This window comes from Kitasatospora sp. NPDC101447, from assembly GCF_044767225.1.
Lineage (GTDB): Bacteria > Actinomycetota > Actinomycetes > Streptomycetales > Streptomycetaceae > Kitasatospora.
The window spans coordinates 112,896-223,427 of the sequence record NZ_JBIWNL010000008.1; the positions used below are offsets into that span (position 1 = coordinate 112,896).

Consider the following 110,532-nt stretch of genomic DNA (forward strand, 5'->3'; position numbering starts at 1 on the left):
ATCAGCCCTGTGAGGGCGGTGATCCGTACCTCGGCGTGACGGCTGCGGGCCAGACGGCGCAGCAGCTCGACCTGGTCGGTCCACACCGCCTGCCGGGCAGCGGCCTCGGCGGCCCGGGCCCTGACCTGCCGGTCGGGGTCGCTCTCGGCGAGGACGGCGAGGTCACGAAGCCCGAGGCGGTGCGTGGCAGTGTCGAGCACGAAGCGACGCACCATCGGCTCGGGGGCCGTGAGAAGCCGTCCGGACAGGGCCGTGCCCGACTCGGCCAGCAGCGACGCGCGGAGTTGACCGTGGGCGAAGGCGCCGCGCCGGCGCCGGTTGACCAGCAGAGCCGTACGCACGGTCGCCGCGGTGGCCGACAGGGGATTCTCATGGAGCAGCACGGCCAGACCCGCGCACGCCGACTCCCGAACCTGCCTGACCCAATCGCTGGTCCGCAGGACGAGGAACGGCATCATCTCGGGGTGCGGCCGGCTCAGCATCCGCCGTACCACGCGCTCACGAACGCGGCCGTCAGCGTGCGAGGCCGCCAGGGCGAGCGCGACCGGGTCGGTCTCGGTGAGCGAGGGGGCCGGGCGGCCCGTCGAATACCACGACTCTCGGCGTATGAAGGCATCCAGGCGCAGCAGCAGAGCCGGACGCTCCGTCAGCACGCGCAGCGCTTCGAGCGAATCCTCGGCATGTCCGGCCGAGCCGACCGCCAGCAGCGCAGCGGTCAACTCCTCAAGTGCACCTTGTTCCTGAGCCCGTGCCCCGGACACCGCCAGCCGCACACGCTCCAAGGAGTCCGTACCCGGTGAAGGCTGCGAGAGGGCCTGTTGACGGCGGAAGAAGAAGTTCACCCCCGTCATCCTGCCGGAGCCGACCGACTTGCCGCTTCCCATATACGACGCCATCGAGAGCCCCGCCCCGGGGCACCGCTTGGTGGTCCGGCCGGGGCAGCATCGAGGTGTTCCCTCCTCGCCCTTTCGAGGTGCCCGGGGTGGAAGGGATCTGGACGCCTCACGGCTGTCAGATCGCCTGGTCCTGGTACTGAGTTCGAGTCGAGGGCTGTTGCGTGGGCGTCGTGGCAGCGCAAGGATGTGCGGGCATGAGCGATCTCGACCCCGTAGCCCGGGTAACCCGCATTCGGCGGGTCGGGTCGGGTCCGCGGGCGCCGGGATCACGGTCGCTCGTGTGGCGTTCGATCCGGACCCCATGAACTCCCGTGAGCCTCTGGAGCTGCGAGGAACGCAACCGCCTCGCCTGAGCGTGGACGGCTGTGTCCGTGAGATCACCATCCTGGCCCTTCTCTCGATCCGGAGGACACCATGACACCCAGGAGGTGCCGGCGGTGACGGCCCCCGAGACGCCGCCGCGGCCGAGCGGCCGACGTCTGCTGCTCGGTGTCGCGTGGGACGTCGTCGTCCCGATCGCCTTGTACTACGGCCTGCGCGCCGCCGGCGTCAGTGTCTTCGTCGCGCTGCTGGCGGGCGCCTTCCTGCCCGCGCTCACCACCGCGGTGCAGTGGCTGCGCACCCGCAGCCTGGAGGGCATGGCGGGTTTCATCGCCGGAACCATGCTGCTCGGCGTTGCAGCCGCGCTGGTCAGCGGCAGCCCCCGGTTCCTGCTGGCCAAGGACGGGTGGCTGACCGCCGTGGCCGGGCTCTGGTTCCTGGTCTCGATCAGGGCCAGGCGCCCGCTGCTCTTCCACGGCGGCCGCCCCCTGCTGGAGGGGCGGTTCCGCTCCGACGGCACCTCCTGGGACGTGCTGTGGGACCGCGAGCCGGCGTTCCGCCGGATCTGGCGGGTCTCGACGGCGATCTGGGGTGTGGCGATGCTGCTCGACGCCGCCGTGCGGGTCGTGATGGCCTACACCCTGCCGGTGGACGTGGTGCCCGGCCTCGGCGCGCTGCTCTGGCCGGTCACGCTGGTGCTGTTGCAAGTGGTGAACGGCGTCTACTACGAGGTGGCCGGGCTCTGGCGGCTGACCGCCGGCACGGCCGGGCGCTCGCCGGCCGACCGAGACTGACGCCGATCATCGGGCCGGCCGCCACCGGCGTGCTCCTCACCGGAAGATGACGGCCTGCCTGCCGAGCGGACGGAACGCCGAGGTCCGGCTGTGGTGCCGGCCGGGCCATGGGGCAGGATGGCAGTCCGTTCGGAATGCGCACATCCGTTCCGACGTGGCTGCGCACAACACGACCCGACAGGCGACAAGGTGACCAAACAGCACATACAGCGGCCGGCGACGGCCCGTTCCATCGACCTCCACGCCGCGGGGGCGGGACGGTGACCCGGGACCTGGTCCTGCACGACTGGGTGGTGGCCGGCATCGCGCTGACCTCCGGCTGTGTCGCCGGCCTGGTGCTACGGGCCCTGATGAAGTGGCTGGGCAAGCACGCGAGCAGGACGAAGTGGAGCGGGGACGACATCATCGTCGACGCACTGCGCACCATCGTCCCCTGGGCGGCCGTGATCGCCGGGGTCGCGGTGGCCGCTTCGGCCCTGCCGCTCACCGCGCGGGTCGGGGGGCTGGTCGACCAGTCGCTGACGGCCGTGCTCATCGTCATCGCGACGTTCAGCGCGGCCCGGGTCGTGGCCGGGCTGGTGCAGTCGGTGGCCGCGTCCCGGACCGGTGTCGCGGCGTCCGCGTCGATCTTCGTCAACATCACCCGGATCGTGGTGCTGTCGATGGGCGTTCTCGTGGCCCTGGAGACCCTCGGGGTGTCCATCGCCCCGCTGGTCACCGCCCTCGGCGTGGGTGGTCTCGCCGTCGCGCTGGCGTTGCAGGACACCCTCGCCAACCTCTTCGCGGGTGTGCACATCCTCGCCTCGAAGACGGTCCAGCCGGGTGACTACATCCGGCTCACCAGCGGGGAGGAGGGGTACGTCGTCGACATCAACTGGCGCAACAGCGTGGTGCGCAACCTGTCGAACAATCTGGTGATCATCCCCAACGGCCGCCTGGCGCGGACGAACATGACGAACTACTCCCAGCCCGAGCAGAAGCTGTCGATCCTGGTCCAGGTCGGGGTCGGCTACGACAGCGACCTGGAGCACGTGGAGCGGGTCACCCTCGACGTGGTCGACAGCGTGATGGCCGACATCAGCGGCGGCGTGCCCGACCACGCGGCCGCCGTCCGCTTCCACACCTTCGCGGACTCCAGGATCAACTTCACGGTCATCCTGGGCGTCGGCGAGTTCAGCGACCAGTACCGGATCAAGCACGAGTTCATCAAGCGCCTGCACCGCCGGTACCGGACGGAGGGCATCTCGATCCCCGCGCCCACGCGCACGGTCTCGCTCCAGCAGGACGGGGCGGACGCACCGTCGTCCCTCCCACCGGTGCCGCATCAATGGGACGCGTCGTCCGAGGCGCTGACGGACCGACGGCGGTAGCCGGGCGCGGCGGCGCCACCCGGCGGACCGAGCCGAGGCGAGGCCTGCAGCCCGTACGCCGCGCACGCCATGAGCGGCGGCGCCGGCACGACAAGTGCCGACGCCGCCCGTCAGGCGTGCCTGGCCCGGGCTCAGGGCCGGTGCGGTCAGCTGGTCCAGAACGACGACAGGTTCTGGTAGGTGCCGTGGTCGGCGATGGCGCCCTGGTAGGACAGCGAGTTGCCGTTCTGGGTGTCGATGACCACGAGCTGGTCGCCGCGGAACAGGCGGTAGTCGCTGTAACCGAAGAACGTGGCGGCGTCGATGCCCCGCCTGAAGTCCGCCGGGATGTTGCGGTAGGTGCCGTGGTCGGCGATGGGGCCGTAGTAGGTGACCCGGTTGCCGTTCTCGGTGTCGATGACGACCAGCTGGTCGCCCTTGAAGAGCCGGTAGTCGTTCCGTCCGATCAGCGTGGTGGCGTCGATGCCCCGCTTGAAGTCCTCGGGGATGTTGCTGTACGTGCCGTGGCCCGCGATGGCGCCCTGGTAGCTGATCTGGTTGCCGTTCTCGGTGTTGATCACCACGAGCTGGTCGCCGCGGAACAGGCGGTAGTCGCTGTAGCCGAAGAACGTGGCGGCGTCGATGCCCAGCTTGAAGTCCTCCGGGATGTTGCGATAGGTGCCGTGGTCGGCGAGCTTCCCGTCGAAGGTGACGGCGTTGCTCTTCTGGGTGTCGATGACAGCCAGGCGTCCCTGCTTGAACAGCCGGTAGTCGTTCCGTGCGATGAGCGTGGTGGCGTCCATGGGATGGTCCTTTCGCTGACGTTCGGTCGGACAGGCCGTTTCCGTACGCTGCGGTTGTGCGCTGCGGTTGTGCGCTGCGGTTGTGCGGGACGGCCCGCTGCGTCGCCCTCTGGCCGATCGGATTCCGCATATGACAACGACAAGCAGCATCCACACAGTCACCCGCTGCTGTCGACAGCGCATCGCGCACTGAGAGCCGGAACCGGCCACAATCCCCAGGCGACTCCTGCACCTCAGATCGGTACGACCGTGTCGAAGCGCCGCCCACAGCCCACCCCCGGACAGCAGGCCGGGCCCGACGTTCCAGCCCGTCGGGACGCGTAGCGGGAGCAGGGTGGTCTTGAGGGAGTCGGGGCAGGCGGCACGCCGAAGCCGGCCGGGGGACGGGGCCCGCGCGGCCGGGAGAAGCGGGCGCAGCACCACGCGGCACCGCGCGGCAATCCCGGGAAAGCACGCGGGCCTTGGGCGAGGCGGCGGGTGGTTCTATCGGGGGTTCACGGTCACGGTGATGCTCTCGGGGTTGCCGCTGTTGCCCTGGTAGACGGTGTCGCCGCTGTAGACGGCGGTGATGGTGTGGGCGCCGGTGGTGCGGAAGGCGGTGACGAGGCCGGCGGCGGCGCAGTTGCCGAGGGAGAGGACGAGGCGGGAGCGGCCGAGGGTGGTCTGGGTGGTGGTGTCGGTGAAGGTGACGGTTCCGGTGGGCGTGGTGGTCGAGCCGCGACCGGGGCAGATCAGGTCGCTGAGGACGACGGGCAGGCCGGTTCGGGTGCGTTGGGGCATGGCGGTCAGGACCGTGGTCACCGGCTTGCCCGGGGCGAGGTAGCTGATGGTGATGCCCGCGGCGGCGCTGGTCGCCGTGGGGCCGGTGCCGCCGGCGGGCACGAGGGACGAGCCACCGCCTCCACCACCCGCGCTCCCGGCCGGGGTGACCAGGGGGTTGATGTTGCCGCCTCCGCCGCCGCCGTAGAAGCCCGCGCCGCCTCCGCCGCCGGTGTTCTGGCCGCCGTCGCCGCCGGTGCCCAGCATGCCGGGCGTGCCGGAGGCTGTCCCGCCGCCTCCGGCACCACCGGTACCGCCGTGCGTGGCCGCGCCCGCTCCGCCGCCGATGCCCCCACTGCAGGCCCCGTCCGTGCCCGGCTGGCCGGCGTCCCCGCCCGGGCTTCCCGCGCAGGGGCTCTGGGCGGCTTCACCGGCCCCACCGCCGCCCGCAGCCACGATGAGACGGGAGTCGGTGGTGGTGAGGGGGACGGTGCGGGGCTGGGTGCGGATGTCGGAGGCTCCGCCTCCGCCGCCGCCGAAGTGGGAACTGCCACCGCCGTTGAAGCCGCCGACGCACAGCGTGTTCGGGTAGCAGGATCCGCCGGTGGCGGTGCCCCCGACTTCGACGTAGAGCGTCTGTCCGCCGGACAGCCCGGTGAGCGTGCCCGACACCTGGGCGCCATGGCCGCCGCTCGCGCCACCGAGCCCTTCCGTGCCGCCGGCCGCGCCGATCGCCGACACGTCGACCTGTGTGACGCCGGCCGGGACGGTGAACGTCTGCTCGGCGCCGGTGAAGGCGAACGTGCAGGTGGTGGTGGGACCCGTGGTCGTGCAGGTGCCTTGCGCGTGCGCGGGCGCGGACAGGGCCACCGGGGCCACGGCCGCGCAGAACACCCCGGCGGTCACGGCCAGGACCTGGCCCCGGCGCCCTCGCGGACCGGTGCGGTGACTGCGTGTGGAGCCCGGCCGGTCGGCAGCAGGCGACAGTGCGAACGTCACGATCCACTCCAGGAGGGGCGAGGGCCGGTCGGCCCGGTGTCTTTCCGCCACTGTGGACCACGCAGTCCGAGCCCCGGCCTCGCTCCGATCTGACACACCGACGGTTCACGCCGCCGGTCCCCCGGGACCGGCCTTCGCCGGCAACCCCGGATCGGGGGCACAACTGCGGCTCGGAGCAAGCACCCAGGCGCCGACACCGCGCCGACGCTTCCTGCCGCCCCGGGCAGGCAGGTACCCCGGGGCGGAACGCGGCGGCGGTCCCGCCGAGCGGCGTTCAGCGGCACAGGGTGCGCAGGGTGGCGAGGCAGTCCGCGGCCCGGCGCTGCGGGTCGGTGTCGGTACTGGCCCAGGCGATCCGGGCGTCCGGCCGGATGAGCACGGCAGTGACGTCCCGCCAAATCACTTGTGCAGCACCGGTGTTGACGGTTCCCGCGCGCTGCTCCAGGCCGTCCGTCGGGCACGGCGTCCGAGTCCCGCCGAGGTCCAGCAGCAGTGGTCGGCCGTGGTGCATCAACGGGTGGGCGGTGGGCGCACCGGCCGGGATGTCCAGGGCGAGACCGGCCAGCCGGGTGCCGTTCAGCGGGTGCCCGCCGGGCTGGGTGTCGGCCGGTATCGGGTCGTCGAAGCCGGCGATCCGGCGGGCCCACCGGTGGTTGGTCCGTGGTTCGGTGAGTGCGGCGGACCAGACCTCGCGCAGGGCTATCTGCTCCGGGTTCGCCGCGGCGAACAGGGCGAGTTGCGCGCGGGTGTTGTCGATGACGGCGCGGGCGGCCGGCCGGCGCTCCGTCTCGTAGCTGTCGAGCAGTCCGTCGGGCGCCCGGCCCTGGAGGGTGGCGGCCAGCTTCCAGCCCAGGTTGGTGGCGTCCTGGATGCCGAGGTTCATGCCCTGCCCGCCGGCCGGGAAGAACATGTGCGCCGCGTCCCCGGCCACCAGCATCCGTCCGGCCCGGTACCGCGCGGCCTGGCGGGTGGCGTTGCCGTAGCGCGAGAGCCACCGGGGGTTGCGGATCCCCAGGTCCCGTCCCAGCAGTGCGCGGGTCTGCTCGCGCACCTCGTCCAGGGTCAGCGGTTCGCCGGTGCCGTGGTGCATGGTGGCCGTGGAGAGGCCCGCCAGGCGGTGGACGCCGTCGCCGATCGGGGCCGCCAGGAACGAGCCGGCCGGTCCGGTGGCGGAGAGCGGCCCGGTGGGCGGATCGTCGAGTTCGACGTCGGCGAGCCACCCGGTCATGGTGGTGTCCTGACCGGGGAAGTCGATGCCGGCGGCCTGGCGCACGGCGCTGCGGGTGCCGTCGCACCCCACGACCCAGCGGGCCTGCACGGTCCGGTGGGTGCCGCCGGCCCGGATCACCACCTCGACGGCGTCCGGCCCCTGCGTGAGCGAGACGACCTCCTCCCCGCGCAGCACGCGGGCGCCCACGGCGACCGCGTGCTCCTCCAGGAGCTGTTCGGTGACGGACTGGCCGAGCGCCAGCATGAAGGGGTGCACCGCCCCGGTCGTGGAGAAGTCCAGCCGGGTGGTCGCCGCGCCGAAGTGGCCGGTCGGCACCGGGGTGCCGCGTTCGATGAACCGCTCCGCGAGGCCGCGGGTGGCGAAGGTGTCCAGCGTGCCGGCCTGCATGCCGACCGCGCGCGACCGTCCGTCCGGTGCCGCCCGGCGTTCCACGACGGTCACCTCCACCCCGTGCAGGCGCAACTCCGCGGCGAGCCAGAGCCCCACCGGGCCGGCCCCGGCGATGAGCACGTCGAGCATGACAACCACTTCCTCTCACTTTTCGAGCGACTTTCCGAACCATGCGCCGGGACGACGGCGGGCCGGGCACCGGGCGTGGTGCCCGGCCGTGGTCGGGTGGTTCAGCGGGCGCTGCCGAGGTTTCGGTCGCCGTCGGTGCCTTCGAGCATGAGGGTGGTCTCCTCTATGCGGCGGAAGCGGCCGTCGGGGGCGAACTCGCCGAAGAGGTAGACCTCCATGCGGACGGTGGTTCCGTCGGTCTTGACGACGGTCATGGTGTGGCGGTCGGCGTAGCGGTTGCCGGCGGTGAGTTCGTCGTGGACCTCGACGGAGCCGTCGGCGACGACGGTGCGCAGGTGGGCGATGTGGTCGAGGAACTCGGCGCGGTCGGCCCATTCGCCGTCGGTGCGCTGGCGGTAGTCGGGGGCGAAGTGCCGGTCGGCGGCTTCGTCGAGGTCGAGGCCGGGGGCGAGGAGGAGGTCGGTGAGGGCGGCGCGGACGTCGGTGTGGGTCACGGGGATTCCTTCGGTTGGGTGCGGGGGCGTCCCACTGCGGATCGAACGAAGATGCGTGCCTGAAGCACGCTTATGACTGTAGCGGAAAAGCGTGCTCGACGCACGCAAAATCTGGAGCGGTCAGGGACCCGGCAGAACACGACACCCCACCCATGCCGCTCCTGGGGTGTCCGCAAGGAAGAGCCGGGGTCGGGCCAGTAGGTTGCGACCCCGGCCCTGACGGTCCGTGCCCCCGACAGGCGCGGAGCGGATGCCCTGGTGATCTCGGACGGGGTTGCCCAGGAGCTCGGATTCGATCTCACCCGCGACCTACGGGCGGTGTGCGGGTGGGCAGATCGCCGGGCATTGGAGGAACTGGCACGAACCGGCGGCGTCGAGACGGAACGGACTGCGGTGCGCGTCCTCGACGGAGGCTCCCCCGCCGCTTGAGACACAGCCGACGATGGACGCGATGATCCCGCCGACGGGCGTGATCACCGCATCCCGGCCAGGACTCGACCACGTCCGGCCTCGCCCGATCACCAGCCGGACGTACACCTCGGACAGTCCCCGCCGACCTCCCGGCAGCGCTACCGGCGTGTGGTCGCGGTCGCGGTGAAGCCGCAGCACTCGAAGGTCTGGACCGGCGCACCCGACGTCCGCCGGATGGACACCCGGTCGAGCGTCGCCGTGGTGTCCGCCGTGGCGGCGATCACGGCCACGCCGCCGACACCGCCCTCGATCCGGTGCTGCCGGACGGTGAACGTGCCGTCCTGGAGGGCCATCCCGAAGTAGTCGTTGTCCGTCAGCGAGTTCCGGGAGAGGTCCGCCGATCCGACGGCATAGATGCCGACCTGATTGCGGTTCACCGAGTTCCCGGTGATGACCGTGCCCGGCGCGCCGGCGACGATTCCGGCGTGCTGGGTCTGGCTGAAGAAGTCGGGGCCGCACTGGCTGTCCGACGGGCGACAGGCGTTGTCGGTGATCGTGCTCCGGGCCACCGTGCCGGTCGCACCCAGGACGAAACCGATCCCGTCGGTGGAAATCGTCGGGTGGCCGGTCACCTCGCTCTCCAGGACGCTGACGGAGGATCCGGTGTTGAGGACGGTGACGCCGGAGCCCTGGTAGTCGCTGATACGGGAGTTGCGGATCGTCGCCGAACCGGTGCCCGTCGGGAAGTCGCCGACGAAGATCCCGACGGCGCTGTGCGGGCAGGGCGCGGCGGGCGTGTCCGTGATGTGCGAGACCGCCGCGTTGTTCAGGTCCAGGTGGCCGCCGCTCAGGACCCGGATCCCCGAGCCGAGGGCGCCGCTCGCGCACGTACCCGAGCCCGGACCGCTGACCGCCAACCGGGACATCGCCACCCTCGCGCCCCCGTGGATCTCGACGATCGAGGTTCCACCGTCCTCACCCGGAGCAAGGACAGCAGGTGCAAGGATCCTCGTCGTGTCCGCCCCCGCACCGCTGATCCTCAGGTCCTTGCCGACGAACAGCTGCTCGCGGTACGTCCCCGGGCGGACACGGATCTCATCGCCCGGCTGCGCGGCGTCGACGGCGGCCTGGATCGTCGGATAGTCCGTGGGAACGGTCCTGACCCTGCTTGTCGCGTGGGCGGTGCCCGGCAGCAGCACGCCGGCAGCCAGGACCACCAGGAGTCCGCCCAGCAGGGCGGTGATCCTCGTACGCAGAGACTCCACAGGTGTTTCCCTTCGCGCGCGCCGTCGTCGGACGGGAGCGGTCCGCCGGCCCGTCCAACGGTCACAGTTAGCAGGCATTCGGCTGCGGACACGGCTCGGCACTCCGGTCCGAAGGCGCGCTGCCGGAAACGTCACCCGTCCTCCTTGCCCCGTGTCGTTCGGGGGAACCCGGCCGTGTCGGACCTGAGCACCGTTCGGGCTGTGCTGTTCCGGCCCGCAGCCACCCGGTCGGCGGCCGTGGTGCTCCGGATGCGGGCCGGAGCCGGTCGGAGTGACGGCTCGTCGGCAGGACACGTGATCCGGTGTCGCAGAGCGCGACACTTCGCCACCTGACGTACATATGTCATAACGATGAGTGACCGATCTGGCTGCGGCTCGCCCCGCTGTCCCGCGGCCGCCGACGGTCCCACCCCAAGCCATTCACGTCAGGAGACATCGGTGATCACAGACCACACCCCAGGACAACCGGCCGACCGCGTGACAGCCGGACGAAGCCGAGCCCGCGCAGGTACCCGCGCTCGTGAGCAGTGGCGGCGGGCAGGGGCGGTGGCGGGCCTGTGCCTGGCCCTGTCCGGGACGGGCCTGGTACCCGCGACCGCCGCACCGACGGGGGCCGCGGGTTCCACCACTCCGGCAGGGGCCCACGGGGCCGACCCGACGTACACCTTCACCTACACCGGCGCCGCGCAGACCCTCGCCGTCCCGGCGAACGCGGTGATCACGATCACCGCCGACGGCGCCGGCGGTGGCGACAACACCGGCACCGCCTGCACCACCACGGGAACGGGCGGGACGGGGGCACGGGTGGTCACCACCCTCCCCCAGACGACCGCCCCGACGACGCTCACCATCGACGTCGGAGGCGCCGGCGGCAAGGGCTGCAACGGCACCGGTACGGGAGGCGCCGGCGGGTTCAACGGCGGCGCCCCCGGCGGCAGTTACCCGGCCCCGAACTTCAAGTACGAGGGCCCGGGCGGGGGCGGAGCCTCCAGCGTCAGCGCGGGCGGCTCCCTGCTGGCCGTCGCCGGGGGCGGCGGTGCCGCCGGCGGCACCGGAGGAAGCTCGGCCGGGGGCAACGGCGGCAACGGCGGGACGCCGGACGCCACCGCCGGGACCGACGGAACCGCCACCGGCCCCGGGGCCTCAGCGGGGAAGGGCGGCGGCGGGGGCAGCACCAGCACGACCACCGGTGGCGCCGGCGGGGCCGCCGGCACCGCTCCGCTCTGTTCGACGACGGCGGGCGGTCCTGGCAGCGGGTTCAGCGGCACCACGGTCGGCACCGGTGGCACCGGTGGCAGCATCGGCAGCGGCTGCGCCCTCACCGTCATCGGTGCCGGCGGCGGCGGGGGCGGCGGGTACTTCGCCGGCGGGGGCGGGGGAAGCGCCACCGTCAACAACCTGGGCCTCACGGGCAGTGGCGGCGCAGGCGGCGGGGGCAGCAGCTTCACCGCCCCGGCCGGGACCGGCACCAGCTTCAGCACCTCCACCGTCGGAACGGCGAACCACAACGGCCAGGTGATCATCACCTACGTCGTGGGCAAGCCGGTCACCACCTTCCTGAGAGCGATGCCCCAGCGCACCCGCACCGGCGTGCCGGTCGTGCTCAGCGACCTGATCTGCCCCGGCGGCGGATCTACCACCCGGCCCACCGGCACCGTCACCTTCACCGACACCACCACCGGCACGACCCTGGGCACCTCACGCCTGGTCCTCTCCCTCGGCAACTGCGCCGCCGCCGGCCTCGTCACCGCCTTCCGCACCCCCGGCCCCCACACCGTCACCGCCGTCTACAGCGGCGACTCGGTCTACCAGGACAACAGCGGCAGCCCCGAAAGCATCATCGTGACCGTGAACCCCTGATCAGATCGCCACAGCTCAACCGACAGACCCACCACCCGCGAGGGCCCCGGCCCCTTCCCCGGCCGGGGCCCCCGCCCCCTGGCGATCCACTGCCGTCAAAGATGTCGGAGCAGAGCCTGGAGGGGGGCGGGGACGCGGTCCGGGTCGAGGGCCTCGGTCAGGAGGCGGCCGTAGCGGATCTTGCGGCCCTTCTTCGTGCCCAGGAAGCGGCGCATCTGCCGGTGCGGCGGCCGGTCCTGCTGGGCAGGCTGGCGGACGAAGATGCGCCAGGCCGGGAGGTCGCCCTCGGCCCGGACGATCTCCACGACCCGTGGCACGCCCAGCGCCCGGATGAGTTCGTCCTCCAGGTCCGCCGCACACACGAAGATGCCGTCCAGCGGCTCGCCGGCCCGTTCGAAGCCGCGTTGGTAGAAGCCCTGTTCGCCCTCGTCGCACAGCCCGACAAGGCGCAGGCCCAGCCCCGTCGGCCCCAGCAGGCCGGCGAACCGGCCCACGTTCATCGCCCCGCCCATCGAAACGACGCACACACCCCGGGACTCCGGGTCTCGACCGTGGCGCGCGGCCAGCACCTCGACGGCCGCGACATCACTCGGCCCCTCCAACAGCACCACCGTCCTTACCCGCAGTCGCCCGGCCAGCTCGCCCGCGGGCCCACCCGGCCCTCCCGCCGCCCAGCCGGTGATCGCATCCCGGAACGCCCGCATGTCCGTCATACGGCGATTCTGCTCGGCCCGACGCATGAGGGCACGGGGTTTTCGCTCCCGTTGTGAGCGGAGGAAGAGGACGGCCTACCGTCCGGGGCGGCGGGCGGCCTTGTTGTTGCAGGGCCGCCGGCACGACACAACGGTGCTGCCGATTCTCGGCGACGTTTCCTGCCGCGCAGGGCGACGACCGTTGCCCGAACTCACCGACAGATTCCAGGTATCAGGCTCTGGTCCACGTCCTGTGGCCCCTACCCTCGGTGATCCTCCTCGGAGGTACGCCTCCAGATCGGTTCCGCCGGCCAGTCGAGGAGGTCGTGAAGGTCCCTGTCCGCGCCGGAGAGTGCATGGAGGAGGAAGGCGACGAAGCGCATCTCGTACTTCCGCCACGGCGTTTTCGGGAACTGGCCGCGGAACCAGACGACGACGGGCCATTCCATGGGATCCGGGTCACTGGTCAGCCAGAAGAAGTGGTCTCCCTGCACCGTTGCGCCCCAGCAGAGCAGCCCGCCCGGCTCGGGTAGGAACGGATACGGGCAGAGCGCCGGATCGTCCTGCCGCATTCCCCGGAAGACAGGTCCCAGATCATCCGTCGTTGAACGCAGGAACTGACGGAAAGCCGGCCCAGCCTGGGGCGATCCGTGGAAAGTCCACGGAGCACCGACGTGGAGGTAGCCTCGCAGGTCGCCTGGGCCAAACGTGTCAATGAACTCTCGGTAGTCGGCGGGGAATTCGAACCCCACCTCCTCTCGTGAACGGGCCCACGGCAACACCGGCTCGCTTGGATCACAGCTCACGCCGGCCAGCTCGGCGAATCTCCCGACGTCCTTGCGCATGACGACCTCCGGGCCCAGGATCATGCCAGGTGCCGGCGACAAGGGCCGTGGTCACCAGGCGCCGATAGCTGCATGGGAGATGCCGCGCTTCCTGGCCGACAGGCCCCCGAGGAAGTGGCGGCAAATCCGGTGGACAGTGTCGGGATACTGCCGTCATGGCTGTCACCCAGCAACTTGCCCGAGTCACGGCGGAGTACCTCGCCGCCTGCCGCCGGTCAGCCGCGGAATCGCCCGACGGAAACCATCACTGGGATCCGCCGTCCGTGGACTGTCTGGATCTGGACTGGGCGCCCTCCATGCTGGAGCGTGCCTGCGAGCTGACGGGGCTCGACGCCGTCCGCCTGGGGGCGCTCAAGCGCGCGACCGATGGCGACGGCGGCATCGATCTGGACTTCCTCGACGCGGGCCCGCACGCGATCGCCTTCTTCAGCAACTCCGCTCCGACTGCCCTCGTTCCGGAGGCAGTTGCCGAGGTGTCGGCGCTGCTCGGAGGGATCGACATGCAGGCGATCCTCCGGTCGGTCCTGGACAGCGGCGCGGGGTCCACGCTCGGCTACGGGTTCATCGGCGATCCGACGGAGTACCTGCTGGGCCACTTCGGTGCGCTGTGCGACTTCTATGCGGAGGCAGCCCGGGGGGGTCTGCTCGTCGTGCTGTGGTGGGACTGAGTCGGTAGGCCTCGTCGATCAGCAGATCGACAGCCGGGGCCGGGCTGGCCGGTCCACGCCGGGCGGACAGGGCCTTGGGGCAGGCGTTCCCGCCCGCCGGGCAGTCCGAAAACGCCTTTCACGGACCCACGGGCTTGGCTACGGTGGGCAACCCGCGCACGAAGGCTGGTCCATGTCCCGAGAGATCATCACCGCCTGCCTGCCCCCGACCGACCCCGCCGACGTCATGGAGGCGCTCGCCGCCGCGATGGCGCCGTTCTGGAACGACGCCGAGATCCCGCCGGGCGGCGTCTGGCAGGGCGAATGGCAGTGGTGGCACATCTACGGCGGGTACAGAGCGGACGGCTTCGCGGTCCGCGCCGGACACGAGGCCGATCCGCGGCTGATCCGCAACCCGTTCGAGCTCGACGGCCGACCGCGCCCGCCGCAGCCGGCCGGGCGCTGCGACGGCGGGCCGCGCGGCCTGCTCGACCTGGATGTCGACCGCGCGCCCGTGGCGGACCAGGCCGGCGCCGACTGGGACCGCTGGGTCGCCTTCAGTGCCGGCTTCGAGCCCGCGCTGACCCTGAGTGCCATGAACGAGCGGGCCTGCGACGGTGCGACGGCCTGGGCCGCGTACCGCGAGCAGCCGGTCGTCCGGGCCGCGGTCGCCCTGTGGGCGAGCGACGAGCGAGCCCGCCGGTGGACCGGCATGTCCGATCCGGTCGGCCACTACGCCCACACCCGTGAGCAGTTCGTCCGCCGCACGGTCGCCCGCGCGGTGACGCCCGGCGTGCTGCTCACCCTGGACGGCGAGTGGATCGACGGCACCGGCTCGTCGTCCGACCCCGAAGTCCTCGTCGGTGCGCGGTACTTCGACTTCGCCGACCGCTATCTCGACGAACTCGCCGAGGATGCCCTCGCGATCCGCGTCCGCTTCCACACGTGACGAGCCCGCCCCCACCGCGGTCCCGACTCCCTTGCGAGCGCTCGCCGGAACCACCGCGTGCAGATCGGTGCTCGTCGGGCACGGCGCCCGGGCCGGGCACGATGGGGCGCGACCTGTTCGGATCCGTGGCCCTGTGGTGGCGGATGACGGCCGCGATGATGCTCCCCGTGGTCACGCCCGTCCGCTCGTCGTACCTGCGGACACAGCGTGCCCACCCGGTGCCCACGCGACGGGTTGGACGCGAGCAGCCGCAGCACCCTCGCGGGTCGCAGAGGGTCCTCGCCGCGTCCGCGGGGTCAGCCACCTCCTGCCGGTGCCTTGGCAGGACCGTCAGGGGGTCCGAGCTGCCGACGGTCGCGAATCACGGGCGGCGCCGTCGCGGGGTCCGGGCTCCCCGGGACGGCGCCGGTGCCGGGCGGGTGGGACCGCGGCCGGGGAAGGGCTACTTGACCGCGAGGATGTCGATCAGGCGGATGTCGGGGTCGGCGGCAAGGAGGTCCGGACCGACCTGGGCGAGGGCGGCGGGGATGCGGCCGGTCAGGTGGGCCTGGCGGCCGGCGTCGTCGGCGAAGGCGTCGAAGATGCCGAAGGTGGAGCTGTCGACCTGGAAGGCGTACCAGACCTGGGTCCGGCCCTCCTCGGCGGCGATGTCCCGCGCGGTGTCCAGCAGGGCGGCCACCTCGGCCTCCTTGCCGGGCTTGGCGGTGAGCAGGGCCAGTACACCCAGCTTGAGCGTCATCGGGGGTCTCCCTCGTGTCGTGACGGGCCCTGTGTGATGGGCCCGGTTCGGCCGGACGCATCCCGCGTTCCGGCTCGAATTACAAGCTATGGGGCCGAAAACCGACCCGCGAGTGGCGGAAACGACACGTCGGTTACCGTTTCCGACATGCATATCGCCATGGTGGCCGTCGACGGCATCTTCGACTCCGGGCTCTCCGCCGTCCTCGACGTCCTCAACACGGCGAACGCGGTACGCCTTCAGAGCGAGGAGGCGCCGCCGTTCACGATGACCGTCGTCGGGGCGGGCACCGAGGTGCGCACCGGCAACAACCTCACCCTGGCGACCGTGCCCGCCGGGGAACTGCCGCACCAGCCCGATCTGCTGCTGATGCCCGCGGTCGGCTTCAAGACGCCCGACGGGGTGCTGACGGCCGTCCGATCATCCGCCAACGCCTGGGCACTGGAGCTCGGCGGGCGGCTGGCCGAAGCCGGCACTCCGGTCGGCGCGGCCTGCACCGGTACGTTCTTCCTGGCCGAGACCGGGGCACTCGACCGCCTGCGGGCCACCACCAGCTGGTGGCTGGGGCCGTCCTTCCGCAGCCGCTACCCGGGCGTGCTGCTGGACGAGTCCCGAACCCTCGTCCAGGACGGCCGGGCCACCACCGCCGGCGCCGCCTTCGCCCACATCGACCTCGCGCTGTGGGTGGTACGCCGCCACAGCCCGGAGCTGGCCGACAGCGTCGCCCGCTACCTGCTGATCGGTGACCGGCCCTCCCAGGCCGCCTTCGCCGTGCCGACGCTGCTGGCCCAGGCCGACCCGATGATGACCGCCTTCGAGCGCTGGGTGCGCGCCCGACTGGCCGACCCCCCGCCGCTCGCCGTCGCCGCCCGGGAGCTGGGCGTCAGCGAACGCACCCTGCAGCGCACCGCCCAGGCCGTACTCGGCATGACACCGCTGGACTTCGTCCAGGAGGTCCGCCTCGACGAGGCGACGTTCCTGCTGCGCACCACCGCACTGAGCGCCGAGGCGATCGCCACCAGGGTCGGCTACCGCAACGTCGGCACCCTGCGCGCACTGGTGCGGCGCAAGCGCGGCACCACGCTGGACGCGCTGCGCCAGGGCGGCTCGGGGGCCCGCTGACGGCAGTCGCGACACGGGTTCCCGGGCCGGCACTCCCCCGGGCAGCCGGCCTGCGCCGTAGCCGGGTCGCCAGGGTCTCCGCATCGGGCGGGCACGGACCTTCTCCTCCCGGCGCCCTCGGGCCGGCGCTCTCGGGCCGGCGCCATCTGCAAGGCGGTCGCGCGGTCGTCGGCCTGGTTCAGGGACACCGACTGGATGCAGCAGGACGTTGCCGCCACTCGCCATGTGTGCGAAGCGGATGCGGCAGCTGAGCCGGCCGGGGCCGGAAGCGGGGTCGGTGGAGATCACGACGGCACCCTGGTGCTGCCGGCATGCGCCCGAAGTGACGTTCGAGGGTTCCGCGTTCAGCGCTCGCCGGTGTTCGGGGGAGGCCCGGCAAGGGAGCGGCGTCGGTGGTGGCGACCCCGTCATCCCCTGCTGCTCGCGGCGGGCAGCAGGGGCACTCCGGTCAGTACCGACGCGACCGCCTCGACCGTGAGCCGGTGCCACATCGACGCGTTCCGCAGCATGGCGTGCCGCCCGCGCGGCATCGGGACCAGCTCCACACGTGCCCCGGCCGCCGCCGCTCGGCGCGCCAACGCGAACGACTCGACGGCCGAGGTCACGCGGTCGCGCCTGTCGTGAAGAACCACCAGACTCCGTCCGGCCAGCTGGTCGACGGGATCGCCGGGCGGGCACCAGGGCGCCAACGCCACCACGCCCCGCACCTGCGGACGGCCCGCCGCGGCGATCGCGGCGCGGCCTCCCATGGAATGGCCGATCAGGACGACCGGCAGCCCGGGAGCGAAGGAGGCCAGCTCCTCCAGGGCGCGGCCCGCGTCCTGGACGGGGTGGGCGTCCTGGCCGTTCCATCCGCGATACCGGTAGCGGACACGAGCCGTCAGCACCACGTCGCCGGGCAGTCGACGGCGCAGCGCGCGGGCGAAGGGCGTCATCCGGCGCGCCGGGAGGTCGAGCCTGGTCGGTGCCGTGCGGTCCTCGCTGCGTCCCCCGGGCAGGAGCAGGACTGCCACCCGCATTCGGGCCGGCACATGCAGGACCTCCAACGCGACGGGTGGCAGGGCGGTATGGGGGCCCCTCATCGAGTCCGGGTTCTCCTCGTACGAATCGGGCCGATCGGTCTGTGGCGCGTTCGGGCCGCTGCTGATCGCACACTGCCGGGGCCGGCCGGGACGGCAGTGCGGACACCGGTCGGACCGCCGTGGCCGTCCGCCGGACGGCAGGTGTCCGGTGGACGGACCGGTGGGGCGGGGGCCGTTCAGTGCAGGGGTCCGCAGAGGGCCGGTGCGGTGGCTTCCTGGGGGAAGGCGGGGTTGAGTTCGCTCGGGCCGAGGACGTTGTCGTAACGGCCGTTGCCGTTGTAGTCGATGCCGTGCACGACGACGACCGCGTTGTCCTGCCGGACCTGCTGGGCGACGTCGGAGGTGAGTTGGACGGTGCGGCTGTAGTGGAACGTACCGGTGGACGGGAAGCGGTCGACGGCCAGGGCGCTGCCGGGACTGGTGTCACCGGTGGTGGTCAGCGAGGTGCCGATGGGGCCGTAGGAGGGCAGACCGTCGGTCGTGCTGATGGCGCGGTGGCCGTTGTGGAGGCCCGCGTCGTCGGCGTCGGGGCACTCGCCGTTGCCCTTCTCGTGGATGTGCATGGCGTGCGGCGCGCCGTTGAGCAGGCCGGTGGCGCTGACGGTGATGCGGGCCGTGTTGTCGCTGTTGAGCACGACGGTGGCCGTACCGATGCCGTGGACGTGGTTGGTGGGGACGGGCAGCAGGATGGCCAGGGTGTGGACCGAACCCCGCGGGGCGAGGAAGGCCGAGGCGTGGAAGGGGGCCGATGCTCGGCCCTCGTCGCTGCCGGGGCCCTCGTGTGCGAAAGCCGGTGCGCCGCCTGCACCCAGCAGGACGGCGGCCAGGACGGGTGCTGCGAGATGTCGTACTTTCATGACGAATGGGTTCCTCGAAGGAGGGGCTTTGCGCGGCACGGGCGGCCGGCCGGTCCGGCGTGACGGGATCGTCCGTAGCGCGACCGCGCGCTTCCTACCAGGTGTTCGGGGGCATCCGGCCGCCGGTTTGGTGGGCACTGGACCCGACCTGCCGGGACCCGCGTGCGGAGTGGAGAGGAGCGGGTGCGGCCCGGCCGCCGCTCCCGGGCGAGCGGCGGCCGGGGTGCGTTCGTGTCAGGAGGCGGGCATGAGAACGGTGTCGACGACGTAGACGGTGGCGTTGGCGGTCCGGACGTTGCCGCACAGGACCTTGGCATTGCCGTTCACCGTGAAGTCCTCACCCGAGCCGGAGACCATGAGGTCGCCGCCCTGCAGGGTCCTGTGGCTGCCCGGGAGGGCGGACGGCGCGAGACGGTTCGGGGTCACGTGGTAGGTGAGGATCTTGGTGAGCTTGTCCTTGTCGGCGAGGACCGCGTCCAGAGTCGCCTTCGGGAGCTTGGCGAAGGCGTCGTCGGTCGGCGCGAAGACGGTGATGTTCTGCGCGGAGTTGAGCGTGTCGACCAGGCCGGCCTGCTTGATCGCGTTCACCAGCGTCGACAGCATCGGATTGTTCGACGCCGCGGTCGCCACCGGATCCTGGGCCATGCCGGCGAACGAACCCGCACCGTCCTTCGGCACCGCAGCACACGCCGCGCCGAACGGCCCGCCCGCCGTCTGCTCGGTGGGAGCGGGAGCGGGAGCGGTCGCAGCTGCGGTCGCGGCTGCCCCTGCGGCGGCGGCTGCGGCCTGCGAGCCGACGGCGGACGCGGAGGCCTTGTCCGCCACCGTACGGCTGCCGGCGCTGCTGCAGGCGCTCAGGCTCAGGGCCAGTGCCCCGACCGTCAGGACGGCGGCCGTGGACGAGCGGCGGATGCGGGTCAGCGACATGGGGTGTCTCCTCGAAGGCATGGTGGGCGAAATGGGGCTGTGGTCATCCGGGCGGGAGCGCGTCCGGCCCGGAACTTCGGGGGGCCGCTCGGTGCGGCGGCCCTCGGGACGGCGCAGGTCAGGTGACGGTCACGACGGTGCTGTGCCAGCCGGTCGCGCCGGCCGGGTAGGGGGCGGCGCGTTGCTCGGTCTGGACGGCGCCGGACGCGTCGGCGGCGCGGACCTCGATGCGGTGGGTGCCGGGAGTCGCGCCGCTCCAGGTATGGGTCCACTGGCGCCACAGGTCGGGTCCGGCGTCGGCGGCCGGCTGCGCCGTCTGCCAGGGCCCGCCGTCGACGCGCAGCTCGACGGCGGCGATCCCGCGGTGGGTGGCCCAGGCCGTGCCCGCCACGGTCACGTCGCCGGCGGGGACCCGGGCGAACGGGGCTGGGACCTCGATCCGGGAGGCGGTGCGGACCTCGCCGCGGCGGTCCCAGCCGCGGCGCACCCAGTACGGGTCGTAGGCGGCGAAGGTCGTGACGTTCAGGTCGACCAGCCACTTCGTGGCGGAGGTGTAGCCGTAGAAGCCGGGCACGACGGTGCGGCACGGGAACCCGTGCGCGACCGGCAGGACCTCGCCGTTCATCGCGACCGCGAGAAGGGCCCGGCGGCCGTCGAGGACCGACTCCAGCGGGGTTCCGATCGTCATGCCGTCCTGGGAGCGGCCGACCAGCTGGTCCGCCCCGGGTTTGACTCCGGCGCGGCGCAGCAGGGCGGGTAGCGAGGCGCCGAGCCAGCGGGTGGTGCCGACGTAGTGGCCGCCGACCTCGTTCGAGACGCACGACAGGGTGTGGTCGAGTTCTTCGAGCGGGAGGTGCAGGAGGTCGTCGAAGGTGAGCAGGAGGGGGTGGTCGACCATTCCGTGGATGCGCAGCGCCCAGTGGCGGGGGTCGATGCGGGGCAGGGTGAGTGCGGTGTCGACGCGGTAGAAGTCGCTGTTGGGCGTGGTGAAGGAGGACAGCCCGGGGACGGCGGGGTGAACGGCGGCCGGCAGCGGAGGGAGCGGTGTGGTCGGCGGTGGGAGGCGCACGGCTGCCCGCACGGCGACGATGTCGTTGCGGCTGTCGGAGAGTGCGCGGCCGCCGAATCCGGTCGACGCGGCGAACGCGATGGTTCCGCTGGTGGCCACCAGCAGGGTGCGCCGGCCCGTCACTCCTGCCGGCTGGTGAGCGGGTTCGCCCCCGTGACTCGTCGTGGCCGGCGAGCCCGGATGGTCCGCAGCGTCCGTGCGGGTGTCGGCGGTGGGGGGTGCGGTGGCCGCGCGCAGGAGACGGGCCAGGAGGAACAGCGTGCAGGCTCCGGCGACCCCGGCGGCGACCGCGGGTGCCGCGTCGACGAGCGTGGCACCGGGCCGCGAGAGCGCGGCCCGGACACCGACGCCGCCGAACAGGACGGGCACCGCTGCCCCGAGGACCGGCCGGTGAAGGGCCAGGAGTCCGGCGAGGACCGCGAGCAGCGCCATGGTCAGGTGGATCCCGCCGAGCAGGACCGGCTTGTCGTCGGTGCCGAACGTCCTGATCGCGTATTCCTTCAGGGGCGTGGGCGTCAGGTCGATCGCCGCCGAGCCGACGGCGTACACGGGGGCGGTGCCCGGACCGGTGAAGGCGGCGACCGCCTCGCCGACGCCGATCGCCGCCGCGGCAGCGGCGAGCCCGGTCACGGCGGCCGAGGCCGACCGGAACGTCCGGTCGCGCACGGGGCGCCGGGAGGTGGAAGTCTTCCGTGTCACATCGGCCGTTCGGCGCACCGGGGGCGCCGGATGGGCGGCGTTTCCCTCGTCACCCGATCGAGCGAGTCCCCCTGCGGAAAGCGGGGCCGGGCGTCGGCCGCCCCGGCGGCTGCCCCGGCGGCTGCCCCGGCGGCCGGCGTCACCGGTGCGGACGGGACGCTCCGGGCGGTCCCGGTGCTCGTCCGGATCGGAGCCGCGCCGCAGTGGACGGTGAGGTCGCGCTTCGGACCAATCCGCCGCGAACCCGGCTTCGAACCGACAAGTGTCACGACCGTTCGTTCGCCTCGGCCGGGCCCTCGCCCCGCCGACCTGGGAGGACCCCTGATGTCGTTCGTCCCGCTGCCCGCCCGGCTTCCCGGCCATCGGGAAGAGGAGCTGTCCCGATGAGCGCGGTCGTGCACCTCGCGGGCCCCGGCAGGCCCCGGCCCGATCTCAAGGAGCTACTGGGCAGGGTCGCCAAGGGCGACCGCGACGCCTTCAGCGGCGTGTACGACGTCGTTTCCGGTCCGGTACTCGGGCTGGTCCGGCGTGTGCTGCGTGACCCCGCGCAGTCCGAGGAGGTCGCCCAGGAGGTACTGCTGGAGGTGTGGCGCAAGGCCGCGCAGTACCAGCCCGAACGGGGCGAGGTGATGGCCTGGGTCCTGACCATCGCCCACCGCCGCGCGGTCGACCGGGTACGCGCCGCGCAGGCGGCCAGCGATCGGGAGAAGCGGATCGCCGCCGCGTCGCACACGCCGGCCTTCGACGAGGTCTGCGAACAGGTCGAGGGGCGCCTGGAGCGCGAACAGGTGCGGCGCTGCCTCAAGAGCCTCACCGAGCTGCAGCGCGAATCGTTGACCATGGCGTACTTCCGGGGCCTCACCTACCCGCAGGTGGCGGAGTTGCTCGGTGTTCCGCTGGGAACCGTCAAGACACGGATGCGCGACGGGCTGATCCGGATGCGCGACTGCCTGGGGGTGGGCGCATGAGCACCGCCGATCTGCACACGCTCACCGGCGCCTACGCCGCTCACGCCCTCGACCCCGACGAACGCGAGGACTTCGAGCGGCACCTGGAGCACTGCCAGGCCTGCTCGCTGGAGGTGGCCGAATTCACGGCCACCTTGGCCCGGCTCGGGGCGGCGGAGGCCGTGCCGGTCCCGGGTGAACTCAAGCACCGCGTGATGGCCGCCCTGGAGACCGTTCGTCAACAGCCTCCTCACGGGGCACAACCGACCGTTGCCGGGCACCGGGCGCGGCTGCGCAGGGCGTGGCCCCGGTTCGCCCTGGCGGCCTGCCTCGCGGTGGCCGTCGGCGCCGGTGGGCTCGCGGTGCAACAGCACCGGCAGGCGGATGAATCCCGTGCCCGGGCAACAGCGCTTCAGCAGCAACAGGACCACATCACCGGTCTTCTCACGGCCCCGGACGCCCGCACCACGAGCAGCAGGATCCCCGGCGGTGACGGGGTGGCGACGGTGGTGTGGTCGAGCAGCCGAAGCGAGGCCGGATTCCTGGCGTCCGGGATGCCGCCGCTGCCGGAGGGCACCACCTACGAGCTGTGGTTCGACGACAGCGGGACGATGCGGCCCGCCGGTCTGATGCCCGCCACCAGCGGAGCACTTCTGCTGAGCGGCCCCGTGAACGGGGCGCGCGGGGTGGGAGTGACCGTGGAACCGGCCGGCGGATCGGCGCATCCGACACGAACCCCGCTGGTGGTCCTTCCCTTCAGCTGATCATGCCCCCGTGCCACCGGCACGTACACACCCACTCACACTCGTCCTCGTCATCCTCGTAGGACATCCGATCACTTCCCCGGAACCGGTGGGTGACGGGGAGCGCGGACCGGCCGCGTCGACGATCCCGGCGGGTCAACGGCGCGACCGGTTCCCGGCCCGCTCGCACCCGGTCGGTGAACCGGGTCGAGGCGGCGCTCACTCGCCCTGGGTGTCGGCGCCGGCTTCCCAGGCGGCCGTGACGCAGCCCTCCTCCCAGTGCCACCAGCCCTTCGCCTCGCCGTGTTCGAGCAGCTTGCGAATCTGCTGGATGTCCGCTTCCGGCGGCACCTTCAGTGCGACCATCCCGAACTGTTCGATGCCTTCGCCGGTGGTACCGAGCCGGTGGAAGGTCTCCAGCACGGTCTGCCGGGCCGCCGCGGATCCTCCGTCCTTCCGGACGATCAACCGGATGGTGCAGTTCTCCGAGGGGTGAACGGTCTCCCCGGCCCAGCGCAGGCCGTCTTCGTCGACGTCGACGCGAATGACATCGCCGCTCGCGATGCCACGGACGAACCACGGGGTGTTGTCGAGGCGCACCGTTCCGTCGCCGAGGTCCACGGCCCACAGGCTCTCGACGCTTGCGGGCGGCCAGCCGTCCTCGTCGATCTCCATCCGGAAGTGGACCTTCACGTGGGCGTCGCTGATGTTCGTCACCGCGTCATCATCCACGGGGACCGGCGGGCAGGGAGCAGTGGGGCTGCGGGAAGCGATCGACCGGCCGTGATCCGACGGCCGCCGTGGGGCGCAGCCGGACGGTGGGACGACGGCGGGCCACGGGGGCGGCCCGCCCGCCGCATGTCGCGCCACGGCGGTGGCGCGGGGTGCGGCGGGCACAAGCGGCGTCAGCGTGCGAACTTCTCCTTGGCCGCCGGGGTGACGGGGGTGAAGAAGTTGACGAGGTTGCCGTCGGGGTCGCGGAACAGCAGCGACCGGTTGCCCCAGGGCATCGTGGTGGGCCCGGCGACGACGTCGGTGACGAAGCCGGTCAGGTCCCGGTGGACGCGGTCGACGTCGTCGACGAGGAACTCGGTGATCACGCTGTGGTTGTCCGCCGGGCGGGCGGAGCCCGGGGCGAACAGCGGGACGGTGCGGGTGCCGGCGATCGCGAGGGTGGCGCCCGCGGTCTTGAGCTCGGCGAAGTCCTCGGTTGCCCACGTCGCCTGCGCCCCGGTGGCCCGTTCGTAGAACTCGACGAGGCGCGCTACGTCGCTGGTGATGATGCGGATCGAGACGAATTCCATGGGGATCTCCTTGGCTGTACTGGAGGCGTGCACGTCGCAGACTAGGAGAAATAGTGGACAGAATCGGTCCTCTTTCAGCCCGGCATTCGCGCTATGTTGTGCGCATGTCCCGACCCACCGGCCGCGTGCTGACACTCCTGGAGCTGCTGCAGTCCGGCGGCACCCGTACGGTCGCGGAACTCGCCGACCGGCTCGGCGTCGAAGGGCGCACCGTGCGGCGGTACGTGGACCAGCTGATCGATCTGGACGTGCCCGTGGAATCGGTGCGCGGCCGGTACGGCGGGTACCGGCTCGCCCCCGGGTACCGGCTGCCCCCGCTCATGCTCAGCGACGACGAGGCCCTGGCCGTACTGCTCGGCCTGGTCGCCGGCCGCCGGGCCGGGCTGATGACGGCGCACCGCACGGCGAACGAGACGGCATCGGCCAAGATCCGGCGGGTGCTGCCCAGGCACACCGCCCGCCGGCTCGACGCACTCCTGGATTCCCTCGCCTTCACGGACCAGCCGGGCGATTCGGACACCCCGGACGCCGACGTCCTGCTCACCCTCGCCGATGCGGTCAGCAAGCGCCGCCCGGTGTCGATCCGTTACACCGACCGCGACGGACGGCGCAGCGAGCGCACGCTGCACGCGTACGGGATCGTCAACCATGCGGGCCGGTGGTACGTCACGGGCACGGACGTCCGGATCGGCGAGGACCGGACCTTCCGGCTCGACCGCATCGCGGACGCGCGGACCCTGCCCGGCGCGTTCGAAGCACCGCCGGGTCCCGATCCGGCACAGCGGGTGTTGTCGGGGTTCGCCACGGCCGAGTACCGGCACGAGGTGACCTTGCGGATCCACGGGACGGTCGAGCAGATCCGCGCCCGTCTTCCCGCCAGCGTCGCGACCCTGGCGGAGTACGGGCCTGCGGCGGGCGAGGACCCGGCAACCGAGCGCTGGCTGCGCGTCGAGCTGCGGGCGGAGCGGCTCGACTGGCTGCCGCCGGCACTCGCCGCACTCGACCGGCCGTTCGTCATCGAGCGCCCCGATGAACTACGTGACCTCGTCGTCGAGTTCGCCGATCGCCTCGCGTCCCGTGCCCGCGCCGAGCACGAGGTCGGGCGGGCTCCCGCTCCCTGATCCCGCTCCCTGATCCGATTCAGGCAGGCCGGGTGCGCGGGCGGTCGGCTATGCGGAGCTGAAGGCCGAACTCGCCCGGATGCTCCCGGCACTGGCGGCGCTGCGGACCGCCTCCGGCGGCACCAGCGCCCAGCAGTGCGTCACGGAGGCGCGCAGCCACGGGGCGCGTGCGCAGGCAGCGGCCGTCCGGGCCGCGCTCGGTCTCGCCGCCGAGTAGCGCCGGGGAAGGCGGCCCCGGCCCTACCGCGGCGCAGGGACCGATTCCGGTGCCCCGTCGCAGAGTTCAGGAAGTCGTCCGCGCGTCGGGCTGTCCGGGGTTCCCCGCGTCCTGTCCGGCCGTCGGGGACTGGTCGGCGGGTTGCGTGCCCTGGCGCCGTGGCCGTCGGGGGCCGGCGAGGGTGCGGTTGTCCGCGTAGTGCCAGATGTCCGCCCGCCGGTACCGGCGGCGCATGAACCCACTGGGGAGTTGTTCCTCCTGGGCGGGCTGCGGCCAGTTCCGCGGGGGCTTCTTGGGGTAGTGGGTGATGCTGGTGGGCTCGACGCCGAGGATGCGGGCGGCCTGGGAGAGGGTGACGAGGTCGTCGGGGTTGCCGGAGCGGTCGACGTCGAGTTCCCTGCGCTGGGCGCGCCGGCGGTAGTCGGCGTACCACGCGTCCCATTCCTCGGCGTCCCAGTAGGTCGTCTTCCGTATGGTCTTGACCGGTTCGGGGTGGCCGTTCTCCTCGCGCAGGGACCACATCCGGTCGAGGGTCCCCCGGGCCAGACCGTGCCTGGCAGCCAGCTCGGCGCGTGATTCCAGGTCTCGGGTGTCGCCCCGCTCCCGGTACCAGCGGTCCCACTCCTCGCGGTCCCAGACCAGTTCGCGGCCGACCGTGCCGACGGCCTCGGGGTGACCGGTCAGGCTGCGGTTGCGGTGCCACTTCTCCAACGGGGACAGGGTCATCCCGTACCTGTCCATCAGATCGCGCCGTGTGTAGACCTCACGGCCGTCCAGCGTCGTCACACCGTGCTCCTGGTTGCTCCGGGCCGGGCGCACCTGATGGCTCGGGGCGCCCGCGATGGGCTGCGTCGTTCCTGGAAGGGCTGCAAGGGCCTTCGGTCGGGAGGCGCACCGTGCGGGTCGGTGGCCTGCCGGCGTACTCCCACCGGCGCCGCCCGCTTCCCTCCCCGACATGAAGCCATTCGCCGTATCGAATACTGCCTGATTCCGCGGCGGTTCTCCAGACCCGAGTGGACGGGCGACGACAACCAGGCCTTCCTGCCCCGCCCTACGGTGTTCGACATCTCTGACGGTGGGACAGGGCCTCACGTCCGGCGAGGAGTCGCCGCCCTGAGCAGCGGCGAGGACCGTGGGCGGGATGATCCGCCTCCGGCGGGGAAGGGACCGGCCATGGACACCACCGGCATCCCCGCACCGATCTCCCTCGTCACCGGCGCCAACCGCGGCATCGGCCGCGAAACCGCACGCCAACTCGCCGAACTCGGGCACACCGTGCTGCTCTGCGCCCGCGACCCGAAGGCCGCCGAGGACGCCGCCGCCGACCTCTCCCACAGCCCCGGCGGGCGCGGCACCGTCCTGCCCCGCACCCTCGACGTCACCGACGCAGCCGGCGTCCGCGAACTCGCCCGCTCCGTCGAGGCCGAGTTCGGCCGCCTCGACGTCCTGATCAACAACGCCGCGACCAACTACGACACCGGGCGCCGCGCCGTCTCCGTCGACCTCGACGAGGTCCGCCGCACGATGGAGACCAACCTGTACGGCGCGTGGCAGGTGGCCCAGGCGTTCGTTCCGCTGCTCCGTCGCTCCGCCCACCCGCGGATCGTCAACGTCTCCAGCGAGAGCGGCTCGCTCGCCGCGATGGGCGGCGGGACCCCGTCGTACAGCGTCTCCAAGGCCGCTCTCAACGCCCTCACCCGCACTCTCGCCGGAGAGCTCCGCACCGACGGCGTCCTGGTCAACGCGGTCTGCCCCGGCTGGGTCGCCACCGACATGGGCGGCGCGGGCGGCGCTCCTGTCGCCACCGGCGCCGCCAGTGTCCTCTGGGCCGCCACCCTCCCGGACAACGGCCCCACCGGCGGCTTCTTCCGGCACGGCCGCCCCCTCGCCTGGTGAACCCCGCCCGCCCGGCGCCCCACGATGCGGTCGCGCGGGCCCGAGGCCCGGAAGCCGTGGCAGCCGCGGCAGCTGTCACATCTGCGGCAGTTCCGGCAGCTCCGGAAGTTGCCGGACCTCGCCCGTGCCCAGCTCGACCGTGAACCGGGCCCGCATCGGGCCGTCGCCCCGGCGGGAGAGGAGGGTGAGTTCGCCGACCCGTGCCGAGGTGGTGCCCAGGAGGGCGGCCAGTCGGGGCGCGAGCCGGCGAGGGTCCCGGGTCCGCCCCAGGGACAGGTGGGGTGTGAAGTCGCCCGCCCGTCCCCGGCAGCGGGGGAAGCGCTCCACCAGCGAGCCGTGGAGCGCCTGCCACGGGCCGGGGCCGTCGCCCGCCGGGTCGAGCCAGACCGTGGCGTCGTGGCGGTGGCGGAAATGACGTACTCCGTGCAGGCGCGCGGTGAACGGTTCGTGCTCGGCCGAGGCGGCGCCCAGCAGCGGGAGCGCGGGCCCGAAGTCCGCCTCCGGGACGAAACCGAACAGCACGTTGACGTGCGGCGGCCACCGGCGGATCTGCGGATCGTGCTCCTCCCGGATCCGCTGGACGGCCTGCCACAGGTCCGTCGGCGGCAACCAGGCGAGCGCCGTCCGGGGAGTCGGTCCCACGTCCAGGACGCCCGGCACCTCGATCGGGTGTCCGTCCACCCCTCCATGGTCACCCCTCCATGGTCACCGCTCCTGCGGGCCCGCGATCACCGTCTCGACCCACGGACGGGATCCCGACAACCGGTCGGGGTCAGTTCTCGGCGAGGATGTGGGACAGCTTCCCTTCGAAGTCGACGTGACGGTCTTCGGTGCCGGGCGGCACCGCGGCCTCCGTCCGCTTGAGGAACGACCGGAGCGCCCGCGCCGGGGCCTCCAGCAGGGCTTCTCCTTCCGGCGGGCTCAGCGCGATGCAGACCACCCCCTGCCCGTGGCTGCGTGACGGCCACACCCGGACGGCGCCGGTACCGGCGGGTCGCTGCAGCCCCTCCGCGAGGAGATCCCGGGCGAACACCCACTCCACGGTCTCGTCGGCGCCCGTGTGGAACGTGGCGTGCACGGCGTAGGGGTCGGCGGTGTCGTAGCGCAGGCCCGCGGGGACGGGCAGTGAGGACTTGTCGGACACGATGAGGCGCAGGTGCAGCTCGCAGCTGACCGTGGTGTTCACGAGCGGCACGTCCCGTGGAGCTGCCGAAGGACGTCGTGGCGCGCGCTTCGCCCAGACCGGCTTTCCGATCCCCGCTCGGTCACCCGGAGGGGAGGACTCCTCGACGCGCCGGCTTCCGGAACCGGCCGCCGCTTCCCGGGCCGCCGCACGGACCCGCTCGACGGTCGACGGCGGCAAGGGCCTGGCGAGAGCGGCTCGGACCTCGGGAGCGCCCAGGCTGGAGGCCTCCAGGAGCGCCGTGAACTCGTCGTCGCCGTAGTCGTCCGACACGTTGTGGTCGGTTCCCCCGGAAACGCCGCCGCGTTCGGTCATCGGACTCCCCCTTCCCCGAGTTCGAGCGTGCGGACCATGTCCCGCCAGTGACGACGTGCGCGGCTCAGTCGGCGCTCGACGGCTTTGGCCGAAGGGAGACCGACTCGTTGGGCGACCTCTTCATGGGTGTAGCCCAGGGACAGCCAGGCGATGATCTCTCGCATCTGCGGATCCGTGACGGCGGGAAGAATGCGCTGCAGTTCGTCGCGGGTGGCGGCGGCCTGATGGGGGTCGACCGCCCGCTGATCGGGAATCCCGGCGATCTCCTCGTCCTGGTCGGCCGGTGCGAGGCTCGCCCGCAGGGCCTGGCCTTGGACCCACTCGCGGTGCCACCGGCCGTAGACCTGCGGAAAGACGCGGATGACGGCATTCATGTAGTAGGTCGTCAAGGATGCGCCACCGTCCGGCTTCCACGTGCCACGAACCAGGCCGCGCTCCTTGAACAGGACGAACCCGGCGACGGCCGACTCCTCGGAGACCTGCTGCCGTTCGTCCCTGCACCACCCGGTCACGATCTTGTTGGCCGGCACCGGCCTCCCGGAGGCCTTCGCCAGGCGGAAGATCTCGCCGGAGAAGGTCCAGGAACCCATGACCTGGACGCCGTACTGCATCAGCTTCTCGGCGTAGCTCTCGAAGCGGGGGCCGGCGAAGCCGTGCGCGCGGAAATAGCGGACGAGTCCGGCGTCGGCCTGTCGGCGCCGGGCCCGGGCCCGGTCGTCCTCCAGGAGGGCCGCATCGGGCAGAGCGCTCTCCAGGTCTGCCGCCTGTGCGGCGGTCATGCCGCCGAGGGTGTCCGGGGCGGGCCCCTCGGCGCCTTCGCCGTCCGGAAGTTCGGCGGCAGGGTCCTCACATGACACACCGACTCCCACGTGTTCTTGCCGTCGAGGCGAGACCGCGTTGCCTCGCAGGAGGGGTATTAGGTGCCGCCCCGGGGCTTCCCCCCTTGCCGACCGAGACTTTCCCCTTGTGATCCGGGTCACACATCGAGGTCGGGGGGTGATCGTGCGGCAGCCCCCTACAGCTCCTTCGAGGCCGCCCGAGGGGACGGCCGCACCGGACACCGCGAGGAGCGCCCGTGAACACCCCCAGCACCGAAGCCCGCCCCCGCCTCCAGCCCCGCCCTCGCCTCCGCCCTCGTCTCCGGACGCGGGACGCCTCCGCCGGCCGGCGGCTGCCGCGGCCCGACCTGCGGTGGGCGCCGGTCTCCCCCGTCGCAACCGCGGCACTGATCGGCTCCAGGGCCCCGCACGACCACTACCTGATCGCCGCCGTTGTCCTGCTCACCATCACCGCCCAGGTCTGCGACACACTCAGGGCCATCCACGCCGTCAGGCCCGGGGCCTGACCCCAACGGCCGCAGGACGCCGAGCAGTTGTACGGAGCGTTGCCCGCCAGCACGGCCGGGGCCGAGCCCGCGCCGACTCCCCGACAGCCGTCCCGCACTCCGGTCGGCGGGTGTCCACGCTTCGATCGGACCGGTCCGAGGACTTGATCATGACGGGTGGTCGGGGACAGGATCTCCCCCGGTTGGATCACAACGGGGGGAGCCGAGATGCCGGACCGGTCGGTCAGTCGTGGGCTGAGACAGCGCCACATCGCCATGATCGCGTTGGGCGGTGCGATCGGAGCCGGGCTGTTCGTCGGCTCCGGTGTCGGGATCGCCGCGGCGGGGCCCGGGATCGTGGTGTCGTACGCGGTGGCCGGGGTTCTCACGGTGCTGGTCATGCGGATGCTCGGGGAGATGTCCGCCGCCCACCCCGGCTCCGGGTCGTTCGCCGCGCACGCCACCCGCGCCTGGGGGCCGTGGGCCGGGCTGCTGGCCGGCTGGATGTACTGGGCGCTGCTGGTGGTGAGCGTGGCCGCGGAGGCGATCGGGGCGTCCCGGATCGTGGCGGGATGGCTGCCGCAGGTGCCGGCCTGGGTGTGGGTGGCGGCGTTCATGGCGCTGTTCACCGGGACGAACCTGGCGGGTGTGCGGCACTTCGGTGAGCTGGAGTTCTGGTTCGCCGGGGTGAAGGTCGCCTCGATCTGCGCGTTCATCCTGCTCGGCGCCGCTGCCGCGCTCACCGGCCGGACACCTGCCGCGGAGAACCTGACCGCGCACGGCGGCCTGCTGCCGCACGGCTGGCACGGGGTCGCGGTGGGCACCATCGCGGCGGTGTTCGCGTACGGCGGGCTGGAGACGGTGACCATCGCCGCCGCCGAGTGCGAGGACCCGGTGGGCGCGGTGCGCCGGGCGGTGCGCACGGTGCTGTGGCGGGTGGCGCTGTTCTACATCGGCTCGATGGCGGTGATCGTCGCCGTGGTGCCGTGGGACGACCCCGCGGTCGCCGACGGCCCGTACGCGGCGGCGATCGGCCGGATCGGGGTGCCGGGCGCGGCGCAGCTGATGAACGCCGTCGTGCTGGTGGCCCTGCTGTCGGCGATGAACGCCAACATCTACGGCTCCTCGCGGATGCTGCACGCCCTCGCCGCCCGCGGCGACGCCCCGCGCCTGCTCACCCGCGGCGGCCGGCCGGCCGAACGCGGCGGCGGCTCGGCCGACGCGCCCGGCGCCTCCACCGCCCCGACCGGCACCGGCCGCGCCGTGCTCGCCTCGGCCGCGTTCGGCTTCGCGTCGGTGGTGCTCAGCCTGGTGTGGCCGCGGACCGTCTTCCCGTTCCTGCTGAACTCGATCGGAGCGGCGATCCTGGTGGTCTGGATCCTGATCGCCGCCTCCCACCTACGGCTTCACGGCCGACAGCGGCACACGGACGCGCAAGATCGGCACGGGCCGGAGCAGGAGTGCGAGCCGCAGCAGGAGCACGGGCCGCAGCCGGTGGCCCCGATGCGGGGCTTCCCTTACCTGGGCGGCTGCCTGGCGCTCGCGGCGATGGCCGGGGTGCTGGTGTTCATGCTGGTCGACCCGGGCAGCCGCAGCCAGGTGCTCTGCACCGGCGCGTGGACGGCGGTGCTGCTGCTGGTGGCCGGGCTGCGGCGGTGCCGTCGCCGGCCGGACGCCGGTCCGGCCGCGGTACCGACGGCCGCTGCTCCGACCGTGACGGGCGCCCCGACCGTGACGGGCGCTCCGGCCGCCGGGCCCGCCGTCGCCGTGGTCACTGCTCCCGTGCGTACCGCGCCAGGAACAGGTCGACCCCGGAGATGATCATCCGGTGCATCTCGGCCTCGTCCAGTTCGGCTTCCGGGCTGAACGTCCGCACCAGCTGCGGCACGCCCACGGTGCAGGCGACCAGCTGCTGCACGGCCAGCGCCGGGTCCTCCACCGCGAGCACTCCGCGGCGGTCCAGTTCGGCGAAGGCCTCGATCAGCGGGCCGTTGTTCATGTCGTAGCTGACCCGGTACCAGAGCTGGCCGAGCTGCGGGAAGCGGTCGATCTCGCCGATCACCAGTCGGCGCAGCGACATGATGTCGGGGCGCAGCAGGATGCGGGTCCAGTCGAGGGTGAGCGTGATCAGCGCGGAGCGCAGGTCGTCGGCCTCGGCGATGGTGGAGTTCCACGGCTTGAGGTCTTCGTAGGTGGTGGGCAGTATGCCGCCGATCACCGCAAGGAAGAGCCGTTCCTTGTTCCCGAAGTGCTTGTAGATGGTTGCCTTCGAGACGCCGGACCGCGCGGTGATGGCGTCCATCGAGGCGGCGGAGTAGCCCTCCTTGAGGAACTCGGCCAGCGCGGCGTCGATGATCGCCTGCCGGCGCCGCTGGGCGGCGTCGACCGGGCTCGGGATGATCGGGATGCCGAACTCGTCGATCGGCTGGGGGCTGTCGGCGGCCATCGGGGCGCTCCTCGGGGTACTCGGGGGAGACGGTACGGGCCAGTATAGGAAACTGAACGGTTCGGTCCTACGCCTGACGCCTGACGCCTGACGCCTGACGCCTGACGCCTGACGCCCGGCGCCTGACGCCCGGCGCCCGGCGCCCGGCCCGGACGCGAGCCGGCCGGCGCTCCGGCCGACGCTCCGGCCGGCGTGCGGGAGAACCGGCAGCACCCGGCCGGCATCCGGCCGGCCCCGGCGGCCCGGCGGCGCGCCCGGTCAGTGCACCGGCGAGGCGGACTACGGGCCCAGCCCTGCGATCCGCTCGCCGAGCGCCGCCAGCTGCGGACCGAGCGCCGCGCCGAGCAGGAACACCAGGTTGAACAGCCCGATGGCCTCAGGCCGCCGCTGCGGCGCCACGGCGTCGGCGGCGACTCCGGTCAGGATTCCCTGGCCGCCGGCGTTGACGCAGGCGCTGGCCCCGGCGCCGAGCAGCACCAGCGGTGCCCAGGGGCCGAGCGCAGCGAGCGCGAGTGCGGCGAACGAGACGCCGAGCAGCAGGCCAGTGGTCCGCTGCAGGCCCAGCCGGGGCGCGGCGCGCACCAGTGACCAGGAGAGCAGTGCACCGGTCAGGGTGGCGAGCGAGCCGACGGCGCCGGTCTCGACGACGCTCCATCCGGTCAGCGCGGCAGCCCGCCGAGGTGCGGCGTACACCAGGCCGAAGTTGACGGTCGCCAGGACCAGCATCACCGCCGCGACGGCCCGGAACCGCCGCACCGCCAAGGCGTCCAGGCCCAGGAACGGGCGCCACGCCGCCCCCGCCCCCGGATCCGCATCCGCCTCCGCGCGCTGCGCCGGCCCCGGCTCCGGCTCCGGTCCGCCGCACCCGCGCAGGGCGGCCGGCAGCGCCGCCAGGGTCAGCACCGGCAGCACCAGGCAGACCCGCCAGCCCAGCCCGGCCGCCACCGCCGCGCCGATGAACAGCCCGGCGGTACCGCCCGCCGCGCTGCCGATCGCGACGACCCCGGAGGCTCGTCCGTCCGGTTGGCGCGCGGCCAGCTGGAAGGCGGCCACGTTGAACCCGGCCGCTCCGACCGCCATCACAGCGCGCCCGGCGACCAGCGGGCCGAGGGCCGCCCCCGCGGCGAGCGTGACCAGCACGCCGAGCAGCAGCGCCCCCGCGGAGGCGAGCAGCAGCGCCCGGGGGCCGCGTCGCCCGGCAGTGCCGGTGAGCAGGGGGGTGCCGAGCATCATGCCGAGCCCGTAGGCACTCATCAGCCAGGCGGCGGAGTCGAGGCCGACGTGCACCTCCCGCGCGATGGCGGGCAGGACGAGGCTCGGACCGGAGAGCCCGGCCGCCCCCGGGGCGGCGACCGCCGCGAGCAGCAGGCCGGTCCGGAGCGACCCCCGTACGCCCCGGCCGGCGCTGCCCGCCGACGGCTCCACCGGGAGCGTGCCCGCCCCGGCCGCCGTGTTCGGCTCTCCCGGACTCATTCCGGGATCCTCCCGAACTTTCCGTTCGAGAAGTCGAGTTGGGCCTGCCGCAGCTCGGCCGCGGTGTTCATCACGAACGGGCCGCCGCGGGCCACCGGCTCGCCGATCGGCTCGCCGGCCAGGACCAGCACCTCGGCCGGGCCGTCCGGCGCGGCGACGGCGATCCGCTCGCCGTCGTGCGCCAGCACCGCGAGTTGACCGTCCGCCAGCGGCGCGTCGGGCAGTTCGACGGCGCCGGAGAGCACGTAGACGGCGGCGTTGTGGCCGACCGGCGCGGTGAACTCGACCTGCCCGCCAGTGGGCAGCACGGCGTGCGCGAGCAGGACCGGCACGTGGGTCTCGAAGGGTCCGGCCACGCCGTGACTGCGGCCCGCGATCACCTTGACGCGGCTGCCGTCCTCGGTGTGCACCACCGGGATGGTGTCGGGCCCCTGGTTCTGGCTGCGGGCCGGGAGGTCCTTCAGCCGGGCGGGCAGGTTCACCCAGATCTGGAGCATGTGCTGGCGACCGCCGTGGGCGAGCAGTTCGGCGGTCGGCTCGTTGGAGTGGACGATGCCGGCGCCGGCAGTGAGCCACTCGACTTCGCCGGCGACGCTGGTGCCGCGCCGGCCGGTCGAGTCGGCCCAGTCCATCGAGCCCTCGATGAGGTAGGAGACCGCCTCGAAACCGCGGTGCGGGTGGGCGGGGGCACCCTTGGCCTCCCCGGGGGCGAGCAGCAGCGGACCGGTCTGGTCGACCATCAGGAACGGGTCGAGCATCGGGAGTTCGGCCACCGGGAACGGGCGGCGGACGGGGAAGCCGGCGCCCTCGAAGGTGTGCACGGGATCGATGACGGTGGCGGTCGAACGGACGGGGGCGGCCTGGGCCGCGGCGAGCTGAGTCGTCGTCATGCCGGAACTGAACTACACGATTCAGTTCATAGTCAAGACTGAACCGTATGGTTGACGCATTGAACTGAGCGGTTTAGATTCCTCGGCGTCGGAACGACCGCCGGCCCCGCAGCCGACCCGCACCGGGCAGGCCGCCACCCGCACCCCTGCGCACCCACCGCACCCACCAGCAAAGGAACACCGCCATGACCGCGTCCAAGGTCTTCGCCATCTCCGGCTCGCTGCGCGCCGACTCCCACAACACCGCACTGCTGCGCGCCGCCCGGAAGTTCAACCCGGCCGGCATGGAGATCGAGATCTACGACGGCCTGCGCGACATCCCGCCGTACGACTACGACCTCGACCACCCCGGCCTGCGCCCGGCCGTCGTCGAGGAGCTGCGCCGCAAGGTGCTCGACGCGGACGGACTGCTGATCGCCACCCCCGAGTTCAACTACTCGATCCCCGGCGTCCTGAAGAACGCCCTGGACTGGCTGAGCACCGACTGGAGCAAGACCGAGGGCCTGCCGCTGCACCGCAAGCCCACCGCGATCATGGGCGCCGCACCCACCAACTTCGGCTCGGTCCGCGCCCAGCTGGCGCTGCGCCAGGTCTTCGTCTGGACCGACAGCGACGTCGTGGTCAAGCCCGAGCTGGTCGCCTTCCGCTCGCACGAGCGCTTCGACGGCGAGGGCGAGCTGATCGACGAGGGCACCGTCGGCATCCTCAAGGACCTGCTCACCGCCCTCCAGGGCAAGATCGACTCCGCCCGCTCCTGACACCCGACGCCTGACGTCCGACGCCGTCGCCCCACCGACACCTGACGCGGTCCCCGGGCCACCCGCCCGACTGCCCGGCCCCGCCCGGCACCGCACCGCACCGCACCCCGATACCCGCCGCCCCCACGCGGCTCGAAGCCCCGCCGAACCCGGCGGGGCTTCGCCACACCTGCGGTGCCCGCCCCCACGAACACCCGACCGCCTCCGGCGATCCGCGCCCGCTCGTGGCGCCCGACGGTGTTGTTCGACAGGATGTTCCGGTGACGAACCTGACCCGGATCTGGACGACGACCCGCACCAACTTCCGCGCGGCCGACCGGGTCGAGCGGTGGACCGCACGCGCTGCCTGGGCGATGCTGACCGCCACGGCCTGGCTGGCCGTGATGTTCACGACGGTCTGGGGAGCCATGGTCGCCGGGGTCCCCACCGATGTCGTGGGATGGCTGGCGATCTTCCTGTCGCTCGCTGTCCCCCTCGTCTCCTGGATCGCCATCACCTCCGAGCCCGACGGACGTCCCGGTGCACCGGCGTTGACGGTCGTCCTCCTGCTGGCGGCGACCGTACTCGTCATCACCTTCATCTGAGTCGACGCGGGCCGGCCGTGCGGCCCGCGCGCCCCGGCACCGGTCGACTCACAGCGCGCGAAGGCCTCGTGGCGGGCCGCTGTACGGGATCATCCGGCCCGCCCCACACGCCGCGGCCCGGCCGATGCGGAGAACCGATCCTCCCGGCGGCCGCCCCGTCGGCGGCCACGCCGCCGGCGGGGTGATCACGAAGCCGGTCTCACAGTCCCTTGTAGGTGAACTCGGCCGCCGGGCCGGTCGGGGACGAGTAGCCGTTCGACAGCACGGTGACGTCGATGGTGCTGGGCTTGCCGATGCCGATGGTCGGGGCGGGCACGGTGGCGACGAGCTCGCTGGGCGCGCCGGTGCGCTTGACCTGGACGGACGGGGAGGGGTTCGTACCGAAGAAGACCTTCGCGTCGGAGCCGAAGTTGACGCCGGTGATGGTGACGGAGTCGCCCTTGCGGCCGCTGTCCGCGCTCAGGCCGGTGACGATCACCGGGGCGGGGCCGCCGTAGGCGAACCGGCCGAAGGGGACGGCCGGCGAGGTCCCGAGGTCGTTGGTGACCCGGACGTCGACCACGCCGACACCGGGGGGTGCGGGGACGCTGACCGCGGTGCCGTCGCCGCTGACGACCGGGTCCTGGCACGGGACCGTGCCGAAGTCGACCGCCGTGCCCGGGCCGAAGCCGGTACCGGCGACGACGACCGCGCTGCCGCCCTCGCCGACATTGGCGGAAATGGCCCGCACCACCGGGCCCGGCAGCACGTCGGGGGCACCGAGCAGGCCCAGGTAGGTGGAGTTGGCGTGCTGGAAGGCGACCTGGCCCATGAAGTCCTGGAGCGACTTCTTGACCATGACCGGGTCGTAGTCGCTCTGGTAGTCCGGGTGCAGCGGGTTGGCGTTGCCCGGCTGGGCGTAGCCGTGGGGGCCGGGCAGGGAGGCGATCGCCGTGATGACGGCGTCGACGTCGTCGTTCGCCGCCGGGCCGGGCGGATCCGGGTACCACTTCTTGGCGGCGTCGAGGTTCGTCCAGGCCTGCGGCACCAGGTCCCAGGTGTTGTAGTAGCGCTCGTTGGCGACCCAGCTCAGGGAGTCGACGTACGTCGCGAAGTCACTACCCCCGGCGGTCGGGGCGGCGAAGGTGTAGAGACCGAACCGCGGGGTGACGTTCTGCCAGGTCTGCGCCTGCAGGTAGGGCGCGACCATGGTGGCGATGCAGCCGCCCAGACTGTGGCCGATCACGTAGACGGAGGGGGTCTGTGCGGCCCCCGCGAGGGCCTCGGCGAGCGCCTCCACCAGGGTGTTGCCCGCCGCGGTCATGGTGACGACCTGGTTGAACGCCTCCATCGCGCCCTTGGAGACGGACACCGGGGAGTGTGGCGAGCCGACGGCGGTGAACGGCACCACCGTGCCCACGTCGAGGTCCTCCAGCAGGTCGGTGACGTTGGCGACCGTGCCGCGCAGCACCACGGCGAACGCGTTGGCGGAACGGCTCGCGGCCAGGTACGCCATGTTCGCGTTGTCCGGGCTCAGCGCCAGCCACTGAAGGCTCCAGTCGCCCCCCGTCGCGAGCGAAGGCGCGGCCAACTGCCGGCCGACGCCCTGGAAGGCCCTGCTCTGCTGCTGCGCCGGCGTCTCGCCCGACGGACGCGGGGTGGCCGCGGTCGCCGCGATCGCCGCCAGTGTCATGGCCACTTGGGGCATGGTTGCCGTGCTCTGTTCCGTCGGCATGCGTACTCCCTGGGAACGGAATGCCTCACCGGTCGGGGAGGCTCCATCTGGTTTCCGCCGCGAGCGCCTGACGATGTGCCCGGACACGGGACGTCATTCCATCGGGCGCGTACCGTCGCCCGGAACGAGGCGCGGGTGCGCACGCCGATCACCACCCGGTCACCACCTGATCACCGTCCGCGACATCCGGATGCCGCACCGCGCCCTCGGGCTCGCAGGCCGGGCACCGGGATCGGGTCAGTCCGTGGTCGGCCAGTCCCAGCCGAGCTGGATGAACATGCCGAGGCGGTCGCTCACGGCGCGGATCTCGACGATCCGGCCGGCGCGGACGGTGAAGATCCAGATCTGCTCGACGTCGCAGCGGCGGTTGGTCGGCTCGGGCATCCGGGCGTGGTAGCCCGTGTGCACACCGGCCACCCGCAGCCGGGCGACGACCTCGTCGTCCTCGGCGATGAGCTGCTCGATGTGGAAGCCGTCGCCCTCGGCCTCGGTGCTGAAGGCGGCCAGCTGGAGGCGGAAGCCCTCGATGGCGGCGCCGGGGGCGTCCTCCTCACCAAAGATGATCTTGTTGTGGTCGATGACCGACGGGGAGAGCAGCTGCACCCAGCCCTCACCGGAGCGGTCGTTGAGCGCGGCGACGAAGTCGCGGATGACCTGCTTGTTGGCGGTGGTCGTGGTGGTCGACATGGTGATTCCCCCTGTGGCGGCTTGTTTCTTACGCGGTAAGTTTCGCTGGGAACGAGTGTTCTCTTATGCTGTAAGAAAGTCAAGCCCGTACGGGGAGGTGGAGGAGCGGATGACGGAAACGGCGGAGACGGCGGAGCGTCAGACGCCCAGGCGCGGCCGGGGCGAGCGGGTCGGGCTGAGCAGGCAGCAGGTCCTCGACGCGGCGCTCGGCCTGGTCGACCGGGACGGGCTCAAGGGCCTGACGATGCGTTCGCTCGGCCAGGAGCTGGGCGTGGAGGCGATGACCCTCTACCACTACGTGCCCAACAAGGACGCCCTGCTGGACGGCCTGGTGGAGCAGGTGTTCACGGCGGCGACCCCCGCCCTGGACGGCTCGGCCGACTGGCGCACGGCCCTGCACGCGTACGCCACCGCCCTGCGCGAGGGCCTGCTACGGCACCCGGCCGTGCTCCCGCTCGCCACCTCCCGGCCCGCCGTCACCCCGGCCACCCTCGACGACCTCGAAGCCCTGCTGCACCTGCTCACGGCCGGCGGCTTCCCGCTCGGCCGCGCCCTGCACGCGCTCAACTCCCTTGCCGTGTTCGTGATCGGCCACGCGACGGCGGAGGCCCGGATCGTGGTCGGAGCCGAGGAGGCCGGTGGCGCCGACTGGCTGGCCGCGCTCGATGCGGAGCGGTACCCGCTGCTGATCCGCGCCGCGACCGAGGGGGCCGGCACGGACGACGCCGAACGGTTCGCCTTCGCACTCGACGCCCTGCTGCTCGGCTTCGACGCGCTGCGCTCGGGCTGAGGCGCGGGCAGAGGCACGACCGGCGCCCCCGGAGCGCCGTCCGGGCCGTCCATCCCTCCGGGCGGGTCGGGGACACCAGGGGCCGGCGCGGGTCATCGGCCGGGACGCAGCTCCCGTTCGGCGACCTGCCGGAAGCCGTGCGGCGGGCGGCCGGTGACGCGTCGGACGGTGTCGGTGGTCCGGTCCTCGGCCCCCTCCGCGATGGCCCGGTCCATGTCGGCGAGCATCCCGGCGAACTCCGCCGGCATCAGGGCGGCGAGGCGGTCGCGCAGTTCCTCGTGCGTCAGGCTGCGGTGGACCACCGGACGGCCGGTGACCTCCGCGGCGATCGCGGCGATGTCGTCGTGGGTGAGTGCGTCCGGGCCGGTGAGGATCAGGTCCGCGTTGGGCGCGGGGTCGTCGGTGAGGGCGTGCACGGCGACGGCGGCGATGTCGTCGGCATCGACGAAGCCGATCCGGCCGGCCCCGGCCGCGGTGAGGATCGTGCCGTCCTCGCGGATGCTGCGGGCGTGCACGTGCTCGCCGGTGAAGTTCTGCATGAACCAGGACGGGCGCAGCACCGCCCACTCGTCGAACAGCCCCGGCAGGGCCCGGTGGACGACGCCCACGATCGGCCCGCCCTCGGGCACGGCCGAGGAGCTGAGGAGCACTGCGCGCCGCACCCCGGCGGTGCGGGCACGGCGCAGGAAGGGCAGCATGACCGCGGCCGGGTCGGGCTCGCCGATGGGCGGGACGAGGTACACGCGCTCCGTTCCGGCCAGGGCCTCGTCGAAGGTGGCGGGGTCGTACCAGTCGAAGCGCACCGGCTCCGCACCGGCGGGTGCGGTCGCGGGCGCGGTGGTGGCCGCGGTGGCGGGTTCAGCGGCGCGCCGACTGGCGGCCCTGACGCGGTGTCCGGCGGCGAGCAGCAGCGCGGCCGTTCGGCTGCCGGTCGTGCCGGTGGCGCCGGTGACCAGGACGGTCCCGACGGCCGGGGCGGCGCCGGTGGTGCCGGGGGTGCCGGGGGTGCCGGCGGCCGGGGCGGTGGTGGTGTCCGTCATCAGGCGGCGCTCCCGGCGAAGTCCGTGCCCGGTTGCCGGACGGCGAGGGGGTTCCAGTAGTCGCGGTAGGAGGTGAACCGCCCGTCCCGGACGGTCACGACGGCGATGTAGGTCATGTCGAAGGGGTCTCCGGTCCGGACGAGCCGACCCACCCCGCGCATCTCCACCACGACGGTCGCAGGGTCGGTCGTCCGGTGGATCTGCACCTCCGGGAAGTCGTGCAGCTCGATGTGGTCGGGGTAGTCCCGCATGTAGGCGGCGACGGCCTCGCGTCCGTCCAGCCGCCGCGGCCACCCGGGCGGGGCGAACGGGAACTCCATGACGCCGTCCTCGGCCCACAGGCCGACCCAGCCGGGGACGTCCCCGGCCAGCAGCAGCCGCAGGCCGTGGCGGAAAAACTGCGCGGGCGAGGGGTTGTCGGGCATGCACGTCTCGGGCATGCGCGTCTCGGGCGAGGGGTTCTCGGGCGTGGGTGTCTCGGGCATACGTGTCTCCGTCCCGTACGATACGGACCAGCGGTCCGCTTAAATGAAAGATACGGACCGCCGGTCCGTATTGCAATCGGAGGTAGCCCGCCCATGCCCGAACCCGCGCCTGCACCTGCGTCTGCACCTGATCCCGCCGCGCCCGGACCCGCGGGTGCGCCCGGCGCTCCGGGCGAACGGAAGCCCCGGAAGGACGCGGTCCGCAACCGGGCAGCCGCCCTCGCGGCCGCCGACACGCTCTTCGCCGCCTCCCGCAGCCCCGAGGACGTCACCATGTCCGACATCGCCGCCGAGGCCGGCGTCGGAAAGGGCACGCTCTTCCGCGCCTTCGGCGACCGCACGGGCCTGATCCGGGCGCTCTACGGGACGCGCCTGGCGCCGCTCATGGAGGCCGTCGAGCACGGCCCGCCGCCGCTGGGGCCCGCCACCCCGCCCCTGGAGCGCGTCCCGGCCCTGCTCGACGCCCTCCTGTGCTTCAAGTTCGACAACCGCCACCTCGCACTGGCACTGGAGGGCACCGGAGCCGACAGCCCCTACCGGACGGAGCACTACGACCGGTGGCACGCCATGCTCCGGGACCTGCTGCTGCGGACCCCGGCCGCGGCCGGGAGCGACTTCACCGCCCACGCCCTCCTGGCGGCCACCCGCGCCGACCTGGTCGAGCACCTGGCCGGCGAGAAGCACACCTCCCGGGACGAACTCCGTTCCCAGCTCGCGGACTTCACCGGCCGCCTGCTCGGCACCGGCTCGCACCCGGGTACCGCGCCCAGGGAGTGACGACGCCCTGCCGCCCTCCCCCGGGCCTCCTTCCCGAACTCGACCGCCGGGACGGTGGAGCAGGTGAGGCGCGGACCGGCGGGCGGGTGAGCGAGCGAGAGGCTGTCGTCGTGATGGAACGGAAGGACTTCCGGACGCTCGTGCGTGGACATCGGCTTTCGGTGCACCGTCCGCTCGGCCCCGGGAGCTGTGCGGCCTCCCGGGGCCGACGGTCGCTCGCCGTCATCCGCGCCGAGGCGCGTGACAGCGAAACGAGTCGTTCAGGCGTCCGCGTCAGTGGTCCTGATCGCTCGTCGGCCCGATGCCCTTGGTCCTGGCCGGAGTTCCGTCCGGGGCGAACGGGTGGTGGAAGGTGAAGGCGTGCGGCGCGGGGCTGTGGTCGTGGAGGTGCTCCAGCCTGGAAACCCCGTCCCGCCAGGTGGGTATCGCGCCGTCGGAGACCCACCAGAAGACGTAGTTCGGGTGTCCCGACCGCTCGAACCAGTCGTAACGCCTGTTCAGCGCCTCGCGGTGCAGGCCGGTGTAGACGGCGTCGAGGGCGGAGCGCAGGTCGGTCCAGACCGAGAGGGTCGTGGCCAGGGCGGTGGTGTCCGCCGTGCGGCCCTTGTCGTACCAGGCCGGTACGGCGAACTCTCCCCAGGCACCCCAGTTCGCCTCGAAGAACTCTCCCGGGGCGCCGTCCGTCGCTTCGGCATGCCCGAGGTATCCGGGATGCTGGGCGATCTTCCGGTAGACGACCTCGCCGATGTCGTAGAACTCGCGCGTGAGAGGTGCGGGATCGGCAAGGGGTGACTTCAGGACGCCGAACGTGTACAGAGCAAGATGGGACATGCGTCTCTCCCTGGTTGGGGCTGCCTGGCGTGGACCCGGTTCGGTGACTTCTGCACGGAGCGAGGGTTCGTGGGGGCATGACGGACTCCGTTTGTGGCGGGCGACCCGGCCTGGAGGAACCCCCTGTGCACCATGGGCGGCCACCGACGGCGAGGTGAAGGTAGCCGCCCCGGTGGGGTCCTGTCGAAGTTGCGTTTTCCTTGCTCAAGTGGCTTCTTGCACAGGCCATGGCGGGAACCGGCGGGGTGGCGCCGTCCCCCGCTCCGGGGCCCCGGGAGCCGCCGTGAACAACCGTCAGGTGCCACCCGTCGCCGAGATCGACCATGACATGGATAATCGATTATTGATCTGATCATCTATCATGTAGCCATGGCTCAGACGACCCAGACGACACACACCTCGCCCTCGCCGGGCAAGCAGATGCTCTCCGAGCAGGTCTACGCACACCTGCGGGACGCGATCATGCGCGGGGACCACGCCCCCGGTGACGCCCTCAAACCCCAGGAGCTCGCCAAGGAGCAGGGCGTGAGCCTGGCCGTCGTACGTGAGGCGCTCGTGCGGGTGGTCGGCGAGGGCCTCGCCGACCGGCTGCCCAACCGCGGCTTCGCCGTCCCGGCCTTCTCCGACCGCCGCTGGCAGGAGATCACGGAGGCCCGCCGGGCCATCGAACCGGTCATGCTGCGCATGTCCGTCGAACGCGGCGACGTGGACTGGGAAGCCCGCGTACGGGCCGCCCACCACCGCCTGGCCCGCACCCCGACGTACGTGCCGGAGGAGGGCAAGCACTACAGCAGCGCCTGGGCCGAGGCCCACCGCCTCTTCCACCGCACCCTGCTGGAGGGGTGCGGCAACCTCGTCCTGCTGGAGACCTTCGACCGGCTGTGGACCGCGAGCGAGCTGGCCCGCCGCTGGTCGGCGCACCGCAACCCCGGCCGGGACGGCCTCCTGGAACATCGCCGCCTGGAGGAGGCAGCCCTCGCCCGAGACGCCGACACCGCAGCCGACGTCCTGACCCGACACCTCACCCGGACCGCGGCCGGACTGACCGACTGCCCCCACCACGAGCCCGCGGACGAAGCCTGATGCGCCTCGCCCACCGGCCGCACCACCACACCCGATCCACCGACACCGGAGCCACCGCATGACTTCCTTCGAGACGCCTTCCTTCGAGGCGAGCACGGGCCGCCGCTGCCACAACGCCGTCAACCCCCTGCACGCATCGGTCTACTTCGCACCCGAGCCGCAGGACGAACTCGCAGCACTCGGGCTGGAACGCGGACCCATGGTCTACCTCGCGAGCCGCGCGGCACCGCTCGGGGCCGTCGCCGCGGGCACCGTCACCGCGACGTTCTACAACTTCAACCACGAGCACGTACAGCGGTACATACCCGCCGCGTGGACGGTGACCACACCGGCGGAGGTGCTCGCGGCACGGCTGCGCGGCGCGGACCGGACGCTGCAGCGGTTACTCGGGAATGACGCCCTCACGTCCGCGGAGATGACCGAGACGGCCGAACTGGCGCTGCGCGCCACCGAAGCCTGCCGCCGGGAGGCCCGGCCGCTGTACGCCGCCAACGCCGACCTCCCCGTACCCGAGGAACCGCACCTGGCCCTGTGGCACGCCGCGACACTGCTGCGCGAGCACCGGGGCGACGGTCACCTCGCCGCCCTGGCGGTCGCCGGCCTGTCCGGCATCGAGGCGCTGGTTCTGCACAACGCCACCGGCACGGCGCCGACTTCGGCACTGTTCATGCGGACCCGCGGATGGTCCGCGCAGCAGTGGGACGCCGCCCGGGACCGGTTGCGCGAGCGCGGCCTGCTGGACGAGGAAGGCGACCTCACGCAGGCGGGTGCGACCCTGCGCGAGGAGACCGAGGCACTCACCGACCGCCTCGACGCCGCCCCGTACGACCACCTCGGCCCGGCCGCCACGGCACGCCTCACCGAACTGGCCGAGGGATTCTCCGGGGCCCTCAGGGCGGCGGGCGCCTTCCCCTCGGTGCACTTCGGCAGGGACTGAGAACGGGGGTCGGGGGCCGGGGGCCGGGTGTCCTCGCACCAGCCACGGCCCCCGGCCCCGGCCCCGGCCGCGTCGTGAGCGGCCAGGGCGTGAGCGGCCGGGGCAAGGTGGCAGTCCCGGCTACTCGCCCGGGCGCTTTCCGTAGTAGGCGCTCACGGTCCTGGCCAGTTTCCGCTGGATCGTCCTGAGAGCCCTGAGGGTGTCCTCGTCACCGAGCCCGGTGGTCGTTCGCCACTCGACTCCCGAACCGACGAGGTCGCTGACGAAGACGATCTCCGCTGCCAGAAGGATCCGTGCCCACTCGACCGGTTCGAGGGGAGCATCACCGCCCAGGGCGTCGCGCAGGACACCGCACTGGTCGAGCAGGTCCCGAGCGTCCGCGAAGCCCATGCCGAAGGCGAGTTGGTCGCTGCACCGCGCCGGGCCGCCCCATTCGACGAGCGCTCGTCGCAGCAGGCGGACCTCGCCCTCGGCCAGCAGCTCGCTCGGCCTCACGGCCTGCTCGGACTTCATCTCGTCTCCCGTCGTACCTTCGCTTCGAGCGCCCGGTCCACCGACCACGCGGCGCCGTGGCGGCGCGTGCCGAGGAACGGCTCAGGCGGGTGTGCGCTCCGCGAGCACGTTCCACAGTTCCTGCGTCGAGGCCCGGAGGACGTCCGGCAGGGCCGACTGGTCGGGCCCGTCGATCCAGCGCGCGAAGGCGACCTTGAACAGGGCGATCCCGGTCTCGGCGGCCAGGCGCGCGGCCGGCTCGGGGGTGCCGCGCTCGCGCAGTGCGTCGGTCATCGCGTCGGCGAGCCCGGCAAGCTTGATCAGTTCGCGTTCCCGCAGTTCCGCGTTGGCCGACACGATCGCGTCCCGCAGCCTGACCTGCTCGGAGTTCTCCTGGAGCCGGGCCGCCAGGGCTTCGACCGCCGCGCCCACCACATCCATCGCGGACGCCTCGGCGGGCGCGTCGGCGACGGACCGGGCCAGGAGCTCCTTCGCCATCTCCGTGCCGAAGAACAGCACTTCGCGCTTGTCCGCGTAGTGCCGGTAGAAGGTGCGCTCGGTCAGTCCGGCCCGTGCGGTGATCTCCCCGACGGTGGTCCGCTCGTACCCCTGCTCGGCGTAGAGCTCCAGTGCTGCCTGTGCCAGCCGGCCTCGCGCGTTCGGCTCCCATCGACCCATGCCGCGATCCTACGTGATGACAGGCCCTGTCATCACATGTAGTGTGATGACAGAACCTGTCATCACTCATCGGGAGGCACCACCATGCGGGTTTTCGTCACGGGCGCGTCAGGCTGGGTCGGCTCGGCCGTCGTCCCCGAACTCCTCGGCGCAGGCCATGAGGTCCTCGGGCTCGCCAGGTCCGACACGTCCGCCGCCGCCATCACCGCCGCCGGAGCCCAGGTGCTCCGCGGCGACCTGGACGACCTGGACGCCCTCAAGGCCGGGGCGACCGACTGCGACGCAGTCATCCACCTCGCGTTCATCCACGACTTCAGCCGGTTCGACGCCTCCGTGCAGACCGACGCCCGCGCCATCGAGACGCTGGCCGCCGCGCTGGAAGGCTCCGGCAAGCCCCTGGTCGTCACCGGCGGCACCACCGCGGTGCCCGGACGGGTCGCGACCGAGCACGACACCTCCGCCCCGGGCTCACCCGGCGCCGGCCGGGACGCGAACGCCAAGGCCGCCCTCGACTCGGCGACCCGCGGCGTCCGCCCGTCCGTCGTCCGACTGCCGCGGACCGTGCACGGCGAGGGGGACGGCGGTTTCATCGCCCAACTGGTCACGGCGGCCCGGGAGAAGGGCGTCTCCGGCTACGTCGGCGACGGGACCAGCCGCTGGCCCGCCGTGCACGTACGGGACGCCGCCCGCCTGTACCGGCTCGCGCTGGAGCAGGCCCCGGCCGGCTCGGTGCTGCACGCCGTCGGCGACGAGGGCGTGCCGGTCCGGGAGATCGCCGAGACGATCGGCCGGCACCTGGGCCTGCCGACGGCCTCCGTCCCCGCCGAGGACTTCGGCTTCCTGGGCCGGATCCTGGCCGTCGACCAGCCCGCCTCCAGCGCCCTCACCCGCGAACTGCTCGACTGGCGCCCGTCCGGGCCGGGCCTCGTCGAGGACCTCGACAAGGGCCACTACTTCCGCTGACCACGGCCGCCCCGCGCCGGGAACCCGCCGGCGCGGGGCACCGGTCGCCGGCGTGAGGCCCGAGGAGCCGGTGGCCGGCGCGGTGGCGCGGTGGCGCGGGGCACCGGAGCGCGGAGGGTGCGTGCGAGCCGAAGGTGAGTACGCGTACTCATGCGGTGACCGTCCGCACCGTCGGAGGATCATGGCGGGCCGTCCGACGCGGCCCGCCGCCAGGCTCGCCCGCACCGACGAACGACTTCCACCTCGGCCGAGGGCGACCACGATCCTCCCGGGGGACTCCCTTGCGCTCCGCATCCGCATCCGCACGCCGTTCCGTCGCCGTCCCGGCCACCGCCGCACTGGCCCTCCTCCTGACCGCCTGCGGCCCCGACAACAGCGACACCTCCGCCGGCGCGACGCCCACCGCGCCCACCACATCCACCGCCACCGTGAGCCCGAGCACCGCATCGCCGTCGACGGCGGCCCCCGCGCTGCCCACCATCACCGCCGCACCGCCCACCGCCACCCCGACGGCCCCGAGCCGCTTCGCCGACGCCCTCCCGCCGTCCGCGACCGCGACCGGCACCTTCACCGACAGCGCGAAGGGCGACATCTCCCTCACCATCGGCCCCACCAGCGTGGTCAAGGGCGACATCGCCGACCTCGCCGCCTTCCTCAAGCCGGAGGACATGGCCGGCAAGACCCCGTACTACGTGCGCGTCACGTACACCCACACCGGTGGCAACGGGATCTACGAGCCCTACTTCAACCTGCGGCTGCGCGCCCTGGTCAGCGACACCGCCCAAGCCCGCAAGGTCGACCTGCTCAGCGCCTTCCCCAAGTGCGAGAGCGACGTCCCCCACGGCGGCAAGGACTTCGTCAAGGGCCAGAGCAACCACGAGTGCGCCATCTACCTCGCCCCGGCCGACAAGCCGCTGCAGTACGTCGTGTGGCTCGACAAGGACAACAAGCCCCTCGCCTGGAAGGCCAGTTGACCCGGACCCGTCCGGGCAGGCGAGCCACAGGTCACGCCCGACAATTCGGAGGCGCACGGCGCCGTCCTGCTGACAGGATGGGCCGCATCGCCACCGGTGCGGTGAACGGGCGGAGAAGGCAGGAGAGACCTTGGCACGGCGCATCATCCGAACGGCATTGCTGTCACCGGCACTGATCGGCCTCACCGCGGCCTGCGCGGCGTCACCGCCGAGCCCGGCCGGCGTCCGCGGCAGCGCTCCCGCAGCCGACGCCGCAGCGCCACCGTCCGCGGCCGCCCCGGCCGGGCCCGCACCCGCCTGGCGTACCCTCGGGCCGCTGTCCGCCGGGCAGTTGACCGATGTCCTGCTGTCGGCCGCAGACCTGCCGCCGGGCAGCACCATCGAGCCCGCCGACGTCCCACCCGCCGCAGAGCCGGACCCCCTGGCTGCGGCGGCGCTGCGGTTTCCGGCCTGCGCACCGGTCCTCACTGCCGTCTCCGAGCAGCCTGCGACCGCTGCCCGGCGTTGGTACGTCACGGGGGACAACACCCTCGCCAACCGCACGCTGGTGGACGTCGGCAGCTTCACGGACGGCCGGTCGAAGGAGCGCTTCGACGCACTGGAAGCCGCCGCGTCCGGGGGCTGCACCGGTTTCCACCTGGACGGCGCCGGAGGCGGGATCGATCTGCGGGTCGAGCCGGTACCCGCCGGCACGTCGGAGGTGCCCGCGGTCGGCTTCCGTGTCGTCTCGCCCACCGGTGGGGTGACCTCGCGCGGCGGTTTCACCCGCGTCTACCTGTACGCAGCCGTCGGAGACAACCGGGTCCTGTTCCACACCGGCGACGACACCGCGCACCAACCTGCCTTGCGCACCGACCTGGTGACTGCCCAGATCCACCGACTCACCGCATCCGCAGCGACGGGCTGAATCCGTTCCGCACACGGCCACGCGTTCACTGACGCCCGGTCCGGGCAATGCGTGCGGATCCTGATCAGCAGTACTCAGCCGATTGTCGAGTACATCCGCCCATGAGTCCGTGCCGGCTGCTTCCTATCGTGACCTGCATGAACACGGACACGAACTCGACCGCCACGACTCCTCCGGCCACGGCAGAGCAGCGGTGGGCGACCGGCTGCGGGATCGCGGTGGTCGTCCTCACCGCCCTCGCCGTCCTGGGAGCCGTGGCAGTGGGCCAGTTGGAGAAGAGCCTGACCGGGTACGGGCACCTCGAAGGCACTTCCGGAAGCGCGGCCGAGCCCCTCCGCCCCGGTCAGACCGTCCGCTACGACGACGACCTGACGGTCACCGTGAGCCCGGCGCACCAGGAGCCCGACGACGCCTACAGCTTCATCATCACCTACGACAACGGCACGGACGGGGAGCTGCGCCCGGGCGGGACGCCCCCGGACACCGGCATCGGCACCGGGAAGAGCAGCTACGCCCCCGTCGTGGTCCACGGGGGGACGCCCCTCTCCCCCGACATCCCCGGCTGGGGCGTGACCGTGCTGGACCAGGCCGGCTCCGCGGCCGCTCTGATGCCTCCCATTCCCCCGGACGGCAAGCGCACCGTGCCGGTGCGGGTCAAGCCCGACAAGGCGGGGAGCTTCGTCACGGTGCAGGTCAACCCGGAACCCGGCGGGAACCGCGACACCGCGTACTGGCAGTTCACCCTGGGCTGACCGCAGGGGCAGAGGCGCCGGCACCGCCCCCGGCACTGGCACAGACGGGACGGGTGCGGGCGGCGTAGGAGCGGGCGGCCACGACGAGGCCGATGCCCAGACCACCGAAGGCCAGGCCGCCGAACTCGACGAACCAGGTGACCCCCGAGCTGGAGGTGAACGGCGGCGACGGCTTGATCGCGGGCAGTGCGCCGACGGCGATGAGCGGGGCCATGATCGTGAGGAAGACCCCGTACATCGCCAGTGGGACACCGGTCAGCCAGGCCGGAATCAGGGGCAGCAGGCGCGGCACCCGTCGTCCGGCCAGGAACAGCGTCCAGCGGGGGAACACCTGCCCCCACACGTACAGCAGCCCCAGCAGCAGGAAGATCCCGACCATCGCGGCCAGCACGGTCACGTCGATCCCCGCCGACGCGGTGGCCTTCGCCGGGCCCGAGGCGTCGGCGCTCGACATCCGCTGCCAGTCCTCGCCCGCGATGCCGAGCGCGTTGCCGCCCAGCGTCCAGACGGTCTTGGTTCCCGCCCACGGCAGGAGTCCGCACATGAGCAGGTACACCGTGACGCGGGTCCGCCTCGGGGCCAGGGAGGCGGCCGGATGGGCGAGCGGGCCGTCGGCTGCGCCGGCGTGCGGCTGCCCGCACCGCGGGCAGTCCCCGCGCAGCCGTCGGCGGTACGACAGGCCGACGAGGAGCAGGAGGGCGGCGCCGGCCGTGTTCAGCAGCACCTGGGCCAGCCCGGTCGCGCTCTCGACGCCCGAGAGCGTCACCAGCGTCACGAAGTAGATCGGCAGCCCGTTCGTCCCCACGACGAACACCGGGAGCGCGATGCCCAGCGCCGTCGCCACCACGACCCGGCCGGGCCTGGCGAGGGTTCGGGTGCCGGCCAGGCAGGCGGCGCCGGCCAGCAGCGCGAGGGCGGCCAGGAGGAGCTGGACCGCCGGCGCGTACGCGGAGTGCTCCTTCCACTGCACGGTGGTGCCCGCCGCCGCCCAGGCGACCTCGACGGCGGCGTACGACACGCCCCACACCGCAGCGGCCGCGGGCACCCACGCGGGCCACCGCCGCCACCACCTCCGCCCCGAGCCTGTGGTCGGCGGGGCGGGAACGCCGACCGCCTTCGAGTGCGCAGGAACAGCCACGGTGACCCCCGTACGTCCGGATTGCTGACACTCCGAGACTCGCCGTCGCCCGCGCAGGTCACATCCGCCCCACGGATCATCCGACTCCCCCGCGCGGGGGAAGGCTGCCGGGTCGCCGCCCGGTCGGGCCGGTCGGGCCGGTCGGGCCGGTCGACGATGTGACCCGGGTAACTTGTGTCGCGACACATGTGTCGTGTAACGTAATTGCTATGAACGCGAACGATGCAGAGAAGAATCCGACCCTCGTCTTCATCCCCTGCTTCTCCGGCGCTCCGTGGAGCGCCGAGCAGCTCGCCCCCTACGGCGAGGCGCCCACGCGCACGCTGCGCCTGCCCGAGGGCGTCAACGACATCGAGCGCTACGCCGACCACATCGAGAACGCGATCGCGGACCTGGACGACTACGTGCTCATCGGCGACTCGTTCGGCGCGAACATCGCGCTCGCACTCGCCACCCGCCGCCCGCGCCGCCTGCGCGCCCTGGTCGTGTCCGGCGGATTCGCGTCCAACCCGGTCGAGTCGAAGCCGTGGAAGGCCCTGATGCGGACGATCGGCAAGGCCCGCGGCCCGGTCTACCGGCAGCTGACGCTGCGGGCCCACGCCCACCGCCTCGCCTCCCCGTTCGACGGCGAAGGGCAGGTGCCCTGGAGCGAGGCGCGCAGCCGCGAACTGTTCGTCGCCAACACCCCGGCCGCCTCCTTCGACGCCCGCCTGCAGGCCGTGCTCACCGCCGACTACGTCGACGTGCTGGGCCGGGTCGAGGTCCCTACCCTGATCCTGACCCCCTCGCACGACGTGCTGATCGGCGAGAACGCCTCCAAGACCATGCTCGCGGGCATCCCCGACGCCCGGGAGGTCGTGCTGCCGGGCACCGGCCACATGTTCCGCTTCTCCCACCCGGCCACCTACGCCGCCGCGGTCAAGGACTTCCTCGCCACCCAGCCGACCACCCGACAGGACGCCGATGCGTAAGGCCGAACACCTGCGGTTCGCGATCCTGGCAGCCCAACGCGAAGGCAACCGGCTGCTGATCCAGGCCCTCAAGCCCCACGGCATCACCCCGTCGCAGGCCGAGGTGCTGGGCCTGCTCCAGCAGCACGGCACCCTGACCCTCAACGGGCTCGGGCAGCTCCTAGTGTGCGAGAGCGGCACCAACCCCAGCCGGCTGGTCGAACGCGTCGTCGCGGCCGGGCTGGTCGAGCGCCGCACCGACGCCGCGGACCGCCGTTACCTCCGGCTCAGCCTCACCCCCGAGGGCGAACGCCTGGCCACGGCGGTCGCCGAGATCGAGGACTACCTCTACAGCTCGATGGACGCCGCCTGCGAGGGCCTGGACACCGACGACATGCTCCGGTTCCTGCACACCTTCATCGACACCCTGCCCTCGGGCAAGGCCCTCAACAAGCGCCTCACCCTCGACTGACGCCACGCCCCGCACCGCTCGTGGTCCCGGAAAGGGTGCCGGAGCCCGCCGACGCGCCACTGTCATCGCACCGTCAGGCGACCGGCACCCGCGCCCGGTCACAGCCCGGTGGCCAGCCAGCCGGTCACGGCCGCGGTCACGGTGAGCACGGCGTTGAGTGCTATCCGGCGGTCCTCGCCCGTCAGGTGGACGGCGATCGCGCCGGCCTGCAGGAGGACGAAGCCGATGGCCGCGGCCGGCGCCAGCGGGACGGCGATGCCGGTCAGCGGAGGCAGGATCAGACCGGCCGCGCCGAGTATCTCGACCGTCCCGAGCGCCCTGACGGCGGGCAGGGGCATGCGGTCGACCCAGGCCATCATCGGTCGGAGGTCGTCGCGGCTGCGGATCACCTTCAGCGTGCCCGCGTACAGGTAGAAGAGCGCGAGCAGTCCCGCGACGATCCAATAGGCGAGGTTCATGGTTTCCGTTTCATGGGCTGCGTGGATGTCGTCGATGCCGTCGAGGACCGGGCCGTGCCGTGCCGTACCGCACCGTCGGCTTCAGGCGGGGGCGGTGGCGGGGGCGGTGGCGGGCTCGGTCGCGTAGCGGCTCATCGCGTCGACATTGGCCTGCGGCGTCAGCGGCCGGCCGGCGGCGAGCACGTCCTGGAGGTCCCGGAAGTACTGGACGTACAGGTCGGGGGTGAAGGTGCTGAGCATGACGGCGGGTCGGTCGGTCGGGTTGGCGAAGGTGTGCGGAGTGCCGGGCGGCACCATCACCAACGTGCCCGCGACGGCGTCGTGATCCTCGTCGCCGACGGTGAACCGCACGGTGCCGGAGAGGATGTAGAAGCCCTCGTCGTGCCGGGCGTGGCGGTGCTGCGGCGGCCCCTGGGTGTGCGGGGCGAGGACGGACTCGGCGATCGCGAGGCGGTGCCCGGTGTGGCTGCCGTCCTCCAGGACGCGCATGCGCGTGGTGCCCAGGACGATCGTCTCGCCGTCGCCGGGCCCCACCACCGACACGGCGGGGACGGTCTGCGCCTCGCCGGGCTTCAGCTCGCTGGTCTTCGGCTCGCCCGGCTTCGGTTCGCTGGACTTCGGCCCGCTGGTCTTCGGTTCTTCGGTCATGCGCACCAGTGCACCGCCGGGGTCCCGCCGGCGTCCAAGACCCGTTCCGGGGAGCCGATACCCCGTGGGTATCGTTGCAGCGTGGAGCTACGCACCTTGCGCTACTTCGTGGCGGTCGCCGAGGAACTCCACTTCGGCCGGGCCGCCACCCGACTGCACATGAGCCAACCGCCGCTGAGCCGGGCGATCAAGCAGTTGGAGGCCGATGTCGGGGCCCCGCTGTTCACCCGCTCGCCCACCGGGGTCACGCTCACCGCGGTGGGTTCGGTACTGCTCGACGAGGCGCGGGCCCTGCTCGACCACGCCGACCGCGTCCGGGTGCGCGTGAGCGCGGCGGCCGGCGTCGCGACCCTCACCGTCGGCATCCTGGGCGACGGCACCGACCCGGGAGTGGCCCGGCTGGCCGCCGCCTACCGTCGAAGCCACCCCGGCATCGACATCCGCGTCCGCGACACCGACCTGACCGACCCGACCTGCGGGCTGCGCGCCGGACTGGTCGACATCGCGCTGACCCGGGCGCCGTTCGACGAGACCGCCCTGACGGTGCGTCAACTGCGGTCCGACCCGGTCGGCGTGGTCCTGCGCGCCGACGACCCGCTGGCCCGCCGCGAACGGCTGCGCCTGGCCGAGCTGGACGACCGCCGCTGGTTCCAGTTCCCGCAGGGCACCGACCCCGCCTGGCAGTCGTACTGGAACGGCGGCAGGCCCCGCCGGGGCCCCGTGGTGCGCGCCGTCCAGGAATGCCTGCAGGCCGTGCTGTGGAACGGTACGGTCGGCCTGGCCCCGCTCGGACACGACCTGCCCGCGGAACTGGCCGTCGTGCCGCTGACCGACATGCCGCCGAGCCGAGTGGTGGCGGTGTGGAACGAGAGCGACACCAACCCGTTGATCCGGTCCTTCATCGAGACCGCGACCGCCGCGTACCGCCGCTGAGCGCCGCCGCTGAGCACCGTCGAGCGTCGGCGCCGAGCGTCGGCGCACCCCCGTGACGCGGCTCACACGGAACTCCGCACGGCCGGCGGACAGGGAAGGGCATGGAACTGTCACAACGGGCGCGCCTGCGCGCCGGGGACCAGGACGCGCTCGGCGAGGTCTTCGACGCGCACGCCCAGGCCGTGTACGCGTACGCGATGCGCTCCCTGGGGGACTGGGCGGCCGCCGAGGACGTGGTGTCGCTGACCTTCCTGGAGGCCTGGCGCCTGCGCGCCAAACTGCACGAGGGCGACGACGACCTGCGCCCCTGGGTCTTCGGGATCGCCACCAACGTGCTCCGCAACACCGCGCGGGCGGCCCGGCGTCACCGGGCGGCGATGTCGCGCCTGGCCGAGCGCGAGGCCGTACCGGACTTCGCCGACGAGCTGGTCTCCCGGATCGACGACAGCGCCCGACTGGCCGCCGCACGCCGCGCACTGACCGCGCTGCGCCGTTCCGAGCGCGAGGTGTTCCGGCTCTGCGTGTGGGTGGGGCTCGACTACGCGTCGGCGGCGGAGGCGCTCGGCGTCCCGGTGGGCACGGTGCGCTCGCGCCTGTCCCGGGCACGGGCCCGGCTGCGCACGCTCGCCGAGAACGAGCTGCACGAACCCGCGAAACGCCGGGAACCCGCTCCCACCACCGGACAGGTACGGGGTGGCGGCTTCGAAGCCGCCCGGTCGTTGCAGGAGGAGACCCGATGAACAACTCGCCCGAGATGCTCCCCGCCGGCCGCCAACGGTTCCTGAAGGAGCATCTGATGAGTGAGATCGCCGCCGAGACGAACGCAGCGCGCCCGCGGCGCAGGCGGGTGTGGCTGGTCGCCGCGCCGCTGGCGGTCGGTGCGCTGGCGGCCGTCACCGTGGTGGCCGTCCCGGGCCGCGACCACGGCGACGCCACCCCGGCGGCGCCGACCCTGTCGGCCTGGCCCGCCACCCCCACCCCGTCCGCGTCGACCACTCCGTCGTCCACCCCGTCGATGTCGTCGACCCCGTCGACCTCGTCCACCCCGTCGACCACGCCCGCGCCCGGGCCGACCGACGCCGCCGACCTGCTCGCCCGCGCCGCGAAGGCCGCCGCGAGCAGCCCCGACCCCCGGGCCGGGGCCGCCCAGTTCGTCTACCGGAAGGAGATCCAGGACGGCGCCCGCGAGACCAAGCACGAACGCAGGTCGTGGTTCCCGGTCGACGGCAAGTCCGGCGGCCTGATCCTGGACCCGACCATGGGCAACGGTCGCAGCCCGTGGCCCGCCAGGCTGTCGGACACCGTCCCCGGCGCCCCGCGGACGGCGAGCTTCGACGCCCCGACCTACGAGTTCGTCGCCTCCCTGCCCACCGAGCCGCAGCAACTCCTGCAGCAGCTGCTCTCCTTCGACCGCGCCAAGCGGGTGTCGGGGATGACGATGACGCCGAAGCTGTACAACCAGTTCGCGTTCGCGGACGTCCAGATGATCTTCCAGAACATCGCGGCGCCGCCCGCCGTCGCGGGAGCGCTCATGGAGGCGGCCGCGAAGATCCCGGGCACGGCCGTGGTCGCCGACGAGACGGACGCGGCAGGCCGGCACGGCGTCGCGGTGGTCGGCACCAACGGCACCATGCGCGTGGCCCTGATCTTCGACCGGACCACCGGCGCCTTCCTCGGCGTGCGCGAGGTCCTCCTCTCCGACCTCCCGGCCGCCAGCCCCGACGGCCTCCCGCCCGCGGGCAACCCGTCCCCGGGCGCCGGCGACGGCAAGGGCTACGAGTACGCCACGGCCATCCTCACCTCGACCGTCGTCGACAAACTGGAGGCGGAACCCGCCAACTGACCGACCACGGGCGGCAGGAGACCCGGGGCGCCGAAGCCCCCGACGAACTCCCGTACCGCCCGACAAGCCGGCGAAGCTCGGAGGCAGCCACGGGGGTGTTGCCTCCGAGCCTCGCCCAACCGGGGCCAACCACCAGCCCCTCCCCGCTGCCCACGCGTCCAGGGGCACTACATTGCCGGCATGTGCATCTCGACCAGTGAGGCCGCGTTCTCCGGCACGATCGTCTACTGCGGCCGGCAGCACCACCCCGTGCACGGCCTCATCCACGTCCTGGGCTACCAGAACACCGCCGTCAACCTCACGGACGGTCCGAACGCCATGCTGCTGCACGTGCCCACCAGCCGGCTCACCCCCGGGCAGTTCCTCCCCGTCGGACGCAGCGGCGACGTCCTTGAGCGCATGGTGTCCGCCGTTCGACCCGTCCCCGTGGCGACCGACCGGATCGACTGGATGTGCGGTGACCCGGAGGCCGTCCAGGTCTTCGAGCACGACGTCTACACGGTGCTCCTGGCCGACGACCCCACCGCGATCCCGGCCGCACTGCAGCAGGTGCCGTCACACCGGCGGCCGGACCTCGACCCGGACCTCCTGCGCTTCTACGCCGACCACTTCCCCGACCACACCATCGTCCTCTGCTGCTTCGACAACGCCGACGCGCAGCGCGCCAAGCCGCTGCTGCTGTGGTACCGGCCGCTCGACCCCGACCGGCTGACCGTGCCCGCGCTGGACAGCCACACCGGGGCGGCCCCGGACCTCGACTCCGTTGTCCCGGTGGACCATTGGGTCCTGCTGTCCACCGACCAGGCTCCCCCCGGCTGGGGCGAACCCGTCGACTATCCCAGGAGCATGCGCCACAGCCTGCGCTCCTTCCTCCCCGACGAGGTCGTGGGCCGGTACTACGGCGGAGGAGAAGCCCTGCCCAACGGAGACTTCACCATCAGCCACAGCGACCTCCTCACCGGCGACCTCGACCTCGTCGAACGCCGTCAGCCGACTCGCCGCTGATCCCGGCGCCCCGGTGCGCAACGCCCACTCAAGCTGCCCGACTCCGCCGTTGAGTCTCCACGACCATTGAGACTCCACGACCCGGGCGGTAGCGTGCCGCAAGCATCTCGGAGGGGGATCGGACCATGGACCCGGATCGCGAGTCCCGCGACTCTGTCGAGGCGGAATGGGACTTCCAGGCGCGTGCCGCGACGCACTGGGACGACCGGTCCCGGGGCTCCACCACGACATGGGTACCGCCGATCATGAGGGCCCTTGTCGACGCGGCACGGCACAGCGCGCTCGGCCGGTTCCATCCCTTCACCAGCCACGCCAGGCTCTGCTTCAGCACCGATGGTCGGCACTGGCCGGGAGAGGGCGACATTCTTCCCGTGTGCATCGCCCTTCTCCCCGGCGGCAGCTACTCGGTGGCGCTCAAGCACGACCCGGCCGAGGTGGTGCTCGAAACGACCAACGCCGACGAGGCCGTGGCGGCGGCCGTAGCGGCGCTGCAGGAGTACCTCAGGTCGTAGCGGCCGGAACACACCGCTGAGCCGGAGCCGGCTCCCGTGTCCCCCGGGCGCGGTCAGCCGAAGTCCTGGATCACCACGCTGCAGGCCAGGCCGCACATCACGCTCACGGCGGAGGCGACGAAGCGCCACGGGGCCCACCGGATCCGTGGCGGCAGGACCGAGGCAGCCACGACGAGCACCAGCTGTGCGCCCATCAGGCCGTGGGCGACGTCGTACTGCGGGCCCCAGTCCCGCCCGCAGGCGCCCCGGGGCGTGCACTGGTCGACCGCGACCGCGCGGACCAGTGCGAAGTACCAGTAGAGGATCTGGCAGAGCGGCAGCAGAAGGCCCGCGACGAGCGGGTACTTCCACGCGTGGCGGTCGTGCCGGTCCGATGCGGATCCGGCGGGGATGTCGTCCATGGACCCGATTCCACCGGGCCGCGCCGGACCGCACATGAGCTCCACTACCCGGTCGGGAACGGTCCGGGTACTCAGGCTCCCCTGGTCAGAAGGGGGGCTCGTCGTGCCAGGTGCCGGTCCGTAGGGCGGGCGGCCGGGGGTCGTGCTGCCGGAGGAGGGCCACGGCGTCGTCGATGCGGCCCAGGTCGATGAGGTGGCCGGCCAGGTCGCGGCGGTGGGCCGGCTCGTTCCGGTCGAGGACGGCGACGACCTCCTCGGTGCGCCCGGAGCGGGCCAGGAGCCAGGCGACGTGCGCGACCGCGTACCAGGTGCCGCCCTCGGGATGGGCCCGGGCATGCTCGACCGCTTCGTCGACCCCTGCGGCGGCGGCGATCAGCGGCAGCCGCATCCAGAACAGTTCCCACTCCTCCTCGCCGCCACGGCGGGCCTTGAGGTCGTCGAGGTGGGCCAGGCCGTCCTGGGCGCGGCCCTGGTCCAGGCACAGGTCGGCGAAGGTGTGGAGGATCCAGTCCTCGTAGGGGCGGGCGTCGGTCTGGGCACGCATCACCTCGATCGCCTCGTCGCCCCGGCCGTGCCGGACCAGGAACTGCGCGAGCGCGTACGCCGCGTTCGGGTCCCCGGCTGCCGGATCGGCGGCCTGCCGGTACGCCGCGACCGCGCCCTCGACGTCGCCGCGCTCCTCCAGCAGCTCCGCCAGCCGCTGTGTCGCGTGCCCGTGGTGGTCGGTCGCCGCGTACGCGCGCAGCTCCTCGATCCGGCCGTGCCGGGCCAGCAGGTCGGCCAGCTGGTCGCGGTTGTTGACCGAGGTGCTCTCCCGGGTACGGAGCAGGGCCACCGCGTCGTCGACCCGGCCCTGGCGTTCACGGATCGTCGCGAGCAGGCCGACGGCGTTGAACGGCTCGACCTTGCGTCGGCCGTCGCACGACGGGGAGTCACAGCAGCGCGGGGTGTCCTCGATCCGGCGGACCAGCAGCTCAGCGGCCTCCTCGTCACGGCCGATGGTCCCCGCGATGTCGACGAACGCCTCCGCGAGGCTCCAGTCCCCGATGTGCGGGCGCAGCAGGGTGAACGCCTCCTCTGCGCGGCCGTGCCGGGAGAGCAGACGCGCGAGGAATCCCAGGGCGGGCCGTTCGCCGTCCTGCGCGTGCGGCCGCACCAGCGCGATCGCCTCGTCGGACCGGCCGCTCGCTTCCAGCAGCTCGGCCCTGGCCTCGGCGGCCGGCCACCAGCCCGCCGCCGGGTACGGCGCGAGGACCTCCAGCGCCTCCGCGGGCCGGCCGTCGCCCGCGAGCAGCCGCGCCCACTCCCGCGCGCAGAACCACTCCCCACGCCCGGCCCAGGACTCCACCGCGTCGGAGCGCCCGAGTTCCAGGAGCCGGGCGACCAGCTGCGGGGGGATGCAGCCGGACTGGGCCCGGACCCGGTAGTCAAGATCGTCGATGTCCACGGCGCAGCACCGTAGCCCGCGCCTCTGACAAGCGGGTTCAGCGGTCCAGTCGTTCAGCAGCTCAGCAGCTCAGCAGCTTGGCGGTTCGGCAGCTCAGTGGTTCTGCAGCTCAGCGGTTCACCGCCCGCATCCCGTCCTCGTCGTAGCGCTCGCCCGCCACCTCGGGTAGCTCGGCCTCGATGCGGGCCAGGTCCTCGTCGGTCAGCTCGACGTCGACCGCGCCCGCGTTCTGCTCCAGGTAGGTGCGACGCTTGGTGCCCGGGATCGGCACGAGGTCCTCGCCGCGGGCCAGTACCCAGGCGATCGCCAGCTGGGCCGGAGTGACCTCCTTCTCCGCGGCGATCTGCTTGACCTTCTCCGCGAGCCGGAGGTTGGCCGCCAGATTGGCGTCGGTGAAGCGCGGGTTGGTGCGGCGGAAGTCGTCCCGGTCGAGCTCGTCCGGGGAGCTGAAGCGGCCCGCCAGGAAGCCGCGGCCGAGCGGGGAGTACGGCACGAAGCCGATCCCGAGCTCCCGGCACATCGGGAGCACCTCGGCTTCCACGTCCCGCGTCCAGAGCGAGTACTCGCTCTGGACGGCGGTGACCGGGTGGACGGCGTGGGCGCGACGGATGGTCTCCGCGCTCGCCTCGCTCAGCCCGATGTGCCGCACCTTGCCCTCGGCGACGAGTTCGCCGAGCGCGCCCACGGTCTCCTCGATGGGCACGGCCGGGTCGACCCGGTGCTGGTAGTACAGGTCGATGTGGTCGGTGCCGAGCCGCGCGAGCGAACCGTGGACGGAGCTGCGGACGTGCGCGGCGGAACCGTCCTGGGGGCCCACCGTGGACATGTCGCCCGGAACGGCGCCGTCCATCCGGTAGTTGAACTTCGTGGCGATCACGTACTCGTCACGGTGTCCCCGCACGGCCTCGCCGACCAGGGACTCGTTGGTGAGCGGTCCGTAGACCTGCGCGGTGTCGAGGAAGTTGACGCCGAGCTCCAGGGCGCGCCGGATGGTCGCGATGCCCTCGTCCTGGTCGGCCGTGCCGTAGAAGGCGGACATCCCCATGCAGCCGAGGCCGATGGCCGACACCCGGAGGTCCCGCAGACTGCGCTGTTTCATGTGACGTCCCAGCCCTTCTCTCGTCCTTCCCCGGCCGGCCGGGGCTTCTCCGACGACGCCTGCTCCGCGACACCTGGTCCGAGACGCCTGCGCCGCGATGTCTGCGCCGCGCGGACGGCCGGGCCTCGTGTCCTCGGTGAGGACCTTACGGTGCGGGTGTCCTCCGACGGCGGACCGGCACGTCCGGTGCGATGGCCGTATCGCCGTGTCCAATCCGCTTCACCACCCGGCTCCGAACTTCCCGTGACCGTACGGCGGCACGGGAGGTGGACCGATGACACACCACGCAGTGCAGGCTCCGGCCGGGGCAGCGGAGGTCATCGTGGTGGGGGCGGGCCTGGCAGGTCTGGCCTGCGCGCTCGACCTGACGGCGGCCGGTCGGGACGTCCTGGTTCTGGAAGCCGCCGACGACGTGGGCGGACGGATGCGCACCGACGTGGTCCGGGGCTTTCGGCTCGACCGCGGCTTCCAGGTGTTCAACACCGCCTACCCGCAGGTCAGGCGGCGTCTGGAGCTCGCCGCGCTGGGGCTGCGCCCGTTCACGCCCGGGTTCCTGCTGGCCGACGGGCGGGGCTCGCGCCGCGTGGTCGATCCGACCAGGCGCCCGGGCGCGGCCGGTGACCTGCTGCCCACCGGGCGGTTGCGCGGCGGGCGGTTGCGCGGCGGACTGCTGCCGCTGCGCGACCTGGCCGCGCTGGGGCTGCTGTGCGCGGGGGACGCGGTGCTGCCCGCCGCCCTGCTCAAGCGCCTGCCGGAGACGAGCACCGCGCGTGCGCTGCGGCGGGCCGGGGTGTCGCGGCGCACCGTCGACGGGGTGCTCCGCCCGTTCCTGGCCGGGGTGTTCCTGGAGGAGGGGCTGGAGACCTCCAGCCGGCTGTTCCATCTGGTGTGGCGCAGCATGCTGCGCGGCAGCCTGTGCCTGCCGCGGGACGGCATCGGGGCCGTGCCGCGGCAGTTGGCGGCCCGGTTGCCGACGGACCGGCTGGTGCGCGGCACCCGGGTGGGGCGGGTGACGGCGGACGGCGTGGTGCTCGCGGACGGCTCGGTGCTGCGGGCCCGCGCGGTCGTGGTGGCGACCGGGACGGCGCAGGCCGCCCTGCTGCTGCCGGGCCTGGAGGTCCCGGCGGTGCGGGCGGTGACGACCTTCTACCACGCGGCACCGGTCAGCCCGCTGCGCGAGCCGACGCTGGTCGTGGACGCGGGCCGGCAGGTGCTGAACACCGTGGTGCTGTCGGAGGTCGTCCCCGGCTGCTCACCGGACAGGCGGGCGCTGGTGTCGACCTCGGTCCTGGGGACGGGCACGGACGAGCGGGTGGCTCGGGCCCGGGCCGGCGTGCTGTACGGGGCGGACACCTCGGCCTGGGAGCCGCTGGCGGAGTACCGGATCGCCGAGGCGCTGCCGGCCGGGCCGGCGCCGCTCCCGCTCAGCCGCGGCACGCGGTTCGCGCTGGGGCGCTACGTGTGCGGGGACCACCGGGCCACGGGCTCGGTGCAGGGGGCGCTCGCCTCGGGTGCGCGGGCCGCCCGGGAGGTGCTGGCCGATCTGGCCGGTGGCGCGGTGGCCACCCGCTCACGGCGGTGACTGGCCGCGGTCCCGTTCGGCGGCCAGCAGTTCGGGCAGCCCGTCCAGTCGGCCGCCGGCGCAGCACCGAGCGGGCCTCGATCATGACCACCGGGGCGTCCGGGTCCGGGCCGCCGTCCCCCGGGGCGAGGAAGTGCGGCCCGAGCTGGTCGCCGAACAGCCAGTGCGGGCGCGGTCCGCTCATTCCGGTCCTCCGGCGCCCTCGTGCGTGGCCGCCGCCGGGCGCGGCCCGTCGTACGGCTCGTCGTGCCGCTTCATGGTCCGCTCCGTTCCCCTCCTCGACGGCCGGATGGGCGCGGGGTACGCCGCCTCCTCTGCAGGATCGGCCGTCGACGGCGGCGGGCACAGGTGCAGCGGTGCCGCAGCGTCTGCGCTCCCGGTCCCCCGCCGAAACGATGCACAAACGGTCCGACTCCGCTCGCGGTGCCGAATCGCTGCAGCGTGGGGGCGTGACCTCGCTCGTACTGACCCGTACCGACCCGGATCCCAGCGGCAGGCAAGTGCCGGCGGCTGCCGATCTGCGGCATCTCCTGGAGCTGTCGGCGCACGGCGACGACCGCGCGTTCGAGGTGCTGTACCGCGCGGTCGCCGCACCGGTGTACGGCGTCGCCCTGCGGACGCTGCGCAGCCCCGCGCACGCCGAGGAGGTCGCCCAGGAGGTCCTGCTGGAAGTCTGGCGCACCGCGGCGGCCTACCGGCCCGAACGCGGGTCGGTGCTGGCCTGGGTGCTGACGATCGCGCACCACCGCGCGGTGGACCGTGTGCGCTCCGCCCGCGCCGCTGCCGAGCGCGACCACCGGGTCGCGGCCCGGGAGCCCGTGCGGAGCGATCCGCCGGAGGAGGAGGCGGTCCGCTCGCTGGACCGGCTGCGGGTCAGGTCCGCTCTGGCGGATCTGAGCTCGGTGCAGCGCGAGGCCGTGGTGCTGGCCTACTTCGGCGGGTACTCGCACCGGGAGATCGCGCACCGGATCGGCGTGCCGTTGGGCACCGTCAAGACCCGGATCCGCGACGGCCTCATCCGGCTCCGGGCCGCCTTCGCCGTCGAGTGCGATCGCCCGTGCGCGCAGGAAGGTCCGGCCGGACGGTCGCCCCGGCCCGGCCGTGTCGTGGGGGCGGGGCGATGACGGCGGCGGCTCCCGGCACGGAGTCGGTGCGGGACCGCCGGAGAAAGCGCGCAGCCCGGCCCGCCGCGTCCGGGAGCGGTGCGGAAACGCTGCGACTGGGAGCGGGGAGCCGCCGGATGCAGCATGGAGATGTCGGGATCCACCGAGGACCGGATCCACCGCCGACCGCGGGAGGACGTCATGACCGTCGACCAGCAGCTCCCCACTCAGGAGCGTCCCGCTCCCGCGAGCCCCCCTACCGAGACGCCGGAGTGCGAGGCGTCGACGTGCGCGGGCATCTCCACCCCGGAGTCGGTCGAACTGCACACGGCCTGGCCGGGCTGGATTCCCCTGCTGGTCATCGCCGTCATGGTGGTGTGCTGTGTGGGTTTCGCCGTCGGGAGGATCGCAGGATGGTGACCTCCTCGGCCGCCCTCGATGCCGGACGGCGGACCGGGGAGCGGTCCGGAGGGCCGGACCCGCTGTCCGGCCCGCTTTCCGGCCCTCCGACCGGCCCGCCGGCCGGCCCGGCGGAGGACGTGGGGCTCCCGACGGGCGGCGTGGCCCGGCGTCTGGGCGTGTCCCCCACCACCGTCCGTTCCTGGGAACGCCGCTACGGCATCGGCCCCGCCCACCGGGAGGCCGGGCATCACCGCCGCTGGAGGCGTCAGGACATCGCCGTCCTGGAGACGATGTGCCGTCTGACGGCACGCGGGGTCCCTCCGGGCGAGGCCGCCCGAGCGGCCCTGGCCGAGCGCAACGTCCCCGCCCCCGAGGACGGCCTGCGGCCCGCGCTCCCCGTACTCCCCGCACTCGCCGCGCCGCCCGCGCCGCAGGCGGGCTCCCGGGGCGGCGAACGCACCGGTCCCGGCCCGGGCGGAAGCCGCGCCCTGCACGTCGGGACGGTGCGCCCCGAATGCCGGGGCCTGGCCCGGGCGGCGGTACGGCTCGACGCGCCGGAGGTCGCCAGGATCCTGCGGGAGGCGCTGGAAGCGCTCGGCGTGGTCGACGCGTGGACGGACGTCATGATGCCGGCCCTCCGTGCCGCGGGCCGCAAGTGGGCGGCGGACGGCGAGCAGTACGTCGAGGTCGAGCACCTGCTGTCCTGGCACGTCTCCACCGCCCTGCGGGGCGTGGCCGTCGGTGCCTTCACGGCCCGGCCGGCGCGGCCCGTCCTGCTGACCGCGACGCCCCTCGAACTGCACACCCTCCCGCTCGACGCCACGGCCGCGGCGCTGACCGAACGTGCCGTTCCCTTCCGGATGTTGGGCGCGGCCGTCCCGTCCCGGGCCCTGCTGGACGCCGTCCACCGGATCGGTCCGGGGGCCGTGATGATCTGGTCCCAGGACCGGCACACCGCGGACCGCGAGCTGGTGCGCAGGGTCGGCGACAGCGTGTGGGGTCCACGCGGCTCCCGCGGCGGGGCCGTGGTGGTCGCCGCCGGTCCCGGGTGGGCCCGCAGCCGGCCGCCGGCCGGCGCCGTCCGCCCCTTCACCCTCGCGGACGCCGTCGACCTCATCGAGCAGGCCGTCACGGACTGAGGCCCCGTCCCGGCGGCCGCCTGCCGGTGACGTCCCGTCCCCCTGCCCCTGCCCCTGCTCTGCCGTCCGTGCGCGCGAAGTCGGGCCAATCCGGGCCGGGCTCCGCTTCCGAAGATCCGGTGCAACGTCCATGCGGGCCGCGTCGCGGCCCCCTCGGGAGGGGCTCTCGTGACCATGTTCGACACCGTCTCCACCACGCGGTCCACCGCCGCGCTCCCCGGCGGGCGTCCACGCACGGTGGCGGTGGTGGGATCCGGCGTCGCCGGGCTCACCGCGGCCCACGAGCTCTGCCGGGCCGGGGTGGAGGTCGAGTTGTTCGAGGCCGAGGGCCGCCTCGGAGGCCACGCCCACACGCAGCGGGCCACGGACCGGGACGGCCGGACGGTGGCGCTGGACACCGGGTTCCTGGTGCACAACGAGCGCACCTACCCGTACCTGGTGCGCCTCTTCGCCGAACTCGGCATCCGCACCCAGGACAGCGTGATGAGCATGTCCGTGCGCTGCGACGGGTGCGGCCTGGAGTACGCGGGCGCCAAGGGGCCGGCCGGGCTGTTCGCCCGTCCCGACGTCGTGCTGCGCGGCCGGTACCTGCGCATGCTCGCCGAAGTGCCCCGTTTCCACCGGCTCGCCCGCCGCCTGCTCGCCGACCCGGGGGCGGGCGATCCGAGCCTGCGGGACTTCCTCGCCGCCGAGGGCTTCTCGCCCTACTTCGTGAGCCACTTCATGACCCCGGTGGTGTCCGCCGTGTGGTCCTGCGCCCCCGACCTCGCGGGCGACTACCCGGCCCGCTACCTCTTCGCGTTCCTCCGCAACCACGGCATGCTCTCCGTGACCGGATCGCCGACCTGGCGCACCGTCGTCGGCGGCTCGCGCACCTACGTCGACCGGATCGCGGCGCGGCTCACCGCCGTCCACCGGTCCGCCCCCGTTCGTGCGGTCCGCCGACACCCGGACGGTGTCACCGTGGTCTGCGCGGACGGGCGGCGCACCGAAGCCGACGCGGTGGTGGTCGCCACCCATGCCGACCAGGCGCTGCGGCTGCTCGCCGACCCGAGCGACGCCGAGCGAGCGGTCCTCGGTGCCTTCACCTACTCGGTCAACCCGACGGTGCTGCACCGCGACCGGACGGTCCTCCCCTCCGCGCGCCCGGCGCGCGGTTCGTGGAACTACCGGATGCCCCACTGCAGCGCGTCCTCCGACCGGGTGCGGGTCAGCTACCACCTCAACCGGCTGCTGCGGCTGGACACCGACACCGACTACCTGGTCACGCTCAACGAGGACCGGCAGCAGCCGATCCCCGAGGAACTGGTGGTCTCCCGCACCGTCTACGAGCACCCGGTCCACACCGCGCGTACGGTCGCCGCCCAGCGCCGGCTGCCCGAACTCGCCCGCGCCCGAACCGTGTTCGCCGGTGCCTACCACGGCTGGGGCTTCCACGAGGACGGCTGCCGTTCCGGCGTCGAGGCCGCCCACGCACTGCTCGGGGTGAGCGTGCCGTGACCACCGCCCTGCCCGGACCGTGGGGGGCGATCCTCTACGACACCGTCACGACGCACGTGCGCACCGCGCCCCGCAGGCGCTCGTTCCGGCACCGCGGCTACCTGTGGCTGGTGGACCTCGACCGCCTGCCCGCCCTGCCGCGGCCGCTGCGGCCGCTGGCCCGGTTCCTGCCGCGCGACCACGCCCTCGACCCGGCCGCCAGGCCGCCGACGCTCCGCCAGGACCTGGAGCGCTTCCTCGCCGCCCGCGGCATCCGGCTGGGCGACGGGACGGTGCTGATGCTCACGCAGGCCCGTTCGCTGGGGCACGTGTTCAACCCGCTGACCGTCTACTGGTGCCGCGACCGGTCCGGCCGTCCGCTCTGCACGGTCGCCGAGGTCCACAACACCTACGGCGGCCGGCACCGCTACCTGCTGGCGCCCGACCCCGACGGCCGCGGCGAGAGCGACAAGGACTTCCACGTCTCACCGTTCTTCCCCGTCGACGGCCGCTACACGATGGTGCTGCCCGAACCGGCGGAGCGGCTCCACCTGACGGTCCACCTGGAGCGCCGGGGCCGCCGGGCCTTCACCGCCACCGTCCGCGGCACCGCACGGCCGGCGGGCCCCGCGGCCCTGCTGCGCGCCGTCCTCACCCACCCGTTCGCCACCTGGGCCGTCAGCCTGCACATCCGCTACCAGGGCGTCCGCCTGTGGCTCAGCGGCCTGCCCGTCCACCCCCGCCCGCCCGCCGGCCCGCCCCGGACCGCCGACGGGCCCACCGCTCCCACCACGGAAGAGGCGCCCACCCCATGACGACCACGCTTCCCCCGACAGCAACGCCGACGACCCCCGTCGACCCCGCGCGCTGGCCGGACGTCGCCCGGGTCCCGCACGCGCCGCTGCGCGCGGCCGTCGCCGCCTGCCTGCTGCGCCGGGTGGCCTCGCGTCGCGGCCTGCGCGTCGAGCTCCCCGGCGGCCGCACCCCGCGGCCGGCCCCGCCCGGGGCTCCGGTCCTGCGCCTGCACCGCCCGCGGGCCTTCCTCCACCGGGTCGGCGCGGGCGGCCTGATCGGCTTCGGGGAGTCCTACCAGGCCGGCGACTGGGACAGCCCCGACCTGGTCGCGCTGCTCACCGGACTCGCCGCCGCGCCCCAGACCCTCGTGCCGGCCGGCACACAGTGGCTGCGCCGCCTCTACGTCCAGAAGCCTCCGGACGACGAACTGTCCACCCCGGGGAACGCGCGGCGCAACATCCACCGGCACTACGACCTGTCCAACGACCTGTTCGCGCTGTTCCTCGACCCGACGATGACCTACTCCTCGGCCCTCTTCCCGACCGGCCGCGCCCACGAACCGCTCGCCACCCGGGACGGCCTGCCCGCGGCCCAGCACCGCAAGATCGACCGGCTGCTCGACCTGGCCCGCGTCGGCCCCGGCACCCGGCTGCTGGAGATCGGCACCGGATGGGGCGAACTCGCCCTGCGCGCAGCCGCCCGCGGCGCCCGCGTCGTCAGCCTGACCCTCTCCGGGGAACAACTCGCCCTCGCCCGGCGCCGGATCGCCGACGCCGGGCAGGCGGACCGGGCGCAGGTCCGGCTGTGCGACTACCGCGCCGCCGAAGGCCGGTACGACGCCGTCGTCAGCGTCGAGATGATCGAGGCCGTGGGCCGGCCGTTCTGGCCGGACTACTTCGCCACCCTCGACCGGGTCCTGGCGCCCGGCGGACGCGTCGCCCTCCAGGCGATCACCATGTCCCACGACCGGATGCTCGCCTCCAGCCGCACCTACACCTGGATCCTCAAGTACGTCTTCCCCGGCGGTCTCATCCCGTCCCTGCGGGCGATCGAGGAGGCCGCCACCCGGCACACCCGGCTGCGGACGGTACGGTCCGACGCGTACGGGCCGCACTACGCCGAGACCCTGCGGCTGTGGCGCGAACGCTTCACCGAACGGTCGCCGCAGGTCGCGGCCCTCGGCTTCGACGAGGTCTTCCGGCGCACGTGGGAGCTCTACCTCGCGTACTCCGAGGCCGGGTTCCGCACCGGCTACCTCGACGTCCACCAGATCCTCCTCACCCGCGACGGGGTGACGGCGTGAGAGCGGCGGCCCCCACCGGCACCGCCGCCGTCGTCCTCGTCCGGGCCGGCCGGCCCGGTGGCCGATCGTCCGCGCTCCAGCCGGCCGACCGGTACCGGAGCCTGTCGTGAACGCCGCCGCCTTCGCGCTCAACCTCGCCGTCAACGCCGCCGTCGCCCTCGCCGTCATGCTCACCGCGTTCGCGGCGGGGGTGCGCACCGGGCGTCACCGCGGGGTGGACGTCGCCTGGGGGCTCGCCTTCACCGCCGTGGCGCTGAGCGGCTTCGCGCTCTCGGACGGCCACGGGAACCCCGAGCGCCGCCTGCTGGCCACCGTCCTGGTCACCGTGTGGGGCCTGCGGCTGTCCGGGCACATCTGGTGGCGCGCCCGCGGTGCCACCGAGGACCCGCGCTACGCCCGGATGCTCGCCCGCGCCCCCGAGGGGCCGGCCCGCACCCGGTACGCCCTGCGGACGGTCTACCTGCTCCAGGCCGCCCTCGTCTGGTTCGTCTCCCTGCCCGTCCAGACCGCCCAGTACCTGCCCCACCCGCCCGGCGTGCTCGCCTGGGCGGGCACCGCACTGTGGGCGGTCGGCCTGTTCTTCGAGACGGTCGGGGACCGGCAACTCGCCCGCTTCAAGGCCGACCCGGCCAACCGCGGCCGGATCATGGACCGCGGTCTGTGGCGGTACACCCGCCACCCGAACTACTTCGGCGACGCCTGCGTGTGGTGGGGCCTGTTCCTGCTCGCCGCCGACGCGCCCGTCGGCTGGGCCTTCGTCCTCAGCCCGGTGCTCATGACCTGGCTGCTCGCCTTCGGCAGCGGCAAACCGCTGCTGGAACGGCAGATGGGCGCGCAGCGGCCCGGTTGGGCCGAATACACCGCCCGTACCAGCGGTTTCGTGCCCCTGCCCCCGCGTCGAACCCGGACGGCCCCGGCCGCACCCCCGGCGAGGCCCCGCCCGTGACCGTATCCAGCGCAGTGTCCGGGACTTCGGAGCGGTCGGACGCCCGGATCAGGCCGACGCCACGGTGGACCAGGCGTCCGCACCCGTTCCGCGTCAGCCCGGGGACGTAAACCCGTGGGCCCATGCGAGGTGACGGACGGTCAATCCCCGGGCTGATGTCGCCCATCGGCCCCGCGTGACAGCCTTCCGGGCATGGACACCACGCCGATGGACACCATTCCGACGGACACCGCGCCGAGGGACGCCGCGCCGGTACGCCGTACCGCACCGACCCGCCGCCGCATGCTGGGCGCTGCCCTCGCCCTGGGCGCCGTCGCACCGCTGGGCCTCGCCCGCGCCGCCTCGGCCGCTCCCGCATCCGCAGCCGCATCCGCAGCCACCGGCACCGTCCCCGCCGCCCCCGCACGGCTCACCCTGCCCGCTCCCACCGGCCCCTTCCCGGTGGGCATGGTGCCGCTGCACCTGCGCGACGAGTCCCGGCTCGACCCGAACGCCAGGCCCGGACGGTTCCGCGAGCTGATGGCCACCGTCTGGTACCCGGCCCGGGTAGCGGACGCCGACGCGTACCCGCTCGCCCCCTGGATGACCGCGGGCGCCCTGAAGGCCTTCCTCAACGACGTCGGCTTCCCGCTCGACCCCTCCCTCGCCCCGCTCACCAGCGGCCACCAGGGCGCGCCCGTCCACCGGACCGGCCGGCCGTTGCCCGTCGTGCTCTACTCGCACGGCGCGGGCAGCCACCGCGCCGACCACACCGTCATGGTCCAGGAGTTGGCCAGCCACGGCTTCGCCGTGGTCACCGTCGACCACACCCATGACGCCATCACCGAGTTCCCGGACGGGACCGTCGTCACCCGGGACGGCGTCGCCCCAGGGCTGTACCCGAAGGACTACGCCGCCGACCTGCTCTTCCTCCTCGAACGCGTCGTCGACCTGGCCAACGGACGCAACCCCGACGTCGACGGCCGTACCCTGCCGACCGGCCTGCTCGGCGGCCTGGACGCGCGGAACATCGGTGTCTCCGGCTGGTCCAAGGGCGGCACCGCCGCCGCCCTCGCCATGGTCGCCGACCCGCGCATCCGCGCCGGCCTCACCCTGGACGGCCGGATGGAGTCGAACCCCGCCGTCACCACCGACATCGACCGGCCGTTCATGCTGATGACCGCCACCTACACCCGGGCCGCCAGCCCGTACGTCGAGACCTTCTGGGGCCACCTGCGCGGCTGGCGCCTCGACGTCCAGGCCACCGGCGCCGTGCACACCTCGTACGGCGACGACATGACGCTGATCCCGCAGGCGGGCAGGCTCCTCGGCATGACCGAGCAGCAGATCCAGTCCGCGGTCGGCACCCTCGACCCCGACCGCGGCATCCTCATCCAACAGGCCTACCCGCGCGCCTTCTTCGACCTCCACCTGCGCAACCGGCACTGCGGCGACCTGCTCGACGGGCCGTCGAAGGCCTTCCCCGAGGTCGTCTACCACCCGTAGGTCCGGCACGACGGCGGGCGGCCGCGACGGGGGTGCGGCCGGCCGCCCTCGTCGCGGCCGCCCAACTCCGTCCTCGTCCACGGCCCGGGGCGGACCACCGGCAGAGGTCTGTCAGGGGGGTGGCACACTCTCCGGTTCCCGGTCCGGGAGAGTTGTCTCCGGCCGGCGTCATCGACCTTCCGCCGGAGACCCCATGAGCACCCCCGCGCCCGATCCGTCCCGCCGGGACTCCACCGACTTCAGCACCGCCCGTCTGGAGGCCTTCAGCGACGGCGTCTTCGCCATCGCCATCACCCTGCTCGTCCTGGACCTGAACGTTCCCGAACCCGACGGCCTGCACGGCCAGAGCCTCGCCGGGGCCCTGGCCCACCAGTGGCCCTCCTACTTCGCCTACCTCGTCAGTTTCCTCGTCATCGGCATCATCTGGATCAACCACCACGCCATGTGCGCACTCGCGCGCCGCGTCGACCGGCGGACCCTCTTCGCCAACCTCTTCCTCCTCCTCACCGTCTCCGTCATCCCCTTCCCCACCCGCCTGCTCGCCACCTACCTCACGGCGGAGGACACCGACGCCCACACCGCGGCCGCCGTCTACGCGGCCACCATGGTCGCCATGGGCCTCGCCTTCACCCTGCTGTTCCTCTCCTTCACCCGCGACGCGCGCGCCCTGCGCACGCCCGTCCCCCGGGCCGACGTGAACGCCGCGATGCGCCGCTTCGGCCTCGGCGGCCTGGCCTACCTGGCCACGGTCGGGATCGCCTACCTCAGCCCCGTCGCCATGCTCGCCACCCATGCCGTCCTCGCCGTCTACTACTGCTTCGACCAGCTGGCACCCGTCCGACGGGCTCCCGCGACGCCGCACTGACACCGGTCGGGCGGCCCACCGTCCGCGACCGGACCGCCCGACGGAATGACCGATATGCTCCGACGCTCGTGCACCTCGTCCGTTCGTTCGAACTGACGACGGTCCCGCCTTCGTCACACGGTTTCAGGAGTTCCATGGTGATCGGTCGTCAACAGGAGCGGGCGGTCATCGCCGACGCGCTCTCCCCCCGGTCGGCGTCGCCCGCCGTCCTGCTGCTCGGGGAGGCGGGGGTGGGCAAGACCCTGCTGCTGGACACCGCGGTCGAGGAGGCCGAACGCGAACACGCCCGCGTCCTGCGGGTGCGGGGCAGCGTCGCCGAGAGCGAACTCGCCTTCGCCGGCCTCCACCAGCTCCTGCTGCCCGTCCTCGACGACGGGGTCGACGGCCTGCCGGCCCGCCAACGGGCCGCCCTGCTCGGTGCCTTCGGGCTCGGTGAGGACCTCACCCCACCGGACCCCATGATGGTGAGCCTGGCCGTGCTGACGCTCGCCTCCCGGATCGCGTCCACGGGCCGGCTGCTGCTCGCCGTCGACGACGCCCAGTGGCTCGACCCGGGAAGCTGCCAGGTCCTGGGCTTCCTCGCACGCCGGCTCGCGGGCGAGTCGATCGCGCTGCTGGTCGCGGCCCGCGGCACCCACCGGCCCGACTGGCTGGACTCGACGGTGCCGCAGGTGGTGGTCGCTCCGCTGTCCCCGGCCGAGGCGGAGGAGCTGCTCGGCGCGCAGCCCGAGCCGCCCGTCGGCCCGGCCCGGCGCCAGGTGCTGGCCACCGCCGCCGGCAACCCCCTCGCGCTCATCGAACTGGCCCGGCGGGCGGCGCGGGACGGTCGCCTCCCGCCCATGGGGCCGGTGCCGGTCACCGACCTGCTGGAGAGCACCTTCGCCGCCCAGGCCGACGGATTGCCGCAGGCCACCCGCGAGGCGCTGCTGATCGCGGCCGCGGCGGAGGGCGCGGCCCTGTCCGACGTCCTGGCCGCACTGCCGCCGGGCTCCGACATGGAGGTGTGGCTGCCGGCCGAGCAGGCAGGGCTGGTGCACGTGCGGGCGGACCGGATCGAGTTCCGCCACCCGCTGGTCCGTTCCGCCGTCTACGGCGCCGTCCCGTTCGCCGAACGGCGGCGCGCGCACCTGGCGCTGGCGGCCGCGCTCGCCGGCGACCCCGACCGGCGGGCCTGGCAGCTGTCGGCGGCGACGGTGGCCCCCGACGCCGCGGTCGCCGCGACCCTGGAGGCCACCGCCATGCGCACGTTCGGCCGGGGCGCCGTCGCCGAAGCGCTGGCCGGTCTGGAACGTGCCGCCCAGCTCCACCCGGACACGGGCGAGCGGACCAGGCTCCTGTCGACCGCCGCCTACACCGCCGTCCTGGTCGGGGACCTCGACCGGGCCGAGACCCTCGGCGCCCAGGCCTCGCACCTCACTCCCGATCCGGCCGCGACCAGCTGGATCAGCGCCATGAACGGGCTGGTCGCCATGCTGATGCTGCGTCTGGAACGGGCCTTCGCCCTCGTCGTCGGCGAGGAGGTGCCGGCCGCGGGGCCGCTCGCCGAGGACGTGTCCACCATCGCGACCGGGATCGTCTACCACTCGGGCATCGCCGCCCAGCGGGAGCGGATCCGGCCGATGCTGGCGGCCCGCGCGGCGGAGGGCGGCGAGGCGCTCGGCCGGCCGTTCCACCTGTGGGACATCGGCGTCACCGACCCCTTCACCCACGGGAACACCGTGCGCGCCCTGCTTCCCGCGGCCGCTGCCGCACCCGGCCTGATCCCGACCGAGACGCACACCCTCGGTGTCCTCGGCATGCTGCTGGACGAGACCGAGACGGCGGTGAGCCTGCTCGGCGACATGGTCAATCCGCAGTGGGAGGACGCGGCCGACTTCCACGCCGGAATGACCGCCGCGGACCTGGCCTGGGCCAACTTCGACTGCGGCCGGTGGGCCGACGCACGCCTCGGCGTCGAACGGCTCGCGGAACGCTTCCTGGCCGGGCACCGCAACCTCGGCTCGGCGCGGGCACTCACCGCCCTCGCCACCGTGTGCGCCGTGACCGGCGAGCCCGGGACGGCGCTGCGCCACGCCTCGGCGGCGCTGGCCGTCACCGAGCCGGCCCGGGCGCTCGCCACCGTCGTCCGGGCCCGCCGGGCGGCCGCGCTCGCCGCCACCGCCCTCGGTGACCACCACGCCGCCCACCTGCACCTGAGCTCCGTCTTCGACGGCTCGGGCGCACCGGTGCACTACCACCTGTCGTGCTACGCCGTCGCCGACCACGCGGCGGCCGCCGTCCTCACCGGGCACGCCGGGCAGGCCCGGGCCGCCCTGGAGCAGGTGAGCGCCGCGGTCGGCGCGGGAGCCTCGGCGCGGCTGCGGCAGATCCTGCTCCGGGCCACCGCGCTGCTGGCCGAACAGGCCGCCGCCGGGGCGCACTTCCGCGCGGCGCTGGAGGATCCGGCCGGTCAGCGCTGGCCGTTCGAACGGGGCCAGGTCTGGCTGGAGTACGGCGAGTGGCTGCGGCGGCAACGGCAGATCGCGGATGCCCGGACGGCCCTGACGAAGGCCCGTGAGATCTTCGACGGACTGGGCGCCGGCCACTGGGCGGCACGGGCCGAGGCGGAACTGCGGGCGGCGGGCATCACCGTCGGGACGGCCCGGCACAGCGCGCTGCGCTCCCTGACCCCGCAGCGGCAGCGGATCGTACGGCTCGCCGCGCAGGGCCTGACGAACCGGCAGATCGGCGAGCGGCTGTTCCTGTCGCCCCGGACCGTCGGGACCCACCTCTACCAGGTCTTCCCGGCCCTCGGCGTGACCTCGCGCAGCCAGCTGCGCGACGTCGTGGAGCGGGAGGCCGGCCCGGGGCCCGGCCTGTGACGACGCAAGTCATGTGACGGATGGCCGGGGCGCCGATCGGCCCGAGAGTGGGGGGAGAACCACCCGCACTGCGCCCGGAGCCCTCATGTCCGTCACCCTCGTCACCCTGCCCCCGCACACGTCACCCGCGACGCCACCCGCGACGCCACCCCGCGACCGCGCCGGACACTGGCACGCGCTGGTGTCCGGCACGTTCGTCCCGCTCGACCTCATCGCGCACGAGGACGTCTGCCCGGTCGGGACGATCACCAGCCGGCGCCTCGGCCCGCTCCGGATATCCGAGGTCGAGGCGGGCCCGCAGACCGCGTCCCGCAGCAGGCGCCGCATCTCCCAGGGCGGTGCGGAGTTCCTGACGGTCACCCTCCAGCAGCGGGGCACCGCCCGGCTCACCCAGGACGGCCGGCAGGCGCTGGTGGGACCGGGAGCCTTCACCTGCTCGGACGCGGGCCGTCCCTACCGGCGGGAGCATCCCGAACACTTCCGCTTCACCGCGTTCCGGCTGCCCAAGGCGGCCCTCGGGGTGACCGACGACGAGCTGCGGGCCGTCACGGGGACGGTGTTCAACGGCAGTTCGGGAACCTCCGGGCTGATCGCCGGCTACCTGAACCGGCTCGCGGCACAGGCGGCGGACTTCGACCCCGGCACCGGACACCGGCTCGCCCTGACCACCGCCGACCTGCTGGCGGTGCTGGTCCGCGAGCGTCAGGGCCGGGCGGTCCGACAGCACCCGGAGGCCGCGCGGGGCATGCTCGCCCGGATCGAGGACTACATCCTGCGTCACCTGGGCGAGCCCGACCTCTCGCCCGCCCGGATCGCCGAAGCGCACCACATCTCGGTGCGCTACCTGCACAAGCTGTTCCGCGCCGAGGGGACGACGGTCGGCCGCTGGGTGCAGCGCGAACGGCTGGACCGCTGCCGGCGCGAGCTGTCCCGTCCGGCCAGGACGATGCCGGCCATCTCGGCGGTGGCCCACCGCTGGGGCTTCGTGAGCCCCTCGCACTTCAGCCGGTCCTTCCGGACGACGTACGGCATGTCACCGCGGGAGTGGCAGGCCACCACCCGGCTCCGGCCCGCGGCCCCCGGCGCAGCAGCGCCCTCCGGGGCCGGCGCGTGATGCCGCGCGGAGCGACCACTGCGGCCGGCGGCAGGCCCGCGGTTCCGCCGTCCTGCGGCACTGCCGCCCCCGGCGCACGCTGGAGGTAGCGGCCGGCGGCGTACCGCAGGCGGGGCAACCGGGCGATGACCCGTCGGGACCGGCCACGGGCCCCGTCGCCCTCGTGACCGCTCGACCCCGTCGGCCGAACGGCGGACAGGCGGCGGACTCGCGGGAGGCAGCGATGAACACGGCGGGCGCCGTACCGGGGACGACCGAGGGCTGGGTGGTGGACCGCCCCGGGCCGATCGGCCCGGCACACCCGGCGCCGCTGGTGTGGGAACGGCGGCCGCTGGCCGCCCCCGGGCCGCACGAGATCCTGCTGGAGGTGGAGGCCTGCGGCGTGTGCCGCACCGACCTGCACCTCGCCGAGGGGGACCTCGCCCCTCGGACGGCCCGGTGCACGCCGGGGCACGAGGTGGTCGGGCGCGTCCGGGCGGCCGGCCCGGCGGTCGAGGGCTTCGCCGTCGGGGACCGGGCCGGGGTGCCCTGGCTGGCCGGGACCTGCGGCAGCTGCGCCTACTGCCGGAGCGGGCGGGAGAACCTCTGCCCCGGTTCGCGCTACACCGGCTGGGACCGGCACGGCGGCTACGCCGGACACCTCACCGCGGACGCCCGGTTCGCCTACCGGCTGCCCGAGGGCCCGCCGGCCGAGGAACTGGCTCCGCTGCTGTGCGCCGGGATCATCGGCTACCGGGCCCTGGAGCGGGCACAGCTGCCGGCGGGCGGACTCCTGGGCATCTACGGGTTCGGCGCCTCCGCGCACCTGACCGCCCAGGTCGCCCTGGCCCGGGGCGCCCGCGTGCACGTGTTCACCCGCGGCGCGAACGCGCGGCGCCTGGCCCTGGAGCTCGGCGCCGATTTCGCCGGTGACTCCTTCGACCCGCCACCGGAGCCGTTGGACGCCGCCATCCTCTTCGCGCCGGTCGGCGAACTCGTACCGGTCGCCCTCGCGGCCCTGGACCGCGGCGGCACGCTCTCCGTCGCCGGCATCCACCTCAGCGACATCCCGGCCCTGAACTACCAGCGGCACCTCTTCCAGGAGCGGACGCTGCGCAGCGTGACCGCCAACACCCGGGCCGACGGCCTGGCGTTCCTCGCGGAGGCGGCCCGCACCCGCCCGGCGGTCCACGTGACCCGCTACCCCCTGCGCCAGGCGGACACCGCACTCGCGGACCTCGCCGCCGACCGCGTGACCGGCGTCGCCGTGCTCGTCGCACCGTAGGCGTCGGCCGGCCTCCCCCGTGGGGAACTCGGCGAAACCGGGCGCCGTGTGCTCCTCCTGTGGGAGCATGCCGCCCAGCGGCGCCGACCAGATGGGGGAACGGGCGTGGTGGACCGCAAGGTGGACAACAGGTTTTCGGGGAACGCCGACGTCGTCGTCCAGGCGGGCGAGGTCGGTGACGTCCACATCACCCACGTCCACGTGGAACCAGACGACCACGTGACCCAGGCAGCCCGTCGACTGGCCCGCGCGGTCGACGCACAGTGGCGGGCGGAGGCGGCCATACGCGGTCTGTTCGGCGGCGAGCCGATACCCGTCGACTGGGACACCGAGAACGGCGGGGCCACCGGAACCGTCCGGCCTGAACCGGCCCGAGGAGCCGAACTCCCGGGCTACTTCCGCCGGTTGGAGGGCCCCGGCCGCCTGGTGATCCTCGGCCCGGCCGGTGCGGGCAAGACCAGTACGGCCGTGCTGCTGCTCCTCGGACTGCTCACCGACCGCCGGCCGGACCAGCCGGTCCCCGTCCTGTTGGCCCTGGACAGTTGGGACCCGGCCACCGAGCACGTGACCACCTGGATGCACCGTCGGCTCACCGAGGACTACCCCACGCTCGGGCGTGGGCGCCATGGCCTGAAGAGGGCCGCGCAGCTGCTCGACTCCCACCTGATCCTGCCGGTGCTCGACGGCCTGGACGAGTTGCCGGCCGCGCGGCGCGCCGCGGCTCTCCGCGGGATCAACCGGATCCTCGACGACCGCACCCCGCTGGTACTGACCTGCCGCACCGCCGAGTACCACGCGCTCGACCACGAGGGCTTCGCCGTTCCCGGCGCCGCGGTGATCCGGGCCCGCCCCGTCGGTCCCGAGGCGGTACGCCGCTACCTCACGGCGCCGGGCGGCTCCGAGCAGCAGGCACGCTGGCGGCACGTGCTCGACCTCCTGCAGGACGAGCCGCAGGGGCCCCTCGCGCGGACATTGGCCAACCCCGCGCTGCTCGCACTGGCCCGAACCGTGTACGGCGCCGGAAGCGGCCGCGAGCCCGCCGCTCTGGCCGCACTCGCCCGGACCGCGACGGCCGACCGGCTTGCCGACCACCTCCTCTCGAACCTGGTGCCCACCGTCTTCGACACCGGCCCCGTGGCTCGCAACGCCCCTGCCTGGTGGCGGCGGCAGTGGACCCCTGAACAGAGCCGGCGCTGGCTCGCCTTCCTGGCCCGCGAGTCGATCAGACTCGGCGGCAACGACCTCGCCTGGTGGCGCCTGGAGAGTTACCGGCCGCCGGGCGTCACCGGCGTGGACATCGGATTGACGGTCACCGCCGGGTTCGCGCTGGTCGTCACGGCCACCCGGCTGATCGGCGGCTCGGGCGTGCCCTGGGGCTTCCTGTGGGGATCGATCGGGACGGTCGGCCTGTCGTGCGGCGTGATCGCCAGACTGGGCGCTTCGAACCGGCAGCGGTTCGGCGGCATCGGGATGGACCCTCTGGGCGTGGTGCTCGGCTCGCTGTTGGGCGGCGTGGCCTTCCTTCTGCTGGGGTGGGCCGGTCACGGATTCGGCGGAGTGCCGCTGCTACTGCTGGCCCTGGGGGGCCTGGCGTACCTGACCATGCTGCCCCTCCAGGTCGTCCAGCTGGTCCAGAGCCGCCGCGAGGTGGACGCCGAGGCGATGGACCCGCACCGTCTGATGCGCCGGCAACGCCGGTCCTCACTCGCCCTGCTCGCGGCCACGTTCGCCGGGATCCTGGCCGTCAACCACCTCCTGGCCACCGCGGCCGTGCACCTCGGCGTCGGGTTCGCCGACACCGGCCTACCCGTCGCCTACTCCCAGGCCGCGCCCGTGGTGTCACTCCCGCTGGGCATCCTCTTCGCCTCCCGTTGGGGCGCGTACAGCGTCGTCCGTGTCCGCCACGCCCTCTGGGGCCGCCTTCCGTGGCGTCTGATGCGCTTCCTCCAGGACGCCCACCAGCGCGGCGTCCTGCAGCAGGTGGGGGCCGTGTACCAGTTCAGGCACGTACGGCTGCGGGACACGTTGGCCAAGGAATAGGCCGTACCGGCCGAGGCCCGGCCGGCCTCCCGCCTCCGTCCTGGGCCAGTGGCGTCGGCCCGGCAGCGGACGGTCTCCTGCGGTTCCCGCATGCCTCGGCGAGCGCGGGCCGGCGCCACCGGGTGGTTGCCGACCGTCACCGCGATGTGAGCTGGATCCCCTCCGGCCGGGTGTCGGCGCGGGCCGGCCCGTGACGGTTGTCACGCGCTCCGGGCACCTCCTACCCTTCCTAGTGGATCGCTCCCCCCGTCCCGCCGCCGGTGTCGAACTGGCCGGCCACGGCCCCTGCCACGCTGCCGTGCGTGTGGCCGGAGCCCCACTGTTTCCCGGCACAAACCGGCGAACACCGACCTAAATGTCCGAATAAAGCCAGGTTTGTCCGCCTGAATGGCGGGCAGCGAGCCGGCCGCCGCAGGGCACGTCCACCCGGCCCAGCTACGACGCCGCGTCGTAGCGGGCACCCCTTGGACCCGGCCCCCGAGCCCGCTAACAATGGCTGAGTCGCCAGCTGCGGCGGTGGTCCGATCCACTGCCACACCTTCCGCCGGCGGTCACCACCCGTGACCGCCCCGGTGTCGACTCCCGCCCGCCGGCCCTCCCGGGCCGGCCGAGCCGCGGGACGAGGCACCCCCATGATTGAGGTCGAACTCCCACATGCCCGTGATCGCCACCCGCATGCGCAAGTCCGCCGCCCTGCTCACCGCCGCCGCCGGCATCGCCGTCATCGGCGCCGCCGTCGTCCCGACCGCCGCCTCGGCCAGCACGCCGCAGGAGCTGGCCGCGAGCATCGTCCCCGCCGACCAGCTCGCCTCCTTCAGCCAGATCATCTCCCACGAGAGCGGCTGGAACGTCACCGCGACCAACGCCTCCTCGGGCGCCTACGGCCTCGGCCAGGCGCTGCCCGGCAACAAGATGGCCTCCGCCGGCGCCGACTGGAAGACCAGCGCCTCCACCCAGATCAAGTGGGCCTACGACTACATGAACGGCCGCTACGGCAGCCCGAACGCCGCCTGGGCCTACTGGCAGATCCACCACAACTACTGACCGGCCCCACACCCGCCGGTCACCCGCACGCCCCGCGACGGACGCCACAAGCCGAATCCGGGGCCGACCGGGACCACCTCCGAGGGGCCCGGTGCGCACACCACGCGCACCGGGCCCCTCGGCGTCGTCCACGGCGCCGCACCCACCCGGGCCCGGCCACGCGGTCGCGCGACCCGGCATCGATCAACGCACGGCGCGCGGCCGACGCGCGGCGCCGAACCCGGGGTTGCCCGGCCGGCCCGCCCGCAGGGGCAGCGGATCGCGCAGCCTGGCCACGTACCGCCGGTAGGCCCGCGCCTCGGCCGTGACGGCCTCGACGTCGGCGAGGCGGTCGGGGAACAGCACGCCGCCCGCGTGCAGTCGGGCATCCGCCCCGAACAGGTTGCCGTGCAGACGGCCCGTCGTCAGCCGGCCCCGGTTCCCCGGTACGACCGCGGACCGGCCGGCCACCACCGGGCCGCGGTTGACCTGGAACCAGACCTCGCGCCTGTTCCCGAACAGCACGACACTCTCGCGGAGATCACGCACGTCGGTGTACACCTCGAAGTCCCAGTCGCCCGGGGCTCCCCCCGAGCCGTGGTTCCCGCGGAGGTGGTGCATGAAGCGGGGCAGGCCGACGGGCGCACCGAACGGAATCACCGCGTCGGCATACGGCTCACCGGCGACGAAGTGGATCCTGAACTCCAGCCCGTACAGCCGCCCGTGGACCCTGTTCCTGATGCAGAGCGAGAACGTGTCCGCGTCGCCGTGGCCGGCGCGGCTCTCGGCAGGGACGTGCCGGCTCAGGTACTCGAACGACAGTGTCTCCGGATCGGCCAGGAGGCCGGGGATCCGTTCGACCGAGCCGTGCACCAGGTAGAGGCACATCAGGTCCACCGGATGCGTCTCGTGTGCCAGCCGCGTCAGGAATCCATCGGAAAAGCCGTCCCGCACAGGTGTCTCCCATTGTCACGTGCAGCCGCCCGCCCCTCAGGACCGTCGACCCGCAGGTCAGCCGGCCTCGGAGCCGACGGGCGGAATCGGGCTCTCATCCGGGAGGGCCCAGCCCGGCCTTCGGCCGGGCTGCGGACCGGCGAGGACCTGGACATCGAACGGGCTCAGGTCGTTGCCGTGGTTCCGGGCGGTGAATCCGGCCGCCGACAGGATCGCGATCACCGCGTCGGCCATGGCGGCCTCGACCTCTCCGCATTGCCGGATCGCCGCGGTGACCCCTCGTTGATGCATGGCGTCAGCGATGACATTGCTCCGCAGCTGCGGGCCGACCCTCCAGGTCACGACGACTTCCGGATCCCCCTCGCCGAAGAAGAGGAGGTCCGCCATGTCGACGATGACCTCCGCACCGACGGCCACCTCGACGGCCAGTCCGGGCGCGACCACCGGCAGCCCGGCCGCGGCGAGCTCGTTACGGACCCGCTGGGCCAGCCGCTCGTAGTCGGCCCGCACGCTCTCCACACCCGTCTCCATGCCCGCAACCTATCCGGCCGCTCTGACACGAAGGGCTGCGGCGGCGTCACGGCTGCTCGGCAGTGCGGTGGGGTGCGAGCGCGAGGTGGGTGAGGACCGCGCCGAGCGCGGACAGGGCCGCCAGGACGAGGCCGAGCGTGTGGAAGGCGCTGGTCAGACCTTCTGCCAGCGCTGCGTGATGCGCTCCGGCCACCTGTCCCTGGACGGCTCGCCCGGCGATCCGGGTTGCCGAGGCGGAGGGGAGGCCGCTGCCGTGGAGCCGGGTGGCGGTGAGCGTGGTGAGCAGGGCCGCGGCGCCCGCGACGGCGACGGACTCGCCGGTGATGCGCATCGTGTTGAAGATGCCTGCCGCGGCTCCGGCGTTCCGGACCGGGACGGTGCTCACGGCGGCGTTGTCCATGACCCCGAACGCCAGTCCCACGCCGGCGCCGAAGGGCAGCAGGGGAAGCGCCAGTTCCGCCCACGATCCGTTGCTGTGCAGGGTCACCAGGAGCAGGGATCCGACCGCGATCAGTGCGGAGGCACAGGTCAGCACCGTTCGCACGGAGGTGCGGGCGGCCAGGTGACCGGCGGCGAGCGGCAGGAGCAGGACCGGGGCGGTCATCGGCAGCAGGAGCAGGCCGCCGGCCACGGCGGTGCGGTCGGCGACGCCCTGGAGGTAGGCGGGCAGGTAGACCAGCAGGATGACGAAGCCCAGGGTGACCGTGAAGGGCTGGCAGACCACCGCGACGAATCCGGGCCTGCGGAACAGGCGGACGTCGAACATCGCGCGCTCCCCCAGCCGGGCCTCGACCGCACCGAACAGCGCGACCAGCGCCACGGCCGCCGCGAGCAGCAGCAGGGTGCTCGGCGCGCTCCAGCCGGCGGATCCGGCCCGGACGAAGGCGAAGGACAGGCAGGCCAGGCCGGCCGTGAAGGCGACCAGCCCGGCCACGTCGAGGGCGGGCCGGGCGGCGTTGCGGGATTCCGGGGCCCGGGTGGCGCACAGCCACGCGGGGACGGACATCGCCGCGACCAGGACGAACACCGACCGCCAGCCGGCCGCCTCGACCAGCGCTCCGGCGACCAGCGGCCCGATCGCCAGGCCCGTACCGAAGGAGGAGCCGAGGATGCCGAAGGCCAGCTGCCGGCGCCGCCCGGACGTGGAGTGGGCCAGCACCGCTGCTCCCGAGGCCAGCACGGCCGCGGCCCCGCACCCCTGGACGGCCCTGGCCGCGTCGGCCACGGCCATGGAGGGTGCCAGTGCGACCAGCAGGGACACCGCTCCGACCAGTGCGATGCCGGTCAGCAGGACGCGGCGCCTGCCGAGCCGGTCGGCGAGGCTGCCGGCCGCGAGCGGCAGCGCGGCGAAGGTGATGTTGAAGGCGTTCAGCATCCACTGTGCGGCACCGACCGAGGAGCCCAGGTCGGCGGCCATGCTCGGCAGGGCCACGGCGGCCCCGGTCACGGAGAACGGCAGCATCATGCTGGCGGACCCGACCGCGACCACCGTGGGCCAGTAGCCGCGCCCGTGATCATCGAGAGAGGAAGGTGTGGACATGCCCTCGATCGTCCGCAACCGGCACCGGCGGATGAAGAGAGCGCCGTTCCCTGGGACTGACAGGGCCACCTTCCGACCGGTGCACCCCAGCCGACGCCCCCCATACTGGGGCGCATGGCCGACCCGATCATGATCGCCGGCAGCCTCGGCGACTACCTCCGCGCCCGGCGAGCCCTGGTGTCACCCGCCGACGCGGGCCTGCCGGCGACCGGCCGGCGCCGGGTGCCCGGCCTGCGCCGCGAAGAGGTCGCGGAGCTCGTCGGGCTGAGCACCGACTACTACGTCCGCCTGGAACAGGGGCGCGCGGACCGGCCCTCCGACGCGGTCCTGGACGCGCTCGGCAGGGCGCTGCGGCTCGGGCCGGCCGAGCGCGCCCATCTGTACGACCTGGCCCGGCCGCCCCGCCGTGCCGCGGCGAGGGCAGCGGCCGGTGGACGGGCGGACGGGCTGCGGTCCACCCTGCGGCAGGTGGTCGAGGCCGTCCCGACCGCCCCCGCCATGATCATGAACGACCGCAACGACGTCCTGGCCTGGAACGGACCGGCTGCCGCGCTGATCGCCGACTTCCCCAACCTTCCGCCGCGCGAACGGAACATGGCCCGCCGGATCTTCCTGGACCCCGACGCGCGAGAGATCCACCTGGACTGGAACGAAGCCGCGCGCACCACGGTCGGCATCCTGCGCATGGCCGCCGGACGCCACCCGCACGACCCCGAACTCGTGCGCCTGGTCGGCGAACTGTCGCTGGGCAGCGAGACCTTCCGCAAGCTGTGGGCCACCCACCACGTCCACGAGAAGACCCACGGTCCCAAGCGCTTCCGGCACCCCGCGGTCGGAGAGCTGACGCTCGGTTACGAGTCCTTCCAGGTCCCCGGCGCCGCCCACCACCTCCTCGTGATCTACACGGCCCCGCCCGGAAGCCCGGCGGAGGAGGCGCTGAACCTCCTGGGCAGCCTCACCGCCTCCGGGGCCGCCTCCCGGACGGCTCCCGTCATCACTCCCCGGGCGGGGAGCACGGCGAGCTGACCGTCCGGGTCCTTGTGGCGGACCGTCGGCGGGCCCCTGGCGGACCGTCGGCGGGCCCGTGGCGGACCGTCGGCAGGTGCACGGCGGACGGCCGGCGGAAACCGGGTTGCCCGGGCGGCGGCCCGTCGACGATCATCCTGTGGTCCTGACACCCCCAACCCCGGAGACACATGGCCACCGAACTGTCCGAAGCCCGGAAGCTCTTCGAGTCCGGTGACTCGCAGGGATCGATGCGGGTGCTGCGCTCCGCCGCAGACCGGCTCCCGCCCGCCGAGACCGCAGCGCTGGTGGCCGAGTTGGCCAGGGGCGCCGGCTTCGAGGACCTGGCCGAGGCTTCGACAGCGCTGGCGGCCGGGCCCGGGCAGGCCGACCGGCTCTACGCCTACGGCTACGCCTGCGTCGAGCGCGGCATCGACGCGGTGGCCGTCCCCGCGCTGCGGGAGGCGCTGCGCCTGGTCCAGGCACCGCCCGCCCCCGCGCCGCCCACCCCCGCGGCGCGCACCGGCCTGTTCCGCCGCAAGCCCAAGGAGCAGAAGGAGCAGAGCGGCCGACAGCCCGGTCTGCGCAAGGTGCTGCTGGAGCTGGTGTCCGCCCTGGAGGGCTGCGAGCGGCACACCGAGGCACTGGCCGTGCTGCGCGAGCACGACGCCCGCCTCGGCGACTGGCCCGACCGGTACCTGACGGTCTACAACGCGCTGATGGCCGGCCGGATATCCCTGGCCCGCGAGGTGTACGAGGCGCTGTCGGTCCCCGAGGGGGTCTGGGTCGGCCCGGGGCAGCGGGTCGGGCGGATGCTGGAGCGGGCCGCGGCCCTGCCTCCCGCCGACGACCGGGACCTGCGCGGCTGGCACCACGTGCTCACCGGTGGCCTGCTCACCACCCTCTCCCCGCACGGGTACGACCAGGGCATGACCGGCCGCTGGGCGTACCTGCAGGACGACTTCGACCAGTGCCGCCACGGTCTGGAACGCCTGCGCACCGTGCTCGCCGCGACCGGCCGCAAGCCCGCGTCGGTCGCCCTGCTGACCGACCGGGGCAGCCGGGCCCTCGGACTGGCCGCCGCGCAGCTGCTCGGCGTGCCGGCGGCGCCGTTCCGGCCGGGGCAGCCGGACGTGCTGGTGGTCGCGTACGACCTGAACGAGTGCGATCCCGCCGAGGTGGCGCAGCTGCGCGAACGGGCGGAGGGCCAGCTGCTCTTCGAGCACGCCACCTGCTGGACCGACCCACCGGCGGTCACGGCCGACGTGTCCACCCTGCTGGGGCAGATCGTGAACGCCCCGTGGGAGCCCGGCCTGCAGTTCGGCGAGGACGGCGAACCGGAGGAGGCCGGGCCCGACCGGCGCTCGGCCGAGGAGCTCGCCGAGGAGATCCTGGCCGCCGCTCCGACCGCCCCGGAGGGGGACGGTCAGACCCCGCCCGACGGGGACGACGTCCTCACGGCCTTCGTCACCCGCGCCACCGGCTGGCCCGCCGCGGGCCCGCGTGACCGCATCGGCTCGGCCGGCCCGGTCCGGAGCTCGCGCTTCGCGTGACGGCCCGACCCGACCGGTCCGGTCCGCGGACAGGTCACGGCCCTGTCCGCGGACCGGACCGGTGGGTCCGGTGCCTCACCCCGCCCCGCCCTGCCGCCGCTGTCCGCCGGCCCGCGCTGCCACGGCTTCGGTGAGGCGGCCCAAACCTTCCACGCCGGCCTGGAGGAACAGGTTCGGTTCGATGAGTTCCAGTTCCAGGACGACCGGTTCCCCGGCGTTGTCCAGCACCAGGTCCACCCTGGCGAACAGCAGCGCGTCGGGTGACGGGACCGCGGCCAACGCCGCCGACGCGGTGCGGAGTTCGGCCTCGGTCGGCCGGTACGGTGCGACGCCGAGGTGCGGCACCCGGTCGTTGTCGATCACACCGGGCTCCGTCAGCAGGGGGTCCTTGCGGATCGCGTGGCTGAAGGCACCGCCGATGAAGATCAGCGCGCGTTCTCCCTCCGCCACCCGGGGCAGGTACGGCTGGACCATCACGCTGCGGCCCTGCTCCAGCAGCATCCGGGCATGACGGGCGGCTTCCGCGTGCCGGCCGGGCTCGTAGCGCGCGGTGTCCACGGCGCCCGCGGAGACCGCCGGCTTGACCACCACACCGTCCGCCCCGCCGAAGTCCGCCGGGGTGCAGGCGCTTCCGGGGTCGAGGAACCGGGTCGGCACGACGGCGACCCCGCTCCGGGCGAGCTCCCCCAGGTAGTGCTTGTCGCTGTTCCAGCGGACCACGGGCGCGGGGTTCCACAGCCGGGTGGCGCCCGCCGTGGTGTCCGCCCAGGCCAGGAACTCGTCGAGCCGTTCCACGTAGTCCCAGGTCGATCGGATGACCGCCAGGTCGAACCGGCCCCAGGCCCCGGGGTCCGCGTTCACGTCCGCGTCCCACACCACCGGCTCCGCCGACAGCCCGCCGGAGCGCAGCGCGTCCACGATCAGCGGGAGGTCCACGTCGTATTCGAGGCCGACCCCACTGGTGACGACAGCAACCCGCGCAGCACTCATGCAACTCTCCCGCCGAAGACCCCGGCCGCACCGGGAAGGGGCGGCGCCCGCACAACGGCTGCGATCATGCCATCACCACCCCGGGGCAGCCCCGTCCGCACCGCCCGCACCGCCCCGCTCCTCAAGGCGGCTCCACTTCAGGACGGCTCCACTTCAGGACGGCTCCGCTTCAGGACGGCTCCGCTTCAGGACAGCTTCGCCTCCGGGGCGAAGGCGGGCAGCTTGGCAAGACTGCTGCGCACGGCCTCGGCGCCGTACTCGAACATCTGCCGCTCGTAGTCGCCGACCGCGTCGAGCAGGTCCCGGCGGCCTTCGTCGGCCTCGATCAGGCGGCGGCGCAGCAGGTCGGCGTCGCGCAGCGCAGTGTTCGCGCCGTTGCCGCCGGTCGGGGAGGTGGCGTGGATCGCGTCGCCGAGCAGCGTGACCGGGCCGGACGCCCAGCGCTCACCGGGCTTGACCACCCGGATGGACAGCAGCGTGCTGTTGTCCGGGTCGGCCTGCTCGATCAGCGCGCGCAGCTGCGGGTGCCAGCCCTCCGTCCTGGCCAGCACGGCGTCCTGCGCGGTCAGGCCGCCGAGCGAGCCGTTCGGCGGCAGGATCATGGCCCAGCGCACGTAGTCGCCGATGTCGGGCAGCGTGACGTCGGGGGCCAGGTGCTCGGCGGCCTGCTTCGGCGGGGTGCGGAAGCGCATCGCGCCGAGCAGCAGGCTGACGCCGTCGCCCGTGATCTTCGAGCCGTAGGCCCTGGACAGGTCGGCGAACTCGTCGGTCAGCGGGGTGCGGCCGATGACGAACCGGACGCCGGTGTCGGTCGGGGTGGTCTGCGGCGACAGCACCCCGCGGACCGCGGAGGTGACGCCGTCGGCGCCGACGAGCAGGTCGGCGGTGGCCGGGTCGCGGCGGGCGAACCGGGCCCGGACCGTGCCGTCGGCCGCCAGGTCGTAGCCGGTCAGCGCGGCATCGGTGTGCACGGTGAGGCCGGTCAGCAACAGGTGCCGCAGCACCTGCCGGTCGACCACGATGCCGGTCCGGCCGGCGCCGATCCTGCCGATCTCGTTCAACTGCGGGTCCAGGACCAGCTGCTCGGCGGAGGCGTCCGTGACGATCTCGTCCAGCAGCGCGTGCCAGCGCGCCGGCAGGCAGTCGCGCACCGCCTGGAAGCCGATCGGGTCCAGCACGAGCCGGTAGCCCTGGAACCGCGCGACGATCCCTGGGTCGCGCTCGAACACCTCGGCCTCGATCCCGGCTCCGCGCAGACCCTGCGCGAGCGCCAGGCCTCCCAGACCGGCTCCGACAACGGAAACTCGCATCACACACCTCCGGGACATCGTGCACTTCCGGGACATCGTGTACCTCCGGGACATCGCGACGAACTTAGTTCGTCTTGACGTTCTAAGTTCTAATCAACGAACTTAGTTCGCGTCAAGGTATAGTGGTCGGCATGTCCCCCGATCCCCGCCAGAGCCGCGCGGCTCGCCACGCCCGACCCGCAGCGGAGCCCGCGTCGGCACCCCGCAGGAAGCCGATCACCGTCGAACGGATCACCGACGCCGCCCTGGAGGTCGTCGCCACCGAGGGGTACGACGCGCTGACCATCCGCCGGGTCGCCGCCGTGCTCGGCACCGGTCCGTCGTCGCTGTACGCGCACATCGTCAACAAGGACGACATCGACGACCTGCTGATCGGCAGGCTCTACTCCCGGGTCGTGCTCCCCGCACCCGACCCGGCCGCCTGGCGCGAGCAGCTGCTCGGGGTGTACGCACAGATCCGCGACCTGTACCTGGAGTACCCCGGGATCTCCCGCGCCGCGCTGGCCTCGGTGCCGACCAACCTGGAAACGCTGCGGGTCGGCGAAGGAATCCTGGCGATCCTGCTCACGGGCGGCATCGAACCGAGGACCGCCGGATGGGCCCGCGACGCACTGTCCCTCTACGTCAGCGCCTACGCGCTGGAGCAGTCGCTGGTGCGGCACCGGCGCCGGCAGCAGCACCAGGAATGGGTGCTCAGCCACGAGGAGTTGCTGGACCGCTTCACCGCCCTGCCCGCCGAGGAGTTCCCGCAGACCCGACGCCACGCCGCCGAGCTGATCTCCGGCACCGGACACGACCGCTTCGACTTCGCCCTCGGCCTGATCGTCGACAACCTGCGACCCACGTCCGGCTGACCCGCGGAGTAGCGGGCACGGCGATCCGCTTGGCCCAGCGGTCCGCTTGGCCCGGCGATCCGCTTGGCCCGGCGGTCCGCGGGTGCCCGGTCGAGGCCGCCCCGGGGGCCGTGGTGGGCAGGTGCGGAAATCGGATCCCGGAGCAGCGATGAGTTTCGCCGCCCGGGCCGGTCTACATCCCGACCGGAACGACCCACTCATCGGGAGTACAGACATGGGCCTGATCCACATCGAACTGTTCACCACCCTCGACCTCGTCGGGCAGGCACCCGGCGGCCCCGACGAGGACCCGGTGGGGTTCCCCTTCGGCGGCTGGCAGGTGCCCCTGCTGAACGAGGTCACCGGGGCGCAGATCCTCGCCGCGTACGAGGGCACGGACGCCCTGCTGCTCGGGCGGCGGACGTACGACATCTTCGCCGCGCACTGGCCGCACCAGAAGGACGGCGAGATCGCCGAACTGTTCAACCGCGTGCCGAAGTACGTGGCCTCCCGCGGCACGCCCGACCTCCCGTGGGCCGGCTCCACCCTCCTCGGTCCGGACCTGCCCGCCGCGGTGCGCGGGATCCGGGACCGGCACGAGCACGTGAAGGTCGTCGGAAGCCTCGACCTCGTCCAGACCCTCCTGCGCGAGAAGCTCTTCGACCGCATCGACCTCTGGGTACACCCGATCGTGCTCGGCGTCGGGAAGAAGGTGTTCGACGGCGGCGCGGTGCCCACCAACCTCACACTCGTTGAGCCCCCGACAGCCGGCCCCCAGGGCACCCTGTACCTGCGCTACGGACGCGCCGACGGCACCCCCCGCACCGGCGACATGAACGCACCCGACCGCGGCCTCGGGCACGACGGAAGCCGGTGATCCCGATGACCACCGTCAACACCCGCGGGGTCACCCTGGGCATCGAGTCGTTCGGTGACCGGGACGCACCACTGGTCCTGCTCGCGGGCGGGCCGACGATGCTCTCCTGGCCCGACGCGCTCTGCGAGCGCCTCGCCGCCGGCGGACACCGTGTGGTGCGCTACGACCTGCGTGACAGCGGGCAGTCCACGACGGAGGATCCGCAGTCGCCCGCCTACACCCTGCGCGATCTCGCCGCCGACGCCGCGGCCCTCGCCGACGCGCTCGGCGGGGCGCCCGCGCACCTCGCGGGGATCGGCGTCGGCGGCATGGTCGCCCAGGTGGCCGCGCTCGACCATCCGGACGCGTTCCGCGCACTGACCCTGGTCGGCACCCGCCCGGTCGCCCCCGGCCCGCCCGACGACGACCTCCCCGACCACGACCGGGCGGTGATGAGCCGGCTGTTCGCGCGTCCGATGCCGGACTGGACCGACCGCGAAGCGGTCGCCGCGTTCGCCGCGGCCGGCGCGGAGATCCTCGGCGACGATCCCGAGGCCGCTCGCGCCACCGCCGCGCGCATCTGGGACCGTACCCCCGGCACCACGCCCCCGGTCCAACTGGCCAACCAGCTGGGCCTGGTGTTCTCCGGCCTCGACTGCACACCCCGCTGGCGCGAACGCCTGCCCGGGATCGGCGTCCCCACGCTCGTCGTCCACGGCCGGCGCAACCGGTTCTTCCCGGTCGGCAACGGCGAGGCGATCGCCCGCGCGATCCCCGGGGCACGGCTGCTCGTCCTCGACGAGGCCGCCACCGCGCTCCCCGAGACCGCGGTCGGCGACGTCACCGCAGCCATGCTCGCACTCCGGTAGCGCGCGGAGGGCTCACGCCTGCGCCGCGCCGTCCGCCCCCCCGGGGCCGGGCGGCGCGGAGCAGCGGCCGGCGCCGCCCTGCGCGCGGTGCCGACTGTCGGGAGGCGGCACTACGGTGCCGCATGACACCCCGATTCCGCCGCCGCCTTCGTCCCCTCGGCCTCCGTGGACTCCCCTCGCGACGGTGCAGGGCTGGTCAGGCGATTCCGTCTCACTCCGTCGGCAGACCTGCCTCGGCTGCGAGGACGGCGAGGGCCTGCTGCAGGGCGGTGAGCTGGGCCGGTGTCAGGGCGGCGGTGAACTGCCGGTCGAGGGTCTGTGCGGTGGCGGTGCACCGGGCGAGGAGTTCGCGGCCCTCGTCGGTGAGGGTGAGGATCTGGCGGCGGCGGTCGGCGGGGTCGCGGACCCGTTCGACGGCGCCCAGGCGTTCGAGGTGGTCGGCCAGCGAGACGACCAGGCTGGGCACCACTCCGAGTCGGGCGGCCAGGTCCTGTTGCGACGCTGACGTCGCGTGAGCGAGGGCGACCATCAGGCCGACGTGCTTGGGTTTGAGGCCCAGTGGCTCGACCGCGGCGGCGAAGCGGTCGGCGGCGACCGTCCCGAGCGTGCCGAGCTTGAACACCACGGTGCCGGGGATGCCTGCGCCCTCGACGCCGGCCGGCCGACCACCCTTGACTTCATCCATGCCTCGAAGCATACAATCGCCATAATGATTCACGGCTCGAATGATTCGAGGAGAGAAGAACATGCAGATCGTGCTGGCGAGCCTCAACGCCGCCGTCGCCCTGCTGTCGGGGGTCTCGTCCCTGGTCGGCCTGGCCCGGCCGTCCCTCGCACTGGCCGAAGGCGAACAGCTCGGCCCCGGCGGGACGTTCTTCCTCGGCGCCTACGCCGCCCGGGCACTGCCGCTGAGCCTGGTCACCCTGGTCGCGCTGGCGGCAGGTCCCGCAACGGCGCTGCCCCCGGTGCTGGTGGTGTCGGGGCTGGCCCAGGTGGGCGACGCGGTGCTCGGCGCCCGACGGGGCAACCGGCCGATGGTCGCCACCTGCATCGTCCTGGCCCTGATCCACCTCGTCTCGGCCGGCTGGCTCCTCGCCCGCTGACGCCCCCCGACGCCCCGTCCGCCCGCCCGCTGATCCGCCATCACCCCGGCCGGGCCTGAGGAATCGGAAGGACCATCGAGTTCCGCTCGCTGCGGCCATCGGGCAGCTGCTCGGTCCGGATCCGTCAGGGGCCGGCCACGCGGCAGCTCGGCCACGGGAGGCCGGCCGCGGCGGCGGGAGGCGTGGTTGGACGGCGGCCCCGACTGCGGTGGGGGCCGCCGTGCCGGGAATGCTAGACCGGCGAACCCGTTGCGAACAAGGCTTTGACCTGGGATTTTACGGCCGCGGACATGCCATCCGGAGCATGGCGCTCCGCACTCCGCCCTGCCCCGCCGCCCGCCGGGGCGCCGGCGGACCCGGGCGGGGCGCGCCGAGGAGCCGGACCGGCGGGCGGCGGGACGGGCCGCCGACCGGTCCGACTCCTGGTCGCCGTGCTCGCCGTGCTTGCCGGGACACAGTCGACAAGGCGTCCGGACGGGCGGGCGAGGACCTCGTGGGAGGGGTCAGGGGTTGCAGGTGGCGGGGGTGGTCGAGGTGTTGGGCTCGGTGCACAGGGGGCCGAGGCCCGTGACGGCGTCGGGGCGGGTGATGAAGGCGAGCGGCCCGGCGTTGTGCTCGCCGTTGAACGGCGTGCTGCCGGTGAAGCCGCAGGGCGCCGCGTCGGCGGGGCTGTTGAACCAGAACCCGACGTGGAAGGTGTTGGTGGGCGGCAGGGCGACGTCCGGGTCGAAGCCGAAGATCTGGTCGAGCAGGATGGTGCGGATCCGGGCCCGGCCGTCCCCGTGGTGGTCGGTGTGGAGGTCGGACTGGTACCAGGCCAGGCCGAAGCTGCCGGTGAACGAGGGGTCCGGGCTCCCGTCCGCCAGCTGGTTGCTGCGCTGGACCGTGAACAGGTCGAAGTCGAGGTCGGGCTTGAAGCCGTGCAGCTGGATGTCCATGGTGTCGTTCAGTTCGCCGCGGCGGACCTCGGCCTCGACGCGCGGAGTGCCGCCGTTGCCGGCCAGGCACGGCAGGAACGTGGCGTTGGGGAACAGGCGGAACTTGGTCGTGTCGTTCGCACCGTTGTGCGGTGCGACAGCGCTGGCGGTGCCCGTGCCGGAGAGGGTGAGGGCGGCCAGTGCCAGCGCGAGCCCGAAGGCGCGGCCCGGGCGGAGCCGGTGCAGGGACATGAGTCTCCTTCCAGAGAAGATGACACTCTGAGTATCTGAAGGTCACATACTGTGACCCGGCCCCAACCTGTACCACCCCGTCGCACGGCAACCGCTCCGGCACGCCGTCCGGCCACGGCCGACGCGTCCCTGACAGGCCATCGGACCAATCCTCGCCGCGCGAGTGGCCGAAGTGCCGACGCTCAGCCCGGTTGCGCCGACCGGGTACGGCACGGGCCCGGGCCACCGTGTGGTGGCCCGGGCCCGGGTGGCGGCGCAGCACGCGCCTGGCCGGTCAGCCCTCCTGGGTCTCGTGCCAGGGCTCCGGGGAGTGCGGGTCGAGGTCGATCCGGAACTCCAGGCAGTTCACCTCTTCCACGTTCTGAGCGTGGTCGACCGAGCGGTACTCGACCTGGTGCCGGCCGTTGCCGCTCACCGTGAACGGCCCGGTGTAGGGCGTCCACGCGCCGCCGTCGACCCGGTAGTCGGTCATCGCGACACCGCTGATGTCGTCGGTGGCGTCGAGGGTCACGGTGACGTCCGAGTGGAAGACGCCGTGCCGGTCGGGGTGCGGGTGGGTGCGTGCCGTGGTGACCGGCGGGAGCGTGTCGAGGGGCAGCTCCATGACGGCGTCATCCATCGTCATCTCGTTCTCCTCGGTCGGCGCCGGGACGCCGTTCGCGCCGGAGTGGGCGATCGAGCCGCCGCGCAGCTGGATGCTGCCCCAGTCGTCGTGGCCGGGCAGCAGGGTCTGCACCGTGTCGTTGTTGGTGTCGAACGCGACGGTGTTCTGGCTGATCATGCCGTCGCAGTTCCAGTCGACCTGGCCGGCGCCGGACTGGACGGTGACGAACCGCGAGCCCTGCTTGGTGTTCGGGCACCAGTGCGCGACGTCGTAGCCCGAGGTGCTGGGCGGGAACTGGCGCTCGTTCAGCGTGGGCTCGTTCAGCGTGCCCACCTGCCGGGAGTAGTCCATGATCCCTGTGGTCGTGCCGATCGACAGGCCGCCGAGCTGGTAGGAGTAGTTCATCACGCTGAAGTACTGCGGCTGGTGGTTGGGCGTGTCGGCGTTCCCGGCGTGCTTCAGGCCCAGATTGTGCCCCAGCTCGTGCATCAGGGTGCCGGCCTGCTGGTCGAGGTCGCCGACCTGGTTGGCGAAGCTGCCCAGGGTGACGATGAAGTCGCTGCTCGGGGCCCCGGCGGCGATGCCGCTGTAGGTCACGCCGGGCTGCAGGTTGTGGGCCGAGATCGCGTAGTGGAAGATCGAGCTCCGGCCGGTGCTGATGAAGCCGCCCTTGGCCGTCTTGATCTTGTTGAAGTCGTCCCAGAGGTAGCGCCCGTTGGCGTCCACCGTCCCGAGGTTGGCCGCCTCGGTCTGCTTCTTCGCCTTGCTGAGCGTCCCCCAGGTGGTGTTCTTCGAGAAGTCGAGGATGCTGTCCGGGCCCTCGTCGACGTGCAGGTTGATCCCCGTGGTCGGGCTGTGCCGGTTGTACGGGGAGTTCTTGAAGGCGTCGACCACCTTCCTGATCGCGTCGCTGGTGAGCGCGTGGCTGTGGGTGTCGTCCGCCATCCAGTCGACCTGGACGAAGATGTCCGGCTTGTTGACGTCCGCGCCCATCGCCTTGAGGTCGATGAACTGCGCGGGGCTGCCGTCGCTGGGCTGGATCGTGACGCCGTTGCGCTTCCAGTCGTCCGGGATCCCGTCGCAGGTGGTGGAGTTGCAGTCGACGGTGAAGGTGACGGGGGTGAAGGGGTCGGTGCCCCCGGTGTGGCTCACCACGTAGCCGGTGGGCGCGGTCTCGGTGAAGGTGTTCGGCTCGTCGAGCGGGGCCGGGACGTTCCAGCCGAGCGTGACCACGGTGCCCTGGCTTTCGCCGGCCACCTGGTAGGTGACGGTCCCCGACGCGCCGGCGGAGCCCCTGCACACGCCCACGTTGAACTGTCCGGTGCCGCCGAGAGCGGCGAGCCGGGCCGGCGGGTTCGTGTTGGCGCACCCGTCGGTGATCTGGAGGTTGACGAAGGTCAGGTCGCGGTCGCTGCTGTTGACGAGGTTCACCCCGACCAGGCCGCCCGCCCGGCGCGCGGCCGCCGCGGGGGTGATGGTCGCGACGAGGGTGAGCAGGGCGAGGGCCAGCACGAACAGGGGTGCCGGGCTGGGGTGTCGGAGGAACCGTGGGAGCACGGCGGCGCCGGGAGGACGATCTGCAGTCATGGCATCACGCTAGGTGTCCGGCCGTCGCGAACCTGTCATGCCCCGTCGGACAGTCACCCCGACGGCGGCCAGCCGGGAGCGGGCGGCCGCGTCCGCTCCCGGTCGGCGGCACCGTCCGCTTCCGGTCGGCGGCGTCGGATCAGACGCCGGACGGGGCGTCGGATCCGGCGCTGGAGGGGCCTTCGGACGAGACGCCGGACGGAGCGACGGATCGGCTGTCGGACGTGACGCCGGCGGCCGTACGCACGGCCGGGACCGCGGGCGCGCTCGCCCGCCGACGCCGCCGTCGCACGGCGTGCCAGCCGCGGAGCGAGGCGGCGAGGGCGGCCGTGAGGATCATGGCGAGGCCACAGCCGACCAGCAGGACCGGCGCCGCCACACGGTTCAGGAGCAGCCCGCCGAGCGCGGCCCCCAGCGGCGAGGCCGTGATGAGCACCGCACTGCGGGCGGCGAGCACGGTGGTGAGCGATCCGCTCGGCGCCCTCTCCTGGAGCAGCGCCAGCGACAGCGCGGAGTACGGTCCGTAGACGACGCCGGCCGCGGCGAAGCCGATCAGTGACGGGACGGCGGTGTGGGCGACCGCGAACGGCAGCAGGCCGATGCCGTGGCCGGCGACGATGGCGAGCATGGTCGGCCACAGCGGCAGTCGCCCGGCGGCTCCGGCACCCAGCGCCCCGACGACGGCTCCGGCGCCGAACGCGGCCCAGTAGGCGCCGAGCAGGCCCGCGCCGTCGTCCAGGGAGTGCGCGACGAACAGCGGCAGGGCGACCTCGACCGGCCCGTAGGCGAGGTTGAACAGCCACGTCAGCACCAGCAGTCCGAGCAGTTCCGGGTGGCGCCGGAACACCCCCAGCCCCTGCCGCGCCCCACCGGTGCCGGGCGGCCCGGCCGGTGCCGCCGGCAGGGCGATCCGGCCGACCTGCACCGCGAGCACGGCGAAGGTGACCGCGTCCAGGCCGATGATCCACGCCGGCGACACCACGCCCGCCAACAGGCCTGCCAGCACCGGGCCGAGCACGGTCGCGCTCGACAGGCTGGTGCTCAGCACGCTGTTCGCGGCCAACCGCAGACCGTCGTCCAGCAACGGCGCGAACAGCGCGTACTTGCCGGCCTTGCCCCAGGCGTGGAGGAACGAGGACGCGCCCAGCAGGACGACGTAGCCGACCGGGCCGAGCACACCGGTCAGGTACCCGACCGGGACCGCGCCCAGCAGCAGGGCCCGCAGGACGGCGTCGGCGACGAGCAGCCGCTGCGCCGACAGCCGCCGCAGCCGGCGGCCCAGCACCAGCGCGCCGAGCGCGCCCGGCAGGGTGTACGCGGCCACACAGATCCCGACCAGCGCGCCCTGACCACCGCGCGGGGCCAGCGAGAGCGCCAGCCAGGCGACGGCGACGGTGCTCATGCCGTCCCCCAGGTCCGACAGGGCGAAGACCGGCAGCAGGCGGCGGAAGGGGCGGACGGCGAACAACGGGCGGTAGGCCCCGGGCAGCACGTGCCCCAGAGATGAGAACATGCACGTCACGGTCGTGCTTCAAGCGCGCGTGAAGTCAACCCGTCGGGGGCGTGGGCGTGCGGTACCTGGGAATTGGCGAGCTGTCACGGACCGTCGGGGTCCGGGCGTCCGCGCTGCGCTACTGGGAGGAGCGCGGACTGCTGCCGGGCGCCCGGCGCGAGGCAGGGCGCCGGGTCTGGCCGGCCGGTGCGGTCCGGCGGGTCGCGCTGATCCGGATGGCGCAGCGGGCCGGCTTCACCCTCGCCGAGATCGCCGCCCTCCTGAACGACGACACCTCACCCGGGGCCACCCGCCAGTGGCGCGAGCTGGCCGCCCGCAAACTCCCCGAACTCGACGAGCACATCGCCCAGACCCAGGCGCTGCGCCGGGCCGTCGCGGACTGCATGGCCTGCGGCTGCATGAACTTCGACCAGTGCGTGCTGCTGACGCCCTCCGGCGAGGCACCCTGACGCCTGCCCCCGGGGGGCAGGGACTGTGCCCGCAACAGGTTCGCTGATCTACCTCTGAGGCGCCGGTCCGTTGTCCGTCCTGTCAGTTGAGGCAGGACGGACCCATGAGCGTAGTCAAGATCAATATACCGACCGCTCCCGCCGAGCACCGCGAGGTGCTGGAGAAGCGCTTCGCCTCCGAGTCGGCCCACCAGCACGGCGGTGACGGCGAGGCCCCGAAGCGCCCGGCGGCCTCCGGCTCCACCCTCTGGTCCTTCGGGCCCTTCCCCTGTCGGGGCAGGGCCCGAAGTGCTTGCTCAGCTGCCCGCGATGAGAGAGAGGTGGGCAGCGGCTGACCGGGACAGGCTGTCGAGGAGGGCTTTGCCCTTCGCCGCTGTTCCGAGCGACGGCTGTCCGATGATGCCGTTTGTCGTGTAGCCGGCCATGCCGAGCGTGAGCAGGTGCGGGCGCTCCGGGGCGGAGTGGTCGGCTTGCGCGATGCCCTCGCGGATGAGCTCCGGGGTGCCGTGGAGGAGGAGCGACACCTCCAGTTCGCCGCCGTGCATGTCCTCGGCGCTGCTGCTGTCCAGCCCGGCTGCTTCACGGGCCTGGTGCCAGTCTTCGCGGGCGGGGAAGAGGGCGACGCGCGGGCCGGAGGTGTTCGCCTCCTGGACGACGTTCGAGAGGACGTAGTTGCCGCCGTGGCCGTTCACGATGAGCAGGCCGGGAACGCCGGACGCCTGGAGCGACTTCCGGATGTCGTTGACGACGGCGTAGAGGGTGGCGGCGCTGATGCTGACGGTGCCCGGCATGTGGGCGTGCTCGTGGGAACAGGACACCGTGATGGGCGGCAGGAGGAACAGGTTGTAGTCGGCGGCTATCCGCTGGGCGATGAGACTGGCGACGACGGTGTCCGTGGTGAGCGGCAGGTGGTCGCCGTGCTGCTCGAAGCTGCCGACCGGCAGCACAGCGACCTTGGCGCCGCGCCGGCGTTCGTCTGCGGAGGTGGCGGCCGTGATCAGTGCGTCCATGGCCCCACCCTCTCTCATCAGCTTGTTGCAGGTCGAGAGGCAGCGGTGCCGCTCATCAGCTTCAAGCGGCCGGTGAAGGTGGCGACTTCGGTCACGGTGCTCCACTGCTGAAGAGCCTTGTCGGCAGCGAACAGCTCCGCCATAGCCCGGGCGGACTCGGTGTCGATGGCGATCGACAGCGCACGGTCCGCCGCCGCGGCGGCCTGCTCCGGCTCGCCGGACACCGCATAGGCGCGTGCCAGCCGTGAGAGGTACACGCCCTGGTCGTTGCGGTAGATCGGCGGCAGGCTTTGAAGCTCGGCCTCGAACATGCCCACGGCCGTTCGCGGATCGCCGAGTTCGATCAGGCAGTTCGCGCGCTGCATCTCGATGTAGGTCGGGGTGCAGTACGCCAGATCAAGGGCGTCGTCCGCATGTGAGTCGTCGGATTCGGCTGCGAGTTCGTGGGCCTCGTCGAACTTCGCCTGGGCGAAGCGCAGGTTGCCGATGAGGGCGTGGCCCTGGGCTTCCTGCTGTGCGGCGAGCGCACGGATGCGAAGCGTCGCGCCGGCCGACCGCTGGGCAGCGCGGGCAAGACTGACGGCCTTCTGCGTGTTGCGTTGAGCGGTGGCCTGGTTGCTCTTCCGGAAGAGCACATAGGCGGCCATGACGTCGTCCCCGGTCTCCTGCGCCCACTCCATGGCGCGGTCCGACCAGTAGAGTGCCTGGCCGAAGTCCCCGAGATCCTGGTTCAACCAGCCGAGGAACTCCGCGGTACGGGCGCCGATGGTGAGGAGTTCATCGCGGGCGCGGCCGCCGACGTTCACCTGGAGGCGGTCGAGTAGCTGGACGTGTCGGGTCACCGCGTCGAGTGCGTGGCGGGAGCCGAGCAGATTCGCAGCCTTGTAGTGACCGGGCATCAGGCTGCGCAGATGGCTCACGAAGAAGTCGGGGTCGATCGGTGCGCTGAGCCCCTGCCCACCGATGGACGGCTCGATCGATCGCGGTCGGACCTGCGGGGCGGCTGGCGCTTCCTGCTCCCATTCCCGAGACGCCAATCCGAGCATGTGGCCAGGGATGTGCAGCCCGTCCGCGATGCGCTCGATGACGTCGATCTTCTCGATCCTCGGCTTACCCGCCATGACCTCGCCGACGCGGCTCGGCGTCATGTCACAGGCGCGGGCGATGCGCGAGGGATAGATCCCGGCCAGCTTGAGCAACCGGAAGATGGCGGCGAAGTCTCGTCTTCGACAGGCGGCGATCATCTCCGGGCTGGAGAGCAGACCAGGCGGAAGCCGGTCCGGAACGCGCGCCTCGGTCACCGCGGCCCCCGCTGTCGATGATCGATCACTGCACGGAAGTTGATTGCCTGTGAGTTTACCCACGGTGGGTATTCAGCTTGGGTACGAAGTCCACACTCCCTCTCGGCAACCTGGAGTCAAGGGCCGGAACGTCCAGGTTCCGTGCTCCCTTTGGGCGCTGGGAGGGTGGTGCACATGCTCAGCTTGGGAGAACCCCAAGTCACCGCTGAGTCGCCTGAGGCGGACGCCGGGATAGCTGCATTCGACGCAAGGCTCACCCGTCACCGGAAGTCCGCCGGAACGGCTCGAAGTCACCTCCGCGCCTTCCTCGCCGGCGTGCCCGGTGGGGACGCCCTCGTGGATGACGCCCAGGTCGTGCTCGACGAGTTGGTGACCAACGCCGTGACGCACGCCCGCGTGCCGCGGGGGCGGCGAATCGGCATCCGCTTCGAGATGGTGCGCGATCACCTCCGCCTGGAGGTGCACGACGCGAGCAGCGAGAAGCCCGCGATCCGGCCATCCACGGGCGCGGATTCCGAGTCGGGGCGGGGGCTGTGCCTGGTGGAGGCCCTGTCCGTGGAGTGGGGCTTCATGCCTCGTCCGGAAGGCATCGGGAAGATCGTTTGGGCGCTGGTGGGCCCGGGAGGTGGTGTGGCGTGAGCACGAGGGCGTCCGGGTCGGCGGCGACCCGGTGCTTCGACTGCGGCGCGGGGCCCGCGGGCGCGTCGGCGCTTGTCGGCGAGGTGGCCCGGTTCGGCCGGCCCTCGGTGCGGGTGCGCGTGGAACTGGAAGTCGTGGAGCGAAGGCCGGGCGGACCCACGGCCAAGCGCCGCAGCCCGAGGAAGGGGAAGTCGTGACCGACACCTTGCACACGGCCACGTCGAACGTGCCGTACCCGTTCCCGGTGATCGCGGAAGTCCGCGGTGTGACGACACCCGCGCGCTTCAGCAGACTGCCAGAGGCGATGGCCGCGCTCCTGAAGACCTTGAGCGCGCTGCCGCTCAGCCCGGACCAACAGGTCTACTTCGCCGAGCTGTTCGGGCCGCCGGCGGTACAGGCGATCGGGCACCGGCTTGCAACGCACGGAGAGGTGCGGGCCCTGGCCTTCCTCGACCTGACCCCGACCGTGGTCCGTCTGTACCCCGCCGACCCCGGGGCACCGCAGTGATCCGGCACCTGCGGGCCCGGTGGGACCGCGCCTCGACCTGGTGGCTCTTGGACGGCCAGTTCTCCTGGCCGGTGCGGGCCGTCTCACCGGGGCGCCGAGCCGCACACCGTGACGTGATGGCGTGGTGCGACGAACCTGGTTTCGCCGACGACCAGCGATCGCAGCTGATGCGGCGCATCTGGCGCGAGGAGACCGGAGTTGATGACCCCCTGATCGGCCTGAGCGAGCCGGAGCTGTTCCGCCGGATCTTCGGCTGTGAGGAGCCGACGCGGTAGCGCACCTGAGCTGATCAGGGACAACTGAAGACGTGCCGGACCACCCCAAGACCTTGACGGGAGAGGGGCGGTCCGCGCGGCTGCTCCTGCCACCGCCCCCGGGGAGAGGTGCGGTGGCCCGGGGCTGAGTTGACGGGGGTCAGCCGGCGGGGGTGCCGATCTGGTCGCGTTCGAGGGCGGTCCGCAGGGTGGAGAAGGCCTGTGCGACGGCTGTCAGCGCGGGGCCGTCCAGGGCGCCTCCGAGCAGTTCGGCCAGACCGTCCGTGAAGGTGCGGTCCGCCTCCTCGACGAGCCGTGCGCCGTCCTCGGTCAGGGCCAGCAGTGAGGAGCGGCGGTCAGCCGGGTTGGGCCGGCGGACCGCCCAACCCTGCTTCTCCAGGCGGTCGATGCCCTTGCTGGTCGCGCCGACGCCGATGGCGAACTCGGCGGCGAGGTCCGCCACCCGGCACCCGGGGTGGTCCCGCAGGTAGGCCAGGAACTCGTACTGCGAGGTGACGATCCCGTGCCGCGCGCGGAGGCGGTCGCTGAGGGCGTTGTAGAGGCGCGTCTCGCACCGGACCAGGTCGGCGAACAGCTCGGAGAAACCCGCTGCCGCGGCTGCTCCGCTCGATGTATATTCCACGGCATATAGTGTACAGGAAGCTACTTCTGGCAGGAGTGTGCCCATGAGCAGGGAACAACGCATCCGGGTCGACGAGATCCTGAGGCAGCCGGGCCCGGACGGCCCCCACTCGGTCGAGGAGCTCCGGGCCGGATTCCGGCAGCTGATGGCCCGGATGATCGTGCCCCACGACCGCATCCGCACCTCGCCGACGACGCTCGGCGACCGGCCGGCACTGCGCGTCGAGCCGACGGAGGGAACGGGCCCCGGGCCGGACGGTGGCTCCGGCTCCGGCTCCGGCTCCGGCTCCGGCTCCGGCTCCGGCTCCGGCTCCGGCTCCGGCTCCGGCTCCGGGACGATCCTCTACTTCCACGGTGGCGGCTGGGTCTTCGGCTCGCCCGAGACCGCGCTCTCGCTCACCGGGAACCTCGTGGCCAGGACGGGCCTCGGAGCGTACTCGCTGGACTACCGGCTCGCCCCCGAACACCCCTTCCCCGCCGCGATCGAGGACACCCTGAGCGCCTACCGCGCCCTCCTCGACCGCGGTGAGGACCCCGCCGCCATCGTCCTCGCGGGAGACTCCGCCGGCGGCGGCCTCGCCGTCACCACCTGCCTCGCCGCCCGGGACGCGGGGCTCCCTCAGCCCGCCGCCATCCTGGCGTTCTCCCCCGGCACGGACGCGACCCGGACCGGCGGGAGCATGGAGACCAAGGAGGGCGTCGACCCGATCTTCACCCGCGCGGCCCTCGGCCACACCGGGGCGATGTACCTCGCCGGAGCCGACCCGCGCCACCCCCTGCTGAGCCCGGCCGTCCACGCCGACCTCACCGGCCTGCCCCCGATGCTGATCCAGGTCGGCACCAACGAGGTGCTGCTGGACGACTCCACCCGCCTGGCCGCGCGGGCGAGTGCGGCGGGCGTGGACGTCATCCTCGACGTCACCGCCGACGCGCCGCACGTGTTCCAGGCCTTCGCCGGCGTCCTCGACGAGGCGGACGAGGCACTGGACCGTGCCGCCCTGTTCCTGCGTCAGCGGATCCGGGCCGGTGGCGCCACGCGCCGGACCACGCCGGACACCGCCGGTCCGACGGGCTGACCCGGGGCCGTTCGGGCACAGCGGACTGTCAGTGACGGTCGGTACGGTCGTACGGACCGCAACCCGCAACTCGTCTCCACCCGACCTGATCCAACCCGTCGTTCCGTTCGGAGGACACCCGTGCAGACGCTCCACGCCTTCACCACCTGGGAGCCGCTGCTGACGCTCCTGCGGGCCGAGCACGCCGACCGCCTGGCCGGCGGCACCGGCCACGTCGCGGGAAGCATCAGCCCGACGGGGTGGAGCCTGAGCCTGCCGCTGACCGACCGGCTCCCACCGCGAGGGGAGCCGATGGTGTTCCCCGACCGGCAGCCCGTCACCCGCGCCGTGGCGCCGCTGCAGCGCGCGCTGGCGGAGGCGGGCGTCCGCGAGGTGATGTTCGGAGCGGACATCTCGCCGGACGGGCGGACCGTGCTGCACCTGTTCGGGACCAGCCCGGCGGTGGCGTCGGCGTTCGGATCCCCGAGCCCCGGCACGCTCCTCCTGGTCGACGACGCCGTCGCCGAACCCTGGCGCCGCCCGCCCGCTCCGGCGTCCGGGGCGGTGCCGGCGCCGTCGGCCGACCCGGGCCTGCTGGAGCGGACGCTGCGCGAACGGCTGCCGGACGCCGTCGGTGCGACGGAGGAGGAGATCGCCGCCGCGGAGGTGCGGCTCGGCGTCACGCTGCCCGAGGAGCTCAAGGCGCTCTACCGGGCGACCCGGGTGCGCCCGGCCGGGCCGGACGGCTCCGGGGACTGGGAGGCCGACTTCGCGGAGCAGCAGGCCGCCGAGGCTGCCGTCGGCTGCGAACTCTCCCCGCTGGAATGGCTGTTCACAGCCGACGCGGACACACGGCCGTGCCCGTGGCAGTACGCGGCGACCGAAGCGGTCGCCACCCCGCCCGACGCAGCCGTCCAGGACCTGGTCGGCTCGCCCGGCTGGATCGGCTTCGGCAGCAACGGCGGTGACACCTTCGCCGTCGACCTGACGCCCGGACCGCGCGGCCACCTCGGGCAGGTCATCCTCATCGACCACGAGCAGCACATCGGCGCCGAACTGTACGGCGAATCGCTGACGGAGCTGGTCCTGAACGGCTTCGAACGCTGTGCCCCGCGCGGCCGTGACCGGCAGCGGCTGCCGGTCACGGCTCGGGTCGGCGACCACCACGAGCTGTCCGATCTCACGTCCGCCGCGCACCCCGCTCTGGAGGTCGTGGAGATCTTCCGCCACGGCGGTGCGCCGCTGAGCCTCGCCCCCGTCGCCGGGCTGCCGAGGCTGCGCACCCTCACCGCCCACCCCGGCACGCTCGCCGACCCGCTGGAGGTCACCGGCCTGGGTGAACTGGAGTACCTGGGGCTCGGGGTGGAGGAATGGCGCGCCCTGCTCGACGCCGGGGCCGTCCCGCCCACGCTGCTCGCCGCCTGCGTCGAGGTGCGCGGCGACGAACACCCGTCGACGGTCGTCGACATGGCCAACGAACTGCTCGCCCTCCGGGGCCGCCCGCTGATCCCCCGCACCACCGTCCACGGGCGGCTCCGGCTCGCGGACCCGTCCGGGAGGTGACCGGCGGGCGGCCCGGGGGATCAGAGCGGTCACGGGTGTCGAGAACCGGCCGCCTGCGCCGTCCCCGGTATACCGGTGGCCTCGGAGGGCCACGCAGCGCAGAGGGAGAACCGTCATGACGCTCCAGCGGATGGACAACGTCGGCATCGTCGTCGAGGACCTGGACGCCGCCGTCGCCTTCTTCACCGAACTCGGCATGGAGGTCGAGGGCAGGGCGCGGATCGAGGGCCTGTTCGCGGACCAGGCCGTCGGGCTCGACGGTGTCCGCAGCGACATCGCGATGATGCGGACCCCGGACGGCCACGGCAAGTTGGAGCTCGCGCAGTACCACGCGCCCGCGGCGGTCGGCGCCGGGTCGGACGACCCGCCGCCGAACACGCTGGGCCTGCACCGGGTCATGTTCGCCGTCGACGACATCGACGACACCATCGCCCGCCTGCGCCCCCACGGCGCCGAACTGCTCGGCGAGGTGGCACGGTACGAGGACCTCTATCGCCTCTGCTACCTCCGCGGCCCCTCGGGCATCATCGTCGCCCTGGCCGAACGGATCGGCTGACGGCCCCGTGCAGCCGGCCCGCAGGCACTCGGGACGGTCCGCCGGACGGACCAGGAGGACAGGCGACCGGCCGGGTGTGCCCCGGGTTTGCCCTCTGGTCCCTCGTCCCGTCGCTGCCGCCGTGGCTAGGTTGGGCGGCAGCGACCGGAACGGCAGGCAGGAAGGGCAGCCAGGACGTGCGCGAGACACGCAGGGCCACCGAGCAGCAGACGACGCCGACCGCCGCCGCCGGGCGCGCGGCCCGCCCCGCGGGCCTGTTCGCGCAGCAGCAGCGGGTGGGGAACGCGGCGGTGACGCGCCAGGTGCAGCGCCGGAAGGCCGGCCTGGACGAGCACTACGCCACGCGGCCCACCGAGCACCCCGAGTGGAAGCCGTACCAGGAACTGACGGAGGCCGCGGGCATTCCCCGGCCCCAGGCCGACGCCGCCTGGCAACTGCTGCTCGGCGGGGTCGACTCGCAGGGTGCGATCAACGACGAGGCTGCGGCGAGGACGAGCGACCGCCAGGAGCAGCGCGAACTCCGCGCGTCCAACTCCTGGTACCAGGAGTTCGTGCGGCTCATGGCCGAGCACCTGGAGATCGGGACGCCCACCATGGCCCTGTGGGCAGGCGGCATCGAGACCAGCGAATACGCGTACCGGAAGGGCCACACGCCGGTGGCGCGGACCCGGATCGGCAGCGTGCTCAACGTCCTGGAACTGCACCCGAACTGGAAGCTCACCGGGCCGATGTGGAGCCTGGTGTCCAAGGCCTTCGTGTCCCGGGCGACCGGCCCCGTGCACATCTTCGTACGGGCCTACGACCCGGACAGCATCCTCATCAGGCTGGAGGTCCCGCACCTGCGGCTGGTGCAGCAGCTGAACCCGGACGTGAAACTGATCTGGCACCCCGTGTACACCGCTCCCGACGGGCAGTTGAGGGAGATCTCGAAGGACTACCGACTCGTCGACAATGCGGAGTACGACGGGCGGGACACCTGTGTGCGTGTCCTGTTCCAGTACCTCAGGCTGTTCCACGAGGAGAGCAACACCAAGGCCGCCCCCGCCCGCACGAGCATGGAGAAGCTGATCGTTTCGAACGGCCACAAGGACGGCGTCTGACGCGGCGGCCTCCGGGCCCGGCCCAGGGCCCCTGCCGGTCGGCAGGGGCCCAACCCGCGGCCCGGGGGCCCGACCTCACTTCAGGAGGTGCCGGGCGAAGAACTGGGCGGCGGCGTCCCCCGCGAACTGCGGGACGCCGGTGTGCCCGCCGAGGTTGGCGTTCAGCGTCTTCTCCTGGGAGCCGAAGGCGTCGAACAGGTCCAGGGCCGCCTGCCGGTCGTTGCCCTCGTCGTCCCACTGCAGCAGGACGTGCAGCGGAATGCCGACCTGGCGGGCCTCCTCGAACATGACGGCGGGCACGAAACTCCCGGCGAACAGGACGGCGGCCTCGATGCGCGGCTCGACCCTCGCCAGCCTGGTCCCGATGGCGATCACTCCCCCCGAGTAGCCGACCGGGCCGCCGATCTCGGGCAGCGCGAGGAGGGCGTCCAGGGTGGCCTGCCATTCGGGGACGGCCTTGTCGACCAGCGGGAGGATGAGCCGGTCCACGATCTCGCCGCTGACGGGTTCGCCGGCTTCCAGCGCCCGGCGAAGGTCGGCGCGGGCCTGTTCGGCGGTGGCGGAACGGGGCCGGTCACCGCTTCCGGGGAGCTCGATGGTGGCGGTGGCGAAGCCGTCCGCCGCGCAGTGCCGGGCCCGGGCCAGCACTCGGGGGTACATCCGGGGCAGTTCGCCGGGGTGGCCCAGCAGGATCAGCGGCACCGGTGCGGACGGGGAGGCGGATGCGGGCGTCCACAGGACGCCGGGGATCTCGCCGAGGGTGAATTCGCGTTCGAGGACGCCGTCGTCGAGGCGCTGCTCGGAGGTGAAGTGCATCGTCGTGCCTTTCGGGAGTGCTCGTGGAACGGCGCTCCCGGGACGACCTATCGCCCGACCGTGACCCCGGAGGGGAGCACCCATGTCGATACTGCGTTCACGGGTACCACCTCCTTGTTCTCTCGCACGGCCTCCGGAAACGTAGCAGGCGGTCTCGGGGGGCCCCCCACCGGTTTTTTGGGGCGGCCGGGGGCCGGGGGGGGGGGGGGCCCCGCCCCCCGGGCCCCCCCGCCCCCCCCCCCCCCGGCGCCCCCCCGGCCGCCCCCCCCCCACCCCGGCCGCCGTAACCGTCGCGGGGGGTCGGGGGGCCCCCCAACGGGTTTTGGGGGGCCGCCGGCGTCCGTGGCACGGGCGGCCCGATGCCCTCGGGCCGCCCGTGCCGCACCCGGTCCGGCCGCACCCTGTCCGGCCACACCCCGGTCCCACCGCCGGGCTAGGACAGCAACTGTGCGGGGACGTCCGTGGCCCGGGTGAACACCGAGACCGGGTGCTGGGTGTCGCAGTACTTGTTGCCGGTGGAGACAACGCCGATCAGGACCCCGCCGACCACCAGCGGCCCGCCCGAGTCCCCCTTGCAGACGCTGTCCGTCGTACCGGCCTGCGGCAGGCCGCAGACCTTGAGCAGCGGCGAGTCATCGGACGAGGTGAAGGGGTCGCAGGAGGCCGGCGGAGCCAGCGTCAGCACCGCCTGCTTGAGGTGCGTGCCGGGGCCGTCCGCGCCGGTGCGCCCGAATCCCAGCAGGGTGGCCTGGTTCCCGTACCGGTACAGCGCCTCGTCGCCCTTGCGCGCCACCCGGACCGTCTTGGACGGCAGCGGACGGTCCAGGACGAGGACGGCGGAGTCGTGGTCCAGGCCGGAGGTGAAGCGGGGGTCCACCCGGTAGTCCTTCACCCGGCGGACCTGGCCACCGGAGCCGGTCAGGTCGGTGCGGCCCGCGATCACCCGCAGCGAGCGCGGGTCGTCCGCCTCGCTGACGCAGTGGCCCGCGGTCAGCACCTTGGTCGGCGCGATCAGCGCGCCGGTGCACCACTGCTCGCCCGCGGCGGTCTGCAGCGCCACGACGAACGGGTGGGAGGCGGTCGTGGTGTCCGATCCGCCGTGGACGGCGGCGGCCGGCGCGGCCGCGGCGGCCACCAGGGCGGCAGCGGCCAGCAGGACGGTGACCGAGCGTCGGTTCGAGGTACGCATTGAGGAGGGCTTCCTTCCGGTGTCGAGGCCCACAGACTGGCCGTCGGCCCGTCCCGCCCGCCACCCCTGCCCGGCGATCCGGGACGCCGGAACACCGCTACCCACTCTGACCTGCGGATTCGCCGCCGCCTGGAACGCCTCGACGGAACGTCAGGGGGCCTGGAACGGACCTCCGCCCCTCCTCACACCCGCCCCCGCCCGACCACGGTCGTGCAGCGCTGTTACCCGGCGGCGCGCCCGGTGCCGTCCCCGTCCGGGCCGGGGGTGTCCAGCCCCAGGCCCAGGCGGATCGTCGTCTCCACGGGCGAGTACGCGCCGTCGGCCCGCTCCAGTTCGTACGGCGCGGCCGGCATCAGCGGCGGCTGGGCCATGAAGCGCGGCCGCGCGCCGTGGTGCGGTTGCGCCGCGTGCACCAGGAACGGATGGCAGAGGTAGACGTCGCCCGGGGACCCGGTGGCGAGGGCGATCGGCCGGTGGTCGGACGCCGCCACCAGATCGGGCGCGATGACCAGCCCGCTCGCCCCGTCCTCCCCGTGCTGCTCCAGCACCTTCGGCACGTCGAGGTGCGAACCGACCCGGATCCTGGTCGGGGCGTCCCCCTCACCGACCTCGCTGAACAGGAACAGCATCAGCAGCGCCCGCCCCCGGGAGCGCAGGTTCGTGAAGTACCAGGTCTCGCCCTCCGGCAGGTAGCTCCCCTCGATGTGCCAGCCCGCGTCGTCCGGTTCCTGCTCGTGCGGGAAGCGCAGCGGGAACGTGCCCAGCGAGTACCGCGGCTCCCACCGTCCGGCGCCGACGAGCAGGTCGTACGCGCGGTGCAGGGACGGGGAGTTCGGGGCGGCGGCGAACGGCCCCTGCGCCATGCCGGCGACCCAGTGCACGGGCTGCGTCCACGTCGACGGGTCGTCCGGGTCGCAGCCCGTCTCCTGCCACAGCAGCCGCGCGCAGTCCTCCGCCACGCGCGGCGCGACGGCGCCCTCCATCTTCACGAAGCCGTCGCGCAGGAACCGGGATACCAAGGTCGTGTCATCCATGCCCCCATCGTGCGGCGGCACCGGTCCCGGCCGCCCGACATTTTCCGTACCGCCTTCGTCGGGTGGATCTCCCGATCCCGCTGACCCATGACGCTCCGACGGCCTTGACCTCAAGCGCGCATGAGCTTCTAGGGTCGGCGGCATGATCTTCACCGACAGGGAACGCACGTACCTCGCCGCCCAGCCGCTGGCCCGCCTGGCGACCACCGGTCCCGACGGCGGTCCGCAGGTCCGCCCGGTGGGCTTCCGGCTCAACGACGACGGCACCATCGACATCGGCGGGCCGGCGAACGCCCGCAGCCGGAAGTACCGCAACGCCCAGGCCCGCCCCGAGGTCTCGGTACTGGTCGACGACCTGGCCCCGGCCGACGACCCCGTCGCCGGGGGGTGGGGGCGCGGCATCGAGGTCAGGGGCCGGGCCGAGGTGCTGGCCGTCGACGTGCCGCCCGTGTCACCCGACCACTTCAGCACGGACATCATCCGCATCCACCCCCGCCGGGTCATCACCTGGAACCTGGAATCGCGGGGGACCACCGCCCGCGACCTCGGCTGACACCCCGTCCGGCGACGCCACGGTGACGTCCACCGCGATGCGAGCAACACCAGGACTTCGAAGGAGTACGCACATGGATCTGGCCGGCAGGACCGTGGTGGTCACCGGGGCCGGGCGCGGGTTCGGAAGGGCGTTCGCGCTGCAGGCGGGTCGGCTGGGTGCGCACCTGTTCCTCTCCGCCCGCACTTCGGCCGCCGCTCGGACGGTGGCCGAGGAGGTGGTGGCCGACAGCGGTGCGCGAGTGGACGCGTTCGCCTGTGATCTGGCAGACCCGGCCACCGTACGGGGCTTCGCCGAGCAGGTCGCCGCGCACACCGACCGGGTGGACGTGTTGGTCAACAACGGCGCCCGGTACCTGGCCGGCCCCGACCTGTGGGACGCCGACGACGAAGCGATCACCGACACCGTCGCCTCCGGGGCCACCGGCACCCTCCTGACGGTCAAGCACTTCCTGCCCCTGCTGCGCGCCTCCGAGGGCGCGGACGTGGTCAACCTGGTCTCCTCGGCCGCGGAGGCCCGGGACCACCGGTCCCCGGCGCACCCCGCGTTCTACGCGGCCAAGGCCGCCCAGGCGGGCTTCGCCGACGTCCTCTCCCACCGGCTGCGCCCCGAGGGCATCCGCGTCATCTCGCTCTACCCGCCGGACTTCACGGACGGCGACCCGCTCCACGCCGGCTGGGACGGTGCCTCCCGGACCGCACGCGACCCGCTGACCGCCCGGTCCGTCCTCGACTGCGTCCTCTTCGCGATCGGTCAGCCGCGCGACTGCTTCATCCGTTCCTTCCACTTCGAGCAGTTGTAGAGCGGTCGGTCGCCTCACCGCTGTGCGAGCAGTTCCGTCGTCCACGCCCGCTGCTCGGCGGTGTCCGGGACGGCGAGCCCACGGGCTCGTTCGATCAGGTTCCAGGCGGTGTCGGGATCGACGCCGTCCAGGACGAGGAGTGCGGCCGCGAGCAGGGACGAACGTCCGATGCCGGCCCGGCAGTGGGTGACGACGTGTGCCCCGTCGCGCAGCCGTCCGGCCAGCCCGTGCAGGGTGGGCAGGACCGCGGCGCGATCGGGGACGGTGCGGTCGGGGACGGGTATCGCGACGAACTGCAGCCCGGCCGCGGCGGCGGCGCGGGGTTCGTCCGCGAGGCCGAGTTCGTCGAGTTCGGGTCCGGTGAGCGCGCAGACCAGGACGTCGACGCCGTGGTTCCTCAGCGCGGCCATCTCGTCGTCGAGCCAGTCGTGGCCACGGGGTCTGGCCATGGTGCTCAGCCGTCCCGGGCCGGGGTGGTCGATGGTGAAGAGGGCGGGTCGCATGTCGGCAGCACTTTCGGTCGGTGGGGTCGGGTTCGGTGGGGTCGGGTGGTGGTCGGACGGTCGAGCGGGCAGCGGTCGACCGGGGCGCGGCAAGTCGGCTGCGGCTTCGACGGGTTCGACGGTTCGGCGGGTTCGACAGGCTCGACAGGCTCGACGGTTTGGACGTCGTCGATTCCCTGACGGCGCGGAACGCG

At 73.2% G+C, this 110,532-nt stretch carries 113 protein-coding genes (1 of these 113 cut by a window edge); 62 read left to right on the top strand and 51 right to left on the bottom strand.

All coding sequences use genetic code 11. The annotated features are described in order from the left end of the window. Window positions 1–719, bottom strand: the beginning of a protein-coding gene (locus ACIRST_RS14575) for a HEAT repeat domain-containing protein (protein WP_402802553.1). The gene continues 721 nt to the left of window position 1, outside the view; only the first 719 of its 1,440 coding nucleotides appear in the window; its start codon is at window positions 717–719; the stop codon falls past the left edge of the window. 614 nt (window positions 720–1,333) lie between these two features. Here ACIRST_RS14575 and ACIRST_RS14580 point away from each other — a divergent pair. Together ACIRST_RS14580 and ACIRST_RS14585 are read left to right on the top strand one after the other, a co-directional pair. Next, window positions 1,334–2,011: a VC0807 family protein gene (locus ACIRST_RS14580; RefSeq protein WP_350524168.1), complete on the top strand. Its 678-nt coding sequence runs from the start codon at window positions 1,334–1,336 to the stop codon at window positions 2,009–2,011. A gap of 260 nt (window positions 2,012–2,271) precedes the next feature. After that, the gene (locus ACIRST_RS14585; protein WP_402802555.1) at window positions 2,272–3,381 is read left to right on the top strand and encodes a mechanosensitive ion channel family protein; all 1,110 of its coding nucleotides are present in this window, start codon (window positions 2,272–2,274) and stop codon (window positions 3,379–3,381) included. Between the two features lie 146 nt (window positions 3,382–3,527). Here ACIRST_RS14585 and ACIRST_RS14590 read toward each other — a convergent pair whose 3' ends face one another. From ACIRST_RS14590 to ACIRST_RS14610, 5 genes are all read right to left on the bottom strand, one after another. Then, window positions 3,528–4,163: a hypothetical protein gene (locus ACIRST_RS14590; protein ID WP_402802556.1), complete on the bottom strand. Its 636-nt coding sequence runs from the start codon at window positions 4,161–4,163 to the stop codon at window positions 3,528–3,530. Window positions 4,164–4,646: 483 nt separating this feature from the next. Then, window positions 4,647–5,921, bottom strand: coding sequence for an Ig-like domain repeat protein (locus ACIRST_RS14595; protein WP_402802557.1), 1,275 nt, complete (start codon window positions 5,919–5,921; stop codon window positions 4,647–4,649). A 274-nt stretch (window positions 5,922–6,195) separates the two neighbouring features. Further along, entirely contained in the window at window positions 6,196–7,671 is a 1,476-nt protein-coding gene (locus tag ACIRST_RS14600) for an FAD-dependent monooxygenase (RefSeq protein WP_402802558.1), read from the bottom strand. Between the two features lie 101 nt (window positions 7,672–7,772). Further along, complete coding sequence (locus ACIRST_RS14605) at window positions 7,773–8,165, bottom strand: nuclear transport factor 2 family protein (RefSeq protein ID WP_402802559.1); 393 nt, start codon at window positions 8,163–8,165, stop codon at window positions 7,773–7,775. A gap of 569 nt (window positions 8,166–8,734) precedes the next feature. Continuing rightward, the gene (locus ACIRST_RS14610; protein WP_402802560.1) at window positions 8,735–9,841 is read right to left on the bottom strand and encodes a right-handed parallel beta-helix repeat-containing protein; all 1,107 of its coding nucleotides are present in this window, start codon (window positions 9,839–9,841) and stop codon (window positions 8,735–8,737) included. A gap of 546 nt (window positions 9,842–10,387) precedes the next feature. On the opposite strand from ACIRST_RS14610, the gene ACIRST_RS14615 reads away from it, so the two are divergent. After that, the gene (locus ACIRST_RS14615) at window positions 10,388–11,701 is read left to right on the top strand and encodes an Ig-like domain repeat protein (protein ID WP_402802561.1); all 1,314 of its coding nucleotides are present in this window, start codon (window positions 10,388–10,390) and stop codon (window positions 11,699–11,701) included. A 95-nt stretch (window positions 11,702–11,796) separates the two neighbouring features. On the opposite strand, the gene ACIRST_RS14620 is transcribed toward ACIRST_RS14615, so the two are convergent. Beyond that, entirely contained in the window at window positions 11,797–12,414 is a 618-nt protein-coding gene (locus ACIRST_RS14620) for a TOPRIM nucleotidyl transferase/hydrolase domain-containing protein (RefSeq protein ID WP_402802563.1), read from the bottom strand. Between the two features lie 239 nt (window positions 12,415–12,653). Further along, window positions 12,654–13,238, bottom strand: coding sequence for a hypothetical protein (locus tag ACIRST_RS14625; protein ID WP_402802564.1), 585 nt, complete (start codon window positions 13,236–13,238; stop codon window positions 12,654–12,656). Window positions 13,239–13,393: 155 nt separating this feature from the next. Between ACIRST_RS14625 and ACIRST_RS14630 the strand changes: the two genes are divergently transcribed. Both ACIRST_RS14630 and ACIRST_RS14635 read left to right on the top strand, forming a co-directional pair. Then, window positions 13,394–13,906 carry a DUF1877 domain-containing protein gene (locus ACIRST_RS14630; protein WP_350524157.1) on the top strand — a complete coding sequence of 171 codons (513 nt, stop codon included), beginning with the start codon at window positions 13,394–13,396 and terminating at the stop codon, window positions 13,904–13,906. 172 nt (window positions 13,907–14,078) lie between these two features. Then, entirely contained in the window at window positions 14,079–14,834 is a 756-nt protein-coding gene (locus ACIRST_RS14635; protein WP_350524156.1) for a hypothetical protein, read from the top strand. Window positions 14,835–15,276: 442 nt separating this feature from the next. Here the strand turns inward: ACIRST_RS14635 and ACIRST_RS14640 are convergent, their stop codons facing one another. Continuing rightward, window positions 15,277–15,573, bottom strand: a complete 297-nt coding sequence (locus ACIRST_RS14640; RefSeq protein ID WP_350524155.1) for an antibiotic biosynthesis monooxygenase — start codon at window positions 15,571–15,573, stop codon at window positions 15,277–15,279. Between the two features lie 147 nt (window positions 15,574–15,720). Here ACIRST_RS14640 and ACIRST_RS14645 point away from each other — a divergent pair, with 147 nt between their 5' ends. Next, the gene (locus tag ACIRST_RS14645) at window positions 15,721–16,695 is read left to right on the top strand and encodes a helix-turn-helix domain-containing protein (RefSeq protein WP_350524154.1); all 975 of its coding nucleotides are present in this window, start codon (window positions 15,721–15,723) and stop codon (window positions 16,693–16,695) included. A gap of 407 nt (window positions 16,696–17,102) precedes the next feature. On the opposite strand, the gene ACIRST_RS14650 is transcribed toward ACIRST_RS14645, so the two are convergent. From ACIRST_RS14650 to ACIRST_RS14665, 4 genes are all read right to left on the bottom strand, one after another. Beyond that, on the bottom strand, window positions 17,103–17,777 hold the full coding sequence (locus ACIRST_RS14650) for an alpha/beta fold hydrolase (protein WP_402802567.1): 675 nt from the start codon (window positions 17,775–17,777) through the stop codon (window positions 17,103–17,105). A 176-nt stretch (window positions 17,778–17,953) separates the two neighbouring features. Continuing rightward, a complete protein-coding gene (locus tag ACIRST_RS14655) occupies window positions 17,954–18,634 on the bottom strand; it encodes a hypothetical protein (RefSeq protein WP_402802568.1) in 681 nt (226 codons plus the stop codon). Between the two features lie 234 nt (window positions 18,635–18,868). Next, window positions 18,869–19,561 carry a fasciclin domain-containing protein gene (locus tag ACIRST_RS14660; protein ID WP_402802570.1) on the bottom strand — a complete coding sequence of 231 codons (693 nt, stop codon included), beginning with the start codon at window positions 19,559–19,561 and terminating at the stop codon, window positions 18,869–18,871. Window positions 19,562–19,679: 118 nt separating this feature from the next. Beyond that, window positions 19,680–21,296 carry a molybdopterin-dependent oxidoreductase gene (locus tag ACIRST_RS14665; RefSeq protein ID WP_402802571.1) on the bottom strand — a complete coding sequence of 539 codons (1,617 nt, stop codon included), beginning with the start codon at window positions 21,294–21,296 and terminating at the stop codon, window positions 19,680–19,682. Window positions 21,297–21,712: 416 nt separating this feature from the next. On the opposite strand from ACIRST_RS14665, the gene ACIRST_RS14670 reads away from it, so the two are divergent. Both ACIRST_RS14670 and ACIRST_RS14675 read left to right on the top strand, forming a co-directional pair. Next, window positions 21,713–22,297, top strand: coding sequence for a sigma-70 family RNA polymerase sigma factor (locus tag ACIRST_RS14670; protein ID WP_402802572.1), 585 nt, complete (start codon window positions 21,713–21,715; stop codon window positions 22,295–22,297). Further along, window positions 22,294–23,040 carry an anti-sigma factor domain-containing protein gene (locus ACIRST_RS14675; protein WP_402802573.1) on the top strand — a complete coding sequence of 249 codons (747 nt, stop codon included), beginning with the start codon at window positions 22,294–22,296 and terminating at the stop codon, window positions 23,038–23,040. Before ACIRST_RS14670 ends, ACIRST_RS14675 begins: the two co-directional genes overlap by 4 nt. A gap of 198 nt (window positions 23,041–23,238) precedes the next feature. On the opposite strand, the gene ACIRST_RS14680 is transcribed toward ACIRST_RS14675, so the two are convergent. Further along, a complete protein-coding gene (locus ACIRST_RS14680; RefSeq protein WP_402802575.1) occupies window positions 23,239–23,694 on the bottom strand; it encodes a DUF4265 domain-containing protein in 456 nt (151 codons plus the stop codon). Window positions 23,695–23,924: 230 nt separating this feature from the next. Next, the gene (locus ACIRST_RS14685) at window positions 23,925–24,323 is read right to left on the bottom strand and encodes a VOC family protein (protein WP_350524152.1); all 399 of its coding nucleotides are present in this window, start codon (window positions 24,321–24,323) and stop codon (window positions 23,925–23,927) included. A gap of 104 nt (window positions 24,324–24,427) precedes the next feature. Here ACIRST_RS14685 and ACIRST_RS14690 point away from each other — a divergent pair, with 104 nt between their 5' ends. Beyond that, window positions 24,428–25,444, top strand: coding sequence for a helix-turn-helix transcriptional regulator (locus ACIRST_RS14690; protein WP_402802576.1), 1,017 nt, complete (start codon window positions 24,428–24,430; stop codon window positions 25,442–25,444). A gap of 79 nt (window positions 25,445–25,523) precedes the next feature. Further along, entirely contained in the window at window positions 25,524–25,661 is a 138-nt protein-coding gene (locus ACIRST_RS14695) for a hypothetical protein (RefSeq protein ID WP_402802577.1), read from the top strand. 66 nt (window positions 25,662–25,727) lie between these two features. On the opposite strand, the gene ACIRST_RS14700 is transcribed toward ACIRST_RS14695, so the two are convergent. Continuing rightward, window positions 25,728–26,447 (bottom strand): hypothetical protein, encoded by a 720-nt coding sequence (locus ACIRST_RS14700; protein WP_402802578.1) that lies wholly within the window; start codon window positions 26,445–26,447, stop codon window positions 25,728–25,730. 387 nt (window positions 26,448–26,834) lie between these two features. Between ACIRST_RS14700 and ACIRST_RS14705 the strand changes: the two genes are divergently transcribed. After that, on the top strand, window positions 26,835–27,557 hold the full coding sequence (locus tag ACIRST_RS14705; protein WP_402802579.1) for an SDR family oxidoreductase: 723 nt from the start codon (window positions 26,835–26,837) through the stop codon (window positions 27,555–27,557). A 75-nt stretch (window positions 27,558–27,632) separates the two neighbouring features. Here ACIRST_RS14705 and ACIRST_RS14710 read toward each other — a convergent pair whose 3' ends face one another. The 3 genes from ACIRST_RS14710 to ACIRST_RS14720 all read right to left on the bottom strand — a co-directional run bounded on the left by ACIRST_RS14710 (window position 27,633) and on the right by ACIRST_RS14720 (window position 29,834). After that, entirely contained in the window at window positions 27,633–28,238 is a 606-nt protein-coding gene (locus ACIRST_RS14710; protein WP_402802580.1) for a 2'-5' RNA ligase family protein, read from the bottom strand. Between the two features lie 91 nt (window positions 28,239–28,329). Beyond that, on the bottom strand, window positions 28,330–28,743 hold the full coding sequence (locus ACIRST_RS14715) for an SsgA family sporulation/cell division regulator (protein ID WP_350524190.1): 414 nt from the start codon (window positions 28,741–28,743) through the stop codon (window positions 28,330–28,332). Between the two features lie 308 nt (window positions 28,744–29,051). After that, window positions 29,052–29,834, bottom strand: coding sequence for an RNA polymerase sigma factor (locus ACIRST_RS14720; RefSeq protein ID WP_402802581.1), 783 nt, complete (start codon window positions 29,832–29,834; stop codon window positions 29,052–29,054). A gap of 296 nt (window positions 29,835–30,130) precedes the next feature. Here ACIRST_RS14720 and ACIRST_RS14725 point away from each other — a divergent pair, with 296 nt between their 5' ends. Both ACIRST_RS14725 and ACIRST_RS14730 read left to right on the top strand, forming a co-directional pair. Further along, the gene (locus ACIRST_RS14725; RefSeq protein ID WP_402802583.1) at window positions 30,131–30,400 is read left to right on the top strand and encodes a hypothetical protein; all 270 of its coding nucleotides are present in this window, start codon (window positions 30,131–30,133) and stop codon (window positions 30,398–30,400) included. Between the two features lie 207 nt (window positions 30,401–30,607). After that, window positions 30,608–32,200, top strand: coding sequence for an amino acid permease (locus ACIRST_RS14730; protein WP_402802584.1), 1,593 nt, complete (start codon window positions 30,608–30,610; stop codon window positions 32,198–32,200). Here the strand turns inward: ACIRST_RS14730 and ACIRST_RS14735 are convergent. The 3 genes from ACIRST_RS14735 to ACIRST_RS14745 form a co-directional block, all read right to left on the bottom strand. Beyond that, window positions 32,151–32,825, bottom strand: a complete 675-nt coding sequence (locus ACIRST_RS14735) for a TetR/AcrR family transcriptional regulator (RefSeq protein WP_402802586.1) — start codon at window positions 32,823–32,825, stop codon at window positions 32,151–32,153. The genes ACIRST_RS14730 and ACIRST_RS14735 overlap by 50 nt on opposite strands. A 279-nt stretch (window positions 32,826–33,104) precedes the next feature. Continuing rightward, the gene (locus ACIRST_RS14740) at window positions 33,105–34,298 is read right to left on the bottom strand and encodes an MFS transporter (protein ID WP_402802587.1); all 1,194 of its coding nucleotides are present in this window, start codon (window positions 34,296–34,298) and stop codon (window positions 33,105–33,107) included. Next, on the bottom strand, window positions 34,295–35,188 hold the full coding sequence (locus ACIRST_RS14745) for a pirin family protein (protein ID WP_402802589.1): 894 nt from the start codon (window positions 35,186–35,188) through the stop codon (window positions 34,295–34,297). The genes ACIRST_RS14740 and ACIRST_RS14745 overlap by 4 nt, the downstream gene beginning before the upstream one ends. 185 nt (window positions 35,189–35,373) lie before the next feature. Here ACIRST_RS14745 and ACIRST_RS14750 point away from each other — a divergent pair, with 185 nt between their 5' ends. Together ACIRST_RS14750 and ACIRST_RS14755 are read left to right on the top strand one after the other, a co-directional pair. Then, window positions 35,374–35,946, top strand: coding sequence for an NADPH-dependent FMN reductase (locus tag ACIRST_RS14750; RefSeq protein ID WP_402802590.1), 573 nt, complete (start codon window positions 35,374–35,376; stop codon window positions 35,944–35,946). A 260-nt stretch (window positions 35,947–36,206) separates the two neighbouring features. Then, window positions 36,207–36,530: a hypothetical protein gene (locus ACIRST_RS14755; protein ID WP_350524140.1), complete on the top strand. Its 324-nt coding sequence runs from the start codon at window positions 36,207–36,209 to the stop codon at window positions 36,528–36,530. Window positions 36,531–36,729: 199 nt separating this feature from the next. Here the strand turns inward: ACIRST_RS14755 and ACIRST_RS14760 are convergent, their stop codons facing one another. Together ACIRST_RS14760 and ACIRST_RS14765 are read right to left on the bottom strand one after the other, a co-directional pair. Beyond that, a complete protein-coding gene (locus tag ACIRST_RS14760) occupies window positions 36,730–38,202 on the bottom strand; it encodes an IPT/TIG domain-containing protein (protein ID WP_402802751.1) in 1,473 nt (490 codons plus the stop codon). Window positions 38,203–38,481: 279 nt separating this feature from the next. After that, window positions 38,482–38,931, bottom strand: coding sequence for an ester cyclase (locus tag ACIRST_RS14765; RefSeq protein WP_402802591.1), 450 nt, complete (start codon window positions 38,929–38,931; stop codon window positions 38,482–38,484). 109 nt (window positions 38,932–39,040) lie between these two features. Between ACIRST_RS14765 and ACIRST_RS14770 the strand changes: the two genes are divergently transcribed. Further along, entirely contained in the window at window positions 39,041–39,721 is a 681-nt protein-coding gene (locus ACIRST_RS14770; protein WP_402802592.1) for a TetR/AcrR family transcriptional regulator C-terminal domain-containing protein, read from the top strand. Window positions 39,722–39,813: 92 nt separating this feature from the next. On the opposite strand, the gene ACIRST_RS14775 is transcribed toward ACIRST_RS14770, so the two are convergent. Continuing rightward, complete coding sequence (locus ACIRST_RS14775; RefSeq protein WP_402802593.1) at window positions 39,814–40,761, bottom strand: NmrA family NAD(P)-binding protein; 948 nt, start codon at window positions 40,759–40,761, stop codon at window positions 39,814–39,816. Next, window positions 40,761–41,186, bottom strand: coding sequence for a nuclear transport factor 2 family protein (locus tag ACIRST_RS14780; protein ID WP_402802752.1), 426 nt, complete (start codon window positions 41,184–41,186; stop codon window positions 40,761–40,763). The genes ACIRST_RS14775 and ACIRST_RS14780 overlap by 1 nt, the downstream gene beginning before the upstream one ends. Before the next feature lie 153 nt (window positions 41,187–41,339). On the opposite strand from ACIRST_RS14780, the gene ACIRST_RS14785 reads away from it, so the two are divergent. After that, window positions 41,340–42,023 (top strand): TetR/AcrR family transcriptional regulator, encoded by a 684-nt coding sequence (locus ACIRST_RS14785; RefSeq protein ID WP_402802595.1) that lies wholly within the window; start codon window positions 41,340–41,342, stop codon window positions 42,021–42,023. A gap of 273 nt (window positions 42,024–42,296) precedes the next feature. On the opposite strand, the gene ACIRST_RS14790 is transcribed toward ACIRST_RS14785, so the two are convergent. Continuing rightward, window positions 42,297–42,854, bottom strand: coding sequence for a DUF3291 domain-containing protein (locus tag ACIRST_RS14790; protein WP_402802597.1), 558 nt, complete (start codon window positions 42,852–42,854; stop codon window positions 42,297–42,299). Between the two features lie 369 nt (window positions 42,855–43,223). Between ACIRST_RS14790 and ACIRST_RS14795 the strand changes: the two genes are divergently transcribed. Together ACIRST_RS14795 and ACIRST_RS14800 are read left to right on the top strand one after the other, a co-directional pair. After that, a complete protein-coding gene (locus ACIRST_RS14795; RefSeq protein ID WP_402802599.1) occupies window positions 43,224–43,937 on the top strand; it encodes a GntR family transcriptional regulator in 714 nt (237 codons plus the stop codon). Between the two features lie 58 nt (window positions 43,938–43,995). Next, window positions 43,996–44,874, top strand: coding sequence for a hypothetical protein (locus tag ACIRST_RS14800; protein WP_402802600.1), 879 nt, complete (start codon window positions 43,996–43,998; stop codon window positions 44,872–44,874). A 120-nt stretch (window positions 44,875–44,994) separates the two neighbouring features. Here ACIRST_RS14800 and ACIRST_RS14805 read toward each other — a convergent pair whose 3' ends face one another. Continuing rightward, the gene (locus ACIRST_RS14805; RefSeq protein WP_402802601.1) at window positions 44,995–45,387 is read right to left on the bottom strand and encodes a hypothetical protein; all 393 of its coding nucleotides are present in this window, start codon (window positions 45,385–45,387) and stop codon (window positions 44,995–44,997) included. 81 nt (window positions 45,388–45,468) lie between these two features. After that, complete coding sequence (locus ACIRST_RS14810) at window positions 45,469–46,044, bottom strand: TetR/AcrR family transcriptional regulator (RefSeq protein WP_402802602.1); 576 nt, start codon at window positions 46,042–46,044, stop codon at window positions 45,469–45,471. 84 nt (window positions 46,045–46,128) lie between these two features. Between ACIRST_RS14810 and ACIRST_RS14815 the strand changes: the two genes are divergently transcribed. From ACIRST_RS14815 to ACIRST_RS14830, 4 genes are all read left to right on the top strand, one after another. After that, window positions 46,129–47,007: an SDR family oxidoreductase gene (locus tag ACIRST_RS14815; RefSeq protein ID WP_402802603.1), complete on the top strand. Its 879-nt coding sequence runs from the start codon at window positions 46,129–46,131 to the stop codon at window positions 47,005–47,007. Between the two features lie 281 nt (window positions 47,008–47,288). After that, on the top strand, window positions 47,289–47,981 hold the full coding sequence (locus ACIRST_RS14820; RefSeq protein WP_402802604.1) for a hypothetical protein: 693 nt from the start codon (window positions 47,289–47,291) through the stop codon (window positions 47,979–47,981). A 130-nt stretch (window positions 47,982–48,111) separates the two neighbouring features. Continuing rightward, the gene (locus tag ACIRST_RS14825; protein ID WP_402802605.1) at window positions 48,112–48,888 is read left to right on the top strand and encodes a hypothetical protein; all 777 of its coding nucleotides are present in this window, start codon (window positions 48,112–48,114) and stop codon (window positions 48,886–48,888) included. A gap of 137 nt (window positions 48,889–49,025) precedes the next feature. Continuing rightward, window positions 49,026–49,640 carry a hypothetical protein gene (locus tag ACIRST_RS14830; protein WP_402802606.1) on the top strand — a complete coding sequence of 205 codons (615 nt, stop codon included), beginning with the start codon at window positions 49,026–49,028 and terminating at the stop codon, window positions 49,638–49,640. Here the strand turns inward: ACIRST_RS14830 and ACIRST_RS14835 are convergent. Beyond that, the gene (locus ACIRST_RS14835; RefSeq protein WP_402802608.1) at window positions 49,627–50,658 is read right to left on the bottom strand and encodes a hypothetical protein; all 1,032 of its coding nucleotides are present in this window, start codon (window positions 50,656–50,658) and stop codon (window positions 49,627–49,629) included. The two genes, ACIRST_RS14830 and ACIRST_RS14835, sit on opposite strands and share 14 nt — an antisense overlap. Window positions 50,659–50,987: 329 nt before the next feature. Here ACIRST_RS14835 and ACIRST_RS14840 point away from each other — a divergent pair, with 329 nt between their 5' ends. Both ACIRST_RS14840 and ACIRST_RS14845 read left to right on the top strand, forming a co-directional pair. Next, window positions 50,988–51,749 (top strand): alpha/beta hydrolase, encoded by a 762-nt coding sequence (locus tag ACIRST_RS14840; protein ID WP_350524125.1) that lies wholly within the window; start codon window positions 50,988–50,990, stop codon window positions 51,747–51,749. Next, window positions 51,742–52,200, top strand: a complete 459-nt coding sequence (locus tag ACIRST_RS14845) for a MarR family winged helix-turn-helix transcriptional regulator (RefSeq protein WP_402802609.1) — start codon at window positions 51,742–51,744, stop codon at window positions 52,198–52,200. The genes ACIRST_RS14840 and ACIRST_RS14845 overlap by 8 nt, the downstream gene beginning before the upstream one ends. Window positions 52,201–52,298: 98 nt before the next feature. Here ACIRST_RS14845 and ACIRST_RS14850 read toward each other — a convergent pair whose 3' ends face one another. Together ACIRST_RS14850 and ACIRST_RS14855 are read right to left on the bottom strand one after the other, a co-directional pair. Continuing rightward, window positions 52,299–52,658 (bottom strand): DoxX family protein, encoded by a 360-nt coding sequence (locus tag ACIRST_RS14850; protein ID WP_350524123.1) that lies wholly within the window; start codon window positions 52,656–52,658, stop codon window positions 52,299–52,301. Window positions 52,659–52,739: 81 nt separating this feature from the next. Then, window positions 52,740–53,306, bottom strand: a complete 567-nt coding sequence (locus ACIRST_RS14855; protein ID WP_402802610.1) for a cupin domain-containing protein — start codon at window positions 53,304–53,306, stop codon at window positions 52,740–52,742. A gap of 81 nt (window positions 53,307–53,387) precedes the next feature. Between ACIRST_RS14855 and ACIRST_RS14860 the strand changes: the two genes are divergently transcribed. From ACIRST_RS14860 to ACIRST_RS14880, 5 genes are all read left to right on the top strand, one after another. Then, the gene (locus ACIRST_RS14860; RefSeq protein ID WP_402802611.1) at window positions 53,388–54,239 is read left to right on the top strand and encodes a LysR family transcriptional regulator; all 852 of its coding nucleotides are present in this window, start codon (window positions 53,388–53,390) and stop codon (window positions 54,237–54,239) included. Between the two features lie 101 nt (window positions 54,240–54,340). Next, entirely contained in the window at window positions 54,341–54,979 is a 639-nt protein-coding gene (locus tag ACIRST_RS14865; RefSeq protein ID WP_402802612.1) for an RNA polymerase sigma factor, read from the top strand. Window positions 54,980–55,035: 56 nt separating this feature from the next. Beyond that, window positions 55,036–56,082, top strand: a complete 1,047-nt coding sequence (locus tag ACIRST_RS14870; RefSeq protein ID WP_402802613.1) for a CU044_5270 family protein — start codon at window positions 55,036–55,038, stop codon at window positions 56,080–56,082. A gap of 180 nt (window positions 56,083–56,262) precedes the next feature. Continuing rightward, window positions 56,263–57,087, top strand: a complete 825-nt coding sequence (locus tag ACIRST_RS14875; protein WP_402802614.1) for a hypothetical protein — start codon at window positions 56,263–56,265, stop codon at window positions 57,085–57,087. A gap of 125 nt (window positions 57,088–57,212) precedes the next feature. Beyond that, window positions 57,213–57,599: a DUF6193 family natural product biosynthesis protein gene (locus tag ACIRST_RS14880; RefSeq protein WP_402802615.1), complete on the top strand. Its 387-nt coding sequence runs from the start codon at window positions 57,213–57,215 to the stop codon at window positions 57,597–57,599. Between the two features lie 53 nt (window positions 57,600–57,652). On the opposite strand, the gene ACIRST_RS14885 is transcribed toward ACIRST_RS14880, so the two are convergent. The 3 genes from ACIRST_RS14885 to ACIRST_RS14895 all read right to left on the bottom strand — a co-directional run bounded on the left by ACIRST_RS14885 (window position 57,653) and on the right by ACIRST_RS14895 (window position 60,546). Next, window positions 57,653–58,000: a hypothetical protein gene (locus ACIRST_RS14885; RefSeq protein WP_402802616.1), complete on the bottom strand. Its 348-nt coding sequence runs from the start codon at window positions 57,998–58,000 to the stop codon at window positions 57,653–57,655. A gap of 85 nt (window positions 58,001–58,085) precedes the next feature. Next, on the bottom strand, window positions 58,086–59,447 hold the full coding sequence (locus tag ACIRST_RS14890; protein ID WP_402802617.1) for a tetratricopeptide repeat protein: 1,362 nt from the start codon (window positions 59,445–59,447) through the stop codon (window positions 58,086–58,088). A 109-nt stretch (window positions 59,448–59,556) separates the two neighbouring features. After that, a complete protein-coding gene (locus ACIRST_RS14895) occupies window positions 59,557–60,546 on the bottom strand; it encodes an aldo/keto reductase (RefSeq protein ID WP_350524115.1) in 990 nt (329 codons plus the stop codon). A gap of 274 nt (window positions 60,547–60,820) precedes the next feature. On the opposite strand from ACIRST_RS14895, the gene ACIRST_RS14900 reads away from it, so the two are divergent. The 15 genes from ACIRST_RS14900 to ACIRST_RS14970 all read left to right on the top strand — a co-directional run bounded on the left by ACIRST_RS14900 (window position 60,821) and on the right by ACIRST_RS14970 (window position 79,968). Continuing rightward, window positions 60,821–62,128 carry an NAD(P)/FAD-dependent oxidoreductase gene (locus ACIRST_RS14900; RefSeq protein WP_402802618.1) on the top strand — a complete coding sequence of 436 codons (1,308 nt, stop codon included), beginning with the start codon at window positions 60,821–60,823 and terminating at the stop codon, window positions 62,126–62,128. A 500-nt stretch (window positions 62,129–62,628) separates the two neighbouring features. Further along, complete coding sequence (locus tag ACIRST_RS14905; protein WP_350524186.1) at window positions 62,629–63,252, top strand: sigma-70 family RNA polymerase sigma factor; 624 nt, start codon at window positions 62,629–62,631, stop codon at window positions 63,250–63,252. A gap of 123 nt (window positions 63,253–63,375) precedes the next feature. Continuing rightward, a complete protein-coding gene (locus ACIRST_RS14910; protein ID WP_402802619.1) occupies window positions 63,376–63,651 on the top strand; it encodes a DUF6480 family protein in 276 nt (91 codons plus the stop codon). Between the two features lie 158 nt (window positions 63,652–63,809). Beyond that, entirely contained in the window at window positions 63,810–64,772 is a 963-nt protein-coding gene (locus ACIRST_RS14915) for a B12-binding domain-containing protein (protein WP_402802620.1), read from the top strand. A gap of 174 nt (window positions 64,773–64,946) precedes the next feature. Then, window positions 64,947–66,272, top strand: coding sequence for an NAD(P)/FAD-dependent oxidoreductase (locus ACIRST_RS14920; protein WP_402802753.1), 1,326 nt, complete (start codon window positions 64,947–64,949; stop codon window positions 66,270–66,272). Further along, complete coding sequence (locus ACIRST_RS14925) at window positions 66,269–67,066, top strand: DUF1365 domain-containing protein (protein WP_402802621.1); 798 nt, start codon at window positions 66,269–66,271, stop codon at window positions 67,064–67,066. Before ACIRST_RS14920 ends, ACIRST_RS14925 begins: the two co-directional genes overlap by 4 nt. Beyond that, entirely contained in the window at window positions 67,063–68,349 is a 1,287-nt protein-coding gene (locus tag ACIRST_RS14930) for a class I SAM-dependent methyltransferase (protein WP_402802622.1), read from the top strand. The genes ACIRST_RS14925 and ACIRST_RS14930 overlap by 4 nt, the downstream gene beginning before the upstream one ends. Before the next feature lie 166 nt (window positions 68,350–68,515). Further along, a complete protein-coding gene (locus ACIRST_RS14935) occupies window positions 68,516–69,295 on the top strand; it encodes a DUF1295 domain-containing protein (RefSeq protein WP_402802755.1) in 780 nt (259 codons plus the stop codon). 192 nt (window positions 69,296–69,487) lie between these two features. Continuing rightward, a complete protein-coding gene (locus tag ACIRST_RS14940) occupies window positions 69,488–70,780 on the top strand; it encodes an alpha/beta hydrolase family protein (protein ID WP_402802624.1) in 1,293 nt (430 codons plus the stop codon). 193 nt (window positions 70,781–70,973) lie between these two features. Then, a complete protein-coding gene (locus ACIRST_RS14945; RefSeq protein WP_402802625.1) occupies window positions 70,974–71,645 on the top strand; it encodes a TMEM175 family protein in 672 nt (223 codons plus the stop codon). A gap of 134 nt (window positions 71,646–71,779) precedes the next feature. After that, window positions 71,780–74,506 carry an AAA family ATPase gene (locus ACIRST_RS14950; RefSeq protein WP_402802626.1) on the top strand — a complete coding sequence of 909 codons (2,727 nt, stop codon included), beginning with the start codon at window positions 71,780–71,782 and terminating at the stop codon, window positions 74,504–74,506. A gap of 85 nt (window positions 74,507–74,591) precedes the next feature. Beyond that, the gene (locus ACIRST_RS14955) at window positions 74,592–75,620 is read left to right on the top strand and encodes a helix-turn-helix domain-containing protein (RefSeq protein WP_402802627.1); all 1,029 of its coding nucleotides are present in this window, start codon (window positions 74,592–74,594) and stop codon (window positions 75,618–75,620) included. Between the two features lie 223 nt (window positions 75,621–75,843). Then, window positions 75,844–76,884: a zinc-dependent alcohol dehydrogenase family protein gene (locus ACIRST_RS14960; RefSeq protein ID WP_402802628.1), complete on the top strand. Its 1,041-nt coding sequence runs from the start codon at window positions 75,844–75,846 to the stop codon at window positions 76,882–76,884. Between the two features lie 105 nt (window positions 76,885–76,989). Then, a complete protein-coding gene (locus ACIRST_RS14965) occupies window positions 76,990–78,924 on the top strand; it encodes a hypothetical protein (RefSeq protein WP_402802629.1) in 1,935 nt (644 codons plus the stop codon). 654 nt (window positions 78,925–79,578) lie between these two features. Continuing rightward, entirely contained in the window at window positions 79,579–79,968 is a 390-nt protein-coding gene (locus tag ACIRST_RS14970) for a lytic transglycosylase domain-containing protein (RefSeq protein ID WP_350524103.1), read from the top strand. Between the two features lie 183 nt (window positions 79,969–80,151). Here ACIRST_RS14970 and ACIRST_RS14975 read toward each other — a convergent pair whose 3' ends face one another. The 3 genes from ACIRST_RS14975 to ACIRST_RS14985 all read right to left on the bottom strand — a co-directional run bounded on the left by ACIRST_RS14975 (window position 80,152) and on the right by ACIRST_RS14985 (window position 82,972). Continuing rightward, on the bottom strand, window positions 80,152–80,835 hold the full coding sequence (locus ACIRST_RS14975; RefSeq protein ID WP_350524183.1) for a hypothetical protein: 684 nt from the start codon (window positions 80,833–80,835) through the stop codon (window positions 80,152–80,154). A gap of 123 nt (window positions 80,836–80,958) precedes the next feature. Next, a complete protein-coding gene (locus tag ACIRST_RS14980) occupies window positions 80,959–81,432 on the bottom strand; it encodes a hypothetical protein (RefSeq protein WP_402802630.1) in 474 nt (157 codons plus the stop codon). A 46-nt stretch (window positions 81,433–81,478) separates the two neighbouring features. Next, the gene (locus ACIRST_RS14985) at window positions 81,479–82,972 is read right to left on the bottom strand and encodes an MFS transporter (RefSeq protein WP_402802631.1); all 1,494 of its coding nucleotides are present in this window, start codon (window positions 82,970–82,972) and stop codon (window positions 81,479–81,481) included. A 114-nt stretch (window positions 82,973–83,086) separates the two neighbouring features. On the opposite strand from ACIRST_RS14985, the gene ACIRST_RS14990 reads away from it, so the two are divergent. Both ACIRST_RS14990 and ACIRST_RS14995 read left to right on the top strand, forming a co-directional pair. Further along, a complete protein-coding gene (locus ACIRST_RS14990) occupies window positions 83,087–83,998 on the top strand; it encodes a helix-turn-helix transcriptional regulator (protein ID WP_402802632.1) in 912 nt (303 codons plus the stop codon). 170 nt (window positions 83,999–84,168) lie between these two features. Further along, the gene (locus tag ACIRST_RS14995) at window positions 84,169–85,530 is read left to right on the top strand and encodes a hypothetical protein (protein WP_402802633.1); all 1,362 of its coding nucleotides are present in this window, start codon (window positions 84,169–84,171) and stop codon (window positions 85,528–85,530) included. 75 nt (window positions 85,531–85,605) lie between these two features. Here the strand turns inward: ACIRST_RS14995 and ACIRST_RS15000 are convergent, their stop codons facing one another. Both ACIRST_RS15000 and ACIRST_RS15005 read right to left on the bottom strand, forming a co-directional pair. Next, the gene (locus ACIRST_RS15000; protein ID WP_402802634.1) at window positions 85,606–86,520 is read right to left on the bottom strand and encodes a RimK family alpha-L-glutamate ligase; all 915 of its coding nucleotides are present in this window, start codon (window positions 86,518–86,520) and stop codon (window positions 85,606–85,608) included. Between the two features lie 185 nt (window positions 86,521–86,705). Continuing rightward, window positions 86,706–87,830 (bottom strand): FAD-dependent oxidoreductase, encoded by a 1,125-nt coding sequence (locus tag ACIRST_RS15005; protein WP_402802636.1) that lies wholly within the window; start codon window positions 87,828–87,830, stop codon window positions 86,706–86,708. Window positions 87,831–87,961: 131 nt separating this feature from the next. Between ACIRST_RS15005 and ACIRST_RS15010 the strand changes: the two genes are divergently transcribed. The 3 genes from ACIRST_RS15010 to ACIRST_RS15020 all read left to right on the top strand — a co-directional run bounded on the left by ACIRST_RS15010 (window position 87,962) and on the right by ACIRST_RS15020 (window position 90,388). Then, window positions 87,962–88,684 carry a TetR/AcrR family transcriptional regulator gene (locus ACIRST_RS15010; protein ID WP_402802637.1) on the top strand — a complete coding sequence of 241 codons (723 nt, stop codon included), beginning with the start codon at window positions 87,962–87,964 and terminating at the stop codon, window positions 88,682–88,684. Window positions 88,685–88,898: 214 nt separating this feature from the next. Continuing rightward, on the top strand, window positions 88,899–89,540 hold the full coding sequence (locus tag ACIRST_RS15015) for a dihydrofolate reductase family protein (protein WP_402802638.1): 642 nt from the start codon (window positions 88,899–88,901) through the stop codon (window positions 89,538–89,540). A gap of 5 nt (window positions 89,541–89,545) precedes the next feature. Next, window positions 89,546–90,388, top strand: a complete 843-nt coding sequence (locus ACIRST_RS15020) for an alpha/beta fold hydrolase (RefSeq protein ID WP_402802640.1) — start codon at window positions 89,546–89,548, stop codon at window positions 90,386–90,388. 211 nt (window positions 90,389–90,599) lie between these two features. On the opposite strand, the gene ACIRST_RS15025 is transcribed toward ACIRST_RS15020, so the two are convergent. After that, window positions 90,600–91,073: a MarR family winged helix-turn-helix transcriptional regulator gene (locus ACIRST_RS15025; protein WP_402802641.1), complete on the bottom strand. Its 474-nt coding sequence runs from the start codon at window positions 91,071–91,073 to the stop codon at window positions 90,600–90,602. 61 nt (window positions 91,074–91,134) lie between these two features. On the opposite strand from ACIRST_RS15025, the gene ACIRST_RS15030 reads away from it, so the two are divergent. Beyond that, the gene (locus ACIRST_RS15030) at window positions 91,135–91,491 is read left to right on the top strand and encodes a hypothetical protein (RefSeq protein WP_402802642.1); all 357 of its coding nucleotides are present in this window, start codon (window positions 91,135–91,137) and stop codon (window positions 91,489–91,491) included. A 503-nt stretch (window positions 91,492–91,994) separates the two neighbouring features. On the opposite strand, the gene ACIRST_RS15035 is transcribed toward ACIRST_RS15030, so the two are convergent. From ACIRST_RS15035 to ACIRST_RS15045, 3 genes are all read right to left on the bottom strand, one after another. After that, complete coding sequence (locus ACIRST_RS15035) at window positions 91,995–92,660, bottom strand: hypothetical protein (protein WP_402802644.1); 666 nt, start codon at window positions 92,658–92,660, stop codon at window positions 91,995–91,997. Between the two features lie 274 nt (window positions 92,661–92,934). Further along, complete coding sequence (locus tag ACIRST_RS15040) at window positions 92,935–94,851, bottom strand: OmpL47-type beta-barrel domain-containing protein (RefSeq protein ID WP_402802645.1); 1,917 nt, start codon at window positions 94,849–94,851, stop codon at window positions 92,935–92,937. A gap of 139 nt (window positions 94,852–94,990) precedes the next feature. Next, window positions 94,991–96,364, bottom strand: coding sequence for an MFS transporter (locus ACIRST_RS15045; RefSeq protein WP_402802647.1), 1,374 nt, complete (start codon window positions 96,362–96,364; stop codon window positions 94,991–94,993). Window positions 96,365–96,420: 56 nt separating this feature from the next. On the opposite strand from ACIRST_RS15045, the gene ACIRST_RS15050 reads away from it, so the two are divergent. Both ACIRST_RS15050 and ACIRST_RS15055 read left to right on the top strand, forming a co-directional pair. Beyond that, window positions 96,421–96,813 carry a MerR family DNA-binding protein gene (locus tag ACIRST_RS15050; protein ID WP_350524088.1) on the top strand — a complete coding sequence of 131 codons (393 nt, stop codon included), beginning with the start codon at window positions 96,421–96,423 and terminating at the stop codon, window positions 96,811–96,813. A gap of 104 nt (window positions 96,814–96,917) precedes the next feature. After that, window positions 96,918–97,148 (top strand): hypothetical protein, encoded by a 231-nt coding sequence (locus ACIRST_RS15055; RefSeq protein ID WP_402802649.1) that lies wholly within the window; start codon window positions 96,918–96,920, stop codon window positions 97,146–97,148. Here ACIRST_RS15055 and ACIRST_RS15060 read toward each other — a convergent pair. After that, a complete protein-coding gene (locus tag ACIRST_RS15060) occupies window positions 97,110–97,823 on the bottom strand; it encodes a creatininase family protein (RefSeq protein ID WP_402802650.1) in 714 nt (237 codons plus the stop codon). The genes ACIRST_RS15055 and ACIRST_RS15060 overlap by 39 nt on opposite strands. 17 nt (window positions 97,824–97,840) lie before the next feature. Then, window positions 97,841–99,124, bottom strand: a complete 1,284-nt coding sequence (locus ACIRST_RS15065) for a tetratricopeptide repeat protein (protein WP_402802651.1) — start codon at window positions 99,122–99,124, stop codon at window positions 97,841–97,843. A gap of 174 nt (window positions 99,125–99,298) precedes the next feature. Here ACIRST_RS15065 and ACIRST_RS15070 point away from each other — a divergent pair, with 174 nt between their 5' ends. The 3 genes from ACIRST_RS15070 (at window position 99,299) to ACIRST_RS15080 (ending at window position 100,546) form a co-directional block, all read left to right on the top strand. Next, window positions 99,299–99,763, top strand: a complete 465-nt coding sequence (locus tag ACIRST_RS15070; protein ID WP_402802652.1) for an ATP-binding protein — start codon at window positions 99,299–99,301, stop codon at window positions 99,761–99,763. Between the two features lie 193 nt (window positions 99,764–99,956). Beyond that, the gene (locus ACIRST_RS15075) at window positions 99,957–100,271 is read left to right on the top strand and encodes a hypothetical protein (protein WP_402802653.1); all 315 of its coding nucleotides are present in this window, start codon (window positions 99,957–99,959) and stop codon (window positions 100,269–100,271) included. A 116-nt stretch (window positions 100,272–100,387) separates the two neighbouring features. Further along, window positions 100,388–100,546, top strand: coding sequence for a hypothetical protein (locus ACIRST_RS15080; protein WP_402802654.1), 159 nt, complete (start codon window positions 100,388–100,390; stop codon window positions 100,544–100,546). Window positions 100,547–100,685: 139 nt separating this feature from the next. On the opposite strand, the gene ACIRST_RS15085 is transcribed toward ACIRST_RS15080, so the two are convergent. Next, window positions 100,686–101,168 carry a MarR family winged helix-turn-helix transcriptional regulator gene (locus ACIRST_RS15085; protein WP_402802655.1) on the bottom strand — a complete coding sequence of 161 codons (483 nt, stop codon included), beginning with the start codon at window positions 101,166–101,168 and terminating at the stop codon, window positions 100,686–100,688. Window positions 101,169–101,211: 43 nt separating this feature from the next. Between ACIRST_RS15085 and ACIRST_RS15090 the strand changes: the two genes are divergently transcribed. The 4 genes from ACIRST_RS15090 to ACIRST_RS15105 all read left to right on the top strand — a co-directional run bounded on the left by ACIRST_RS15090 (window position 101,212) and on the right by ACIRST_RS15105 (window position 105,441). Continuing rightward, window positions 101,212–102,243 (top strand): alpha/beta hydrolase, encoded by a 1,032-nt coding sequence (locus ACIRST_RS15090; RefSeq protein WP_402802656.1) that lies wholly within the window; start codon window positions 101,212–101,214, stop codon window positions 102,241–102,243. Window positions 102,244–102,363: 120 nt separating this feature from the next. Then, window positions 102,364–103,785 (top strand): SMI1/KNR4 family protein, encoded by a 1,422-nt coding sequence (locus tag ACIRST_RS15095; RefSeq protein WP_350524082.1) that lies wholly within the window; start codon window positions 102,364–102,366, stop codon window positions 103,783–103,785. 115 nt (window positions 103,786–103,900) lie between these two features. After that, window positions 103,901–104,341, top strand: coding sequence for a VOC family protein (locus tag ACIRST_RS15100; RefSeq protein ID WP_402802658.1), 441 nt, complete (start codon window positions 103,901–103,903; stop codon window positions 104,339–104,341). A 176-nt stretch (window positions 104,342–104,517) separates the two neighbouring features. Beyond that, a complete protein-coding gene (locus ACIRST_RS15105; protein WP_402802660.1) occupies window positions 104,518–105,441 on the top strand; it encodes a hypothetical protein in 924 nt (307 codons plus the stop codon). Between the two features lie 75 nt (window positions 105,442–105,516). Here the strand turns inward: ACIRST_RS15105 and ACIRST_RS15110 are convergent, their stop codons facing one another. The 3 genes from ACIRST_RS15110 to ACIRST_RS15120 all read right to left on the bottom strand — a co-directional run bounded on the left by ACIRST_RS15110 (window position 105,517) and on the right by ACIRST_RS15120 (window position 108,480). Next, window positions 105,517–106,257, bottom strand: a complete 741-nt coding sequence (locus ACIRST_RS15110; protein WP_402802661.1) for a dienelactone hydrolase family protein — start codon at window positions 106,255–106,257, stop codon at window positions 105,517–105,519. Between the two features lie 433 nt (window positions 106,258–106,690). Then, on the bottom strand, window positions 106,691–107,446 hold the full coding sequence (locus ACIRST_RS15115; RefSeq protein ID WP_350526087.1) for a trypsin-like serine protease: 756 nt from the start codon (window positions 107,444–107,446) through the stop codon (window positions 106,691–106,693). Between the two features lie 221 nt (window positions 107,447–107,667). Then, a complete protein-coding gene (locus ACIRST_RS15120) occupies window positions 107,668–108,480 on the bottom strand; it encodes a phytanoyl-CoA dioxygenase family protein (RefSeq protein ID WP_402802662.1) in 813 nt (270 codons plus the stop codon). A 142-nt stretch (window positions 108,481–108,622) separates the two neighbouring features. On the opposite strand from ACIRST_RS15120, the gene ACIRST_RS15125 reads away from it, so the two are divergent. Both ACIRST_RS15125 and ACIRST_RS15130 read left to right on the top strand, forming a co-directional pair. Next, window positions 108,623–109,033 (top strand): PPOX class F420-dependent oxidoreductase, encoded by a 411-nt coding sequence (locus ACIRST_RS15125; RefSeq protein WP_402802663.1) that lies wholly within the window; start codon window positions 108,623–108,625, stop codon window positions 109,031–109,033. 73 nt (window positions 109,034–109,106) lie between these two features. Next, window positions 109,107–109,835 carry an SDR family oxidoreductase gene (locus ACIRST_RS15130; RefSeq protein ID WP_402802664.1) on the top strand — a complete coding sequence of 243 codons (729 nt, stop codon included), beginning with the start codon at window positions 109,107–109,109 and terminating at the stop codon, window positions 109,833–109,835. Between the two features lie 14 nt (window positions 109,836–109,849). On the opposite strand, the gene ACIRST_RS15135 is transcribed toward ACIRST_RS15130, so the two are convergent. Next, the gene (locus ACIRST_RS15135; protein WP_402802665.1) at window positions 109,850–110,338 is read right to left on the bottom strand and encodes a tyrosine protein phosphatase; all 489 of its coding nucleotides are present in this window, start codon (window positions 110,336–110,338) and stop codon (window positions 109,850–109,852) included. Window positions 110,339–110,532 lie beyond the last annotated feature (194 nt).

Coding starts and splice junctions, on each gene's coding strand:
- ACIRST_RS14590 (WP_402802556.1), bottom strand. CDS start 4,163: ATGGACGCCACCACGCTCATCGCACGGAACGACTACCGGCTGTTCAAG.
- ACIRST_RS14600 (WP_402802558.1), bottom strand. CDS start 7,671: ATGCTCGACGTGCTCATCGCCGGGGCCGGCCCGGTGGGGCTCTGGCTC.
- ACIRST_RS14620 (WP_402802563.1), bottom strand. CDS start 12,414: ATGACGGACATGCGGGCGTTCCGGGATGCGATCACCGGCTGGGCGGCG.
- ACIRST_RS14625 (WP_402802564.1), bottom strand. CDS start 13,238: ATGCGCAAGGACGTCGGGAGATTCGCCGAGCTGGCCGGCGTGAGCTGT.
- ACIRST_RS14630 (WP_350524157.1), top strand. CDS start 13,394: ATGGCTGTCACCCAGCAACTTGCCCGAGTCACGGCGGAGTACCTCGCC.
- ACIRST_RS14635 (WP_350524156.1), top strand. CDS start 14,079: ATGTCCCGAGAGATCATCACCGCCTGCCTGCCCCCGACCGACCCCGCC.
- ACIRST_RS14640 (WP_350524155.1), bottom strand. CDS start 15,573: ATGACGCTCAAGCTGGGTGTACTGGCCCTGCTCACCGCCAAGCCCGGC.
- ACIRST_RS14645 (WP_350524154.1), top strand. CDS start 15,721: ATGCATATCGCCATGGTGGCCGTCGACGGCATCTTCGACTCCGGGCTC.
- ACIRST_RS14650 (WP_402802567.1), bottom strand. CDS start 17,777: ATGAGGGGCCCCCATACCGCCCTGCCACCCGTCGCGTTGGAGGTCCTG.
- ACIRST_RS14655 (WP_402802568.1), bottom strand. CDS start 18,634: ATGAAAGTACGACATCTCGCAGCACCCGTCCTGGCCGCCGTCCTGCTG.
- ACIRST_RS14660 (WP_402802570.1), bottom strand. CDS start 19,561: ATGTCGCTGACCCGCATCCGCCGCTCGTCCACGGCCGCCGTCCTGACG.
- ACIRST_RS14670 (WP_402802572.1), top strand. CDS start 21,713: ATGAGCGCGGTCGTGCACCTCGCGGGCCCCGGCAGGCCCCGGCCCGAT.
- ACIRST_RS14675 (WP_402802573.1), top strand. CDS start 22,294: ATGAGCACCGCCGATCTGCACACGCTCACCGGCGCCTACGCCGCTCAC.
- ACIRST_RS14680 (WP_402802575.1), bottom strand. CDS start 23,694: ATGGAGATCGACGAGGACGGCTGGCCGCCCGCAAGCGTCGAGAGCCTG.
- ACIRST_RS14685 (WP_350524152.1), bottom strand. CDS start 24,323: ATGGAATTCGTCTCGATCCGCATCATCACCAGCGACGTAGCGCGCCTC.
- ACIRST_RS14690 (WP_402802576.1), top strand. CDS start 24,428: ATGTCCCGACCCACCGGCCGCGTGCTGACACTCCTGGAGCTGCTGCAG.
- ACIRST_RS14695 (WP_402802577.1), top strand. CDS start 25,524: ATGCTCCCGGCACTGGCGGCGCTGCGGACCGCCTCCGGCGGCACCAGC.
- ACIRST_RS14705 (WP_402802579.1), top strand. CDS start 26,835: ATGGACACCACCGGCATCCCCGCACCGATCTCCCTCGTCACCGGCGCC.
- ACIRST_RS14720 (WP_402802581.1), bottom strand. CDS start 29,834: ATGACCGCCGCACAGGCGGCAGACCTGGAGAGCGCTCTGCCCGATGCG.
- ACIRST_RS14730 (WP_402802584.1), top strand. CDS start 30,608: ATGCCGGACCGGTCGGTCAGTCGTGGGCTGAGACAGCGCCACATCGCC.
- ACIRST_RS14735 (WP_402802586.1), bottom strand. CDS start 32,825: ATGGCCGCCGACAGCCCCCAGCCGATCGACGAGTTCGGCATCCCGATC.
- ACIRST_RS14740 (WP_402802587.1), bottom strand. CDS start 34,298: ATGAGTCCGGGAGAGCCGAACACGGCGGCCGGGGCGGGCACGCTCCCG.
- ACIRST_RS14745 (WP_402802589.1), bottom strand. CDS start 35,188: ATGACGACGACTCAGCTCGCCGCGGCCCAGGCCGCCCCCGTCCGTTCG.
- ACIRST_RS14750 (WP_402802590.1), top strand. CDS start 35,374: ATGACCGCGTCCAAGGTCTTCGCCATCTCCGGCTCGCTGCGCGCCGAC.
- ACIRST_RS14760 (WP_402802751.1), bottom strand. CDS start 38,202: ATGACACTGGCGGCGATCGCGGCGACCGCGGCCACCCCGCGTCCGTCG.
- ACIRST_RS14765 (WP_402802591.1), bottom strand. CDS start 38,931: ATGTCGACCACCACGACCACCGCCAACAAGCAGGTCATCCGCGACTTC.
- ACIRST_RS14770 (WP_402802592.1), top strand. CDS start 39,041: ATGACGGAAACGGCGGAGACGGCGGAGCGTCAGACGCCCAGGCGCGGC.
- ACIRST_RS14775 (WP_402802593.1), bottom strand. CDS start 40,761: ATGACGGACACCACCACCGCCCCGGCCGCCGGCACCCCCGGCACCCCC.
- ACIRST_RS14780 (WP_402802752.1), bottom strand. CDS start 41,186: ATGCCCGACAACCCCTCGCCCGCGCAGTTTTTCCGCCACGGCCTGCGG.
- ACIRST_RS14785 (WP_402802595.1), top strand. CDS start 41,340: ATGCCCGAACCCGCGCCTGCACCTGCGTCTGCACCTGATCCCGCCGCG.
- ACIRST_RS14790 (WP_402802597.1), bottom strand. CDS start 42,854: ATGTCCCATCTTGCTCTGTACACGTTCGGCGTCCTGAAGTCACCCCTT.
- ACIRST_RS14795 (WP_402802599.1), top strand. CDS start 43,224: ATGGCTCAGACGACCCAGACGACACACACCTCGCCCTCGCCGGGCAAG.
- ACIRST_RS14800 (WP_402802600.1), top strand. CDS start 43,996: ATGACTTCCTTCGAGACGCCTTCCTTCGAGGCGAGCACGGGCCGCCGC.
- ACIRST_RS14805 (WP_402802601.1), bottom strand. CDS start 45,387: ATGAAGTCCGAGCAGGCCGTGAGGCCGAGCGAGCTGCTGGCCGAGGGC.
- ACIRST_RS14810 (WP_402802602.1), bottom strand. CDS start 46,044: ATGGGTCGATGGGAGCCGAACGCGCGAGGCCGGCTGGCACAGGCAGCA.
- ACIRST_RS14815 (WP_402802603.1), top strand. CDS start 46,129: ATGCGGGTTTTCGTCACGGGCGCGTCAGGCTGGGTCGGCTCGGCCGTC.
- ACIRST_RS14830 (WP_402802606.1), top strand. CDS start 49,026: ATGAACACGGACACGAACTCGACCGCCACGACTCCTCCGGCCACGGCA.
- ACIRST_RS14840 (WP_350524125.1), top strand. CDS start 50,988: ATGAACGCGAACGATGCAGAGAAGAATCCGACCCTCGTCTTCATCCCC.
- ACIRST_RS14845 (WP_402802609.1), top strand. CDS start 51,742: ATGCGTAAGGCCGAACACCTGCGGTTCGCGATCCTGGCAGCCCAACGC.
- ACIRST_RS14850 (WP_350524123.1), bottom strand. CDS start 52,658: ATGAACCTCGCCTATTGGATCGTCGCGGGACTGCTCGCGCTCTTCTAC.
- ACIRST_RS14855 (WP_402802610.1), bottom strand. CDS start 53,306: ATGACCGAAGAACCGAAGACCAGCGGGCCGAAGTCCAGCGAACCGAAG.
- ACIRST_RS14865 (WP_402802612.1), top strand. CDS start 54,341: ATGGAACTGTCACAACGGGCGCGCCTGCGCGCCGGGGACCAGGACGCG.
- ACIRST_RS14870 (WP_402802613.1), top strand. CDS start 55,036: ATGAGTGAGATCGCCGCCGAGACGAACGCAGCGCGCCCGCGGCGCAGG.
- ACIRST_RS14875 (WP_402802614.1), top strand. CDS start 56,263: ATGTGCATCTCGACCAGTGAGGCCGCGTTCTCCGGCACGATCGTCTAC.
- ACIRST_RS14880 (WP_402802615.1), top strand. CDS start 57,213: ATGGACCCGGATCGCGAGTCCCGCGACTCTGTCGAGGCGGAATGGGAC.
- ACIRST_RS14885 (WP_402802616.1), bottom strand. CDS start 58,000: ATGGACGACATCCCCGCCGGATCCGCATCGGACCGGCACGACCGCCAC.
- ACIRST_RS14895 (WP_350524115.1), bottom strand. CDS start 60,546: ATGAAACAGCGCAGTCTGCGGGACCTCCGGGTGTCGGCCATCGGCCTC.
- ACIRST_RS14900 (WP_402802618.1), top strand. CDS start 60,821: ATGACACACCACGCAGTGCAGGCTCCGGCCGGGGCAGCGGAGGTCATC.
- ACIRST_RS14910 (WP_402802619.1), top strand. CDS start 63,376: ATGGAGATGTCGGGATCCACCGAGGACCGGATCCACCGCCGACCGCGG.
- ACIRST_RS14920 (WP_402802753.1), top strand. CDS start 64,947: ATGTTCGACACCGTCTCCACCACGCGGTCCACCGCCGCGCTCCCCGGC.
- ACIRST_RS14930 (WP_402802622.1), top strand. CDS start 67,063: ATGACGACCACGCTTCCCCCGACAGCAACGCCGACGACCCCCGTCGAC.
- ACIRST_RS14935 (WP_402802755.1), top strand. CDS start 68,516: ATGCTCACCGCGTTCGCGGCGGGGGTGCGCACCGGGCGTCACCGCGGG.
- ACIRST_RS14940 (WP_402802624.1), top strand. CDS start 69,488: ATGGACACCACGCCGATGGACACCATTCCGACGGACACCGCGCCGAGG.
- ACIRST_RS14945 (WP_402802625.1), top strand. CDS start 70,974: ATGAGCACCCCCGCGCCCGATCCGTCCCGCCGGGACTCCACCGACTTC.
- ACIRST_RS14950 (WP_402802626.1), top strand. CDS start 71,780: ATGGTGATCGGTCGTCAACAGGAGCGGGCGGTCATCGCCGACGCGCTC.
- ACIRST_RS14955 (WP_402802627.1), top strand. CDS start 74,592: ATGTCCGTCACCCTCGTCACCCTGCCCCCGCACACGTCACCCGCGACG.
- ACIRST_RS14960 (WP_402802628.1), top strand. CDS start 75,844: ATGAACACGGCGGGCGCCGTACCGGGGACGACCGAGGGCTGGGTGGTG.
- ACIRST_RS14970 (WP_350524103.1), top strand. CDS start 79,579: ATGCCCGTGATCGCCACCCGCATGCGCAAGTCCGCCGCCCTGCTCACC.
- ACIRST_RS14975 (WP_350524183.1), bottom strand. CDS start 80,835: ATGTGCCTCTACCTGGTGCACGGCTCGGTCGAACGGATCCCCGGCCTC.
- ACIRST_RS14980 (WP_402802630.1), bottom strand. CDS start 81,432: ATGGAGACGGGTGTGGAGAGCGTGCGGGCCGACTACGAGCGGCTGGCC.
- ACIRST_RS14985 (WP_402802631.1), bottom strand. CDS start 82,972: ATGTCCACACCTTCCTCTCTCGATGATCACGGGCGCGGCTACTGGCCC.
- ACIRST_RS14990 (WP_402802632.1), top strand. CDS start 83,087: ATGGCCGACCCGATCATGATCGCCGGCAGCCTCGGCGACTACCTCCGC.
- ACIRST_RS14995 (WP_402802633.1), top strand. CDS start 84,169: ATGGCCACCGAACTGTCCGAAGCCCGGAAGCTCTTCGAGTCCGGTGAC.
- ACIRST_RS15000 (WP_402802634.1), bottom strand. CDS start 86,520: ATGAGTGCTGCGCGGGTTGCTGTCGTCACCAGTGGGGTCGGCCTCGAA.
- ACIRST_RS15005 (WP_402802636.1), bottom strand. CDS start 87,830: ATGCGAGTTTCCGTTGTCGGAGCCGGTCTGGGAGGCCTGGCGCTCGCG.
- ACIRST_RS15010 (WP_402802637.1), top strand. CDS start 87,962: ATGTCCCCCGATCCCCGCCAGAGCCGCGCGGCTCGCCACGCCCGACCC.
- ACIRST_RS15015 (WP_402802638.1), top strand. CDS start 88,899: ATGGGCCTGATCCACATCGAACTGTTCACCACCCTCGACCTCGTCGGG.
- ACIRST_RS15020 (WP_402802640.1), top strand. CDS start 89,546: ATGACCACCGTCAACACCCGCGGGGTCACCCTGGGCATCGAGTCGTTC.
- ACIRST_RS15025 (WP_402802641.1), bottom strand. CDS start 91,073: ATGGATGAAGTCAAGGGTGGTCGGCCGGCCGGCGTCGAGGGCGCAGGC.
- ACIRST_RS15030 (WP_402802642.1), top strand. CDS start 91,135: ATGCAGATCGTGCTGGCGAGCCTCAACGCCGCCGTCGCCCTGCTGTCG.
- ACIRST_RS15035 (WP_402802644.1), bottom strand. CDS start 92,660: ATGTCCCTGCACCGGCTCCGCCCGGGCCGCGCCTTCGGGCTCGCGCTG.
- ACIRST_RS15040 (WP_402802645.1), bottom strand. CDS start 94,851: ATGACTGCAGATCGTCCTCCCGGCGCCGCCGTGCTCCCACGGTTCCTC.
- ACIRST_RS15045 (WP_402802647.1), bottom strand. CDS start 96,364: ATGTTCTCATCTCTGGGGCACGTGCTGCCCGGGGCCTACCGCCCGTTG.
- ACIRST_RS15055 (WP_402802649.1), top strand. CDS start 96,918: ATGAGCGTAGTCAAGATCAATATACCGACCGCTCCCGCCGAGCACCGC.
- ACIRST_RS15060 (WP_402802650.1), bottom strand. CDS start 97,823: ATGGACGCACTGATCACGGCCGCCACCTCCGCAGACGAACGCCGGCGC.
- ACIRST_RS15070 (WP_402802652.1), top strand. CDS start 99,299: ATGCTCAGCTTGGGAGAACCCCAAGTCACCGCTGAGTCGCCTGAGGCG.
- ACIRST_RS15080 (WP_402802654.1), top strand. CDS start 100,388: ATGGCGTGGTGCGACGAACCTGGTTTCGCCGACGACCAGCGATCGCAG.
- ACIRST_RS15090 (WP_402802656.1), top strand. CDS start 101,212: ATGAGCAGGGAACAACGCATCCGGGTCGACGAGATCCTGAGGCAGCCG.
- ACIRST_RS15100 (WP_402802658.1), top strand. CDS start 103,901: ATGACGCTCCAGCGGATGGACAACGTCGGCATCGTCGTCGAGGACCTG.
- ACIRST_RS15110 (WP_402802661.1), bottom strand. CDS start 106,257: ATGCACTTCACCTCCGAGCAGCGCCTCGACGACGGCGTCCTCGAACGC.
- ACIRST_RS15115 (WP_350526087.1), bottom strand. CDS start 107,446: ATGCGTACCTCGAACCGACGCTCGGTCACCGTCCTGCTGGCCGCTGCC.
- ACIRST_RS15120 (WP_402802662.1), bottom strand. CDS start 108,480: ATGGATGACACGACCTTGGTATCCCGGTTCCTGCGCGACGGCTTCGTG.
- ACIRST_RS15125 (WP_402802663.1), top strand. CDS start 108,623: ATGATCTTCACCGACAGGGAACGCACGTACCTCGCCGCCCAGCCGCTG.
- ACIRST_RS15130 (WP_402802664.1), top strand. CDS start 109,107: ATGGATCTGGCCGGCAGGACCGTGGTGGTCACCGGGGCCGGGCGCGGG.
- ACIRST_RS15135 (WP_402802665.1), bottom strand. CDS start 110,338: ATGCGACCCGCCCTCTTCACCATCGACCACCCCGGCCCGGGACGGCTG.